This is a genomic window from Nocardia sp. NPDC058518 (genome assembly GCF_042719655.1).
Lineage (GTDB): Bacteria > Actinomycetota > Actinomycetes > Mycobacteriales > Mycobacteriaceae > Nocardia.
This window is the reverse complement of sequence record NZ_JBHXNJ010000025.1, coordinates 1-104,590: the sequence shown is the minus strand read 5'-3', so window position 1 is coordinate 104,590 and position 104,590 is coordinate 1. Positions and strand designations below refer to the sequence as shown.

Here is a 104,590-nt window from a genome sequence, read left to right as displayed (position 1 = left end):
CAGCGGCGTTTACAACCAGCCCCCCCCCCCCCCGTTTTACATTCCGACGGGCCCCGCGAACACAACCTCCACCTTTACTCCCCGCAAGAAAGGGCCCGCGGCGGCGCAAACCGCCGAAACGCGCCGCCGCACCGATACATTCATCACCGCCGGTCTCTGGATTCACCCGTCCAGCGGTTGGATTCCTCGCCGAAAAACCGCGGTGGAACAAGGTTTCAGGCCCCATTCCGTACTTTCAGGTGCTCGAACGAGCGTTTCGATGCAATTTCGGGTTCGATCCAACGGTTGAAATATGTGGTCAGCGAGGTCGACACTGGAAGCGAGGACGTCGAGACACCGACACGTGAACGTAGCATATTTTCGGGTCGATCCCGGGCGAACAGGGTCACGGAGGACTGCACTGTGAGCGTCGTCGCGAATGGAATCGAACTCTCTACCCGCGCCGTTGAAAAACCGGTTGTGAGGTCTCGCTCACGCCTCCAGTGCGGGATCCGGTGATCCGATGTCCCGCATCTTCTTGAGCCATTCGAGCAAAGACAGTCGCCAAGCCATTGCGTTGAAGTCGTGGTTGGTGCAGCAGGATCCACCCTTGGCGAATGAGATCTTCCTGGATCTGGACCGGCACGCGGGCATTCTTCCGGGCTTGAAATGGAAGGACGCGTTGCGGCAGGCGAATGCGCGGTGCGAGGCGGTGATCTGCCTATTGTCCACGAACTGGGAATCCTCCGCTGAGTGCAAGACCGAGTACCGGACCGCCGAGACATTGAACAAGCATATTTTCTGCGCACGCTTGGAACCCTCGACGAGTGCGGAAATAACCCGAGAGTGGGAATGGGTCGATCTATTCGGTGACGGTCCCAAAACTGAGATCGATATCGCGGACGGAACCGGAAACCCGGTCTTTTTCCTGTCCGAAGGCCTGTATCGGTTGCGAGATGGGATAGTCGGGGCCGGAATCGGCGCCGAATCCTTCGTGTGGCCGCCCCCGAAAGACCCGAATCGGGCGCCGTACCGGGGGTGGGAGCCGTTGGAGGAAGTCGATGCCGCGGTGTTCTTCGGCCGCGACGCCCAGATCATCCGTGGGCTCGACGGCTTACGCAGGATGCGTAAATCAGCCGTTGAGACGTTGTTCGTCGTTCTCGGACCATCAGGTTCTGGAAAGTCGTCGTTCCTGCGCGCGGGGCTGCTGCCACGGCTGCGCCGTGACGACCGCAATTTCCTGGTCCTCGACATTGTTCGTCCGGAACGAAACGTCCTCACGGGTGAGAGCGGACTCGCTCACTCGATCCACGCCCTCCGGGTAAAAATGGGTCTGAAAGAGCCGGATCTCGGTGAAATCAAAGAAGTATGCCTCGGCGGTGCCAGGCATGTTCGTGACCTGTTGCAAGAAGCGCAGCAGACCGCAACCTCGGCGCTACTCGACCGGCCGGGAGAGCAAAAGGTACCCACCTTGATTCTGCCAGTCGATCAGGCCGAGGAGTTGTTCGGCCCGGACGCCGGATCGCAGGCCACGCGTTTCCTCGACATGGTCGGCCGACACGCACGCACCGACAGCGCACACCGATTGCCGTTGATCGTGACGGTCACCATTCGCACCGACCGCTACCAGGCTTTGCAGACCGCTCCCGAGCTGAACGGGGTCGAAAGTGTGGTGTTCGACGATCTCCGGCCGATGCCGCGCACCCAGTTCAAGGAGGTCATCACCGGACCGGCCACACGCGCCACCGAAGGAGGGCGACCCCTCTGGATCGAACCACCGTTGGTCGAACAATTGTTGGCCGACTGCACCGAGGGGGCCGATACGCTGCCGCTGTTGTCACTGACCCTTGCCCGGCTCTACGAAGAGTACGGCGGTGACGGCCGGGTCGACCTTGCCGAGTACCGGTCGATGGGCGAGATGCGCAACGTCGTCGAGACCGAGATCGACAACCTGTTGTCCAGCGACGGTACGCAACGACATGCGCAGCTCGACCAGCTACGTGCCGCGTTCGTTCCCTGGCTGGTGAGCATCGACCCGGACGATGATCAGCCCATGCGCCGCATCGCCCGGTGGGACGACCTGCCGGCCGACAGCAAGCCTCTGCTCCACAAGCTCGTGGACAAACGGTTCCTGGTTCGAGACACACGTGACGGCACTGATGTCGTCGAGGTTGCGATGGAAAGCCTGTTGCGCCAGTGGGACGAGCTCAAAGGGTGGTTGGACGAGGAGCGCGAGAACCTGAAGGATGCCGAGGCTCTCGAACGCAGCGCTGCCGAATGGGAGAAGAGTCACCGCAACGAGGCCTGGCTGCTGGATGGCGAGCGAATCGGCAAAGCGGAGACTCTCGTCGGGCAACCCGGTTTCCGGCACCGGCTGGCGGGGGCACACGAATTCGTCGATGTTTCCAGGCAGCGGGAGAACCGACGAATGGAGGAGGAGGAGCAGCGTCAAGAGTCTGTGCTGCACCGGACGAAAGTCATTCGCACAGCTTCGGCTGCCGCACTGGTGATGGCGCTGGTCGCGGTATCCACCATCTTCCTGCTCCACCAGCGCTACCAGGAAGCGACCGCCTGGCGACTTGTATCGGAAGCCGAGCAGATACTAGCGGGGGGACGACCTGGTGGCGACGTTCGCGCACTTCAGCAGGTGCTCGCCGCGCACGAACTCAGAGCGACAGCAGACGACGCATTTGCGCAGGTGCAACGCGACGTACTCAAGATTATGGAGAATCCGTTCGATGCGGACGGCCAGGTCGTGCGCGTGCTGAGCGTGGCAACTGACGGTAAACGCATCGCATCGGGCAACGACGACGGCTCTGTGCGGATATATGACGTCGACACCGGCGAATTAAGAAATACGTGGCAAGTTAACAAAGAACCGGTGTGGAGCGTCGCATTCAGTCCCGACGGTAAGTGGCTTGCTGCAACTGGCGAGGAAGCGACGATGAAATTATTGGACGCGAACACGGGGGTCGTCAAGCATGCATTGGAACACAACAATAATCATCCGGTACACACTATAGCGTTCAGCCCCAACAGCCAGAGGATCGTGACCGGTAGCGAGGACGGCACTGTGCGACTGTGGGGAGTGGACGGGCTCGAGGAATCCGTCAAACTAGAAGGTCACCTCGAAGGAAAAGTCGTTCGAGGTGCGGTATTCAATAGCAGTGGCGATCTGATCGTATCCGGCGGCGACGACGGCTCCGTGAAGTTATGGGATGCGCGCGATGGGCACGAGATCGCCACGAAAAAGATATCCGAGGCACCTAAGGCGACCAGTGTCGCGTTCAGTCCAGACGGTGATCGCATAGCTGCTGGAGATGTGGGTGGCACTATTCAAATCTTGGGCGGACGTGATCTCCGACCGCTGAGTGACGCAGTGCCTGCGCACCCGACCGCCTCCGTGAACAGTGTCGCGTTCAGCCCGGACGGCACTCGTCTCGTCTCCGGCAGCACGGACAACACGATCCGCAGCTGGGACGCCTCCACCCTGGAACCGATCGGTGATCCGTTGACAGGTCACCACGGCGAGATTTTCAGCGTCGCATTCAGTGACAATGCCGAAATAGTCTCCGGCAGTGCCGACGGTTCTGTGCGCGAGTGGGACGCCATCGCCGGACTGCCTATACCGACTGGTCAGGAAGAAGTTCACGCCGTTGCTTTCAGTCGCGACGGCCGACAGATAGCCTCGGGTGGAGATGACGGCACAGTACGGCTGTGGGACGCAGACACCGTAAAACCGTTCGACCAGCAGCTCGGCACCGCCTCGGAGAGGGGCCAGAACACGGTGCGCAGTGTCGCTTTCGATCCGAAGAACGACCGGCTCGTCGCAGGCTGGAAGGATGGTTCGATCCGATTGTGGAACTGGAGCTCCGGCGAAGAAAGCGAGTTACCCAAAACTAATCCCGGGGATTCGCCCAGCGTCAATAGTGTTGCATTCAGCCCTGACGGTTCCCGAATAGCCGCGGGTTTGAACAACGGCTTCGTGGCATTGTGGGACGCGCACTCGCTGAAAGCAATCGGCGCAAAAAATGCCAAAAACTCGGTATACGCCGTGGCGTTCAGCCAGAACAGCGATCAGATCGCGTCCGGCAATCACGACGGTTGGGTTCAATTGTGGAATACCGAGACTTTCGACCGTTTCACCACGGCCAATGACCGACTCGGCCGTGACGGCTGGCCGGTGTCCAGTGTGAGCTTCAGCCCCGATGGGCGAACCATTGCAGCGGGTAGTAACGACGGACGCGTGCGGGTATGGGAGGTGAAGACTGGCAAAAAGGTCGGAGATATGAGAGCTGATCAGAATCATGTATTGAGCGTTGCATTTGCACACGATAAACCGTGGATTGCTTCGAGCACGAACGTCGGAAGAGTGCACTTGTGGGACGCCAGTAAATACAACCCTCTCGGTATGCCCATGGCGGGGCAACAGGTATGGGTGCGGGGAGTGGCGTTCAGCCCCGATGATAAGAAGATCCTGACCGGAAGCTCAGACGGCAACCTGCGCTTTTGGCCCGCGCCACAAGATTTGAGAGAAGCCCTCTGCAGCAAGCTCACCAGCAACATGAGTCACAAGCAATGGGACGACTGGGTCTCGCCTTATATCGGATATCGCAAGATCTGCCCCCGACTGCCGGTTCCGCCCGATGATTAGGACCTAAAAATGGACGCACCGATAGGCAACATTGGGCTGCACTATCGCACGTATATTGCACGCCGAACGACGCCGAGCAGCCCCACGTAGAGATCCCCACGACTGGGCAGGTGGGCGAACGCGGCGTTGGCTGATGGATCACCGCTCGAGCAGGAAGCGCTCGGGACCTTTGGTCCACACTGTCGAAGCCGATGATTGCAGCCACCGGCCCGAAGACCTCTTCGCGCAGGATGCGCGCGTCGGCGCTGACATCGGTGAGCACGGTCGGGGTGTAGAAGTAACCGACGCCGTCGGCGTAGGTGCCGCCGGTGGTGAGCACCGCGCCGCTGGCGACCGCGTCGGTCACCAGTTCGTCGACGGCCGCACGGGCGAGCAGGTGTTTGCCCACTGCGGTGGAGCCGGTGAAGGTCAGCTTGCGCAGCCGCGGGTCGGTCAGCATCCTCGACCATTGCTCGAATCGGAGCGATACCCTTGAGCAAGGGAGTCTTGATGGAAGGAGCTGACGTGGGGCAACTAGGCCGCATCGCGTGTAGCCGCTCTGTGATCGCCCGAGGCTGATCTCGAGCTACCGATGTCCGAGCCGATCGACCTGGTCGATTCAGCCGAACGAACCCGCACCACGCTCGCCAGTGCCGTGGCGCTGCTCTCGCAGGCTTGGGCGTCCGGTTCTCCACCCGACCTCTCGGCGCTGCTACCCGCGGAACCGGCGGCGCGGCGCACCGTCCTGATCGAACTGATCAAGATCGACCTCGAATACCGCTGGCTTCGGTATCACTTTCCCAAACGACTGATCGAATACCGCGCGGAATTCGCCGAGCTGCGCGACGGTCCGCTGCCCGCCGAGCTCGTCTACGAGGAATTCCATGCCGTGCGCCGCGGATCGGGGGCAACCGATGCGGCTCCCACCGCCGATGCGATGACCGCGGCGGCGACCGGCCCCGAGCCCACGAGCGACTACCACAGCACGATCATCGCTCGTCCCGGCGCGCAGGTTCTACTCGACACCATCGATGTGGGCGACCACGTCGACGACTTCGACCTCCTGATGAGGATCGGCGCCGGCGCCTTCGCCCAGGTCTATCTCGCTCGGCAACAATCGATGCAGCGACTCGTCGCGGTCAAGATCTCCCACAACCACGGCATCGAGCCGCAGACTCTCGCCCAGCTGGACCACGAGTACATCGTGCGCATCTTCGACCAGCGGCTCATCGCCGATGGCCAGCTGAAGCTGCTCTACATGCAGTACCTGCCGGGCGGGACGCTGCTCGACGTGCTGCGGTTGCGGCGCTCGACGCCGTCGGAACGCCACAGTGGGCAACTGCTGCTCGACGCCGTCGACGAGGTACTCGCCGAGAAGGGTGAGGTCCGGCCTACCGAATCGGCGATCCGGACCAGGACCGCGGCACTGACCTGGCCGGAGACCGTCGCCTGGCTGGGTCGCCGACTCGCGGACGCGCTGCAGCACGCGTCCGAGCGAGAGGTGCTGCATCGAGATATCAAACCCGCGAATGTACTGCTGAGCGCCGAGGGAGTGCCGAAGTTGGCCGACTTCAACGTCAGCTTCAGCCAACGCGTCAAGGGCACCAGCCCCCTGGCCTACTTCGGCGGATCCCTGGCGTACATGTCGCCAGAACAGCTCGAAGCCTGCCATCCGGACCTGCCCGCGACCGCTCTCGATCTCGATACTCGCAGCGACATCTTCGCGCTGGCCGTCATGCTGTGGGAATTGCTCACAGGGCGGCGGCCCTTCCCCGACGAGACGTCCGCGGGCGAGTCGGAGACGTCGCTGGCCCGCATGCTCGAATTACGACGCAGGCCGGTAGAGGCGGCATTCCTGTCGGAGCTTCCGTCGGATTGCCCCATGGCGCTGCGCCGCGTGCTCCTGAAATGCCTGTCGCCCGACCGCGAGGACCGCTATTCGTCCGGTTCGGAATTGGCCCAGCAGTTCGACCTGTGCCTCGAGAAGAGGGCCCGCGACCTCGTCGATCCGCCGCCGGACAGTTGGCGAACGCGACTGTCGCGATGGCCCACCCTCGTCCTCTGGCTGTCATCGATGGTCGGTGTCGGCCTGGCTACGGTGTACCTGGCTGTGCACGCCCAGGAACTGATCAGGGAGCGCCTCCCCGCTGCCACGAACGCGCAGATCAACAGGGGCGTGATGGTGTGCATCCTCTGTGGCTTTCTGCTGGCCATCGTCATATACGTCTACATTTCACGTGATCAGCTGGCGGTTCTTCGCGGCTTGCGCAAGGGCAGACGCTACGAAGAGGCAAGGCTCGCGCGGGTGCGGTCTCGGACACTGCTGTGGGGCGACCTCTGTGCGCTCAACACCCTGCTGTCCGCGATTCTCGCCACCGTGACGGCAGTGCTGCTGCTGCGCTGGTTCACCGACCTTCCGGTGCGGCTGCAGGTCCATGCGGCGATGACTGTTCTGGTGGCGGGCACCATCTCGGTCGCCTACACCTTCTTCCTTTCCACGTTCTATCTCGTCCGCTGCGTCTATCCCCGCTACCTGCGCCACGGACGCACGACGGAGCGCGACTCCGCCGACTTGCGCTGGCTGCGCCGGAGAACCACGGTCTACCTCGCGGTGACGGCGTCAGTGCCGGTGGTCGGGGTGCTGGCCGGATTCAGCTTTCTCGAACCCGAGGAGCTGTGGCTCGTGCGCGATTCGGTACTAGGGCTGTGCGCGGCCGGCGGGCTCGCCTTCGTCGCCGTGTACTGGTTGTTCCGGAAGCTCGACGCGGACCTGCGCGCGCTCAGCCGGGTGGTCTAGCGATCAATCCATGGCGACCTGGATCCGTCTGTCCGGCCGGTCCGTCGGTCGACTTCGAGCTTCGAGCTTCGAGCTTCGAAGCACTCCCTCGAGGCAATGGCGTCCACAAACGCGACCACTGCTACGGCGCGGTCCTCGACCGCGGCAACCTCGCCAACGTCGGCCTCAACCGCCTGCTCTCCGGCTTCACCCGCATCCTCACCGAAGCCGCCACCTACCTCCGCCCCGGCGGCCACATTGTGATCACCGCCCGCCCTTGGCGCCAACACGCCGAACTGATCAACCTCCCCGCCTACATCATCACCTGCGGCACCCTCGCCGGCCTGATCCCCGTCGAACGCTGCGTCGCCCTCCTCGGCCGCCTCGCCGACGGCGACCTCATCGCCCGCAGCTCCTTCTTCCAACGCGACTTCATCAGCAAACAACGCAACGCGGGCCTCCCGTTCCACCTGATCCCCACGAAGACGTGATTGTCCTGCATAGGCCTGAGAACTGCGCGAGTTCGCGGGAGACTGAAGCAGCTTCAACGACAACCGGAGTGGCCATCGGCCGGGCAGGTGCCTGGACCTGGGGAATGCCCTGCATGAAGTTCAGCACCACTGCAATCGAGTCCGCATTTAGCTAGAGGTAGCCCTCCCATGCAGCGCTTCGGTCGGGGCGACCGGACTCCACCCACCAGTTGTACCGGGTGACCGCTCGATCGTAGATCTTAGTAAGTTCCGTGCCGGTTCGTCTCTGCTTAACAAATCCCATCATGGCTCGCGGATTGTAAAAATTTGAGCTGAACTCTACGGCGACCATGGATGTAGGCGGTTTGGGATGCTGTGACGGGACCGCGACCCATTGCCCCTCCAGGTTGCGTCGAAAAACCTCGCCGATAAAATAAAAAAATCTCGATGCGAGTGAAATATTCTCTTCAGAGAAATAGCTAGAATCGCCGAACCTTCGCAAAAGCTCCTGCTCTGCAACTTGCAGTCCTTCACGGGTACCCGTAAGTCCGTCAAGCTCAGGCACTTGGGATACTGTGAACTCGATTTCCTGCGCTGCTTCGTGCATGAGAAGCCAACTGCGAAATTGCTCATCGTGTTGAAGTGCTTTGAACTCGGGGTGTCGCGAATGTCTTGATCTAGTTTGGGTGTCATTACTGTCCCTTCCGTGTGTCCCTCATCCTACTTCGGCTTCTCGTAGTATCTATTGACGGTGAACCGACCCGGATACATCGATTCGAGCCGTTCCAGCTAGCCGAGTCGTCCTGAGATAACGGTGATTCCAAATTGCATGTCACATTGAAACACTTTTCAAGCGCTCCCTCATCTTTAACCAGCTGGTCGTTCTTCAGTGAACTGCTCTTATTCTCGAAAAATTCGATCGGGTCTCCATCCCCGTCGTAGAGGACAAAATCGTACCTGCGTCCGGGAATGGTCTCGATATACTGCTCGTGTTTCCAACCATCCCCCTCTGTGTACCCGTTCAGTTCCCAAAGCTTCTTGTCCCAAGCAGAGCCATTCCCGCCGTTAATCATGAGTTGGTTGCAAAGGCGGCTCCACTCTTCTTTGGTTACACAACCATTCCGTCGAGTCGGGCAGTCCTTAAGGTAATTCTGGCAGGCTTCTTCGTTCCGTCTCGACCACGTGATAGTTATTTCGGCCTGCCATCAGGGCCCAGCTCAACTTTGTTAGTGGGCCTTTCGACAGTTTTCGCCATCAGTTGGATGGCGGTGTTTGTGAGCCCGACTCCGAGACTTGCCGCTGCTTCCACACCTAGGTCGGATACCGCGTCCTTCACTGCATGGCGGTGGTTTACGACCTGCTCACCGAGCAGGTAGTCGAAGCGCTAGCGAGACCGCAGGCCTTCGCGGGGTGCGATGCCCTCGCGCTGGCGTTCCAGGATCAGGGCGCGTCCGAACTGGGCGAAAGCGCCCATAACTGAGCGCAGCAGGTTCGCAATGGGGCGAGTCCTCGCCGGTGATTTGATGAGGTCAGCCTGTCCGTCGGCGGATACCTCCACGGTCGTCCGCCACAAGCCATCGCGTATCTCAGCATCCACACCGGTCCCCTTGCACTGTGGTCCTACGCTGTAGGCTACAACACACTGATACACATGCGACCAGGCGTTTTCCGGACCTGCTTTCGCGCATAAAAAGAGCCCTCGATCAGGCTATGCACCTGGTCGGGGGCTCTCTTTCGGTGGTCCCAGCTGGTTTCGAACCAGCGACCTTCCGCGTGTGAGGCGGACGCTCTCCCGCTGAGCTATGGGACCGAACACTGTGTCGGGCGGGTTTTTGAGCCGCTCGAACGAGATGGAACATTAGCACGGGGGGCCGGGATGACACCAAATCGCCTTGTGAAGCGGGGTTTCGGTGAGGTGGGGCGCTGGGGTCGGGGCCGCGCTCGCGCGCGTGTACGCGCGTGCGGGCGATCGATCGTCAGCACCGGACGCTATGGTCGGTATCATCGATAGATGCGCATATCTACGTGTCACGATGGATGGGCCGCGGAGTCGATGGCCGCGGATCGGTTCGGGTGGGCGTGGACGACATGCGTGTAATTCACATTTAGGCCCGTTTACCAGGCGATTTGTAGTCTGCGTCGAACGTCGGCTAATGTTCTCATCGCACCGCAGAGAGCAGCAAAGCCGCCAGGCCGAGCCGCTCCCCTAAGTGTGAAGTAAATGCGGATGTGGCGCAGTGGTAGCGCATCACCTTGCCAAGGTGAGGGTCGCGAGTTCGAATCTCGTCATCCGCTCGAGAGGTAGGTAAGGCACTAGCCCCATCCTCCTTTGTACGGTGGAGTGGCCGAGTGGTGAGGCAACGGCCTGCAAAGCCGTGCACACGGGTTCGATTCCCGTCTCCACCTCGCGCGATTAGCTCAGCGGGAGAGCGCTTCCCTGACACGGAAGAGGTCACTGGTTCAATCCCAGTATCGCGCACCACCGTATCGAGTCAGGCCCCCTTTCGAGGGGGCCTGACTTGTTTGCGTTGCGGTCACATCGACGGGTGCTGATCCGCGTGCATGATCGCCGTGAAGGTCATCCGGTCGCCGCGATACAGCGAGCGACGTTGTTCGATGGGGATGCCGTTCTGGTCATAGGAGACCCGGTTCAGCAGGAACATCGGGGTTCGGGTGTCCACTGTCAGCAGGGCCGACTCGCGGGCATCCGGTAGCGCGGTCTCGATCGAGTCGACGGTGCGTTCGAAGGTGATTCCGCGGCTGCGGATTTCGGCGTACAGCGAGTCACGGTAGTCGAAGGTCCGCGCCAGACCGGGGTAACGGTCAGCGGGAAGCCTGGTGGTCTCGAGGCCGACCCGCACGCCATCGGTGGTCAGCACACGTTCGAGCTGGATGATCGGCGCACCGACCTTCACGGACAGTGTGGCGGCCAACGGTTCCTCGGCGATCAGGTCGGTCCAGCCGACCAGGATGCGCCCCGCGCTCAGGCCCTGAGACTTGACGGCTTCGGTATACGAACCCATCGCAAGGGGCTGTTCGATCTTGGGTCGCGCGACGATCGTGGTGCGGCCGCGGCGCTCGACCCGCCCTGCCAGCAGGAGTTCGCGCAGCGCCTGGCGCACCGTTTCACGAGCGACATCGTAGGTCTCCGCGATCTCACGCTCGGCGGGAAAAGGGTCTCCCACCTGCATATCATCGAGCATCCGGTCCAGCTGCGCGCGGACAACTTGGTGTTTGAGCACTCGGGGTTCAGTGGGCGCGGTCATTGCCCGAGCCTATCAAATCTTGGTCTAGACCAAGAAAGTCGATTGCTGTTCACCTGCCGCTTCCTCGGCATGCACTTCTTGGTATAGACCAAGGATCACCGTCATCGGCATGAAGATTCGCATGCGCCGCCCCGCCTTGATCGCCGCGGCGTTCACCGCAACACTCTCGCTCGCGCTGTCGGGTTGTTCGGGCTCCGATTCCGATGCGGTGAACGCGCAGGGATTCCCCGAAACACTGACATTGGCGGCCATCCCGGCGGAGAACTCCACCGACCTGAAGGCCAGCTACGAGCCGCTGATCAAGGTGCTGGAGAAGGAGACCGGCTCGAAGGTCGAGTTCGTCCAGGCCTCCGATTACGCGGGCGTGGTGGAGGGCATGATCGCCGGCAATGTCGACCTCGCGTTCTTCGGCCCGTTCGCCTATGTCGTGGCCGGAATCAACGGCGCCGACATCACGCCGGTGGGCGCGGTCATCAAGAACAAGGGCGCCAAGCCCGGCTACCAGTCCTACGGGCTCGCGCGATCGGATGCGAGCGCGATCACCGGTTTGAAGGACTTCGCGGGTAAGAAGGTGTGTTTCGTCGACCCCAGTTCGACCTCGGGATTCCTCTACCCGACGGCAGGGCTGATCGAGGCCGGGGTCATCAAATCCGGTACGGAGGCCGATATCTCGGCCGGGATGTCACCGATCTACGCGGGCGGCCACGATTCCTCGGCGCTGGCCGTCGCCCACGGTGACTGCGACGCCGGCTTCGCCTTCGACACCATGGTCGACAAAACCATGATCGACAAGGGCGATCTGAAGGCTGGTGAGCTCAAGACGGTGTGGAAGTCGGAGATGATCGCCGGGTCGGTGTTCGCCGCCAACAACGCACTCGGCACCACGGCCGTCGACAAGCTGAAGGCGCTGTTCGTCGACAAGGTGAACGTCGAGAGCCTGCAGAGCGCGGGATATTGCACCGGCGACGCCTGCCGGATCACCGACGAGCGGGCCTGGGGCTTCGTCCCCGTCGCCGACGCCGACTACAGCGGAGTCCGCAAGGTATGTACGGTCACCGGCTCCGAGAAGTGCAAGGGCTGAGACCGGTGACCACGGCCGAACCCGGGCGGATCGTCGCAGGCGACGATCTCGTCATCACCGCGAGCAATGTCACCAAGCGATTCGGGAGCACGCTGGCGCTCGACGACGTCTCGCTCGACGTGCGCCGCAGCGAATTGCTCGTCCTGCTCGGCCTGTCCGGGTCCGGCAAATCCACCCTGCTGCGATGCCTCAACGGGCTGCAACCGGTGAGTTCGGGGACCGTGGAAGTCGGCGGTACGCGCGTCGACCGGGCGGGCAAGTCACAACTGCGGGCCCTGCGCCGCAACGTCGGCTTCGTGTTCCAGGACTTCAATCTCGTCGGCAGGCTGAGCTGCCTGGAGAACGTGCTGATCGGTGGCCTGGCCCAGCTGCGCCTGCCGCGCTACGGCGCACTGACCTATCCGGCGAGGATGCGTACCGAAGCACTCGGTCACCTGGATCGGGTCGGGCTCGCCGATTTCGCCGATCGGCGCGCCGACACGCTGTCGGGCGGGCAGCAGCAGCGCGTCGCCATCGCGCGCACCCTGATGCAGAAACCCGGGCTGGTGCTCGCCGACGAACCCGTCGCGTCGCTCGACCCCGAAAACGCCGCCATCGTCATGGATCTGCTGTTCAGGGTGTGCATCGAGGAGAAGCTGACGGTGGTGTGCACCCTGCACCAGGTCGACCTCGCGCTCGGCTGGGCGCACCGTATCGTCGGCCTGCGCAACGGACAGAAAGTCCTCGACCGGCCTGCCGTCGGGATGACACGCGACGACGCGATGGGCATCTACCACCGCGTCGACCCGGCGGCCCTGTCCCGGCCGGAACCGTCATGACCACCACGATCGACAAGCCCGCGATACGGGCACAGCCCCGTCTCCTGCACCTGGTCGCAGTGGGTTTCCTCGCCGCGACACTCCTGTCGGCCTGGTCGATCGACTTCGCGCCGGCCGCACTGATCGACGGGGCAGACGACGTGGTGGCGCTGCTGGACAGAATGCTGCCGCCGCGACTCGACAATCCGGGGCGGATCGCCGACCTGGCCGTGCAGACCCTGCTGATGGCCGTGCTCGGCACGGTGCTCGCGGCCATCGCCTCGGTGCCGCTGGCGTTCCTGGCCGCGCGCAACACGAGCCCGCACCCGGCGGTCTACGCGGTGGCCCGCGCGATCATCACATTCTGCCGCGCCATGCCCGACCTACTGTTCGCCGTGCTGTTCGTGCGGGCACTCGGCATCGGTGTCCTGCCAGGCATCCTCGCGCTCGCGCTGCACTCGATCGGCATGCTCGGCAAGCTGTTCGCCGACGCGATCGAAGCGACCGACCTCGGGCCGCGCGAAGCCGTCCGGAGCACCGGTGCCGGCTACTTCAGGGAAATGCTCAATGCCGTGGTTCCCCAAGTCGTTCCGTCATGGATCGGCACCTTCGTCTACCGGATCGACATCAATCTGCGCATGTCGGTGGTACTCGGATTCGTCGGCGCGGGCGGCATCGGTTTCGCGTTGCAGGACGCGCTGCGTGGGTTGATCTATCCGCGGGCGCTCGGCATCGTCGGCGTGATCCTGGTCGCCATCACCGCGATGGAACTGCTGTCCATCGCGATCCGGCGCATGCTGCTCGACCCGGCGCACGGCGGCCCGCGCCGCGACCGAGCGGTCCGCTTCGGCTTCAGCGGCCTGCTGATCGGCACAGTCTTCGCCACGTTCGTGGTGCTCGACCTGGACCCGGTGTCACTGTTCACCTGGATCGGGCCCTCGATCGAGGTCTTCGGGCGGATGATTCCGCCCGACTTCGACTCTCTGGGTGCCGATCTGTTCGAAGCCGCCGCCCAAACCGTCGCGATCGGGGTCGTCGCCACGGCGATCGGCATCGTCTTCTCGCTGCCCGTAGGCATTCTCGCCGCGCGCAATGTGACGCCGAACGCCGCGACGTACTGGGTCGCACGAGCGTGGATCCTGCTGGTGCGCGCCGTGCCCGAACTCATTCTGGCCGTGGTCTTCGTCGCCGCGCTGGGACTGGGGCCGGTGGCGGGTACCTGCGCGCTGGCCATCGGCTCCATCGGATTCCTCGCCAAGCTGGTCGCCGACGCGATCGAGGAAATCGAGCCGGGACCGATGGAAGCGGTCCGGTCGATCGGCGGGGGCTGGTGGAAGACACTGTTCGCCGCGGTACTCCCGCAGTCGATTCCCGCGATCGTCGGCGCCGGTCTGTATCTGCTCGATGTCAATGTGCGCACCTCCACGATCCTCGGCATCGTCGGCGCGGGCGGCATCGGATTCCTGCTGTTCGAATCCATTCGCACGATCAACTTCGATGTCGCGGGCGCCATCGTGATCGTCATCTTCGTGATCGTCTACGCCATCGAAAGGTTGTCCGGATGGATCCGGTCTCGTCTCGTCTGACCACCGCCGCGATCTGGATCGGCGGCGCGGACGTCGTTCTGCGCCGAGTCGAGATCCCCGAACTCACCGACGGCGAAATCCTGGTGCGCGTACGGCTGGCGACGGTATGCGGCAGCGATCTGCACACGGTCACCGGCCGCCGGTCGGGCGCGTGTCCGTCGATCCTCGGCCACGAAGCCGTCGGAGATGTGGTCGCTGTCGGCGCCGGCGCACGCGTGTCCGTCGGGCAGCGCGTCGTCTGGTCGGTCACGGTTGCCTGCGGGGACTGCGCCCGCTGCCGGTCCGGGCGCACGGCCAAGTGCAGTGCGGTCCGCAAGGTCGGCCATGAGCCCTTCCACGGCGACTGGCCGCTGTCGGGGGCCTATGCCGAACATATCGTTCTGCCGCACGGCACAGCGACAGCCGTTGTGCCGCCGGGTCTTCCGGATTCGGTGGCCGCACCCGCCGCCTGCGCCACCGCGACCGTGATGGCGACCATCGAGGCCGCGGGTTCCGTGCGCGGGCGCCGCGTCCTCGTCGCCGGAGCGGGCATGCTCGGCCTCACCGCTGTCGCGGCCTGTCGCGAAGCCGGCGCCGAGGTTCAGGCGGTCGACATCGACCCCGAACGACTGACCATGGCCCCCCAGTTCGGCGCCGTGACCGCCGACACCGATCCGGTGGATATCGCCATCGACTTCACCGGATCGGCGAACGCCATCGACGCCGCATTGCGACGACTCGATATCGGCGGCGTCCTCGTGCTGGCAGGCTCGGTGGCTCCGGGTCCGTCGCTGGCGGTGGATCCGGAGACGCTGGTCCGCCGCTGGCTGACCATCACCGGCGTGCACAACTACGAACCGCGACATCTGGGTCGAGCCGTCGACTTCCTCCACCGCACCGTGGACCGGTACCCGTGGTACGACGTCGTCGCCGACCCTGTCCCCCTCGCGCAGCTCGGCGCCGCGCTGCACCGGCCGCCGTCCGGCATCCTGCGCACCGCCGTGGCTCCTCAGCTGTAACCCAGATCACTCTCGGCGCGGTTCGGGAGTGAGCTCCCCTAGTATCGGCACACGGCATCGCCGGGCTGGTCCGGTGCGGGACCGGCGGCATGGAGGGGCATCGAGTGAGGCAGATCCTGTTATCGGCGGGGATCGCTCTCGTCGTCACCATCACGCTCACGCCAGGGTTGATCCGGGTCTTCGCGCGGCGGGGGTTCGGGCAGGAAATCCGGATCGACGGGCCTGCCAGCCATCACGCCAAGCGCGGAACGCCGACGATGGGCGGGTTGGCGATCGGGGCCGGGGTGTGGTCCGGGTATCTGGGATCACACCTGATCGGGTTGCTGTGGGGCGCGCCGGGACCGAGCGCGTCGGGGGTGCTGGTGCTGCTGCTGGCGTCGGCGCTGGGCGTGGTGGGGTTCCTCGATGACTCGATCAAGCTGCGCAAGCACCGCAATCTCGGGTTGACCGCGGCGGGCAAGTACATCGGGCAGATCGGGGCCGCGGTGGTGTTCGCCGTGCTGGTGTTGCGCTTTCCCGGCGCCACCGGGCTGACGCCCGCCGGTCGCAACCTGTCCTATGTCCGCGATATCAGCACCATCACCTTCGCCTCGCTGTTCTTCGTCGCGTTCATCGTGTTGCTGGTGGTCGCCTGGTCGAACGCGGTGAACATCACCGACGGGCTCGACGGGCTGGCGGCTGGTTCGATGAGCCTCACGCTCGGCGCGTACGTGGTGATCACGCTGTGGCAGTACGACAACTCGTGCGAGATCAGCCCTGGACGCGCTTGCTACACGGTGCGCGACCCGCTGGACCTGGCGATGGTCAGTGCCGCGGGCGCTGCCGCGTGCATCGGATTCCTGTGGTGGAACGCGGCGCCGGCCAAGATCTTCATGGGCGATACCGGTTCGCTCGGCCTGGGTGGACTACTGGCAGGGCTGTCGATCACCAGCCGCACCGAACTGCTCGCCGTGGTGATCGGGGCGCTGTTCGTCGCCGAGATCATGTCGGTGGTGCTGCAGATCGTGGTGTTCCGCACCACCCACACCCGGCTGTTCCGGATGGCGCCGTTCCATCACCATTTCGAACTCAACAACTGGCCCGAGACCGCGGTGATCATCCGGTTCTGGGTACTGGCCGGGATCGCGTCGGCGACCGGGCTGTGCCTGTTCTACAGCGAGTACCTGACCTCGCTCTAGTTGTCGGGGCCTGCGGCTACGCTGACTCGATCGAGCGAGGGAGGTCGCCGCAGTGAGTGCCGAGATCGTCATGCCACCGGGTCACGATATCGCCGCAGACGTCTCGTTCGAGCTCGAGGAACTCGACGAGCTGGTCGCCGAACTCCTCACCGACCATGCCGAACGCGCGGCCCGTGACGCGCGGATCGTCGCGTTGCGCCTCGGGATCGGTGGGCAGCGCCCGGAAACCCTCACCCGCATCGGCGCACGTTACGACCTGGCCCGCGACCGCGTCCGCCAGCTCTACACCAAAGCGATCGGGCGGATCGTGCGTGAAGCCGCCCGCTCGGGACACCGGTCGGCGCGGGTGTTCGCGCACCGCTATCCCGTCGAGGCGGGTGATCTGCGCCTGGTGCGCATGCTGCTGGCCGAGACGTACGCGACCGATACCGATCTGGTGGCCATGGAGTGGTCCTATCTCAAGCTCCGGCTGGCCGGACACGAACCGGGCGACGCCAAGCGGGTCGCGGGTTACGTGATGCAGCGAATCCTGGGCTGGCAGAAGAAGACCGCCAGCATTCTGGCCAAGCTGCACGTGCCAGAGGAGGGCGCCGACGATCTGCGGGCGCTGCTGGGTGAGGTCGAGTGGTCGACCGGGTCCGTCGCCCCGCTGCCCACCGAGTCGGCGCGCGTGGCCGACGGTGACGATGCCGACCGCGGACGGTTCTACTTGGCGAAGGCAGGCCGCGACGTGGCCTACGACTCCGCGATGGCGGCCCGATTACTCCGAACCCTCGACGCCGACCCGGCGGTGGCGGCGTTCCAGGAAGAGCCGACGGCGCTGACCTACACCTTCGGCGGCGAGGATCAGGTCCACTACCCGGCGGTCGCCGCCCAGCTCACCGACGGCCGCACGGTGCTCATCGATGTGGTCCCGCTGGGCCGCATCGCCTTCCACCACAACCGGCTCCAGAGCGAACTCGGCCGCGACTACGCACGCGAGCACGGCTGGGGCTGGCTCGCCTGGACCGGCAGCGCGCTCGGCACAGCACAGCTGCGGGCTCGCACGGTCGACACCGCGATCGAACAACGCCTGGCCACCGACCTCGAGCAGGGCCCCTACGACCGGCAGGCGCTGGCCACGGCCGGCGCGGAGACCGGCCTCGATCTCCTCGACCTGGCCGGTCTCGTCCTGCGCAACGACTGGCAGTGGGACCGGTTGCCGATGCGGCTCAGCGCATCACCATCGCGCCGACCATCACGGTGAGCACCAGCAGCATCGCGCAGCAGGTGAGCCACTGCCACTGATCCAAGGTGCGATCCATCCGCCCGATGCTCGCGCGCAGGCTCGCCGCGACGCGCTGCTGGGCGACGAGTTCGCTGCGCAACCCGGCCATCGTGATGGCCTCGGCGTCGGCGTTCACCCCGGCCCGATCGATCCGGTTGTGCAGACGGCCGACCAGCCGCTGCTTGTCGCGCACTGCCTGGCGCGATACCGCCAGCTCCACCCGCTGATCGCGCAACTCCGTGCGCTGGTGCTCGATCATCGCCGCCTGTGCCGCGGTGTGCCGTTCCCAGGTGCCCACGTCGGACCACCCTCCTGTCGTGAGATCGGCGTGCCCCCAGTGGATTTCGCCGGACACCCACCCTTCGAGAAAATCACGCAACTCCGTGCTGCCGCGAGCCGGGGCGGCGAAACCGGTCGAGCCCGCGGCGAGCATGCCCTGTTCGATGCGGTAGTCGGCGGCCGCGGGCGCGAAATCGGCGATGCCGACCGCGGGAACCAGCGGCACCCAGAAACCTTGCGGGCATATCCACAGCACATCGTCGATTCCGGCCGCCTGCAAGCGTTTCCGGTGTGCGCGGGCCGCGGTGATGTCGAGTGGGCCGCTGCGCACCTCGACCACGCAGCGCCGGTCGCCTCGGCGCCAGTAGATATCGACGGGGATATCGTCGATCCGTGCGTCGACCTCGGCCTCGTCGGCGCCCGCCGCCGTGAGCCTGCCGCAGATCCAGTGTTCCAGTCGCTGCGTATTCCATTGGGTCGCAGCACATTCGGGGCAGCCACAGCCATACCCGGTACGTTCGGTGACGGCGCGGCGGCTGCCCTCGGAAATACCCAGTTCGTCGAGCAGCGCCTGTCGTCCACACGCCACCTGGGTCTCGCTCAGCCGCTTCGTCCTCACACCATCACTCCCTCACCAACAGACCTGTCGTAGGCTCACGCGCACGTCCTGGACATCAGGTTCCCGCAGCCATCGAAAAGGCGCCAGCCCCCTTGACCCGCGCTCGGGTGCGTCACCGACCGGTGATCGAAATCACAAACGCGACTCTGCTTGTATATCAAGCCATTTCATTGTGTCAACGTCGCACGGAGACGCCTAGATCTTGATCATTTCGATACACAGACCCGGCCTGTTGCATGTCCGTTTCATACTGATTGCGAATCGGTTCGGCGCGTCGCGTAAGCGATCACGACAACACGTGCTGTTGCCCCGGTGGATATGATCGCTGCGGCCGAGGCGGGCACGCTCGGGCGACCACGGGAAGTAGGGTGTGCATGAACCACGCTGAGCACGACGAATCCATCGGGTCGATGCTGGCGAGTATCGCCACGGCGCTGCGCGAAGTCAGCGACAAGCTCGATATCGTCGCCGCGCGGGTCCAGCTCGACGTGCCAACCTTCCCGGTCGACGAGGATCTGCCCGACCACATCCGGATCAGGCGCCTGGAATCCTGGGCGTTCCGTGCGTCACAGGACATTTCACGCCTGAGCTCCCGCCTCGACGCCCTCGACAACGACGGTGAGCCCGATTCCGGCCGTCCGGCGCGGGGCTCACGCAGCCGTCGCGAGGTCCGCGAAGCCGCGGAGGCCGCCGAACGTGCCGCCGACGGACTCGACGACCATCTATCGGCCGCCGACCCTTCAGCGCCCCACCAGGACAGCGACGGCTCCCGGCCCCCACTCGAACGCCGCAACTCCCCCGCCCGGCCGACCACCGACCACCTCGGCGATCCCACCGCATTGGCCGCGACGCCGATCCCTCGTACCGCCTCGGGCGAGGCGGTGGCGCCCTTCGGCCGATCGGTCTCGTTCGACAGTGATTCGGTCGTCGCGGCCGGGGGCGATGGCGCCGGGGGCGAACTGCCGACACCGAGCCGGCGGCCCGCGCCTACGCGACTCGGTGCGGCAGCTGCGTCCGGCGAGAGGGTCGCGGCGGCCGGCAACGTGACGTCGACGAACGGGATCAACGGCACCGCGCATGGCGTGGCCGGAGACATCGCGTCCCCACGCAACGGCACTCCGGTGCCCGCGGTGATCGGAACGGTACTGACGGCACCCGCTGTCGAACACACATCGGGAACGAGTGCGCCGAAGTCCACCACGGCGACGCTCGCCGAGGATCGCCGACCGACGTCGGGTCTCGACGGCACGGACGCCGGCACAAACTCGGCAGCTGCGAGCACAACCCTGCCGGGGAGTGCGGAGGTGGGCGCTGTCGTGCGTGAGGGTGGCGTGAACGGGTTCGGGCCGAGTTCCGGTGCGATGAAGCAGGTTCCGCAGACACCGGTCGAAGCACAGTCGACGCGGACCCCGGTGGGTGCCGGAGATCCGCTGACAGCGGAAATCAGCCCGGACGCAGTGATCGAGCGGGCCCGCCCGGCCAAGAAGCCGACGGAAAACGCGACCACCGGCGGCGGCAGGCTCAGCGCTCCGTCGCCGGACGAGCTCTCCAGCAACGGGAACGGTGTCGCACGGTCCGCGGCGGTGAACTCCACGCACACGGCGAACGACCACCTCTCCTCGGGATTCACGGCGGCCGACCGAACCGCTACGCCCCCGAACGGTAAGCCGGTCAACGGATTCGACGCGCCCGCCCCTGATTTCCCCCCTCGGTCCGACACGTCTGCGGATACTCGGTCCACAGGGAACACCGCCAACGGCATCCACTGGTCGTTCACGGAAGATCCCGCGCCGTCACCTACGGCCCCTGACCGAAACGGGCACGCCCGCAACGGCTTCACCACCGACTCCGCGCGCCGCGCCGATTCCCTGTTCGATGATTTCACCCCCCGTGACCGCCTGACCACCGGCGAAACCCCCGAGCCGCCGACCGTCTCGAGTCCGTCGAGCACCGATCGACCGGCGAACACCAGCGGACTGCCCGACCACAACGGCCTGCCGAACCACACGGCGCTCACCAACCACGCAGCTCTCACCGACCACGACCGCCCGGCCGACGACGGCTCCGATCCGCCGACCCTGGGCCTGCCGACCGGGCGCGGCATGTCGACGAGCACGCCCGATCCCCTCGAACGCCCTGTCGCCGACCCGATTCCGCCGACCGCCACCGACTCGGCCGGAATCACCGTCACCGGCACCTACCGTGCGTTCGACATCGAACGCGCCCACGTCGACAAGCTGCAGGCCATGCTCGACGAGCTGAAACGCTCGGCCGGCCTCCCGCCGGGCCGCCGCGACGTGTTCGGGCCACCGACCCCGGAAGTCGGCTAGACCGACGGCACTCCCGCGTCAGGCGGGCGTCGCCAGCGGGACCAGACCCGGGTCGACGTCCGGTTTCGGGGGTTCGTGCAGGACGGTGCCGATCAGGTCGCGCAGGGCGCGATGGCCCGCGTCGGCGGTATTGCGTGGATGCCACGCCATGGCGACGACGGGGGCGGGTAGCGGCAGCGGGATCTCGAACATCGCCAAGCCGAGCGCGGTCCGTGCGGCGCGGGACAGTAGTTCCGGTGCGGGGCAGACCAATTCGGTCGACGCGAGGGTGAGCAGCGCGGTGGGCAGGTCCGCGACGGTGGCTACCACGCGGCGGGTACGCCCGTGCAGGGCTAGCCGGTCGTCGATCGGGCCATGGGTGCGACCGGTGGGGGAAACTTCCAGATGGCGGGCCGAGGCGTAGGCGGCGACGGTGGGGCGGTCGGTGGCGAACGGGTGGTCGGGAGCGGCCACCCCGATCCAGCGATCGGTGAACAGGCGCTTGACCACCGTTTCCGGATCGGTCTGCCCGATCATGCCGACTTCGACGTCGACCCGGCCGTCGCGCAGCGCCACCGCACCGTCGGCGGCATCGGCCGCGAGCAGCCGCACCGTCACCCCGGGAAGCTGTGTGTGGACCGCGGCCAGCAGCGGACCGGACAGGCGCGCACCCACCGAATCACCCACGCGGACAACGAAATCCCGATGCCTGCCGGGCCCGTGCCCGTCGCGGGCGGTGAGCAGCGCTCGTCCCTGATCGACCAGGCTCGCCACATCGTGGCGCAGTTCCAGCGCCCGCGGAGTCGGCACCATCTGTCTGCCGGAGCGAACGAGCAGCGGATCGCCGAGCACCTCGCGCAGCCGGGTGAGGGTGCGACTCATCGCCGACGTCGAGGTGTGCAGTCGCCGGGCCGCCTCGGTCACGCTGTTGGTGTCGAGCAGCGCGTCGAGAGCGAGCAGTAGGTTCAGATCCAGCGCGTCCACGCGAGGATTATGACCAACGCACCGATCGCCGCCAGCGTTGCCGACGGCGATCCGGCGTGTCGGCTACCGCTCCGCTACGGGCGCCGGTGTGGGCGCCACGGGAGCGGCCACCGCGCGATTGCGCAGCACCCCGCGGTAGGACGTCGGCCGCACGGGGCGGACCCACTGGGCCAGCCGCGACAGCAATGGCAGCGGCGTGCCGAGATCGTCGAGCATCTCGTCGATATTGGCCAGCGAGAACGGAACCACCGAGGCACCGTGCGCGTGGTTGCCGTCGCTGCGTTCCCGCGACCACTCCAGGCGGGCGTCGATCTCGTTGTTCATCATCTCGGCCATCGGCGGCACGAACCGGCCCGTGAGCAGCCCGGCGATCCAGTGGGCGCCCACCTCGGCGCTGAGGGCGCTCACATGGGAGCTGTTGTAGCCGGCGAAGCTCAGGTTGGGGACTTCCACCGGCAGGATGTGGCGGTAGAGCCGGAAGTCGCTCACCTCGTCGGTGAGGGCGCGCCGGACGAACGGGGTGAGGAACGGCACCTCCTGCCGGTATCCGGTGGCGCAGACGACGATCTCGGCCAGTTTCAGGCTGCCGTCGGCCAAGCGCACGGCGGGCCCGTGCCGCCCACCGATCAGTTCGGTGATCTCGGTGTCGCGGTGCACGCTGATCCGGCCCGCCTCGACCTGCTCGGCGAAGCCTTCGGTGGCCAAGCTCGCGCTGCTGGTGCCGATCTCGGAGATCGGGCCCCTCGGCACCAGGTCGAGCTCACGCAGCCGCAGCTTGCGCGTCACCCGCTCTTGCAGCAGGTCCATGTTCGCCTGGCGCAGTGCGAGGCGGTCGAGCAGCCGTTCGGCGCGGCGCGGGAAGCGGGAGGCGAAATGCGCCTCACCCGCGCGGGTCAGCAGCAGGCGCTCGTAGTCGGCGCCGAAGCCGAGTTTGCGCGGCATCTTCCACGTGAGTCTGCGCGCCACCACGGTGGTCTCGTCGGCGATATGGCTGACGGCCTCGGCCACATCACACGCGGACTTGCCGTAGCCGAGCACGACCACCGAGCGGTCGCGCGCCTGCTCGACATCGTGGAATTCCGAGACATGGCACAGCCGCCCGCCCGCGGCACGGAAAGCCGCGGCGCCCGGCAGGTCGGGCAGCACCGGGTCGCTGTAGACACCGTTGGCGACGATCAGGTGATCGCAGGTGGTGCGGTGCCCGCCCATCTGGTCACGGATCTCGAGCAACCAGCCGCTGTCGACCGGGTCGGCCGCCACCACCTCGGTGCCGAGGCGCAGGTGCGGGCCGAGGCCGAACTCCTGCACGTATCCGGCCAGGTAGGCCTGCATCTGCTGACCGTCCGGCCAGCGGGGGAAATCTTCGGGCATCGGGTGATCGCTGAACGCGTACGTGGACTTGCTGTTCTGCGCGCGAAGTCCCGGATACCGGCGGGTGGCACTCCACACCCCGCCGACGTCGGGGGCCCGGTCGAAGACTTCGACCGGGAACCCCGCCTGACTCAATACCTTCGCGCAGGCCAAACCCGCCACTCCCGCACCGACGATCCCGATGCGGCTACCGCTCGTCATGCGCAGGAGACTACTCGGACAGATAGGTGTGGTGCCACCGCGCAAGTACAGGCAAGGTGCCACCGCGCTGGACAGCCCACAGTCTGTGGGAGAGTGCCCGACCCAGCCGTTATGCGCCACGCTGTCGTGGTCCACAGTCCCGCCGCCCCCCGCGCGACCCGTGCTGTACTGGAAGGATGACCAACAGTTCCGTTGTCGTCGACCGCGCCGGACTCTGGGACGCCGAGGCGCTCAGCGATGTCGCCGCCGCGACTTTCCCGCTCGCCTGCCCGCCCGAGGCCACCGCGGGCGACATCGAGATCTTCCTCGAGCAGATGCTCTCGGGCGAACGATTCGGCGAATATCTGTCCGACCCGGCCAAGACCGTGCTCAAGGCCGTCGAGGGTGACGAGATCGTCGGCTACGCCATGCTGATCACGGGCAGGCCGAGCGACCCTGAGGTCGCCGCGCAGGTGAGCGCGGGCGAGGTGGTCGAACTGAGCAAGATGTATGTGCTGCCGGGACACCACGGCAGCGGTGTCGCCGGGGCGCTGATGGAAGCCGCGGTCGACACCGCGCGCGACGCCGGGGCGGGCACGGTGTGGCTCGGCGTCAACCAGGCCAACGAACGCGCGCAGAAGTTCTACGCCAAGCACGGTTTTCGCCAGGTGGGAACCAAGACCTTCACGGTCGGCACCCAGCTGCACTCCGATTTCGTCTTCGAACGCGCGCTCTAGGCCCTCCACGACGTTCTCGGCCCGCCCGACTCTGGACTGAGTGGAGGGTGCGACGAAGGAGTACCCGGAGGGAGGGAAGAGGCGGGGAACAGGGCCGAGAACTGCGGCACCAGCCGCTAGACGACACCGGCCTCGAAGCGCGACAGCGCGAGCAGACGCGAGATCGCGCGCAGGTACTTCTTGCGGTAACCGCCGTCGAGCATCTCCTTCGAGAAGATCTCGTCGAGTTTGACGCCCGAGACCGTCACCGGGATGCTCGCGTCGTAGAGGCGGTCGGCCAGCACGACCACGCGCAGCGCGACGGCCTGATCGGTCACGGTGTGCACATCGGAGATGAACACCGACGCCACGCCCTGGATCAACGCACCGTACTTCGACGGATGCAGCGTGCTCAGATGCTTCAGCAGCACGTCGAATTCGTCGAGCGTGGAACCCGGGGTGAGCACGGCACGCTCGACGAGCAGCTCGGTCGAGGTGGGTTCCGGGGCGGGCGGCAGGTCGCGGTGGCGGTAGTCGGGACCGTCGACGCGCACCGGATCGAAGATCGAACCGAGCTTCTTGATCTCGCGCAGGAAATCCGATGCCGCGAAACGGCCTTCGCCCAGCTGGCCGGGCAGGGTGTTCGACGTCGCCACGATGGAGACGCCACGGGCCGACAGCTCGGTGAGCAGTCGCGAGACCAGCATCGTGTCGCCCGGATCGTCGAGTTCGAATTCGTCGATGCACAGCACGCTGTTGGCCGAGAGCCGCTCGACGGCGTTGTTGAAGCCCAGCGCGCCGACCAGGTTGGTGACCTCACCGAAGGTGCCGAACGACTTGGGCGCCGGGGAGCTGTGGAAGATCGAGGCGAGCAGGTGGGTCTTGCCCACACCGAAGCCGCCGTCGAGATACAGGCCCGCGCCGGAGATGGCCTTCTTCTTGCCGAAGAGGCTCTTCTTCGAGGCGGCCTTGTGGATTTTCGCCACCTGACCTGCGAATGCCTCGGCCTTGGCGACCGCGGCCGCTTGGCTCGGTTCGTTGGGGTCGGGGATGTAGGAGGCGAAGCTGACCTCGTCGAACATGGGCGGGGGCACCATCTGCGCGACGAGTTGGTCGGCCGGGACCTCCGGATGGCGATCGACAAGGCGTTCTTGCATGGACAAATGGTACGGACGTGGTTGCATCGATCCCTATGCAGCGTATCCACAATGTGACCCAGCTCGCAGACCTCGATCCCGACGCACTGGCCAGGTGCTATGCCTATCCGCGGCATCTGGACGGTCCGTGGGTGCGGGCGAACTTCGTGAGCAGCATCGACGGCGCGTTCACCATCGACGGTGTCTCCGAGGGATTGGGCACCGAGGCGGACAAACAAGTGTTCACGGTCCTGCGCGAACTGGCCGACGTGGTCGTGATCGGCGCGGGCACCCTGCGCGCGGAGAACTACGGCGGTGCGCACCCCGACCCGCAACGGCGCATCGCGCACCACCGGCACGGAATCGGCGGTCACCCCGAGGGCACCCCGCCACCGATCGCGGTGGTCACCGCCACCGCCAAGCTCGATCCCGGCTCGAAATTCTTCACCGACGCCGAGGTGCCACCGCTGGTCATCACCACGAGGCATGCGGACTCGACCCAGGTCAGTGCCCTCGAGGACGCGGGCGCGCAGGTGGTGGTCGCCGGTGAGGCCGCGATCATGCCCGCCGCGCTGATCCGGGTGTTCGCCGAACGCGGTCTGCACCGGGTGCTGTGTGAAGGCGGACCACATCTGTTCGGGCAGCTGGCCGAGGCAGGTCTGGTCGACGAACTGTGCCTGACCACCGCCCCGATGCTGGTCGGGGGCACAGGCGGGCGAATCTCGCTGTCGGCGAGCTCATTCGACCTGCCGATGGCCCGCAAGCAGCTGGTGCTCGCCGAGGACGGCACCGTCCTGGCCCGCTGGGCCCGTCGATGAAACTCGGCGCCGAACCTGGCAGTGTGTAGCGCATGCGTTGGACTCGGGCCGCGGCAACGGCCGCGACACTGTCGATCATGCTCGCGGGCTGTGGGGCCGGACCGTCGGATCGGCCCGTCGTCGCCATCGAGCGCCCGGGGGCCGGTGGCGTCCAGACCGACGCGCCCGCGCCACAGGACCTCGCCAAGGCGGAGGTTCCCAAAACCGACCTCGCCTGGCGTGATTGCACCGCGGCCACCCTGAGCTCGCTCGATTTCGGCGCCGCCCCCGCGGGTCTGGTCCTCGACTGCGCCGAGTTCTCGACGCCGATCGACACCGCGGGCACCGTGCTCGGCACCTTCCGCGCGGGCGCCCTGCGTGCCCGTCTGCCGCAGACGCCCGCCGACGCGGCTCCGCTGGTACTCACCTCCGGTTCGGACCGTTCCTCGGCCTCGACGCTGGCCGGGCTGGCGATCGGGCCCAACAGCGCGTTGCTGGCCGCGCAGCCGATCGTCGCGGTGGACCGGCGTGGGATCGGCGCCTCCCAGCCCATCGACTGCATTCCGGCGCAGCTGCGCGCGGTGATGACCGACCTCGGCCAGACCGGAGTGGGCAACGGCGATCAGGTCGGTGCCGTCGCGGGCTTCAGCCAGGACGCCACCATCGCCTGCCGCGATTTCCTGCAACCCTACGAAGGCACGTTCGACGCACCGCACGCCGCCGACGACATCGAACAGCTGCGCAAGCAGTGGCAGGTCGACAAGATCAACCTGCTCGGCGCGGGCAACGGCGCCAAGGTGGCCCTGAGCTACGCCCGCCGCTACGGCGACCACCTGGCCCGGCTCGTGCTCGACGCCCCCGAACCGGTCGGCGCCGACGCCACCACCATGGCCGAGGCACGCGTCACCGGCGCCGAAGCCGCCCTCACCGCGTTCGCGCAGCGCTGCAAGGCCGCCAACTGCGCGCTCGGGGCCGATCCGCGTGCTGCCGTCGTCGCGCTGATGAACAAGGCGAGCAGCGGTGGGCTCGGCGAGATCTCGGCCGCGGACCTGTCGACCGCGCTCACCGGTTTCCTGTCCAGTCCCCGCGGTGATCAGGCGAATCGGGTCACCGCACTGGCCGACATCCTGGCCGCCGCCGACCGTGGCGATCGCGGACCGCTCTCGGCCATGGTCGTGCGCGAGGCCGCCGCGATCACCTCCGACGGCGAGTTCGTCAACCGGTGCACCGACAGCCAGCAGCCCCCGACCGCGGACAAGGCCCGTGAACTCGCCGAGACCTGGGCGAGCAAATATCCGGTATTCGGGCGCAATGCCGCCATCGGGCTGATGGTCTGCTCGGCCTGGCCGGTCTCCACCGCGGCGCCGCTGCCGACGAAACTCGACTTGCCGGTGCTGGTGTTCGCCGGTGCGGCCGATCCGATCGTCGGCGGGGCCGCCGCCTCGGTGACCGGTGCGCTCGGCTCGGCGGGTGCCCGGCACGCCACGATGACCTGGCAGGGCTGGGGGCATCCGGTCGTCCCCCACTCCGGATGCGCGCAGAAGGCGGTCAACGACTACCTCGCGGAGGCGAAACTGCCCGCCGACGGCGGCGCCTGCCCGGCCTGATCCGGTCGGGGCAACCACCCGGTTCCGGCGCGTCATACGGGTCCGGCGACACCATCGCAACCCGATTCGGTGTACCGTGCCCCAGTGTTGTTCCGACAGCTCGAGCCTCGTACCGCTCGCACCTCCGCCGAGGTGATCAAGTTCGCGCTCTGGCCCTTCGCGGTCATGATGGTGCTGAACCGCGTCTTCATCAAGGCGATCAACGGTTTCGTCACCGACGACTACCGGCCCGTGTACAACGCCTCGTTCGAGTTCCTGAACGGCAGGCCGCTGTACACCGCCGATTTCTCGTCGGTCGACCCGCACTATCTCTACTATCCGAGCGGAACGCTGCTGATCGCGCCGGTGGCGGTGATCGACTACGAGCTGTCGCGATGGCTGTTCATCGGGCTCAACGCGGTCGCGATCCTGCTCGCCTGGTACCTGTTGCTCCGCCTGTTCAAGTTCGGTCTCGGCTCGATCGCCGCGCCCGCGCTGCTGCTGGCGATGTTCACCTCCGAGACGGTGACCAACACGCTGGTCTTCACCAACGTCAACGGCTGTCTGCTGCTGGCCGAGTTGCTGTTCATCACGCTGCTGCTGGCGCGGCGGGACCTCTGGGCCGGCGTGGCGCTCGGTTTGAGCATCGCGGTGAAACCGACGCTGGCGCCGTTACTGCTCGTCGCGGCCGTTCGCGGCCAGTGGAAGGTGTTCATCACCGCGCTCGGTGTGCCGCTGGCGCTCACTGCTATTGCCTGGCCGCTGTCGGCGGACCCCGAGAAGTTCTTCACCCACGTCATGCCGTATCTGGCTGAGACGCGCGACTACTTCAACAGTTCGATCGGTGGCAACGGGCTCTACTACGGATTGCCGGACTGGCTGATCCTGCTGGTAAAGGTCGTGATGGCCGGTGTGGTGGCAGTGTCGCTGTGGCTGCTGTGGCGCTACTACCGCCACGACGAACTGTTCTTCGTCACCACGTTCTCCGGCGTGCTGCTCACTGCGTGGTTCCTGCTGCCCTCGCTGGGCCAGATGTACTACTCGATGATGGTGTTCCCGTTCCTGATGACCGTGGTGCTACGTAATTCGGTGCTGCGCAACTGGCCCGCGTGGCTGGCGATCTTCGGGTTCATGACCTACGACAAGTGGCTCTCGGATCGCTGGCAAGGCGTCGGCCGCAACCTCGAATACCTGCGGGTGACCTTCGGCTGGGGGCTGCTGCTCATCGTCGTGTTCTGCGTGCTCGGTGACCGCTACCTGGCCGCGCGTCGCGAGGGCAGGCTGCAGTTCGGAATCGACCCGACGTGGATGACGAGTGCGCCCGATTCGCGGGACGGCACCGATGAACCGGCGCCCGTCGCGCCGGTCGAGGACACGCCTTCGCACCGCGAGGATCCGGTGGCGCCGGTCGAGGAACGCGAGCCCGCGCTCAAGTAGTTATCGGCCGGTGACGCACCGCTCACGGCGCGCACCGGTCGAACCCATTAGCGTGGAGCCATGAGTTCCGATACTTCGTTGCCCACGCCGCGTATCCAGCTGACGCCGCAGCAATGGCGGGCGAAACTGGATCCCGAGGAATACGCCGTCCTGCGCGAGGCCGCCACCGAGCGCCCGTTCATCGGCGAGTACACCGACACCAAGACCGAAGGTGTCTACACCTGCCGCGCCTGCGATGCCGAATTGTTCCGCAGCACAGAGAAATTCGACTCGCACTGCGGTTGGCCGTCCTTCTTCGATCCAGCCGATTCCGACGCGGTGATCCTGAAAGCCGACGAGACCTTGGGTATGCGCCGCGTCGAGGTGATCTGCGCGAACTGCCACAGCCATCTCGGCCATGTCTTCGAGGGCGAGGGCTACCCCACTCCCACCGACCAGCGCTACTGCATCAACTCGATCTCCCTGCGCCTGCAGCCCGCGGAAGGGTCCGCCGGCTGAAAGGCTGGAGCTCAGCCGCTCGGGAAGCCCGCCAGGTGGTCAGCTGCTTCGGTCGGTTGCGGTGCGCTTGGGGTAGACGCCGTGACCGACCTGTAGGTACGACAGCCGATCTGCCAGCCGGGTGCTGAGCCGCCGGACCGCGTTGTAGACGTGGGCGTCCTTGCCGATCACGACACGGCCCCTACCCTTCGCGGTCGTATCGACGATGCGGCGCGCCACCTGCTCGGGCTGGGCCGAGAACCCCTTGGCGAGCCACTCCGGCGCACCCATTTGCTGGGCTACCTTGCGCACCAGGTCGGTCCAGACCGAACCCGGGAGCACCGTAGTCACCGTGACATTCGAGCGGCCACGCAAATCCTGCGCCAGGCCGTAGCTGAACAGGGCGAGCGCGGCCTTGGACGCGCCGTACACCGCGGAGCCGGGCACCGGAACGATCGCCGACAGGCTCGAGGTGTTCATGATGACGCCGCGAGGGCGTTGCAGCAGGTGCGGGAGGAAAGCCCTCGACATCCACACCGCGCCGAAGAAGTTCACCTGCATCAGCGTCTCGATCCGAGCGTCGCTGAGATCCGCGACGGGTTGCAGTTCCTGGGCGATTCCCGCGATGTTGAACAGACCGTCGACGTGTCCGTGGGAGGCGATCACGCTGTCGGGGAACGCGGCCACCGCGACGCGGTCGCAAATATCGATCGGGTGGGCGGTGAAGCGCTCGCGGTCGGTGGCCAGTGCGGCGGTGGCGGCCAGCGCCTGCTCATCACGATCAGCACCGACCACGATCGCGCCGCGGGCGATCAGCTCCAAGGCGACGCATCGTCCGATGCCGTTCCCAGCTCCGGTGACGACGAAAACGCTTCCCTCGACCTGCATGCACGATCTCCCGGTCATTCGCTGTACAGCGGACAGCAATCCACTCATGGTGTCTCCTCCCTCGGATGTGTCAGCCGAGGGTCAGCTGGATCGGCTCGTGCGAAAGGGTGGGGCGATACATGCAGCGTGTGCCCGAGTAGATGGTCGGCATGCATTCGTTGCAGTGCACACACGCCGAACGCGTCGATTCATCTGCCTGGATGCGGTGCAGCAGGTCCGGTTCGCGCAGCAGGGCCCGCCCCATGGCGACGAATTCGAAGCCCTCGGTCCGGGCGAGCTGCATGGTGTCGAGATTGGTGATGCCGCCTAGGAGGATCAGCGGCATGGATAGTGCGCGCCGGAAGTGGCGGGCCCGCTCGAGCAGGTAGGCCTCCTTGTACGGGTACTCCTTCAGGAATTTCTTCCCGACCAGACGGAAGCCCTGGCGGGCCGGAGTGGGCAGCGTTTTCCCGAAGGAGCGGTGCGGGGGCGTGCCGTGGAACAGCATCATCGGGTTCAGTAGCGAACTGCCCGCGGTCAATTCGAGGGCGTCGAGCGCGCCGTCGGCCTCGAGCCAGGCGGCGAACTGGAGCGATTGGGGAATGGTGAGGCCACCGGCCTGGCCGTCCTCCATATTGATCTTGGCCGTGACCGCGATCCGATCGCCCACGGCATCCTTTACCGCACAAGCGATTTCACGCGCCATCCGAGCCCGATTGAGCAGGGATCCGCCGTAGGCGTCCTTACGCCGGTTCAGCACCGGACTCAGGAACGAGCTGGCCAGATAGTTGTGGCCGAAGTGAATCTCCACCGCGTCGAATCCGGCCTGCTCGGCCAGGCGGGCGGCTTCGGCGTGCGCGGCCACGGTTTCGGCGATCTCGGCGATAGTGGGAGTCTTGGTGAATCTCATGCCGAGCGGGTTGAACATCCGGCTCGGCGCGAGCGCCGGCACCTGATTGGAGGCGGCGTTGGCCACCGGTCCGGCATGACCGATCTGCGCGCAGGCCGCGGCGCCCTCCGCGTGCACGGCATCGGTCAGCTTCCGCAGTCCCGCAACGGCTTCCGGGCGCATCCAGATCTGATGCCGATCGGTGCGACCGCCGGGCGCGACTGCGCAATAGGCGACGGTGGTCATGCCGACACCGCCGGCGGCAACCTCCCGATGGAAGTCGATCAGTTCCTCGGTGACCAGGGCGTCGGGCGTGCGGCCTTCGAAGGTCGCGGCCTTGATCACCCTGTTGCGCAAGGTGATCGGGCCCAGCGTGGCCGGTGCGAATATGTCGTTCATAGCTGTTCTCCCGTCGGCGCGGTCAAACCGGCCACCACGAAATCTCGCAGTGTCTCCAGGTCCGGCTGCGCCATGCCGTGTTCCTCGATTTCGGGGCTGCCGAAACGCATGATGATCAGATCGAAGGCGAGCATCCACCGGCGGCGGCTCTCCCGGCTGTCCAGCTCCGGGAGCAGCGTGGCCCAGGTGCCCATGCGAAACCACGGGCCTTGCCACGTCGTGAGATGCCGTCCGAGGACGAACCTGGACAGCAGTCGAAGATGCAAGCGGCCCAAGGGATCTCCCGCGAGCTGGACGAAAGGGGCCAGGATCGTGTCGACGACGGCGGGTAGCGGATCGCGCCCGGCTCTCGCGCGGGCGAGACCATCGGCCCACAGTGGCCCCAACCGGTCCTCGATCAGCGCACCGACCAGGGCTTCCTTCGATCCGAAGTGGTAGTGCACCGCGGCGGCGTTGGCACCGGCGGCGGCACAGATGCCGCGCACGGAGACCTCGTCATAGGGCTCGGTCAGCAGCAATGATTCGGCGGCGATCAGCAGTCGCTGCCGCGTCCCCGTCTTGACCTCATCGACCATACCCAGAAGTGAAACACGTTTCAATCGACATTTCAATCACTGATTCAATCAGGGCTCGAAATACCGCCCGACCTGGTTGTCCCTTGCAGGTCACCATCGGTTCCGGGCTTCCTCCGCCCATCCCACGACATCGTCCAGGTCGAGCCAGCGACCGTCCTCACCGCACACACGCCCGGTGAAATGCCCGAAACACTGATGCGTTTCACCGGCGACGACCAGCAGATTCGACACCGCGACGCGCTCATGGAACGGCCGGAACTCGACCTCGACCCGGTCGCCGGTGATCGACCACGGTCGCAGCCAATCGGTGGTGTCGTAGTCCCAGCGCAGCTCATCGCTGATCTTCTGGAGGCGACCGTCGACGATGAGGGCGTTCTCGGTGCTGCCGGTCCCGTCGGTCCACTTGCCGCCGAACTGGACTCCCAACCCGGGCCGCGCACCGGCCGCCCAATTCCAGGTCATCGAGTACGGCCATTTTCCCCGGCCGTGGTCGAGGACCGCGAAACCCTCTTCGATCCGATGGACCTCCGAACCCGAGGTCAGTGTCCCGGATACGGGGCGCCCCACGTCCTTGACCGTGTACTGGAATCGCCGCGCACTCCACGGCACCACCACCCCGAGCGATTCATGACCGGGCGGCATCGGCACCTGTACCGAAAGCCGTACGCCCGAGGCCCTGGCTTCGATCGAACTACCGCCCTCGTCCTCGGTGATTTCGATCTCGACACCACCACCCCGGGCCGACGTGACACCCACACCGCTGTGCCCGGCCATGACCGTGCCGCGTGCCAGCGGCACCACCGCATCACGCGCGATTTCCGCGCCACTCTCCCGGTCGAGCACGTAAATCCCGTGCACCCCCGCGTAATCCAGCGACGATACGACAATGCCGACGATATGACGCGGGGTGACGATCCCCCAGTACTCCCAGCGCTTGCACCGTCCCCAGCCACGCAGATCGGTCCGATGCAAAGGCCGCCGCGTCCAGCCGACCGCATCCGGATCGAGCCGGCCATCAGGTCGGCACAAATCGACCGGCGTGGTGATCTCGCGTTCCATGCTCGCCCTCCGGCTTCTCACCCCCGCGTCAGTCGGTTGCGGTCAAACGAGACCGCGCACGTCCCACACCCACACACCGTCCACCTGCTCGGCCGGTATGCCGAGCAGGTCATCCACGGTACGACGCAGGGCATCACCGCTGTGTGTCGGCGGCAGCACCACCACATCGGCGCCCCAGTAACGCAGGTCCGAGATGGCCTGCTCGCGCCGAGCCTGGTCGATGACCGGGACCGTATCGAACGTCCGGACCAGCATGAGCAGAACCGCGGTGGATCGGGGGTCGGAGCCATAACCGGCCCCGTGGTCCGTGCCGCTCGGGCCGACGAAGTAGCCGCCGACGAGGGGGAAGGCGAAGTCGGCGTCGATCTGCCACCGCAGCGCGATGGCGTCCCCCGAGGTGGGCGGCGGCACGATCACCACCGAGCCGTCCGAGACGTACTGCCGCACAGTGCCGTCGGCGAAGAACGCGGGCGTCGGGGTGCGTTCCGCGACGGGCAGCATGGTCGGTGCGATGGGCAGCAGCGCGAAGGTCAGCGCGGCGAACCAGGCAATGGGCCGCCGCATGGTGGCGGAGGTGCGCCGCAATTCGATCGCCCGCTGGGTGCCGAGGGCCAGGATTATCGCGATGGCCGGAATGGCCACCATGGCGAACCGTGATTCGATGATCCCGTTCAGTGGCGGGATCCACCCGAAGGCCAGCCACGGCATCGGCACCATGGCGAAGTCGCCGTCGCCGAAGCGCACAACGCCGTCGAAGGACAGCACGATGCCGAGCGACAGCGATGTGAACACCACGATGACGATCGCGGCGGCCCGCACGATGCGCTCGCGCCGCAGCAAGTACGCGGCAACGGCGACGAGTACGAGTAGCGGCCACCCGAAGTAGGTGTTGTCCTCGGTCGGATTGATGCTCACGTCGGGGCCGAACGAGAACATGCTGCCCGCCGATTCCGGCGAGAACTGAAACAGCGACAGAATGTCATTGCCGACCCGGCCGATCCCGATGAATCGATACGACTGCGGTCCGGCGAACTGCCACCACAGACCGAAACCGGTGAGCGTCAACGTGATCAGCGCCGCGAGCAGTACCGACGGGGCCACCGCACGCAGCGTGCTCAGGATGTCGCGCCGGGTGCGCAGATAGGCGAGGGCGAAGACCGCGAAGCCGAGCGCGAAGATCAGCAGCGGCTCCTCACCCAGCGTGAGCTGAACAGCGACCAGCAGTCCGAGCACGACGGCAGCGCGCGGTTGCCATACCGGGCGCGCTGCGACGGTGTTCTCCGCGCGCCGCGCCATTTTGATGACCTGCAAAGCGATGAACGGAAGCAACACGAGGACAACGAAATTCGCGTGCCCATTGGTGTGCGCGATCATCGCGGGTGCGAAGCCGCAGAACAAACCGCCAACGGCCGCCGCGAATTTGGCGGTCACCAGCTCGCGCGAGAAAACCCAATACCAGGCGAACGCCGTGCCGAACAGGCCGAACGTGAGTGCCGACACGAATGTGACGGTCGGCCCGAAAAGCAGGGTGACAGGCGTGAACGGTACCCCCCAGCCGTACATGAGGGTATTGGCCATCATGTTCACGCCGTCGGGATAATTCTGCAGCTGGGTGCTGAGCGGACTCGCCAGGTCGGTGATGTTTCGCGCCGTGACGGCGTAGAACCACTCGTACAGCGTCTGGTCCTGATCGCTTTTGCTCAGGTAGCCACTACGGAGGTTCGACCACAGCCCGGCGAGTACGAAAACCGCGAGCGACAGGTAACAACCGGCGACGATCAGGTCGGTGCGCGCCGAGCGCAGCCACTGCGCCGGCGTGCGGCGCGACTCGACCGTTTCCGGTGCGGTTCGATCGATGACTGCTATTGCGGATCGGCCCTCTTCGGTCCGGTCCGTTCCCCACCCTGGTACCACGCGCGAATCTCTCTCACCCTCATAGCCACAACCAGCCCGCTCACGATACTCGAGTGCGAGACCGCGGGGGTAACAGGCCGATGAGAAAGGCCCGCTCCATGAGCGGGCCTTCGATGTTTGCGCCGCTACGGCAGTGCGGTGACCAACTGTTCGACCTCGACGCGCGGTCCGGTGAAGAACGGCACCTCTTCGCGTACATGCAGCCGGGCCTCGGTCGCCCGCAGATCACGCATCAGATCCACGATGCGATGCAGTTCGGGGGCCTCGAACGCGAGGATCCACTCGTAATCGCCCAGTGCCATCGAGGTCACGGTGTTGGCTCGCACATCCGGGTACCCGCGAGCTTCCTTGCCGTGGTCGGCGAGCATCTTGCGACGCTCCTCGTCGGGGAGCAGGTACCACTCGTAGGACCGCACAAAGGGGTAGACGCAGATGTAGTCCCCCGCGTCCTCCCCTGCCAGGAACGCCGGAATGTGGCTCTTGTTGAACTCCGCGGGGCGGTGCACCGCCACATTGCTCCAGACCGGAGCGCTCGCCCGGCCCAGCTCGGTGGTCCGCCGGAAATCGGAGTACGCGGCCTGCAGATCCTCGACCCGCTCGGCATGGGTCCACAGCATGAAATCGGCGTCGGCCCGCAGCCCCGCCACGTCGTAGATCCCCCGCAGCACCACGCCCTTGTCGGCGAGTCCGTCGAAGAACGCCTTCGCCTCCTTGATCGCCCCGGCCCGGTCCTCACCGAGCACGCCCGGCTGAACCTGGAACACCGAGAACATCAGGTAGCGAATGGAGGAGTTGAGAGCCTGGTAGTCGAGTCGCGCCATGGATCTATGGTGCCACTGCGGCGTTTTCGCCCGCCGCTGGGGCTCAGTCCTCCACCGGCCTGCTCGCCCGCCACGGCGACGACTCATCACTGCCGAACACCGAGGTCACCGTCGTCACCTCACCGTCGTGAAGTTCGACAGGCCCCAGATCGGGATCGAGAATCAGGCTCCGCGCGCTGCGCTGCTCACCGGCACTGGTCACAGCGGGCGATCATGCAGTACCGCTATCGCCGATGCCCGCTGACACGCCGCTGGTCAGCCGGAGAAGCTGTCAAGCCCGGTGAGCTCACTGGACAGAGTCCAGAGACGGGCGGCGGAAGCGGCGTCGACGGCCCACGGCTTCACACCGCCGACGAGCATGTCGTCGTCGGTGGCGAGTTCGGCGACGTCGCAATCCTGGCAATAGGCACCGCCGTACGCCGCGAGCGGTGCGGCGGTCGCCGCTCAGACTGCTGTCGCCGCCCCCTGTGCCGGGGTTTTGAAACCCTTGGCCGGACTACCGTCACTGCCGATCCAGCCCTGCGCGATCTGGTCCGCACGGGCGATATTGCGTTGCAGTGGTGTGAGGATGCTGCCCGGGTGCACGGAGTACGCATGCACTCCGGTCGCCGCACCGATCGCGTCGAGGTGGGTGGCGAACAGCGCGTTGGCGGTTTTGGACTGACCGTAGGCTCTCCAGGTGTCGTAGTCGCGGCTGAAATGTAGGTCGGTCCAGCGGATATCGGACAGGAAGTGGCCCGACGATGCCACCGCGACCACCCGGGCCCCGCTCCGGGCCAGCGCCGGACGCAACCGGTTGACCAGTGCGAAGTGCCCGAGATGATTGATCGCGAAGTGCGCTTCCCAGCCCGGCCCGACATGCAGGCGCGGGTAGGCCATGACCCCGGCGTTCGCGATGAGGACATCGATGGTCCGGCCGGTATCGAGAAAACGTTCGCTGAATGCCCTGACACTGTCGAGATCGGCCAAGTCCAGTTCAGCTACCTCCGTATTCTCGATGTCGCACAGTGCTTTTCGTGCCGTTTCGACCCGCCGGGCAGGCACGACCACATGCGCCCCGGCATGCGCCAACGCCACGGTGGCCTCCTTGCCGAGACCCGAATAACCGCCGGTGACGAGGACCGTCTTCCCCGTCAGGTCGACGCCGTCGACGACCTCGTCGACCGTGCTGCGCGGGCCGAACCCGCTACCGATTCTGTGCTGCTGCGTGATCGCCATGCGCTGACGGTAAAATCTAGAGTGCGATCTAGGTCAAGCTGTGAGGACCCACGAGATGAACGGTCTGTCTATCGGTGACGTCGGCCGGGCCACCGGCCTCGGGGTGCACGCCTTGCGATATTTCGAACGGGAAGAACTTCTGTTGCGCCCGATCCCCCGATCTTCCGGTGGACAACGCGTCTACGCGCAAGCCGACGTCGAATGGCTCCTGCTCTGCAACCGCCTACGCGAGTCCGGCATGCCCATCGCGACCTTGCGGACCTTCGCCCGGCTCGTGCGGTCGGGACCGGGAAACGAGCGGGAAAGACTGGCCCTGCTCGAGGCCCACGAACGGTCTGTTCGCGACCGACTGGCCGAACTGACGGCCGGCCTCGAAGTGATCCACAACAAGGTCGTCGCCTATCGCAAGCATGTCGAGGAGGGAACCGCGACCGGAGTCTGGTCCCCCGAGCCACCGACCTGACATGTTCCCGCATTGCCCCGCATCGGAATCAGTGCTGCGCGCTCTCGATACACGCGGTGGCCACACGTTCCGCGGCGGCGGTGCCCGAGGCCACGCAGGCGGGGACGCCGACGCCGTGGAGGTAGGCGCCCGCTACCGCGAGGCCGTCGAGGGGGGCGAGGGCGGATTCGAGGGTGGCGATGCGGTCGGTGTGGCCGGGGGCGTATTGCGGGAGGCCGCCGGGCCAGCGTTGGACGACGGCTTCGAGTGGGGTGATCGGGATGCCGGTGACGGTGGTCAGGTCGGCGACCGCGGCGGCGATGAGGTCGTCGTCGGTCCAGGAGAGCGGTTTGTCGTCGCCGAGGCGGCCGAAGGAGGCTCGGACGAGGGCGACGTCGCGCTCGGCCAGGTGCGGCCATTTGCGGCTGGACAGGGTGAAGGCCTTGGCGCGCAAGGGTTCTCCGGTGGCGACGAGGATGCCGGAGTTGTCCGGAAGGGGGGTGTCACGTGGGAGAGCCAGGGCGACGAGCGCCGAGGAGGACAGCTCGATACCGGCGGCCGCCCGCGCCGCTTCGGGCGCCACGTAGTGCAGGAGCCGGGCGGTGACCGGGGCGGGCGTCGCGATGATGACGGCGTCGACGGCTCCGAGCGGGTCGACCACCCAGCCACGCGGTGCGCGGGCTACGCGCGTCGCGGCCGTGGTCGTGACCAATCGGGCTCCCGAAGCTTCGGTCAGTGCGGCGAGCAAGGCTCCGTAGCCGTCGCGCAGCCCACCGAATACCGGGGCTGAGCTGGGGGCGGGCATCGCCGTTCTGACCGCCTCGGTGAGGCTCGAAGCGCCGTCGTCGAGTGCCGCGGCGAGGGTGGGTAGCGCGGCGCGGACACCGATGGAAGTGCTGATCCCCGCGTACACCCCGCCCAGCAACGGATCGACGCTCCGCTCGACTACCTGCCTGCCGAAACGGTCGCCCACCAGGGTCTGCACGTCGATATCGGAGCCCGGCTCCCAGTGCAGCGGGCGCTTCGGCTCGGTCGCTACCCGGTCAAGCGTCGCGTCATCGACCAGCCCCCGCAGCGACTCGGCGTCGGACGGAATCCCCATCAGTGTGCGTCCGGGCAGCGGATGTGCCGATCCCTGCGCCCAGATCAGCGGTCGCTTCCCGGCAGGCCGCACCAACTGGTCGTCGAGGCCGAGCCCGCTCATCAACTCGATCACCTCGGGCCTGCGCCCCACGAACGCTTCGGCGCCGAGATCGACTGGCTCCCCGGCCAATTCGCGGGTGTGCAGCACACCGCCGACCCGTCCGCTCTGCTCGAGCACGACGATGTCGACACCATCCCCCAGCCGCTGTCGCAACCGGTAAGCCGCGACGAGCCCGCTGATTCCGCCACCGACGACCGCGATCCTCATGCCTCGACCGTAGCCGCGCGTACACCCCGCCGACGATGCGCACCTGACGGATGTCGGCCGGGTCACTGTCCGTGGACGCTTCGCTGACGACCGCCGCCGGTAGCGAGGCGATCGAGCCCTACAGCGAGTGCACCAAATCGACCAGCGCGGTCAGTACGCCGGGATCGGTGTCGGGCAGCACGCCGTGGCCCAGGTTGAAGATGTGCCCGGTCGCACCGAGGGTGATCGCTTCGTCGGCCTCGCGCGCGATCCGCCGGGTCTCGGCCTCGACCGCGTCGAAACCGGCGAACAGGATCGCGGGATCCAAATTGCCCTGCAAGCCCTTGCCCGCACCGACCCGACGTACCGCGTCGGTGAGCGGCACTCGCCAGTCGACACCGACCACATCGGCACCGGCCTCACCCATGGCACCCAGCAGTTCGCCCGTGCCGACGCCGAAGTGAATGCGCGGCACGCCCGCCGAGGCGACCTCGGCGAACACCCGCTCCGAATGCGGCAGCACGTACTCGCGGTAGTCGGCCAGCGAGAGCGCACCCGCCCACGAGTCGAACAGCTGCACCGCGTCGACACCGGCCGACAACTGGGCCTGCAGGAAGGCGATGGTGATGTCGGTGAGGGCACCGAGCAGGGCATGCCAGGTCTTCGGGTCGGCGTGCATCATCGCCTTGGTGCGCTCGTGCTGCTTGCTCGGCCCACCTTCCACCAGATAGGAGGCGAGGGTGAACGGGGCGCCCGCGAACCCGATGAGCGGGGTGTCGCCGAGCGCGTCGGTGAGCAGCCGCACGCCTTCGGTGACCGCGCCGACCTCTTCGGGACGCAGTCGCGGCAGCGCGCGCACATCGGCTTCGGTACGCACCGGCGAGGCGATGACCGGGCCGACGCCGGGCACGATGTCGAGGTCGATGCCCGCGGCCTTGAGCGGAACGACGATGTCGGAGAACAGGATTGCCGCATCGACACCGTGCCGGCGGATCGGCTGCATGGTGATCTCACACACCAGCTCCGGGTCGAAGCACGACTCGAGCATGCCGATGCCCTTGCGCAGTTCGCGGTACTCCGGCAGTGACCGGCCGGCCTGACGCATGAACCACACCGGGCGCCTGCTGGGCGTCGCGCCGGTGGCGGCGGCCAGGAAAGGGGCATCGGTCAACCGGCGGCGGGTGTAAGTGCTCATCGGTGTTCATCCTAAGCGTCGAGCCCCGCCGATCCGCACGCCCAGGCAGGTGTGGGACGAACCACACGTTCGGCCCGCCACGTACCCGGCACCCGCCGCACCCGGTCGCGTCGCACATCGCGCATCGCGCCGACATCGAGAATGCGCCCTCCGCAACGTCAGCGGCACGAAACGCGCACGGCGGCGCGCCTCCGACGGCGTCGGGCGCCCACGGTCTACCGTTCCTCCTCGTGACACCGCTCGACATCCGCGACGGCGCCGCACCGACCGGGGGAACGCCCCGCGAGCCTGCTTCTTTTCGGGCGGCGGTCGATGCGATGGGCACCGCAACAGTGCATCCCCGAATCGAGCTGGCGCCTATCCGTCCTCCACAACGGTTGGCGCCGTTCTCCTATGCGCTCGGAGCGGAGGTCACCCACCCAGAAGGTCCCGTGGTGCCCATCGACTCCGAGGGCGGCGACGCGTTCGGCAGGCTGATCCTGCTACACGACCCCGACGGCGACGAGGCCTGGAACGGTGTGTTCCGGCTCGTCGCCTACATCCAGGCCGACATCGACGCCGCACTTGCCGCCGACCCGCTGTTACCCGAGGTGGCGTGGAGCTGGCTGGTCGACTCCCTGGAATCGCGCGGCGAACCGTTCACCGCCCTCGGCGGCACGGTGACCGCGACCAGCTCGGTCCGCTACGGCGATATCGCGGGCCCACCCCGCGCCCACCAGCTGGAACTGCGCGCGTCGTGGACAGCGACGACCACCGAGATGCGCCGACATGTCGAAGCGTTCTGCGAGGTGCTGGCCTTTGCCGCCGGGTTGCCACCCGCCGGGGTCACCCATTTACGACCGGAGTCCTATACCCGCACCGATCGCCCTTGATCGCCACGTAGAGTTCACGTCTATGTCGGTCGCCGAGGAACCCACCGCAGCAGAGCCCCTGCTCGTCCCTGCCGAGGGGGTTCCACCTGTGCTGGCGACTGCCGACGAGGTCGCCGCGGCCGCCAAAACTCTCGCCGCCGGCACCGGCCCACTGGCCGTCGACGCCGAACGCGCGTCCGGTTTCCGTTATTCGGCACGGGCGTACCTGATCCAGCTCCGCCGCGAAGGCGCGGGCTCGTTCCTCATCGACCCGATTCCCGTCACCGACGCCCTGACCCCCTTGGCCGAGGCGATCAACGACCTCGAATGGGTCCTGCACTCCGCTGATCAAGACCTGCCCGGCCTCGCCGAACTGGGTTTGCGCCCCGCCCGCCTGTTCGACACCGAACTCGGCGGCCGCATCGCCGGCTACGACCGCGTCGGCCTGGCCGCGATGGTCGAGAACCTGCTCGGCCGCTCCCTGCGCAAGGGCCACGGCGCCGCCGACTGGTCGAGCCGCCCACTGCCCGACGAATGGCTCAACTACGCCGCCCTCGACGTCGAACTGCTCCTCGAACTCCGCGACACCGTTGCCGCCGACCTCACCGCCCAGGGCAAATTCGACTGGGCCGCAGAGGAATTCGAACACGTCCGCACCATGGACCCGCCCTCCCCCAAGGCCGACCGCTGGCGCCGCACCTCCGGCATCCACACCCTGCGCCGCACCCGTCAACTGGCGATCGTCCGCGAACTGTGGACCACCCGCGACGAACTCGCCCGCGCCCGCGACGTCGCCCCCGCCCGCATCCTCCCCGACTCGGCCATCGTCGCCGCCGCCACCGGCGAACCACGCTCGATCGCCCAACTGCGCACCCTCCCCGTCTTCGGCGGCCCCCGCCAACGCCGCTACTCCCGCGACTGGCTGGCCGCGGTCGAACGAGGCCGCACCCTCCCCGACAAACAACTCCCCCCACTGACCCTCCCCTTCGACGGCCCACCCCCTGTCAACCGCTGGGAACGCCGCGACCCCATCGCCGCCGCCCGCCTCACCACGGCCCGCGGTGCCATGGGCGAGCTCTCCACCGAACACTCCATTCCGGTCGAGAACCTGCTGTCCCCCGATCTGGTTCGCCGGCTCTGCTGGGACGGACTGCCGGACTACAAAAACGTCGGCACCTCCGAGGAATTGTCCGCGGAGGTCGAGGCGTTCCTCCTCGCCGGTGGTGCCCGTCTTTGGCAGCGCACCCTCGCTGTGCCTGCCCTGGCCAAGGCCCTCACGCCCGCGGCCGACTAGGCCTGCCTGCGCCGCGCGGTCTGGCAAACTCAGAGGTCTGCGGGCAAAATTCGGAAAGCGGGAATTCCGGGCGTCAGCGGTTCGATTGCGCGAAAATCTCGCTGGTCCAGCGTGAATACTGTGTCGGTACGGAATTTGTCGGCGAGGACTACGCCGACGGCGTCGGCTAAGTCCAGTCGGAGCGCCTCATACTTGGCGCGGATCGTCTGCGCGGCGGCAAGGTCAACGTGCTTGAGTTCCGCCAGTCGGTACCGCCCGTCGATCATCCGGGCCATGAGCGCTTCCGTGACTTGCATTGCGGCGGGAAAACCGAGGTCCCGGTGCACGAGGTGATCCAATTCCGTCAGGACCAGCGGCGATATCACCAGCATCTCGGACTCCATGACCTCGACTGCCCTGGCATGCTCGACCTGGTCGGCATCGAATGCCGCGAACAGGGCCGAGGTGTCGGCAACGATGATCACCGCCGCGCTGCCTGCTGCTTGATATGGGCGTACACGTCATCGTCCATCTCGTCCACGGAGCGTGTGCGACCGCTACGGAACACCGGCAGCGGTGCGTCGCTCTTAGGCCGATCGGAGGCATCCAAGAGCATGGCGATGCCGCGGCGAATGAGCTCGGCCTTACTGACGCCGGTGGCCTGCGCCTCCGCGTCGAGCCGAACTTCCAGCGCGTCCGGTAGGTACACGGTGGTCTTGATCATGCCACATATGGTACCACCCACGCCTACGTCGCTGACCTCGCAGGCTGCGCCGGAGAGGCTTCCCCGCTCGACCCACCGTGAGACCTGAGGCTCCGGACGGCGTAGCCGGTAGGCACGGCACTTGGCCGGTCTTCTTGTCGACACCTTCCCCAGCCTCAACCCCTTTGGCACGAACCTCCTGCGGAAGAATGCCGCGTACCCACTTGTCATTTAGTTTCCAGAGGTAGGCTCGCGAAGATTTGCTTTCGATCATGGCCTCTAGGTCGTCGACTGTGCTGGGACCGTCTCCCCCGACTACAAGAACGTCGGCACCCCGAAGAGTTGTCCGCGAGGATCGAAGCCTTCCTGTCCGCCGGCGGCGCCCGCACATGGCAGCGCACCCTCGCCGTCCCTGCTCTGACCAAGGCATTGACGCCCGCGGACGCCTGACGTCGGCCTACATCGAGTTCATCTCGGTACCGCAGCTGCCGGACGATGCCGGACCAGGACTGCACCTCACAGTCCACGCGGGGCGCCGCAGTTCTCACAGGCGGTTATCCACCGTATCGTGTTGGAACTCCCCATGATTCCCCTACTTCCCTGATCGACCTCAGCGCAACAGGGTCACTCTGGCCGCCGAGTCCACACGATATCGAGGTGCTCAAAGAGCGAATGGAGATCTGAAATTGCAGATTCGCAGAACTCTGGGTCGACTTCCGATATCTTCAGAGGAAGTTCCATATAGCCGACACCAAGTCGAGGTAAGAAATCCATTGGGACTCCAGAAGGTTGAATCAGCCAGTTTCTCCGTCGGCTATTCCCCACGCACCAATCTAGCGATCCTTCATAGGACCCCACTCCGCCTATGATCAAGTCACGTATCGTGACAGCCTCTGCTTTATACCTCCATACGAAGAATGGTGGCGTACGCCTTTTGTTGTAGGCGTCGTAACCCACATCGATTCGTGCCCATTCCACCTCGCCGAGCTTCGAGAGGATTCTCAATACTCGCAGGCTCGGCGTTGAATCCGATGACAAATATTATCTCCAAATCATCGTTACAATTCCGTCCAGTTCTGCGAGATATCGCGGGTTCACCATCCAGACGCGGAATCCTCGATTGGATCTGCGAAGGTGAATGACAACCTTCGGAAGCATCCATATCGTCCCACTATTATCATTGATACCAACGGGCGGGCTGAGCGATGCCCCAATCACCGATTCGATTACACCAGCGAGGGAGTTGAATTCCTCCGCCATTCGTTCAGCATCAATTTCATCATCGACATCACGGGCGGGCACAGAGTCAATAGCTTTGAAGGAGCAGTATCTGATATCACCGTTCCCGACACTCAAACTCGCCCCGGGCTGTCGCACGTCTATATCGGTAATCAGGTCACATCCACGTTCGATCGGATGGCCCGTCTCAAAATCTTCGCGCCAGCCCACAATTTCACAAAACCGTCGAATATTACCGAAGGTCCACGTCCAATCAAATTTAGATGCGACGCAGACCTTCGCAGCGATCCTTTGCTCGGTTTTGCGCCTGTTAGTCAATCTTCTCGCGGTACCAGTCAGCTCGAGTCTCCGCCTGCACGCAATATCAACCATCTGCGAAATGACGTGAATATCGGGCACCGATCCAGGGGGTGCCGTGAACACATGAATGTACTCCCGTAAATTGCCTACGTCTTCGCCAATGAACCACATTCCACTGGAAAACCCTTCGGGTATCGAATTCATAGACGTACGTAGATAGCTTATATGATCGACTATCCACGGCTTGGTTATCCGTTCCAGGGTTCCATCGATACGTTCACCATATATTGCGATATCTCCAAGGCTGACCTCGCCAGCTATACATCGATTTGCACAAAGAATGGAATCTAGAGATACCATTGCATGCAATTCATGTACTCTGATAATGCTACTCTCACCCATGGACGTTGCCTCCCATTAGTCGCGGAAGATCCGCCTCAATCCCGCGCCACGGCACGGCCCAATTGCGGGCGGAATCACCCTTACCGACTTCAACATCGAAGTGCGACCTCTTTCTGGACCCGGAACCCTCCACCCACCGACAGTTCAAAGCCATCTGACCACTGAAGAGCTGGACTGGGATTTCGATCGAACATCAGGTGGCGTTGCCGGATTCCGCTGCAGCCAAGGGGAACCCATCCGGATAAACTCGAATTGAATAGCTTGCGCAGGCGACCAGGCTGTCCACTCCGGTAGATTTCAACGCTAGACACTTAACTCTATTCCACTTGCCTTCATCTATATCGGAAATATGAAGCAAACTCAGGGATTGAGATTCTTCAGCCAAATCAATCGTTATCGATTTGAATACCGTTTTCATCTGCATTGCGAAGACGCTGAAGAATCTAATTGATACAAGAGTCCGATCCGGAGATCTATCGAAGCTGCGCAACTCCAGTTCTGAGAGGGAGAGATTGTAGCGCCACGGTCTGAATTCCAATTCGAAACGAATCGGAAGATCGCCGTCGACTCGCGTATACCCACGATCAGGTAAAGGGTTTGCCATATCGACTCCCATTGCGATAGAAGAAGACGTTCGACATTGTGCTGTGGTCGCCCACCGGTGGTCCACATGGGCAACACCTCGACAGTGGAGGCGGTGGTATCCGCGACAGTGCGCTCGAGATCGATCAACCACCCCAATCAATAACTCAACGATTCCGTCTATTGTTTGATTTCACGGGTTTGACATCAAGGGATGCTCGCCAGACTTCGAATGAATCTATCTCCTTCTCCAACATATTCAATACCTTGCGATTCTCTTTGATGGTGCTGACACCATGGTCATGCAAAGATTTTGCGCTATCGTAGACAGCGCAAAGAAGCTCTGACAATGGAGTGGAATCAATCACCATCTTCCCGTGGCGGGTAGCTACGCGATCCTTCTGTAGTGAAAACTCGACCACAAACATAGAACCAAAGCCCTCGAACCTCCCATTGCCCTTTCCGCGACTGGCCAGTAAGCGAGCCTCGGAGAGGAGAGCAGCAGCGGAGGGATACACCATCATACGTTGATCAGAGTGCTCGAGACCGCGAGTGGTAACTGATCCCAAGTTACCCAGCACTTCCAGGTCGCCTAGCGAATATCCATCCTCTGGAGGGTCATCGCGGACCGTGAAAATGAACTCGACCATTGTTTCACTTCCCAAGTATTGGAAACATCTCCGCCGTGCCCATGTCGCTCACCTACAGTTTATCGAGGTGAACCAGAGCATCGCAGACTGCCGCGCGAAGTTGATCCTCGGTGATATCCCCGTCTTCCCGGTCTGATGGATCGATCGGGTAATCTTCGAGCGCAAAGAAGACTCGATCCAGCAGGAATTCGAAAGGCGGTCGCACCCGCTCCTTTGCTTCCAGAGATCTACTCCGTGCGGCGTACCAGCTGCGTGCAAAATCTGCACCATCAATTTCGCAGCAGGCAAGCCTTCTCATCAGTGTCAATTGCTCGCCAATGCCCGAATTCGGTGACACATCCCGGGGGCGCTGCCAAGTGCGTTTGGAGAAATTGAATTCGCCGTTTCCAGCTACCATAGAAAACCCCTCTGCACGATACCCTCAAATTGCTGGTCTCCCAGCTTCCAAGCCGACCAGAACTTGCCGTCAGATCGTAACATTACCATCTTGTTTGTATTGGGGTCGATGAATCCGATGGCTGTTCCTTGGTTTCTATAATTGAATCGGTAAATCTTCGTATCCGGGGCCGTCATGTGCTGCTTCATCGCTTCGACAAACGCCGCCTTATTGGCGTTGTTCTTGTTGCCGGTGAGGCCAAAATCTGAAGCATGGGCGTCATACTTCTTATCCAGAACTTTCTGACTACTAAAGTCCGCACGGTCCGCCCAGGCGCGCTTTGCGCAACCAACCGGCGCCAGCCCGAGCGGGTCGCACCAAGAAATTGGATTCCTGGGGTAAGAATTTGGGTTTTCAGCGGGTGGCAACCCAAGTGGATCCTGAGTCAGGAATCTGCCGACTTCCGGATCATAGAACCGGTGCAGATTGTAGTGGAGGCCGGATTCGGGATCGTATTGTTGGCCTTGGAATCGGTGGGGTGTGTCGGGACCTGCCCAGGCGGTTTGTCCCCAGAGAGCAGCGTTGGCTGTTGAGATAATTTTGCCGGTGGTGGGGTCGGCGAGGTGGGTCGGGCTGCCTTCGAGGTTGGTGACTATTGCCCAGAATTGGTCATCGACGGATTGAGTGAGGGGGATGTGGGTTGTTGGGTGGTTGGTCCATGTGTGGGTTCGGGTACCGGCATGGTTGGTGGTCGACTGTTCGGTGAGATGGACTCCATCCCAAGTGAATTCAGTGAGAGTGTTGCTGGTGTCGTTTCGTTTGCTGGTTCGGCGACCGAACGGGTCGTAGGTGTAGGACCAGGTGTTCTTGTCCGGGGTGGTGACTTCGATCAGTTGGTCGAAGGCGTTGTACCGGTAATGCCAGATGGCGGGTTTACGGGAGATCCGGGTCTTCTCTTTGCGGGTGAGGCGACCGGCGGTGTCGTAGTGGTAGCGGGTGCGTCCGGCGCGGACGAGGAGGTTGTTGCGGTACTCGAAGCGCTGGTCGGCAGGGGGTTCAGGTGTGTTCTGGTTGGCTGCGATGGGATCGGATGGTGCCGGTGATGCGGGGATCTCAGCGGTCGTGAGGTTCGACAGGGCGTCGTAGGTGTACTGCTCGGTGGCACCGAGGCTCGGGGTTGCGATGTGGGTGATGCGACCGATCGCATCGAGGGTGTAGTCGCGGCGCCGGTTTGCGGTGGGCGTCGTGGTGGTGTGGCTCGTGACGTACCCATCCGGACGCCAGGTGTAGTCGTCGCGCTCGAGCAGTTGGATGGGCGCACTGGTGCGCGGATCGAGCTGTACGAGTTCGCGGCTGAGGGTATATCCACCAGCGCTATAGGTGTTGTCCTGTCCGATACCAGCACTGTGCCAACTGTTTTCGCGTCCGATGCGGTCGTGGGTGAAGTCGAATCGGTGGCCGTTGGTGGTGAGGGTGGCGACCTGTCCAGTCGAGGTGTGTTCATAGGTGGTCGACGCCTCACTCGGCGTTGTGTACCCGGTGCGGCGACCGTGACGGTCGTAGTCGTAGGTGGTGGCGCGCCCGTCGACGCGCTGGGTCAGTATCCGCCCGGCTGGCGAGTGGACAAAGGTGACCGAATGAATCGGGTCGTCGTGCACGCCATTTCTAGCATTGATGAGCAGCCCGGTTGGGGTGTAGGTGTTGACAACCCATTCGCCCGTGTCTGTGCTGACGCCGATGAATCGGCCGAGAATGTCGTAGGTGAGGCGACGTTGGACGCCGGTCGGCGTCGTGAGGGTGGTGGGCCGGTTGAGCAGGTCGTGCTCGGTGTGGGTGACTGATCCGTTGTAGTCGGTTTCGGTATATACGTTGCCGGTCGGGTCGTATTCGTAGGTCCAGGTGTCCCCGAGGGGGTTGGTGACCGAGGTGAGACGGCGTTCGGTGTCGTGGGTGTAGGCGGTGATGGTGCCGTCGGCGGTTTCGCGGGTGTTTACCAAGTCGAAGGCGCCGTAGGTGTAGCGGGTAATGGCACCGATCTGGTTGGTATGCGTGAGCAGGTTCGCTTCGCCGTCATATGTCCACGACTGGGTGCTACCGTCGGTATCGTTGTGCGAGAGCAGCTTTCCCTCGGCCGAGTAGTGGTTGGTGCTGGTGTTGCCGAGAGGGTCGGTGATGGTCACGGGTCGGCCGAACGTGTCACGTTCGACGATGGTGACCGCGTTGTTGGGCTCGATGATCCGGATCGGTAGGCCGGCGGCATCGACGTCGATGCTGGTGGTGGCGCCTGTTGAGAGACTGATCGAGGCCGGCGCACCACCTCGATGATGGGTGTAGGCCGTGGTGACACCGTCCGCATCCGTGACGCTGGTCAGGTTGCCATGGTCGTCGTAGGTGCGAGTGGTGGTCGTGCCATCGACATCGGTGATCGTGGCCGGGCAGTGGGGCGCGGCGTAGCTGATGGTGATGGTTGCCTGGTCGGGGCGTCGGAGCAGGACCAGGTCACCGTCTGGGTTGTAGAGGTAGACCGTGGTGTTGGCGTAGGCGTCGACGTGACGGATCGGTTGGCGGTACTCGTTGTAGTCGGTCATCGATGTCGCGCCGCGTGGGTCGATCAGGTTGCGCAGGCAGAGGTCTTCGTCGAACTCGAAGGTGGTGGTGGCGCCGAGGGAGTTCGTGTGATGGGTGCGCGACCTGCGGAAGTCAGGAATAGCCTCGTACGCGAAAGTCGCCGACAGGATGCCGTCGGTGCCGACCTGTTTGATGACCCGTCCGGATCGGTCGTAGGTGTTGTGCATTTCTGTGCCGCGGGAGTCGCGCCATGACAGCATGCGGTGTTGTTCGTCGTAGCGGAAGGTTGTGGTCGCGGCGATACCGTTGGTGACCGAGGCGAGATCACCTGCCGTGTAGCCGAATTCGCGGACAGTGGTTTCGAGCGCTTCGCCGGTGGGGGTGGTGCCGAGCACTGTCAGGGCGGTGACACGGTTGTCGGTGGTGTCGATCCGGACGCGGTACCCGCCGGAGTGGGTGACTTCGGTTGGGTGGCCGGTGTCGCTGTAGTGGAAGGTGATTCGGTTGTGGTGGCGGTCGGTGATCTCGGTGATCGGATAGTTGCCGAGGGGGGTTTCCGACCCGGCCGACATTGCGGTGGGCCGGAAGCTCCAGGTGAGCTCGCGGTCTGGGTCGTGGACTGAGTATCCGCCCGTTTCGGTGCGGGTCATGGTTGCGCGGATGCCCTGGTGGACCGGACGAACGGGGAGGTCCGGGGCGGTGTGGGGGAATTGCCACAGCTCACCGTCGGGTCCGACGAACCGGACGCCGACCTGGTCGACTTCGACCCGCATATCCAGGGTCGCTGCCCAGGAAGGCCCGAACCATCGACCGAACCGGTACGAAGAACGATGGCGGCGGGTCAGCACCAACGCCAACACCCCAGGCAGCTCGATATCGGTTGCGGGGAGCAGGAACTCGCCGGTCGCGACGTCGACCGGGTCACCGCAGTCGGTGGTTTGCTTCGCGGTCTTGTTGAGGTCGGGTTTCTCGGAACCGGATTGGTCTGGAAGCTTGCCGGTATCGCTCGGAGTGCTCGCCGGTTTCGTGCTACCCGGGGTGTCCGGATTATCGGTTGTCTTGGCCGGTGTGTCAGGCGTGCTGGCCGGATTCGTTGGTGTGTCGGGCTGTTTCGTGGTCGAGGGTGTGGTCGAGGTGTCGGTGTTCTTCGCGGCAGCGGGGCTGGTTGTCGTGTTGTCGGCGTTCTTCGACTTCGACGGGGTCTTCTTGAACGCCTTCGCGATATCACCGAATGCCGACTTCAACTGCTTCAACAGCGGCTTCAAATTCGCCATCGTCTTGGCCAGCTTCGAGAACAACTTCGAAATCGTCGCCACAGTCTTGGCGATGTAGGCGGTGGCTTGGATCGCGACGAGCGGCGTCGCCAAACCCACCGAGAACACGAGTTCCGCGGCCCAGACCGCGAGACGGCCGACCGTTTGGGCTACCAGGTCGCGGACGGTTTCGCGGACCGCGGCGACGATGCCGCCTGCCATGCGGATCGCTGAGGCTGCCGCGGTCGAAGCGGTGTTGGCCGCGGTGAGCAGGTTCGTGGTGTTGGAAGCGGCGGATTTGTAGGCGGTGGCGGTTTGGCCGGTCCAATCCGTCACATCGGTGGTCACGGCCTTGTTTTGGGCGGTGGCTACCTCGCTGATGCGGGCAGCGACGTTGTCCCAGGTTTTGGCATAGGCCTCGATCTGGGCGGGGTCGCCTGCGATCCAGTCCAACGCGTCTTGGAGGGGTTGGCAGTGTTCGATCAGCCAACCGACGCCGTAACCGGCCAAGGTGCCGAGGGGGTCGACGACCAGGGAGACCGCTTCGGCGGCGAGGCCGACGACACCGAGGCCTACCTCGATCCAGGAACCGCCCGAGATCGCGTCGGACAGGTCGGTGACCGAGCTGACCAGGCTGATGCCGGTGGACCAGTCGGTGGTGTCTTCCTTCGCGGCGATGAGGGGATTGGTCATCAGACGTCGAGGTTCTTCAGCGCGGCGGCGTTGGTGTTGTCGCGAGTGGTGAACGCGTCGGCGACGGCGGTCAGGTTCGAGCTGGTGTTGCCGAATGCGTCGATCGCGGCCTGGATGGCGTCGATGCCGTCGGTTTCGACCGAGTCGACGAACAAGGGGCCGAGGAAGGCACAGAGCTTCCCGAACGCATCCGAAGGCGCCGAGACGGCTTGGGCTGCTTCGAGTGCTTCGGTCAAGCCGGAACCGGCCGAGGTGACGTTGGTGGCGTGGGATTTGATCTTGTCCGGGGAGATACTCAGTTCCCCGCCAGCGCTGGTCATGTGGTGCCCCGCCCCTCGTACGTGATGCCACCCCTGGTCGACGGGCACTCCCTGCCGTGACCTGCGGTGTTCGATCCTGATCGAGCAGGTCGGACCCGACGGCTACGACCTGCGGCACGCAGTGCCAATGGCCGAGCGTAGCGGATCGGGATGGGTAGATGCCGGTGGTGAAATCGATGGAACCAGAACGGGCTTCGGTGCGTCTAAGGGCGTGAAGGGGTGCCACCTCGGTGCCCGATTGTGCGGGATACGTAGGGAGGTGAGGATAGGTGCTCGACCGCATGACTCGCGTGCGGCCGTGGGTTGTTGTGGAGGGTTGGCAGAACTCTGGCGCGGCGGAAGTCTGTTTGGTTGTGGAGGTTCCATGGGTCGGGGGCGGAGGGATGAATTGGGAGGGGCGGTGTCGTAGGCTGTTCGGAACGACGGGGTGGCCGGGTGCGGGGAGTACTCGGGGCGGCCGTGGGGTTGGTGCGGGCTCGTCAGGCTGGTGTGGCTCGGTGATCGGGGAAGACGGAGGATGCTCGTGCTGCGACGGTCTGTGGTGGTGACCACGGTGGTGTGTGGGGTGCTTGCTGTGGCGGGGTGTTCCACGACTGAGAGTGGCAATGCGCAGCCGAGTGGGACTACCGATCAGGTAGCCGCTACTGCCGCGTTGTGGGATCCGTGCACTCAGATCCCGGATTCGACACTGACCGACTTGGGATTGGATGTGGCGTCGAAGCGGTCGGGCATCCTGGGTGCCGAGGAGCCTGGTTGGAAAATCTGTGCATGGAGCGCTTCTGCCTACCCGCCCGGCTACGGCCTAACTGCCTATACGACGATTCATACCGTCGATGAAGTGCGTCAGAAGTCGACGAACGTCGAGTTCAAGGATGTAGTGGTCGCCGGACGTCAGGGCATCCAATTCCGGCAGAGCCATCACGACGCCGATGAAGATTGCTCCCTAGTATTCCAGACCGCTACTGGGTTTGCCCAGCTCGACATGCTCAACACCGGCGTCAAAGAGCGGAAAACCCCACCGTGCGAACGGCTACAGCCGATGGCTGAGGCAATTGTTCCGCTTTTCCCGAAGTAGATCCACAAATATACATAGAAGGGTGGGGTGAATGGCAGACGAGAAGTCTCGTTGGGAGACTCTAAAATCCAACGCAGAGTCCGGGAGTCTCTACTTGGATCCGTCTGTTTCGACAATTTGTCGTGACGCGTGCAACAGGCAGATTACACTCTTCAGCGAATTGAAGCAGAGCCTGAGTTCGCTTTCGTCGGTGTCGGGCCTAGGTCGCTTCAACGCCGCAGACGAGCTGTCTAAGATGCTCGGCATGAAAGCCATTGGCGGGGAACGTGATTTCAATACGGCCTTTGAAGAACATATTCAGGTTCTCACGCTCATCCGCGACACCATCGAGATCTCGGTGAAGAAGTACGAAGACCAGCAAGTAGCTCAAGCTCAAGCGCTGAATTCACAGGGCGCCAACATCCCCGGTGGTCAATAGTGTCATTCTTGGACAACCTCGGCAGGGCTGTCGTCAACACCATCCCGGGAGGTAGCACCTACCTCACGTTGAAGGATTACGCCGAAGGCAGCAAGCCGACCCGCTCGACCGACGAGAGCCCAGACGCGCACATCGCACGGAATCGGCTGGCGGAGTTGAAGACCGAATTCGACGGCACCTATCAGAAGCCGCAGGTTGTCTCGTACGACGAACCGAGCCAAATGTCGGATCTGTACGAGCGTGTCTCCGCGATGTCGATGAGCGAGGTGAACACGCTGCACACCCGCTGGGAAACCCTGCGCAACAAGCTCGAAGAGGGTTTCAAGACCTACGACGCCCAGATCGGGACAGCGATCGCCGAGAAATGGACCGGTAACGCGGGCGCCAGCGCCAGTGCTGGAATCAAAGACTACGTTGAGAAATCGGGCAACCTCCTCGGGTCGGCGCAGATGATGGCCGAGAAGGTGAAGGTCGTCGAGTCCGCCATGCAGATCGCCAAGGACCGGGTCAAGCCGCACGAAGGGTCCACGATCAGCGGGATCGCGAGCTACATCCCCGGACCCACCTGGAAGATGGACAGCCACAACGCCGACACCGCGAAATCCGAAGGCGCGGAAGTGGTCAAGGGCATCTACTACGAGGCGATCAAGATCGCGGACACCGACGTCCCCTTGGTGCCACAGCCCTACAACCCCCTCGACACCGGATCGAAGCCGGGTGTCGACCCGGGCAGCAAGGACGACACCACCGGCACGAAGCCGACCACGCAGCAGCCAACCACCGAACAACCCACCACCGAACAGCCGACCACCGAACAGCCGACGACAGAGGATCCGTCCGACGACGACACCGGTGACGACACCACACCCTCGAGCACGGAGCCGGCCGCGACGACACCGCAGTCCACCGTGCCGACCACCCCGACCTCACCGGCAGGCACCACGCCCGCCTCGACGACACCCATGGGGACCGGCGGTTCTCCGGGCGGGGGTTCGCCCGGTGCGGGCACACCCGGTTCCGGCGTTCCCGGAGCGGCCGTTCCGGGTACGCCGGGAGGCGCGACCGCCGGGAAAGCAGGCGCAGGCGCAGGCGGCGCGGGTTCCGGCGGTGCGGGCCGCGGGATGTCGGGCATGGGCGGCATGGGTGCCGGTGGTGGTCGCGGCAAGGGCGACGACGAGAAGGAAGCCGGGACGAAGGACTATCTGATCACGCAGGAGAACGGTGAAGAACTCACCGGGCTCAGCGACGATCAGCGAGCCAGAACCGTGCCCCCTGTGATCGGAGAGTGAACGTGACTCAGTGGCAGTTCAGCGCGCTCGGGTTCACCGTGCTGTGGCGGGCGGCGGATCGGGATGTGCTGCCGTATCCGCTGCAGACGCATTCGGATGCGGTGACCGTGGACGACTACGACCGGCTGTGGCAAGACGAGGCGCAGCGGGTGCTGCCGATGTTCGACCAGACCCTGGAAGCGGCAGTGCGGATTCTGCTCGAGCCGGAAGCGCGGTTCGAACTGGCCGGATACGGCGACGGGGAGAAGTTGCGGTCGTTCGCGGCGGTGCGGGGACACCAAGCGGTACTGCTGGAACAGCAGCGCGTGCCCTTGGATCGCGAGGGTGGTGACATCCGGATGAGCCTGCTCGAGATCGAGCAGCTGCCCGACAAGCTCCTTGCCCGGCTGCCGGCGACGGGGGCGGCAGCCGGGGAAGGGTTCACGATGAACAGCAACGACATCGACGAGGAAACGCCCTACGATCCGTGGGCGGCCGATCGGCGTACTCCGCAGCAGAAGGCGGACGATTTCTTCGGACGGACCCGGTCGACGCTGGTGTATGTGGCGGGCTATCCGGGTGCCGCGATCGACAACCGGCCGCAACCCGGTCAGGGCTTCCACGTGATGGATTTCCCGGACGGTCGCTACCTGATCACCGAACGTGGCTCGGTGATCGAGGCGCGCCCGGGTGATACCGGTGACGCGCGAGGGTCGTTGGTGCGGTTGATGAAATCGGCGCTCGCGATCTATCGCGAGGACAACGAGCCCGCGTACCGATAGGCACGCATCGACCCTGCCGCGTGTTGCGGCAGGGTCGATGGTGGTTACTGCTCCGGGGTTCGGTGGGCTTGTTCGACGAACTGGTTGGTGTAGGTGGCTTCGAGGTCGATGCGATCTCGGACGGGGGCCACGTTGCGGGAGTACTGGCCGAGAATGCGCAGGACGTTCTGAGCGCCTTCGGGTTTCATCAGCCCGTCGCCGTTGAACATGCCGATCGAGTCGCGAATGGATTTCGCGTAGAGGGCGGGGTCGCTGCCCGCGTATTGGGACGGCATCTTCGCGGCGATCTCGTCGGGGTTGTGGGTGTCGATCCACCGCAGGGTCTGGACGAAGGCGTTGGCCAGTTTCTGCACGATCTCCGGGTGGGCGGAGACGGTGTCGCACTTCATGTACAGCGACGACGCGGGGTAGAGGCCACCCAGTGCGGCGCGGGTGCCTTCCTCGTTGCGCATGTCGGTCAGGATCTTCGCGTCACCGGACTGCACCATTTTCGCGACAGTGGGATCGGTGGTCATACCCGCGTCGATGCCGTCGTGGTTCATGCCTGCGATAAAGGTCTGTCCCGCACCGACTTTCACCCTGGTGTAGTCCGAGGTGCTCAGGCCCTCTTGACCGGCGAGCGCCTGGGTGAGGAAGTCGGTCGACGAGCCGAGGGAGGTGACACCGAGATTGCGGCCACGGAAGTCGGCGGGTGAGCGGATGGTGTCGGCGTCGGCCGTGGAGACCAGCTCCACTTCGCCTGGTACGTCGGCGAATTGGACGACGGTCCGCAGGCACTGATCCTTGGCCTGCAGGTCGATGGTGTGGTCGTAGAAACCGACCACGGCCTGGACGTCGCCGGTGAGCAGCGCGGTTTCGGCGCTGGCACCGGATTGTTCGCCGAGTAGTTTCACATCGATTTCGTTGGCCTCGAAGGCGCCGAGCTGCTGGGCCAGCATCGCGGGCAGGTAGATCACCTTCTCCAGGCCGCCGACCATGATGGTGATCTGGGGCCTGCCGTCGGACATCGGGATCGACCGCGAATCGCGGCATCCGGTGGCCAACAGCAGCGAACTGATCGCGAGCAGGGCGATGGCGAAGGGTTTGCGGTATCGCATCGTCTACACCCCATGACCCGACTGCGCCTGCGAGGGACGCCATTTCAGCAGGCGGCCTTCCGCGAAGCCGATCAGCGATTCCGCGATCAGGGCGACCACCGTGATGATGATCATGCCCGCGTAGATGCCCGCCGCGTCGAAGGTGCCCTGGGCATTGGAGATCAACAGGCCCAAACCCTTACTGGCACCGGCATATTCACCGACGACCGCGCCGATGAGGGCGAAGCCGAAGGCGGTGTGCAGGCTGGACAGAATCCAGGTGGTGGCGCTTGGCAGCACGATCGAGCCGAGGATCTGGCGCTTACTCGCGCCGAGGATGCGGGCATTGTTGATGACATTGCCGTCGACTTCCCTGGCGCCGGTGAAGGCGTTGAAGAACACGGCGAAGAACACCAGCACCACTACGGTGGCGACCTTGGAACTAAGGCCAAGGCCGAACCAGATGATGAACAGCGAGGCCAGCACGATGCGAGGAACGGCGTTGAGCGCCTTGATGAACGGGGCGAGCACATCGGCCCAGTAGCGGCTGCGGCCGAGCAGGGTACCGAGCACGACACCGGCGACGGTGCCGATGACGAAACCGAGCACTGCCTCCTGCACGGTGGTGAAGATCTGCAGCCAGATCGAACCGAATTGTGTGCCCTCGGTGAACCATTCGACCAGGCGGTCGAAGATCAGGGACGGCTTGGAGTAGAAGAAGGGGTCGATCCACAGGCTCGCGACGAGTTCCCAGGAACCGAGCCACAGCACGATCAGCGCGGCGCGCAGGCCCCACACACGCAGTTTGGACTTGCGGTTCCTGGCCTTGACCCGAGCCAGGATCTGCTCCTCGGATTCGGCCTCGACTTCCGGCGCGGTGGCCGCGATCTCGGTCATCGTCTCAAGCGACACGGGTCGCTCCCTTCGCGCGTGCTGCCTCGACCTGATCGCGCAGCGTTTCCCAGATTTCCCGGTAGAGGTCGCGGAATTCCTCGGTGAGGCGCACCTCTTCGACATTGCGCGGACGTTCGAGGGTGACGCGGAAGTCACCACAGACGGTCGCGGGGCCGGCGGTCATCACCACCACCCGGTCGGCCAGGGCGATGGCCTCCTCGAGGTCGTGGGTCACGAAGATCACCGCCGCGTCGGTGCCTGCCCACACACGCAGCAGTTCGTCCTGCATGAGCTGACGGGTCTGCACGTCGAGCGCGCTGAACGGCTCGTCCATGAGCATGATCTCGGGCTCGTTCACCAGGGTCTGCGCCAGTGCGACGCGCTTGCGCATGCCGCCGGAGAGCTGATGCGGGTAATAGTCCTCGAACCCGGCCAGCCCGACGATGCGTACCCACTCGGCGGCCTTCGCCTTCGCCTCGGCCTTCGGCACACCACGAAAGCGCGGGCCGAGCGCGACATTGTCGAGCACGCTGCGCCACGGCAGCACGGCATCCTGCTGGAACATGAAACCGATGCCGTCGGGGATGCCGTCGACATCCTCGCCGTGCACCAGGGTGCGCCCCGCCGAGGTGGGCTCGAGGCCCGATACCAGCGAGAGGGTAGTGGACTTACCACAGCCGGTCGGGCCGACCACCGCGACGAATTCGCCTGGCGCAACGGTGAAGTCGATGTTCTTCACCGCGGTGTGGATGCCACCGTCGGTTCCGGGAAAACGCTTCGTCGCGCCCCGGAGTTCGATGAGTGGATTGCTCATTGCTGCTCCTGTGTCCGGCGCCGCTGGGTGTGATGTGCGGCCGCTATCGAAAGATAAGTGGTGTGGGTCACAGGGCGCGCGCTTGTGCGCACAACCAGCGCAAGCGGCGATATCGGCGTTGTGCGCATTGTGCTCACCGCCACCGTAGGTGCCTACACTGAGCCGGTGAGGCTGTTCCCCCGTGTCGTCCGGCTACGGACACAGATCGTGTTGCTGCAGGTAGCGCTGGTTGCGTTGATCCTGGGGCTGGCATTCGGGGTGTTCGCGTATCTGAGTGATCAGCGGCTGTCAGCTGAGTACGGGCAGCGGGCGTTGGCTATCGCACGCACTGTCGCCAGTGATCCGCTGGTGCGCGACGAGGTCGCCCGGTACGCGGCGTTGGAGCCGGGTCCGTTGCCGCACGCGGAGCTCGCGAGCGGGGAACTGGAGCAGACCGCCGAGGCGGCGCGGTTGCGGACCGAGGCACTGTTCGTGGTGATCACCGATGACGCGGGGTTGCGACTGGCCCACCCCGATCCGGCGCGGCTGGGTCAGAAGGTGAGTACGGATCCGTCGGAGGCGCTGGCAGGGCGCGAGGTGGTGATCCGCGAGCACGGCACGCTCGGCGACTCGGTGCGGGCGAAAGTGCCGGTGCGCGAACCGGGTTCGGATCGGGTGGCGGGTGAGGTGAGTGTCGGGATCTCCACCGAGGCGGTGAGCGACCAGCTGGTGAGCGATCTGCGCCGGGCCGCGGTGCTGGTGTTGGGCGCGTTGTTCGCCGGGATCGCGGGGTCGATGTTGCTGGCGCGGCGGTGGCACGGGCTGACCCTGGGACTGCAGCCCGCTGAGCTGGCCGAATTGGTGCGGGAACAGGATGTGGTGCTGCACGGGATCGGGGTGGGGGTGGTCGCGGTCGATGCCAGGTGGCACACGACGGTGATCAATGACGAGGCGCGGACCTTGCTCGGAATCGACGGGGAGAGTGGACGTTCGGTGGATTCGATCGACCTCACGCCTCGCGTGCTCGAGGCTTTTCGCGCCGCCGATGGGCAGCCGGTGCAGGCGGCGGTCGGTGATCGGATCGTCGTGGTCACCGCCAGGATGGTCAACCGTGACGGGCGCGCACTGGGGGCGGTGCTGGATGTGCGCGATCGGACCGATGTGGAGTCGCTGACTCGGCAGTTGGACGCGGTGCGGTCGATGAGCACGGTGCTGCGGGCGCAGCGGCACGAGTTCGCGAATCGGTTGCATCTGCTCAGCGGATTGCTGCACGGTGATCGGCCCAGCGAGGCCGCGCGCTATATCGACGAGTTGCTCGGATCAGGGCCCCTCGGTGCCGCGATGCCGGGGATCGATGCGGTGCGCGACCCTTATCTGCAGGCGTTTCTCGCGGCCAAGGCGGCTCACGCCCGCGAGAACGGGGTGCTGTTGCGGCTGGGGCCGAGTACCTGGGTCGACGCGAATCTTGTTGCGCCGGTGGATGTGACGACAGTGCTGGGAAATCTGCTCGACAATGCTATCGATGCGGTGCGCGTTGTCGGCCCAGGGTCGGGAGCTGGCGTGGACGGCGCGTTCGATACGCGAACCGGCGACGATTCCGTGGCGAGCAAGCCCGGCGCGCAGGCACTCGTGGAGGTCGAGTTGGTGCGGGAGGGATCGACACTGCATATCACCGTGGCCGACAGTGGCCCGGGAATCGGACCGGAGTTGGTGGATTCACTGTTCGCCGACGGGGTTTCGACGAAGCACGGTGGTGGGGTGCCCGGCGGTCGCGGGGTGGGGTTGGCGTTGTCGCGGCAGGTCGCTCGGGCGCTCGGTGGGGATGTGTGGTTGGCCTCGGCCGGTTCTGCCGGAGGGGAACTGATCGGGGCGGAGTTCATCGCGCGCCTACCCGGCGTGCTCAGCGAGGGAGAAGTGTCGTGAACCGGCCCGATTTCACCGTGCTCGTGGTCGATGACGACTTCCGGGTGGCGAACATGCATGCCGGAATCGTCGGCGCGCTACCCGGATTCGCCGTCGGCGCGGTCGTCAACACCGTCGCCGCCGCGCGTCAGGCACTCGGCACGACCGCCATCGATCTCGCCTTGGTCGACGTCTACTTGCCGGATGGTTCCGGTATCGATCTGGTGCGCGAATTGCACTGCGACGCGATGATGCTCACCGCTGCCACCGAATCGAGCACCGTCCGTGCGGCCTCGACGGCGGGAGCGCTGGCATATCTGGTGAAACCGTTCGACCACACCGTGCTCGCCGCCCGCCTGGCAGGCTACGCCCGCTACCGCAGAATCCTCTCCGTCCCCGAGGTCAGCGCACGCGAAGTCGATGCGGCACTCGAAGCACTGCGCCCCGCCCCGGCCACCCCGGACCGGGCATCCGCCACCGCCTCCCCCACCCGTGAATTGGTACTCCGAGCGGTGCACCAGGCCCCCACTCCGATGTCGGCGGGCGAGGTAGCCACCGCCACCGGCATTTCCCGAGCCACCGCTCAGCGCTACCTCGCCGCACTCGTCACCACCGGCGACCTGCGCATGCAACTGCGCTACGGCGCCACCGGACGCCCCGAACAGGAATACTCCCCCACCCGACGCATTCCGTGAGGTCCGGCGGCACAAAATCAGTCGACCCGACGCACACTCGACGCTAGCGTTGATCCTCGCCGTCACCCCGCCGTCGAAAGGTCACACCGTGCTCGAAGCCGAAGCGATCGCCGCCAACCGGGCGAATTGGGACGACCGGGCCGACGTGCACGCGCGTTCGCAGATGTATGACGTCGATGCCTTTCTGGCCGATCCGGACGACATTTCCTCGGTGGTGCGCAACGATCTCGCGGTGCTGGCGCCACACCTCCCGGAATCCGGGATCCAGGGGCGGTCGCTGCTGCATCTGCAGTGCCACATCGGCACCGACACCGTGTCCTGGGCGCGGTTGGGCGCGGTGGAGGTACACGGACTGGATCTGTCGCCGAACTCGCTGCGGCACGCGGCGCGGATCGCCGAGGCCGACGGTCGCGATATCACCTGGGTCGAAGGGGACGCGCGGTTCGCCTCGGCGGTGCTCCACCGGCGTTTCGATACCATCGTGACCAGCGCGGGAACGATCGTCTGGCTACCGGAGCTCACCGCGTGGGCGCGGTCGATCCATGATCTGCTCGAACCGGGTGGGGTGTTCGTGATCCGCGACGACCATCCGATTCTGGGCGCGATGCAGTTCGAACCGTGGGAGATCGATGACGACTACCTCGGCGGCGGCGGCGGCGCTCGGAGCTATTCGGACTCGGGTACCTACACCGAGGACTCCGACGGGCAGATCACCCACACCGCCAATCACGAGTGGCGCCACGACCTGGGGGAGATCGTCGGAGCGCTGCTCGCGGCCGGGCTCGTCATCGAGGCGTTGACGGAGCTGCCCTTCATGGATTGGCCCGCGTTTTCCGATCTCGTGCCCTGCGAACAAGGGTGGACGCTGCGGGACGGCGCGCCGCGCATCCCGCTGAATTTCGCCGTCGTCGCCCGGCGGCCAGGCCGCTGAGCGCTACCCGGTCCTGATCAGCGCGATTGCAGCCAGCCGCCGATCCGCTGGGCGATGGCATCGGGAGTGAGGCCGAGTTCTTCGAGTATCTCGTTGCGGGAGGCGTGGTCCAGGAACTGCTGGGGCACACCGAGATCGCGGGTGGGGACATCGAGCCCCGCGTCGCGCAGGCGGGCGGAGACGGTGGAGCCGATGCCGCCGTGCAGGCCGCCGTCTTCGACGGTGACGACGAGGCGGTAGTTCTCGGCGAGCTTGACCAGGGTGTCGGAGACCGGGATGACCCAGCGTGGGTCGACGACGGTGACCGAGATTCCTTGGGGATCGAGCAGTTCGGCGACCTTCATGGCGGTCTCGGCGAAGGGGCCGACGGCGACGATCAGGACGTCACCGTGCTGGGACTGCGCGGAACCCGCACTGGGCACGGCCAGCCGCAGCACATCCAGCCCGTCGAGACGTTCCACGGCCGTGATGTCCTCGGCGACACTGCCTTTCGGAAAACGCAGCACGGTGGGACCGTCGGAGACGGCGAGCGCCTCCGCCAGTTCCTCACGCAGGGTGGCGCCGTCGCGGGGGGCGGCGACGCGGATGCCGGGGATGATGCCGAGCAGCGAGAAGTCCCACATGCCGTTGTGGCTGGCACCGTCGGGGCCGGTGACGCCCGCGCGGTCCAGCACGACCGTGACGGGCTGCTTCAGCAGCGCCACGTCCATCAGCAGCTGGTCGAACGCGCGGTTGAGGAAGGTGGCGTAGATGGCGATCACCGGGTGCATGCCGCCCAGCGCCAGACCGGCGGCCGAGGCCATGCCGTGCTGTTCGGCGATACCGACGTCGAACATGCGCTCGGGGAAGCGTTCGCCGAAGGCGGCCAGGCCGGTGGGGCCCGGCATGGCGGCGGTGATGGCGACGATGTCCTCACGGCGCGAGCCGTGTTCGATGAGCTCCTCGGAGAACACCGCGGTCCAGCCCTTGGCCTTCTTGCCGGCCAGGGGGCGGCCGGTGAGTGGGTCGATCGGGTCGCAGGCGTGCATCTGGTCGGCGACGTGGTTCTCGGCGTGCTCGTAACCGTTGCCCTTGCGGGTGACCACGTGCACGACGACCGGACCACCGAAGTCCTTGGCGCGCCGCATCGCCGCCTCGAGCGCGACGAGATCGTGGCCGTCGACCGGGCCCACGTACTTCATGCCGAGGTCGGAGAACAGTTCCTGCGGGCTCACCGCGTCCTTGATCCCGGCTTTGAGCGCGTGGACCATCGAATACGCCGAATCCCCTACGGCGGGAATACTTTTCAGAATGCGTTTCCCGGCGTCGAGCGCGTGCTCGTAGGCGGGCTGGGTGCGCAGCGCGGTCAGGCGGTCGGCGAGTCCACCGATCGTGGGGGCATAGGAGCGGCCGTTGTCGTTGACCACCACCACCACCGGGCGATCGGGCGCGCCCGCGATGTTGTTGAGCGCCTCCCAGCACATGCCGCCGGTGAGCGCGCCGTCTCCGACGATCGCGACCGGGGTGCGGTCCTGGTCGGTGAGCGCGAACGCCTTGGCCAGACCGTCGGCGTAGGACAGCGCGGCCGACGCATGTGAGGACTCGACCCAGTCGTGTTCGCTCTCGGCGCGACTCGGGTAGCCCGACAGGCCGTCGCGGCTGCGCAGCGAGTCGAAGCGGTCCTTGCGGCCGGTGAGGATCTTGTGCACGTACGCCTGGTGCCCGGTGTCGAAGATCAACGGGTCGGCAGGCGAATCGAAAATCCGGTGCAGGGCGATGGTCAGTTCGACCACCCCGAGATTGGGGCCGAGATGGCCTCCGGTGGCGGCGACCTTCTGCACCAGGAACTCGCGGATCTCGCCCGCCAGTTCCCGCAGTTGCGGCACGCTCAGCCGGCGCAGATCTTCGGGTGAATCCACCCGCGACAGCACTCCCACCTGAACTCGCTCCCTCCGGACTACATTGTGATCCGCCCAGTGTATTTGCCCGCGTGACGGGCACCGGCTCGCGGGCCCTTCCCAGCGTGGGCACGGCGAGGTCTACGGTCGCGACGACGATACCGCCGCATGCCGCTGAACAGGACACGCGAGCGGAAATCGGGTTCGACAAAGGCTTACCTCACCGCGTTCTCGGCTGTGAGGACTATCTCCCGCGCGTCCCCGCCCGGGCCACCGCCGACGCGACCTACAGTGACGCTGTGACCCGACCGCACGGCGCGACGCGCACGATCGACCCGGGTGTGGTGGCGGGCATCCTCGACGAGGTGTACGCGGTCTGCCGCGACGACACCTCCGGCGCACCCGCCGACTACATCCCCGAGCTCGCCGCGGTCGCCCCGGATTCGTTCGGGTTGTGCCTGGCCACCGCCGACGGGCTCGTCTACGAGGTCGGCGACACCGACATCGACTTCACCATCCAGTCCATCTCCAAGCCGTTCACCTATGCGCTCGCCCTGGCCGATCGCGGGCTCGACGGGGTGGCCGAGCACATCGATGTGGAGCCGTCGGGCGAGCCGTTCAACGAGATCAGCCTCGAACCGGACAGCCAGCGCCCGAGCAATCCGATGATCAACTCCGGGGCCATCACCGCGGCCTCGCTGATCAACGGCCGCGACGCCGCCGACAAGTTCGAGCGGGTCCGGCGCTGCTACTCCCGGTTCGCCGGGCGCGAGTTGACGATGAACGAGGCGGTCTACGAATCCGAGGCCCGCACCGGGTACCGCAATCGGGCGATCGGGTACATGTTGCGCTCGGTCGGCATCATCGACGTCGATCCCGACGACGCGGTCGACCGGTACTTCCGGCAGTGCTCGATCGAGATCACCTGCGCTGATCTGGCCGTGATGGCGGCGACACTCGCCGACAACGGGGTCAATCCGAGGACTCGCGAACGGGCGCTGTCGACCGCGCTCACCGAACGGGTGCTCAGTGTGATGACCACGTGCGGCATGTACAACGCCGCCGGTGACTGGGTGACCACGGTCGGGCTGCCCGCCAAGAGCGGGGTCGGCGGCGGGATCATCGCGGTGCTGCCCGGCCAGCTGGGGATCTCGGTGTATTCGCCGAGGCTGGACGGGCAGGGCAACAGTGTGCGCGGGGTCGCCGCGTGCCGGGAGCTGTCGCGGCGGCTCGAGTTGCACTTCTGTCACGTGACCCGGTCGGCGCGCACGGCGATCCGCGCCGACTACTCGGTGGCGCAGCTGCCATCGCGGTTGCGCCGGACACCCGAGGACGCCGCGGTGCTGGCCGAGCAGGGTGATCGGGCGCGGGTCTACGAACTGCACGGCGACCTGTTGTTCGCCGGGGCCGAGCGTGCGGTGCGGGCGATCGAGGGCAGGGCCGACGAGCTGGACGCGTTGGTGATCGACCTGCGTCGCGTCGGCGAGGTGAGCCAGGTGGCCCGCCACATGCTCGATGAATTGCAAGCCGGGCTCGTGCGGCGCGGCAGCCGGGTGGCGTTGGTCGATCCCGATGCCAAGCTCGGGCACGAGGTGTCGAGTCTGGATCCCGACGACCCGCTCGGGCGGGTGTTCATCGACCGGGACACGGCGACCGAATGGTGCGAGGACGTCGTGCTCGACCGGCATCGGCCGCCGGGCACAGGCGTCGGCAGGTCGATACGCCTCGACGAACATCCGCTGCTGATCGGGCTGGACACGGCCGATCGGGACCGGTTGTGCGCCGATTTCGAGATGCGCACGTTCGCCCGGGGTGAGGTGATCGCCGAGCGCGCGGCGCAACGGTCGGGGCTGTATCTGATCCTCGACGGGCGGGTGCGGGTCACGTTTCCCGGCACGGACGGGCGGGTGCATCGGCTGGTGACGTTGTCGGCCGGGATGTCGTTCGGCGAGATTCCGATGCTGACCAAGGAACCGTTCGTCAACGAGATCGTCGCCGAAACGCACGTGCGGGTGGCGGTGATGAGCCCGGCCGTGTTCGACGAGCTCGCCGAGCAGCACCCGCAACTGAAACTCGCCCTGCTGCAACGACTTGCGGCCGGGGCGTACGCGCAAATAGACGCAGCTGTACGAACCGTGTCGGCGAACGCCGAGAACTACTGATCCGGCGACGGAACTCGGTCCGGACGCGAGACGTTGAGCAGCACAGCAGCCTTCGACCGACAGGAGTACCGCGGTGAGCAAGAAGTCCTGGCAGGCGAGCACGACCACATTCGGGCGCGGGGTGGTGCGCGCGGTGCCCGATCTGATCCGGTTGACATTGTCGGTGGAATCGCGCGCCGACACCGTCGCCGCGGCTTATGGGCGGGCCGGTGACCGGGTGAGCGCGGTCGTCGCGGCACTGCGGACAGCCGGGGTGAGTGACGCGGACATGGCGACCAGTGGCTTGAGCGTGCGCACCGAGACCGTCTACACCGACAACGGCCGCAACGAGATCGTCGGATACCTGGCGTCCACCGGGCTCAGTGTGTCGCTGCGCGAAGACACCGGCACCGGCCCCGCCGAAACGGTCGCCGCCGCGGTGAACGCAGGCGGTGACGATGTCCGTCTCGGCGGCCTCACCCGGGGCATCGCCGATCCGGCACCGCTGCTCGAGCAGGCCAGGGACGCCGCCTTCGACGACGCGAAAGCCAAGGCCGAGCAGTACGCGGCCCGGGCCGGGGTGAGCCTGGGCGCAGTTCTGCAGATCACCGAGGACACCGCACCCCCCACACCCCGCGCCTACGACATCAGCGCCGAAATGGACTCGTCACCGATGCTGATGGCACGCGCCAGCTCCCCCGTTCCCGTAGTGCCCGGCGAAACCGAGGTCGGCGCGAGCGTCCGCGTCACCTGGGCACTCGACTGACCCGGGCCGTCAGCGGTCGAGGAGTGCCACACACTCGACATGGTGCGTGGCCGGGAAGGCGTCGAAGGCCCGCAACTCCGCAAGGTGGTAGCCCGCATCCAGGTACAATCCGAGATCGCGAGCGAAAGCCGCCGGGTCACAACCGATATGGACGATACGGCGGGGGTCGGCGTCGGTGACAGCGGCGACGACCTCCTTGCCCGCACCCGCGCGCGGCGGATCGAGAACCACGACATCGGGCCTACCGGAAGCACTTCGGGCCCACCGCTCGACCCGGTCGCTACGCAATTCGAGCCAGGGCAGATCCCCCAACACCGCCGCACCGTCGACCACCGCCGACCGGGCGGATTCGACGCCGGTCACCGCGCCGGTCTGCCCTGTCTGCTCGGCCAGACGCGCGGCGAAGACGCCGACACCGCTGTAGAGATCCCAGCCGGAACCACCGGGAGCGAGCCCCGACCAATCGGCGATCAGATCCGAATAGCATTGCGCCGCACCGTGATGCGCCTGCCAGAACCCGGTCGCCGACAGTTCCCAGCGACGCCCCGCCACATACTCCACGACCCGGCCGGAACCTTCGACCACGCACTCCTCACGAGGCGCGTTCATCGCCGACTTACGCGAAGCCGCCCGGTCCCGGATCGCACCACGCTCATCACCCGCGGGCGGCGCCGACTCACGACGGCGCCCCGGACGCTGACCACGACCGCGACTCGCACCGCGCGGAGTCTCGGGGCGACCGGACGGGCCGCCGGCAGGAGTCTCGGCCAGTTCCACGATGTGACGCTCACCGTCACCGTCGATCGCGACGACCAGATCGGCCCCCGGCGTCCACAGCCGATCCGCGACACCGTCGAGCGCACCGGCGACTGGCTGTGGACAGCGCAGATCCGCGATCACCTCGGTGCTGCGGTGGCGGTGCACACCCGCACGCCCCGCACCGTCGACGACCAACCGCACCCGCGTGCGCCAGCCACCGGTGACCTCACCGGAATCACCCGCGATCGGTTCGACCGTCACCTCGCGCTCGATCTTGGCCAAGCGGCGCAACTGCTCTTCCACCACGGTGGCCTTGAGCGCACGCTGCGCCGCGGGCGTCGCGAAGGAGAAGTCACAGCACCCCGCACCGCCCGGCCCCGACACGGGACAGGTCGCGGGTACCCGGTCCGGGGACGCCTCGATGATCTCGACGGCATCGGCGCGGCAGAACGAACCGCCGCGGTCCTCGGTCACCCGGGCCCGCACCAGCTCACCGGGTAGCCCGTGTCGCACGAACACGACCCGGCCCTCGTGGCGCGCGACGATGAAACCACCGTGCCCCGGCGCCCCGAGACGCACCTCGAATTCTTGTCCGCTCCAATCACTCACGGCAACACCCACTCTCACCCTCGACCGGCGCGCCGCTCATTCGCGACCTCCTGGTCGTTCGAAACCTCGGCGCACCGATCCCGGTGCGTTCACATCTGCTGTCTGCTTGGCGCGGGCGGAGGAACTGAGCTGCCACGGCACGCTCGTCACCATCACACCGGGCTCGAACAGCAACCGGCCCTTCAACCGCAACGCGGACTGATTGTGCAGTACCTGCTCCCACCAGTGGCCGACCACATATTCGGGGATGAACACGGTGACCACGTCGCGCGGTGCGTTCTTGCGCACACGCTTGACGTAGTCGAGCACCGGCTTGGTGACCTCGCGGTACGGCGATTCGATCACCTTCAGCGGGACGTTGATCTCGCTGTTCTCCCATTCGCGCACCAGTTTGCGGGTGTCGGCGTCATCGACGTTCACCGTCACCGCCTCCAGGGTGTCCGGCCGCGTGGCACGCGCGTAGGCCAGCGCCCGGCGGGTCGGCAGGTGCAGTTTGGAGACCAGCACGAGGGAGTGGGTGCGGCTGGGCAGCACACCGTCCCAGTCGGATTCGTCGAGTTCGCGCGAGACCGAGTCGTAGTGCTTACGGATCAGCTTCATCACGACGAAGATCGCCACCATCACCAGGATCGCGATATAGGCGCCCGCGAAGAACTTGGTGAGCAGCACGATCACCAGCACGGTGCCGGTCGCGGTGAGACCGATCCCGTTGATCACCCGTGACCGCTTCATCCGCGAGCGCACCGCCGGATCGGTCTCGGTGCGCAGCAGGCGCGTCCAGTGCCGCAGCATGCCCGTCTGGCTCAGCACGAACGAGACGAAGACGCCGACGATGTAGAGCTGGATGAGCCTGGTCACGTCGGCGCTGAAGAACACCACGAAGGCGATGGCCGCACCCGACAGGAAGAGGATGCCGTTGGAGAACGCCAGCCGGTCGCCGCGCGTATGCAGCTGGCGGGGCAGGTAGCGGTCCTGCGCGAGGATCGAACCGAGCACCGGGAAACCGTTGAACGCCGTATTGGCCGCCAGCACGAGGATCAGCGCGGTGACGATGGTGATGAAGAAGAAGCCGATCGGGAAGCCCTGGAACACGGTCTCGGCGATCTGGGCGATCAAGGTCTTCTGGTGGTAGTCATCAGGCGCGCCGACCAGATGCCCGGGGTCGTGAGCGTAGACGACACCGATCTTCTGGGCCAGGATGATGATGCCCATCAGCAACATCACCGAGATCGAGCCGAGCAACAGCAGCGTGGTCGCGGCATTGCGGGACTTGGGTTTACGGAAGGCGGGCACACCGTTGCTGATGGCCTCCACACCGGTCAGCGCGGCGCAGCCGGAGGAGAAGGCACGGGCGATCAGGAAGGCGAAAGCGATGCCGTAGAGGTGTTCGTTCTCGGCCTCGAGACCGAACCCGGCAGACGCGGCCTGGACGTCGTCGCCGAGGACGTAGACCCGGAACAGGCCCCACGCGAGCATCCCGAGCATGCCGAAGATGAAGGCGTACACCGGAACCGCGAACGCCGACCCCGACTCGCGCACCCCGCGCAGGTTCATCGCGGTGAGGATCACGATCGCCACCACGGCGAACAACACCTTGTGGGTGGCGACGAAGGGAATGGCGGACCCGATGTTGGACGCGGCCGACGAGACCGACACCGCCACCGTGAGCACATAGTCCACGAGCAGCGCGCTGCCGACCGTCAAGCCCGCGTTGGGGCCGATGTTCTTGGTCGCGACCTCGTAATCACCGCCGCCGGAAGGGTAGGCGTGCACGTTCTGCCGATAACTGGCGACCACCACCGCCATCACGAAGACCACCGCGAGACCGACCCACGGCGCGTACACATAGGCCGAGATGCCCGCCGCCGACAGCACCAGGAAGATTTCCTCCGGGGCATAGGCGACCGACGACATCGCATCGGAGGCGAACACCGGAAGAGCGATACGCTTGGGCAACAGCGTGTGGCCGAGCGTATCGCTACGGAACGGCCTGCCGAGCAGCACACGCTTGGCTGCCGTCGTCAACTTGGACACCGGGCTGAGCATAGAGGAGTTCACCAGCACCTTCGCGCGCACGTTCATCGGCGTCACGGCGATGTCTGGATTGTTTGTACCGCGTCGGCGCGGGGAAAATGGGCGATGGGAGCATCCGGCGGGTACGGTCCTTGCCGGACGCCACGGGTAGGCCAGGAACGAGGGTGCACGGTGTACGTAGTGATCATGGGGTGCGGGCGCGTCGGCTCGTCACTGGCGCGTGCGCTGACCCGGGTGGGTCACGAGGTCACGGTCATCGACCGGGATCCCACCGCGTTCCGCCGCCTCGGTGAGGGCTTCACCGGCGAGCAGGTGATCGGCGTCGGTTTCGACCGCGAGGTGTTGACCCGCGCGGGAATCGAGCGCGCCGACGCGTTCGCCGCGGTGAGCTCCGGTGACAACTCCAACATCATCTCGGCCAGGGTGGCCAGGGAGATGTTCGGTGTCGAACGTGTCGTAGCTCGCATCTACGACGCCAAACGCGCCGAGGTGTACGAGCGACTCGGCATCCCGACCATCGCGACCGTGCCGTGGACCACCGACCGGTTCCTGCGCACCCTCATCGGCGACAACTCGACCACCACCTGGCGCGACCCCACCGGCGCGGTCGCGGTGACCCAGCTGACCCTGCACGAGGACTGGTCCGGCCGCACGGTGCGCGATCTGGAACGCGAACTGCAGGTGCGGGTGGCGTTCATCCTGCGCTTCGGCCAGGGCCTGCTTCCCGAATCCAAGACGATCGTCCAGGCCGACGACGTCGTCTACGTCGCGGCCACGTCCGGCACTGTCGGCGAGGCGATCGCACTGGCCGCCAAGCCCCCCGTGAGCGAGGACTGAACACATGAAGGTCGCCATCGCCGGAGCGGGCGCGGTCGGGCGCTCGATCGCCAGGGAACTGCTACGCGGGGGGCATCGGGTGATGCTGCTCGAACGCCAGCTCGACCACATCGACCAGGACGCCATCCCCGACGCCGTCTGGGTCCACGCCGACGCCTGCGAGCTGTCGCTGCTGGAGAACGCCGATCTCGAGACCTACGAGGTGGTGATCGCGGCCACCGGTGACGACAAGGCGAATCTGGTGCACGCCCTGCTCGCCAAGACCGAGTTCGGGGTGCGCCGGGTGGTGGCGCGGGTCAACGATCCACGCAACGAATGGCTGTTCAACGAGTCGTGGGGCGTCGATGTGGCGGTCTCGACGCCACGGCTGCTCGCCTCGCTCGTCGAGGAGGCCGTGTCGGTGGGTGATCTGGTGCGGCTGATGACGCTGCGTCAGGGACAGGCCAACCTGGTCGAGATCACCCTGCCCACCGATACCCAGCTGGCGGGCAAGCCGGTGCGCACGCTGTCGATGCCGCGCGACACCGCGCTGGTGACGATCCTGCGCGGTGGCCGGGTGATCGTGCCGCAACCCGACGATCCGTTCGAGGGCGACGACGAACTGCTGTTCGTCACCTCGGTGGAAGCCGAAGAGGATCTGCGGCTGACCCTGGCGACACACGGCGTGCGGCCGTAAGTCCTTACGCCACTTTCAGTTCCGCGCGCAGCTTGTTGAGCGCGCGGTGCTGCATCACCCGGACCACGCCCGGGCTGGTGCCGATGGCCTCGGCGGTCTGGGCCGCGCTCCAGCCGAGCACGATCCGCATCACCAGCACCTCGCGGTGATTCGGGGCGAGCACCTTCATCAGTTCGTGGGTGGCGGCGCGGCGTTCGAAGGCGAGCACCCAGTCCTCCGGTCCCGCCGACGCGCTCGCGGTGTCGGGCAGGTCGGCCGTCGGGTAGGCGGTGTGCTTGCCGCGGCGGAAGGCGTCGGAGACCTTGTTGGCGGCGATACCGTAGACGAAGGCCAGGAACGACTTGCCCTGATCGCGGTAGCGCGGGATAGCGGTGACGGTGGCGATCAGGACTTCCTGGGTGACATCGTCGGCGGTGACGGTGAGATGGCCGGTGGTGCCCATCCGCGCCGAGCAGTACCGGCGAACCAGCGGGTGCACCAGGCGCAGGATCTCCGCGACGGCGTCGCGGTCACCGCGGGCGGCCGGGCCGATCAGCGCGTCGAGTTCGGCGCCGATGCGCTTGCTCTCCGACAGCACCGGTGCCGGCGTCTTGGCGGCGGCGTCGCGGCGGGCCGCGGTGGCCGGTCGCTCATTTCGGTGCTCGGTTGCCATCATGGTCGCCGGTCCTCTCACGATCATCGCGTATTTTTCGGTACGCATTGATCGTGCGACGAACAGGCGGTCGCAACCAGGCACCCCAGGGTGGGTACTTTCCCCCCTCCGGCGGCGCGCCGCCCACCCTTACGCGGACACGGATTCCGTTCCGGCGCCGGGCTTGTCGGCTTTCTCGGCAGGAAGATGCCCGGCGCGGCGCACCGCCCAGACGGTGACCACCAGCGCGATCGCGGTGAGCGGCCAGCCCATGCCGATGCGCGCCACGGCCAGCCAGGTGGTGTGGTCGGTGTCGTAGAGCTGCGACTGCACCAGGTAGCGGGCACCGAACACGACCACCCAGACGCCCGTTGCCAGGTCGTAGAGCTTGCGGATGCGCTTGTCGGTGCGCCAGCGGTGACCGTGCCCGTTGAGCGCGCCCCAGATCACCCCGACGAGCGGTCTGCGCAGCAGGATCGACAACGCGAACACGCCCGCGTACACCAGGCTGGTGTAGATGCCGAACAGGAAGAAGCCCTTGGCCTCTCCCACTCGCTGGGCGATGAGCGCGCACACACCGACACCGAGGAAGCCGGAGATCGCCGGCTGGATCGGGCTGCGCTGTACCAGCCGCCAGATGAGGATGGCGGCGGCGACGCCGAGGGCGGCCCAGATAGCCACGGTGAGGCCCGCGAAGGTGTTCACCGGGACGAAGACCAGAACGGGGAGGGTGGAATAGATCAGGCCGCTGAAACCGCCGAGCTGTTCGAGCAAGGTCTGTTCGGCCTTGCCGACCTCGGTGTCGATATCCGGGTCCACCGATTCATCGGTGACCACGGGCAACGCCACGGTGGCTTCGGGGTCCGCGGCAGTGCGGTACTCGTCGCTGGAGGGCATACGTCAGCTGTTCCCGCGCAATTCGTAGTAGGGGTTGAAGATCACCTTACGGCCGTCGCGGTCGCCGACGCGGCCACGGACCAGAATGCGCCTGCCCGGTTCGATACCGGGAATGCGCCTGCGCCCGATCCACACCAGGGTGATGGCGTCGGTGCCGTCGAAGAACTCGGCCTGCACGGTGGCACCGGCCGCCTTCGGACACGCCTCGACACTGCGGAGCCTGCCCAGAATCGTCGCCTCTTCACCGCGACAGCAATCCTTGGCCCGCCGGGCACCGGAGGCATCGACAGTCTCGGCCAATTCCTCGGCGTCGAGCTGATCGATATCGGCGGTGAGACGACGACCGAGTCGACGAAAATATCCCGAGTCCGGACCCGATCCCGACTTGTGTCCGCCCGTGGATGACGACATGTCACGCTTCTCCCGCTAGTTGGCCGTACACCGCCACTGTAGATGGGCAAACGCCCGGCCGCTACGCTCGGTCGGTGTTGTGCACCCCACCCCAGGTCACCGTGGTCGCCCTGCCGGGGACCGGCTCCGACGCCGATTTCGCGGCCCGCGCGTTCGGGCCTGCCGCCCATGCGCGCGGACTCGCTTTCCACGCCGTAGAACCGGACCCGCAGGCCGTGATCGGGAGCTGTACCGCGGCTTTGGACGCTGCCGCGGAGCGCGGTCCGGTCCTGGCCGCGGGCATCTCCCTCGGCGCCGCGATCGCGCTCGACTGGGCAGCCGAGCACCGTACCGCGGTAGTCGGTGTCATCACAGCATTACCCGCCTGGACGGGTGCCGAAACCGCCGCGTGCCCAGCCGCATTGAGCGCTTCGGTTACCGCCGAGCAACTGCGAGCCGACGGCTTGGAGGCAGTGATCGAGCGAATGCGGGCGTCGAGCCCGCCGTGGCTGGCCGACGCGCTGACCCAGTCGTGGCGCGGGCAGTGGCCGCATCTGCCCGCGGCACTGGACGAGGCCGCGGGGTACGCGTGGCCGTCGCTGGCAGCGTTGGCCGCCAACGATGTGCCGGTCGCGGTGGTCGGTGCGACCGACGACCCGGTGCACCCGATCGCCGTCGCCGAGGAATGGGCGGCAACATTGCCGTCGGCACGCCTGCATCGAGTGACACTCACCGAGCTGGGCGCCGACCCGGCAATACTCGGGCATGCCGGGTTCGCGGAGTTGAACGCGTTGCTACCAGCGACCACACAGGCAACGAACAGCCTTGCAGGACAACTGATTTCGCGAGGACATGGGTAACTCGCCGGGCACCCCCAACACAAGACCCACCCCGAACCCGAGGCCCGGCCACTAGCTGAACCGCCTCCCCACGACCGGCAAAAGTCGCGGAGAGGCGGCGCAGCCCCTAGTTCAGGCCCAGTTGTTGCATGGCCGAACCGTCCGCGCCTCGACGCGGCTCGTCCGGCAGCTTCGGCGGGAGGGCCGAGGGCGGCGGGGCGGCCGCGGCGGCGGCCTGTGCCTCCAGGGCGTCCTGCTGGGCCTGGACCTGCTGCTGATGGGCCGCGGCCAGCTGCTCGGCAAGTTCCTGCGGCAGGACCACCGGAAGCGGGTCGCGCACGGGCAGGGGGTCGGTGCCGCGGCGGACCACGGCGTCGGCCAGGACGGCGCGGGCGGCGGTGATCAGCGGGCTGCGGTCGTCGACGGCACCCTTGGGACCGGCGGCGACCAGACGGATCATCCAGCGCGGGCCGTCGACGCCGATGAAGCGCAGGTCGGCGCCCTCGGTGATCGCCTTGACCTCACGACCCCACGGGCCCTTCTCGACGGCCACGCTCGCGCCGTCACCGCGCAGCGACTCGGCCAGATCCGCGGCGACCGTGCGCCACTGGCCCGCCGACTTCGGCGCGGCGTAGGCGGCGACGGTGAGCCTGCCGTGCTCGGTGGCCAGGTGCACCGCCTGCGGGGTGCCGTCGGGGCTCATCTCCACCTGCAACTGCCCGCCCTGGGGCACCGGAATGAGCACCGAACCCAGGTCGAGGCGCCGCGCGATCGCTTCGTCGGAGACCTCGCTGATGTCGTAGGGGCCCGCGGCGGCATCGGGGGCGTGGTCGAAGTTGCCGTAGATGCGCTCATCGGTCGGCGCGTCGTCGAAGTCGAGGCGCGCGAAGTCGGGGCGCTGGAACTCGTCGGTGTCGTACTCGTCGGAGTCCGCGTCCAGGTCGTAGTCCGCCTCGTCGTACTCGACCTCGTCGTACTCGACGTAGTCGGCATCGTCGTCGCGCGCGCGCTTCTTCTTTCCGAACAGACCCATCACGCCTCCTTGCCGGCCAGGCTGGCATGCCCGCCGCTCGACCCGTATCCGCCGGTGCCACGGGCGGTGTCGTCGAGATCGTCGACCTCGGCGAAATCGACCAGCTCGACCCGCTGCACCAGCAACTGCGCGATGCGGTCACCGCGTCGCAGCTCGATGGCGGTGCGTGGGTCGTGGTTGATCAGGCACACCTTGATCTCACCGCGGTAGCCCGCGTCGACCGTGCCGGGCGTATTGACCACCGACAGACCGGCCTTCGCGGCCAAGCCCGAACGGGGATGGATCAAGCCGACCGTGCCCATCGGCAACGCGATCGCGATCCCGGTGCCGACCAGCACCCGCTCGCCCGGTTCGATGATCACATCCTCGGTGGTACAGAGGTCGACGCCCGCGTCACCCGGATGGGCACGCGTCGGCACAGGGATGCCGGGATCGAGCCGCCGCAGCGGAATCGGTGCAAGTGCGTTCACATCGGTCGAGACTACGCGGTCGAGGCCGGACCTTCTCGTCGCAGCCCTGGTGCGGTGACCTAGTGTTGAGGGGTGCCCGACCAGCCCGATTCCCCGACGACCGCGACCGCAGACACCGACCACCGCGCGCCGAGCGCGCAGGGTCCGTCGCCCTACTCCGAGCGCCTGTGGGTGCCGCTGTGGTGGTGGCCCGTCGGCTTCGCGATCGCGGGCCTGCTCGCGGCCGAGATCCACATGGGCGCGCCGGGACTGCGGGCCTGGCTGCCGTATGTGCTGCTGGCGCCGGTCCCGGTCTGGATTCTGTTGTGGATGAGCAGGCATCGCCTCGAGGTCACCGTGGCCGACGACGGTACGGCGGAACTGCGCGTCGACCGTGCCCACCTGCCGGTGAGCTTCGTCGCGCGTGCCGCGGCCGTCGCGCCGACGGCCAAGAGCGCGGCGCTGGGCCGGCAACTCGACCCCGCCGCCTATGTGCAGCATCGGGCCTGGATCGGCACGATGGCATTGCTGGTACTGGACGACCCGGACGATCCGACGCCGTACTGGTTGGTCAGTACGCGTAGGCCGGACCGGGTCTTGGCCGCGCTCGGACTCCCGAGCGCGGGCTGACCCTTCCTCGCTGATCCGTACCGGATCAGATTGCGCAGCCCGTGCGGATCAGTTCGACCGCAAGGTGCCGCGCATCGCCTGCCTCTAGAGCGCGCAGTCCATGCAGATCAGCTGACCACCCTTCTCGGTGGCCAGTCGGCTGCGGTGATGCACGAGGAAACAGCTCGAGCAGGTGAACTCGTCAGCCTGCTTCGGGACCACCCGAACGCTGAGTACCTCGTCGGACAAATCCGCGCCGGGAAGCTCGAACGATTCCGCTGTATCGGATTCGTCGATGTCCACGACGGCGGACTGCGCCTCGTTGCGGCGCGCCTTCAGCTCCTCGAGCGAATCCTCCGACACCTCGTCGGATTCGGTGCGCCGCGGTGCGTCATAGTCGGTTGCCATGTCGTCTTCCCCTCAGTCCTTACTCCGTATATCCCGGATCAGTCGATTGCCGTAACCCCGCAGGGGTCCGGCGTTCGTACCGCCCCGCCGGTGGTGCACCTCACACGTGCACCGGTCGTCTATCAGGTTCGATCGGCTAGCGATCTACTCCGACAGCGTTCGGTAAACGCAGGACATGCCCTTGTTGTTCCCGCGACCGACCACCGTTTCACCGGTAAATATTCGATCTGGGCGGCCAGACAATAGCGGACCAATGGGCGAAAGTCGCAATCAAACCCCCGCCGAGCCGAAACCGACGACGAATCGTCACCTGCTGGGAAACTCGCCGAGACCTCCCGGACTCGCGCACGGCCGTGGGACTCGTAGAGTGAGCGCGTGGTTTCACTGATCACCGAAGGCAGCGCGACTGATCGCGACGGCAAACCCTTTCCGCGGCGGCGGCCCGAGCTCTGGCTCGCGCTGGTCCTCGTGCTGGCTCTGGTGAGCCTGTTCGTCTGGATCACGGCGTTCCGAACCCGTGACGAGAGCAACGAACCGATGGCGTGCAACGCGCCGAGCACGCCGACGGCCACCAACGCACCGAAGCCCGCGGCACTGGGTACCCGGGTGGGTCCGACGCGACTCGCGGAGGTCGACCCGGCGGCCCTGTCGGAGTCGCGGGTCCGGGTGTTCAACGCCAACGGCAAGAGCGGCCAGGCGGGCAACATCGGCGCGGCGCTGGCCGACCTCGGCTTCGCGGGCGCGCCGGGGACACAGGTCGGTAACGATCCGGTCTATGTCAGCGGCGACCTCACCTGCACCGGTCAGATCCGGTTCGGTGTGAACGGTCGACCGGCGGCCGCTTCGGTGCAGCTGATCGCGCCCTGCGCCGAGCTGATCGAGGATCCGCGCACCGACGACACCGTCGATCTGGTCCTCGGGCAAGCGTTCGGCGAGTCGCTGCGCCCCGGTGCCGACGCCGAGGCGGTGCTCCGGTCGCTGAAGAACCTGGCCCCCGGAGCCAGCTCGTCCTCGATCGACCCGGACCTCCTCGACGCCGCGCGCGAAGTCAAGTGCTGAGCTAGTCCGGTAGGGCCGTCGGCGCGCCGACACGGTCGAGTAGCTCGTCGAGGTCCTTCGCGATGCCGGGGGCGGCGACGACCGTCAGTTCGCCCGCGGCACCACCGACGGTGACCGGGGGGACGTGGACGACCGCGCCCGCTTCGGCGGCGATGAGGGCGCCCGCGGCCCAGTCCCAGGCGTTGAGGCCGTGCTCGTAGTAGGCCTCCAGCCTGCCCGAGGCGACATGGCACAGGTCCATGGCGGCGGCGCCGAGGCGGCGGATGTCGCGAATCCGCGGGAGGATCTCGGTGAGCAGCTGCGCCTGGCGGGCACGGCGCGCGCTGCCGTAGGCGAAGCCGGTGGCTACCAGGGCCACCGAGAGCGAATCCTCGCTACTGCACCGAAGTGTCACGCGGGTGCCGTCCGGGCGCACAGCGTGCGATCCAGCGCCCAGTGCGGCGCTGTAGGTGGTCGCGGCGGCCACGTCGACCACGGCGCCCGCCACGGGCTTGCCATCGACCACCGCACCGACCGAGACGGCGTAGCCGGGCAGCCCGTAGAGGAAGTTCACGGTGCCGTCGATCGGGTCGACGACCCAGGTGACGGTGCCCGGCGCGGTGGCGCCGACATCGCCGCCGCCCTCCTCCCCCAGAATCGCGTCGCCGGGCCTGCGCTCGGCGAGCAGCCCACGGATCAGCTGTTCGGATTCGGTGTCGACGATGGTGACCGGATCGGTGACGTGCCCCTTGGTGGTCACGGCGCCCGCCACGGGTCCGCCGTCGGCGAACACCTCGGGCCTGCGGGCGCGCACATGCGCGGCGGCCGCTTCGGCGAGCTCGACGGCGAGGCGCCGCAACTGCTCGTAATCGGCGGATGTGAGGGGGGCGGTCGAAGTCTCGGGCTCGGTGTATTCGGGCACCTCTCCATCGCATCACATGTCGTGGCGCCTCGCGCGAGAGGTGACTACCGCTACTCTGCTTGCTGGTGTCTGTCAGGCACATCGACCGCGTCAGCAAGGGGTTGAACCATGTCCACTCGGGGGCACGCATTCGGGATCGATATCGGCGGCAGCGGCGTGAAGGGCGCCGAGGTCGATCTGGCCACCGGCCTGCTCACCCATGACCGCATCAAGATCGCGACCCCGCAGCCGTCGACGCCCGCGGCCGTCGCCGCGGCGGTCGCCCAGCTGGTCGCGCAGGCGGGCTGGGAAGGCCCGGTCGGCATCACCATGCCGTGCGTGGTGCTCGACGGCCACGCCAGAACCGCGGCCAACATCGACCAGGCCTGGATCGGCACCGATGCCCGCGCGTTGTTCGCCGAGGCACTGGGCGGGCGAGCCGTCACCGTGCTCAACGACGCCGACGCCGCGGGCCTGGCCGAGGACGCCTACGGCACCGCGCGCGACCTCGACGGGCTGACCCTGCTGCTCACCTTCGGCACCGGCATCGGCTCCGCGCTGCTCTACAACGGCGTGCTGGTGCCCAACTCCGAACTCGGTCATCTCGAGATCGAGGGCGTCGACGCCGAGGATCTGGCCGCGGCCTCGGTCAAGGACAACGAGGAGCTCACCTACCCCGAGTGGGCGCACCGGGTGAGTCGCGTGTTGCGTCACATCGAGGACCTGTTCTGGCCGAAGGTGATCGTGGCGGGTGGCGGCATCAGCCGCGATCACGAACAGTGGATTCCCTTGCTCACCAACCGAACTCCCGTGATTCCGGCCGTATTGAAGAACACCGCGGGTATCGTCGGCGCGGCGATGGCCATCGATGCGGGCATCGCGCCGTAGCCCGGTGCGGCCTGCGACGCAACGCCTGGGTGGCATCGTGCCATGAGTACCCTGGTTGGATCGTTACAATGGAACACGTCCGGCGGTGAGCCGGTGAAACCTTCCGGCCGCGGCCGGTCGCGAGAAGGTCGGTGAACGAGCGCCGACTTCCCCCGGCCGACGCATCGCCGGTGCAACCCGACCGACCGCTCCGCCGGAAAACCACTCTGGCGTGACGCCGCACGAGACCGTCACGAAAGGGCGTACGTGGTAGCCACGAATACCCGTCAGACCGCCGACTCGGCCTCCGACGCCGATGCCGACGACGCCGTAACCCCGGCCAAGAAAGCGCCGGCCAAAAAGGCCGCCGCCAAAAAGGCCCCGGCGAAGAAGGCCGTAGCCAAGAAGGCGCCGGCGAAGAAGGCTGCCGCCAAGAAGGCTCCGGCCAAGAAGACCGCCGCGAAGAAGGCGACCTCGGGCGAGGGCGGTGAGGAGCAGCTCGACGACGAGTCGGTCGAAGTCGACGATCTCGGTGATCTCGAAGTCGCCGAGGACGAACTCGTCGGCGAGGAAGTCGTCGTCGAAGACGTCGCCGAGGAAACCGCCGATGTCGCCGAGACCGCGGAGCCGTCCGAGAAGGACAAGGCTTCCGGTGATTTCGTCTGGGACGAGGAGGAGTCCGAAGCGCTGCGTCAAGCACGCAAGGACGCCGAGCTCACCGCCTCCGCCGACTCGGTGCGCGCCTACCTCAAGCAGATCGGCAAGGTCGCGCTGCTCAACGCGGAAGAGGAGGTCGAACTCGCCAAGCGGATCGAGGCCGGTCTGTTCGCCGCGGAGAAGATGCGCGAGTTCGCCGAGGCGGGCGAGAAGCTCTCGGTGACGACACGCCGCGACTTCAACTGGATCGTGCGCGACGGCAACCGGGCCAAGAACCACCTGCTCGAGGCCAACCTGCGCCTGGTGGTCTCGCTGGCCAAGCGCTACACCGGTCGTGGCATGGCGTTCCTGGATCTCATCCAGGAGGGCAACCTCGGTCTGATCCGCGCGGTCGAGAAGTTCGACTACACCAAGGGTTACAAGTTCTCGACCTACGCGACGTGGTGGATCCGTCAGGCCATCACCCGCGCCATGGCCGATCAGGCCCGCACCATCCGTATCCCGGTGCACATGGTCGAAGTGATCAACAAGCTCGGCCGCATCCAGCGCGAGCTGCTCCAGGACCTGGGCCGTGAGCCCACGCCGGAGGAGCTCGCCAAGGAAATGGACATCACGCCGGAGAAGGTGCTGGAGATCCAGCAGTACGCGCGTGAGCCCATCTCGCTTGACCAGACCATCGGCGACGAGGGCGACAGCCAGCTCGGTGACTTCATCGAGGATTCCGAGGCGGTCGTCGCGGTCGACGCGGTGAGCTTCACTCTGCTGCAGGATCAGCTGCAGTCGGTGCTGGAGACGCTGTCCGAGCGTGAGGCGGGCGTGGTGCGGTTGCGCTTCGGCCTCACCGACGGTCAGCCGCGCACCCTCGACGAGATCGGCCAGGTCTACGGCGTCACGCGTGAGCGCATCCGCCAGATCGAGTCGAAGACGATGAGCAAGCTGCGCCACCCGAGCCGTTCGCAGGTTCTGCGCGACTACCTCGACTAACGGTTCTACGAAAAACGAGGCCCGTACCACCGATTCGGTGGTACGGGCCTCGTTTTCGTTTCGATCGCTACATTCCCAGCGGTCTGTTTATCCAATTCACGGACGGGTAATCGTTTCGTGATCAACCCCACACTGCCGGATTGCACTGTGGAGGACACGGATTGGCGATCTTCACCGTATTGTCACGTTCAGTTTTTCGTTCTACCGCCTCAGGTCTGCGGTATCGGCATTGAGGGTTTTTCGCGCGTGCTCGACATTTATCACTTCAGCTACGGCTGGATCACCCCTGTTCTCGCCTACTTCATGTCTGTCACGGGCTGTCTGCTCGGGCTCCAGTGCGCGGCTCGGGGTCGCAATGCCGCCGAGGGACGGGTCGGCTGGCTCGTCGGCGCCGCGATCGCGATCGGCGGAACCGGCATCTGGGTCATGCATTTCATCGCCATGCTGGGCTTCACCATCCGCGGCGCCGACATTCGCTACGACATCCCGTTGACGCTGTGCAGCGCGATCACCGCGATGGTGGTGGTCGGGATCGGGCTGTTCATGGTCAACAAGCCGCAGCCGACTCTGCGCTCGTTGCTCGCCGGTGGCACCATCACCGGCCTCGGTGTCGGGACCATGCACTACACCGGCATGTACGCGATGAAGTCCAGCGCGACCGTGAAATACGACCCGGCGATCGTGGCACTGTCGATGGTGATCGCGGTGGTGGCTTCGATCGTGGCGCTGTGGTTCACGTTGCGCGTCAAGGGTTTTCTCGCCACCGTGGGTGCTGCGCTGATCATGGGCGTGGCCGTGTGCGGCATGCACTACACCGGGATGGCGTCGATGCACGCCCACACCGGGCATCAGACCGCGCCCGCGACGGGCGCCGAGGCGATGGAACTGCTGGCTCCGCTGATCGGGGTGAGCAGCATCGTCACCATGCTCGTGTTGATCAGCGTGAGCCTCACCGAGATCGAGAACGAGGAAGCGCTACCGCGCATGTGGCTCACCTCCCGGCACCGTCCGCGGCCGCGACCGGTCAGGCCCACACCGCCGGTCGCGCGGTTCGCGCCGCCCGCACAGCAGGAGTACCGCACCGAGGAACTGAGTTACGACGGTGCAGGCGCCTGGCCGCGTCGCGTCGTCGACTGATCAGCTCGTCGCGACATCCGAACGGCGCCTGGCGAATTCGACCACCGGCTCGACCACGCGCGCCGCGATCGGCCCGAGGATCGCCATCAGCAGCACATAGGCCGAGGCAAGCGCGGCCAGTTTCACATCGGCCTTGCCGTAGGCGACCGCCAATCCGGCGATGACGATGGAGAATTCGCCGCGCGCCACCAGCGCCGCGCCCGCCCGCGCGCGACCCATCCGCCGGATTCCCTGCCTGCTCGCCGCCCACCAGCCGACCGCGATCTTGGTGCCGGTGGTCACCACCGCCAGCGCGACCGCCCAGCCGAATACCGGCGGGATCGCGGCCGGGTCGATCGACAGGCCGAACGCGACGAAGAAGATCGCGGCGAACAGATCACGCAGCGGCTCCAGCAGTTTCGCCGCCTCGTGCGCGGTGGACCCCGAGATGGCGATGCCGAGCAGGAACGCGCCGACCGCGGCCGAGACATTGAGCGCCGAGGCCAGGCCGGCCACGAGCAGTGCGGCGCCGAGCAGCTGGAGCAGGAACACTTCGCGATCGGCGCTGTCGAGCACCGCCGAGACCACCCGACCGAAACGCAGCGCGACCACGAGCACCACCGTGATGGTCGCGAGCGCGATCGCCAGCGAGATCAGTCCGCTCAGCAGGCTCAGCCCCGCCAGCATCATGGTCAGGATCGGCAGGTACACCGCCATCGCGAGGTCTTCGAGCACCAGGATCGACAGCACCACCGGGGTCTCACGGTTACCGAGGCGACCCAGATCGTCGAGCACCTTGGCCACGATCCCCGACGACGAGATGTAGGTGACCCCGCCGAGCACGACGGCACCGACCACACCCCAGCCCAGGATCAGCGCCACCGCGACGCCAGGGAGCGCGTTGGCCACCAGGTCGAGCACTCCGGCCGCCCAGGAGCGCCGCAGGCCGGTCATCAGCTCGGGGGCGGTGTACTCGAGCCCGAGCAGCAACAGCAGCAGCACGACGCCGATCTCGCTCGCTATGTGCCCGAACTCGGTGGCGGCGTCGAGTTCGAAGAACCCGCCGCGACCGAACGCCAGCCCGCCGAGCAGATACAGCGGAATCGGTGACATCCCGAACCGGCCCGCCACTCGCCCGCAGATCCCCAGCGCGAACAAGATCACGCCGAGCTCGAGCAGCGCCAAGGCCTGCGAGGTCACGGCGCTCAGCCGTGCATGAGAATCTTCGCGGCCGCTTCCAGGCCGTCCGGGGTGCCGACGACCACGAGCAGATCACCCTCGGTGAAGGTGAAATCCGGGCCGGGTGAGGGGTGGAGCTGACCGGCGCGCATCACCGCGACGATCGAGGTCTTGGTGCGGGTACGCATGCCCGTCTCGCCGAGGGTTCGTCCCGCATAGGGTGATTCGTCGACGATGGCCAGCTGGCGGGTGGTGATGCCCGGCAGATCGCGGTGGTCGTCGTTGAGTTTGGCGACCAGTTGCGGTGCGCCGAGCAGGTTCGCCAGCACCGACGCCTCGTCGGTGGACAGCGGCACCTGCGCCGCGATGGCGTCCGGGTCGTCGGGTTTGGACACGATCAGATCGATGTCACCGTCGCGGTGGGCGACCACCCCGACGCGGCGCCCCGACCTGACTTCGAAATCCTTGCGCACTCCGATGCCCGGTAGCGCTGTGACGTCGACGTTCACCTCATCAACAGTAGCCGCGCCCGGCGTCGATTGTGGTCTACGCCACTCCGTCCCGGCGCGGTGTGGTGAACACGCCGTCGGGGCCGGGCAGGTACGGCTGCGCGGCGAGCACCGCGGCGACCGGCAGCGGGGCGTAGAGGTGCGGGAAGAGCATCGACGACGGGTCGCTCGGCACACCCGGCTCCCACTTCACCTCGCCGGTGAACGCCGCCGGGTCCAGCCACAGCACGACCATGTCGGCGCGCCCGGCGAAGAGCCGGTTGGCGGGCAGGTGGACCTGCTCCGGGGTGGACAGATGGACGAAGCCCGCGTCGGCCAGCGACGGCGGCCTGCGCTCGCCCGCGCCGCGGGCTTGTTCCCATTCTTGGGAAGAACACAGGTGAACAAGCGTGTGAGTGTCGGATGTCACGGGTAACCTCCGGGTAGACAACAGGTTCGGACGGTCAAGACCCTGTCACAACTCGACATGATCGGCCCGGTTCGGTGGTGCGCCCCGTGCGTAGCGAGCAACACCGCAGCGAGCGACATATTGATGAGTATCAGGATCGAGTGGGAGGTGGCATCAGCGCTTCGCGGGTGATCGGTGGGTGCTCGAATCAGACGACCGGTGGGTGTTCGCTTTCAGCGAAACCGCAGGTCTGTTATCGAAAACACAAAGATTCACTTCCGGGAACAAAGCCTGAACCCCGAACGTCTGACAGAGTAGTCGTACCACTGCTGGGAAGTAGCGGACGCGAGCCGCGTGGAGTGACCACGAGGCCCACACCTAGGCGAACGGCCACGCAGCGCCGGGAGCCGGGACGGAGGAGTCATGCCAGGAACCCTGACCAGCACCCCACTGACCGCTGTCGATCGTTGCGATCGTTGCGGGGCGGCTGCCCGAGTGCGTGCCGTGCTTCCCGCGGGTGGCGAGTTGCTCTTCTGCCAGCACCACGCGAATGAACACATGGACCGCTTGCGCGAACTCGAAGCCGTGATCAACACGGACGAAGCTCCCGCGATCTGACCACTCCTCGCGTCCGAAACAACCACATCTGACAACCGAAAACTCCCAGCAGCGGGCGACCCGAACAGGGCGCCCGCTGTTGCTGTATCCGGATATCGCCGCTGTTCAGGCGTATCTCCGCCTTCGCCCCGGCCGTGCGCAGCTGACGCGGCAGCGCCCATCAGGCGTCGGCGAGAATGCCGTCGACGAGGGTGACCACGCCGTAGCCGAACGCACCGTCCGGGTCGGCGGGAGCCTGGTAGTGCTCGCCGACGGCGGTTCCGACCCGCCCGGCGAGCGGGAACTCCTCGGCGGGCATCACCCGGGCCAGCACGGGGCCGTTGACCTCCCACCACTGCGCGTCACTCAGTTGCGCCGCGGCTCCGGCGGCCGCGATGGCGAGGCGGGCATTGCCGGTGGCGAAGTCGGTGAGCACGGCGATCGCGCGGTCCATGGCCAGATCGTCGAGGCCGACGCCGTCGATCGCGGCCAGTTGACGTTCGTAGCGGCACATCCTGGCCGGGCCGAGTACCTGACGCCACGGCGACACTTCCAGGAGCCAGGGGTGCTCGATCAGCTCGGCCCTGATCTGGGTGGCAATGGCGATCATGCGTTCCCGGACCGGCAGGTCGACCGGGATCGGGGTGTCCGCGGCGGCGACGGCGTCGACCATGAGCACGATCAGGGCGTCCTTGCTGGGGACGTAGGTGTAGAGGCTCATCGCGCGCAGGCCGAGTTCCGCGGCGACCGCCCGGATCGTCAGCTTGCCGATACCGTCGCGGTCGGCCAGTGCGATGCCGGCCGCGACCACATCGTCCACGGTGAGACCGGGTTTCGGACCACGCGCGCCCGGCTTGGGCGGCAAGGCGTGGCGCCACAGCAATTCGAGGATCTGGGTGGCCTGTGCGGTGGATTTCGCGTCCTCGTCGGCGGGCACGAGCCGTCCTCTCCGGAACTTGTCCGAGCGTTCGGGAACAAACTCAGTACAGTGTACGTTGTTCGGTTGTTCGCGCTTCCCGATCAGAGGAGAACGTTCTGCCCGCCATCGAGGCCACCTACCTTCCCGACCGTCACCTGTTCGCCTTGTGGACGTGGACCGGGCACGACGCCGGTGCCGCGCCGGCGGGAATCGGCGATCCGGAACAGCTCACCCTCGCGCTGCCCGTGGGTGAACGCGGCGCGATCGAGCCCGTCGAGGTGTCGACCGCCGTGGTCACACCCGCCGAACTGGCCGACGCCACAGTCGGCGACCTCGCCCCGTCCGCGCTGGCCTGGCGCGCGTTGATGACCGACGAACGGCCCGCCCGATTGCCCACCGCCGCGCACGCGGTGCCCGATGCGGTCGGTACCGCGATCGTCTCCGCCGAACGAGCGGCGCGGGTGTTGTGCGAGACCCAGGCGCTGGACGGGGAGCTGGCGGGGGTTCTCGATGCCACGCTGCGGCCGTATCAGGTGCGTGGGGTGGGGTGGTTGCGCGAGACCGTTTCGGCGTACGGCGGGGCCGTACTGGCCGACGAGATGGGCCTCGGCAAGACGGTGCAGACGATCGGGTTCCTCCAGGGGCGCGCCGACGGGCCGCAGCTGGTGGTGTGTCCGACCTCGCTGGTCGGCAACTGGGTGCACGAGATCGAACGGTTCGCGCCGGGGCTGAAGCCGGTGCCGTGGCGTGGTGGTGCGGTGTCCGCCGGGGCGGGGACGGTCGTCGTGACCGGGTATCCGACCTTGCGGCTGCACGGTGCGGGGCTGACCGGTGAGCAGTGGGCGACCGTGGTGTTCGACGAGGCGCAGGCGCTGAAGAATCCGCGCACCCAGGTGTCGCGGGCGGCGCGCGCGTTGACCGCCGACGCGAAGGTCGCGCTGACCGGCACGCCGGTGGAGAACCACCTCGACGAACTGTTCGCGCTGCTCAACCTCACCGTGCCGCGACTGTTCGCGCATAGAACGCAGTTCCGGCGAAGGTTCGTCCGGCCGATCGAGGAGGGTTCGGCCACGGCGGCGGCCCGGCTGCGCGATGCGGTCGAGCCGGTTGTCCTTGGACGCAAGAAACTTCAGGTGGCCGCGTCGCTGCCCGCGAAGATCCACAGTGATCTGCTGTGCGATCTCACCGCCGAGCAGGAACGGGTGTACGACGCGGTGCTCGCCGAGGCCATCGACGAGGGATTCGGCTCGGGCCTGCAACGACAGGGACGGGTGCTCGCCGCGCTCACCCACCTCAAGCAAGTGTGCAACCACCCCGGACTGGTCGCCGGCGACCTGGGCGAACTTGCCGGCCGCTCCGGCAAACTCGACCTGTGTACCGACATCGTGGCCACCAACCTCGATACCGGTGATCCCACGCTGATCTTCACCCAGTACCGCAAGACCGGCGACCTGCTGGTTCGTCACCTGGCCGAGCAGTTCGGGATCCAGGCGCCGTTCTTCCACGGCGGGCTCGACGCCGGCCAGCGCGGCGACCTGGTCACCCGCTTCCAGGCACCGGACGGACCGCCGGTGCTGATCCTGAGCCTGCGCGCCGCGGGCACCGGCCTCACCCTCACCCGCGCGGCCGATGTGATCCATTTCGATCGCTGGTGGAATCCGGCGGTGGAGGCGCAGGCTTCGGACCGGGCGCACCGGATCGGGCAGACCCGCACCGTCACCGTCACCACGCTCACCAGCGCCACGACGGTGGAGGAACACATCGCGGCGATGCACACCCGCAAGTCCGCGCTGACGGACCTGTCCGATACCGCGGGCATCGCCGAGCTGGCCCGCCTCGACGACGATGCCCTCGTCGACATCCTGCGCCGGAAGCGAGAGAACTGATGGCCGACAACGAATTCGGTTACACCCCATGGGGAATGGACTGGGTCCGGCTGGCTGAACCATTGCGCCAGACCCGTCCCGAACCCCTGTTGCCCCGGGCCCGCAGCATCGCCCGCAACGACGGTGTCCGCATCGAGACGCAGGGGCACACCGTGCGCGCGCACCTGCATCGCGGCGGTCAGGCCTCGATCGCGCATGTGGAGGTGGCACCGCTGTCGCGGGCGGCGGTGACCGCGATCGGTCACACGATCACCGACCCGACCGTCCTCACCGACGAGATGCACCGAGCCCTGCTCGACGCGGGTCACTCCCCCGCACCGACCCTGGTGAGCACCGATTGCTCCTGCTCGGCACGGACCGCGCGCTGCGTGCACGTGTTCGCGACGCTGTACACGATCGCCCGCAAGGTCGACGAGAATCCGCGCCTGGCATTGGAATTGCAGGGCTACTTCGACGCCACCACCGACGCCGATCTGCCCGCGCAGGAACCGCGCTGGACCAGTATCAACACGCTCGACCCGACCCAGTTCTTCGTGCCCGCCTCCTGAGCCGGGACATCCCGGGCCTGCCGGTGGACGCGCACCACAGCCAGGTGCCCATCAGCCCCACTCAGGCGTTGGTGCCACCGTCCACGGTGAGGATCGCGCCGGTGATCGATCGGCCGGACGGTCCGGCGAGGAAGGTGACCAGGTCGGCGACATCGGCGGCGGCACCGAACCGGCCGAGGGCGTTGAACTCTCGTTGGGTCGAGGCGTGGTCGCTGGCCGCCGGGTTCATGTCGGTGTCGGTGGGGCCCGGCTGGACGAGGTTGACGGTGATGCCGCGCGGACCGAGTTCGCGCGCAAGGGCTTTGGTGAAGCCGTTGAGGGCCGACTTGCTCAGGTTGTACAGCGCCAGCCCGCCGAAGAGCGCGCGCTCGGACAGGTTGGAGCCGATGGAGATGATCCGGCCGCCCTCGCCGAGGTGCGGTAGCGCGGCCTGGCCCGCGACGAAGGCGGCGCGTGCGTGGATGTTCAGCGCGCGGTCGATCTCGTCGAGGGTGAACTCCTCGTAGGGCTTGGCCGGGAAGATGCCCGCGTTGTTCACCAGCACATCGAGGCCACCCAGTTCGCGCGCGGTCCGCTCGACGGCGGCGACGACCTGTGCGGCATCGGCGCTGTCGGCCCTGATCGGCAGCGCCCGCCTGCCCAGCGCCTCGATGTCGGCGGCGACCGCCTTCGCGGCGACCTCGTCGCGCTGGTAGGTGAACGCCACATCGGTGCCCGCGGCGGCCAGTGCGCGGGCGATGGCCGCGCCGATCCCACGGCTCGCGCCGGTTACCAGGGCCACAGTGTTACTGCTCGTCATCAGGCTCGCTCCAATTTTGTAGTGGTCGATACACAAATAGACAAGCGCATCCACACCCAGCCGTCAAGAGTTTCTTATCGATCGACACAGAAATAGCGGGCGGGCGGCGCGACCCCAGCTCGGCGCGGTATATTTACCGATCGGCACAGAAAGGTTTCGCATGGCAGAACGCGGGCGTCCCCGGGGCTTCGACCGTGAGGTCGCGCTGCGCCGGGCGATGGAGGTGTTCTGGGAACGCGGCTACGACGGCGCCTCGATGAGCGACCTCACCGCCGCCATGGGTATCAACTCCCCCAGCCTCTACGCCGCCTTCGGCGACAAGGAAGCCCTGTTCCGCGCGGCCGTCGAGCTCTACGGCCGCAGCGAGGGTTCCCACACGGCCAGGGCGCTGCGCGAGCAACCCACCGCCTACACCGCGATCGAGGCGATGCTGCGCGACAACATCCCCATCTACACCGACCCCGGCCTTCCGCACGGCTGCATGGTCGTCCTCGCCGGCGCGACCTACACCACCCGAAATGCCGCGGTCCGCGAATTCCTGGTCGAAGCCCGCCGCCGCACCACGGCCGACATCCACGCCAGGCTCGACCGTGGCATCACCGAGGGCGACCTCGCCCCCGGCACCGACACCGCTTCGCTCGCCATGCTTTTCAGCACTGTGCTCTACGGCCTGTCGATCCAGGCCAGAGACGGCGTCGGGCCCGACGAACTGAACATCGCCGTCGACAGTGCCATGCAGACACTGGCGGCCGCGACACGCTAGTGGAGCCGCGTGATCGGCGAACGGCCGGACAGGGGGCTACGGCCAGGGCGACCCGTCGGCGGGATCTCTCAGAGTCGGCGCAGGGCCGCGATGCGCTCGCCCAATTGATCGACACTGGCCAATGCGGTTGGCGGACCACCACATTCGCGGCGCAGCTCGCCGTGGATCACGCCGTGCGGTTTGCCGGTGCGATGGTGGTGCATGGCGACCAGGCTGTTGAGTTCGCGGCGCAGCTCGCCCAGTTTGTCGGAGGTCGCGACGCGTTCGGCGACGGCCGCGGGCTGGGGGGCGGACTCCTGGGCGGCGCTTCGGTCGGCGAGTTGGCGGGTCTGCCGGTCGCGCAGCAGCGCGCGCATCTGGTCGGCGTCGAGCAGACCGGGGATGCCGAGGTAGTCGGCTTCTTCGTCGCTGCCCGCGATCGTGGCGGTGCCGAAGGAGGATCCGTCGTAGATCACCTGGTCGAGTTCGGCGTCCGCGGCGAGCGCGACGAAGGACTTCTCGTCCTCACCGGGCTCGTCCTTGGCCTTGTTCGCGTCCATCAGCAGCTCATCGTCGAGGCCGTCCTTCTCACGATGCGGCTTGCCGATGACGTGATCGCGCTGCAGCTCGAGCTGCGCGGCCAGGTCCAGCAGCACCGGCACCGACGGCAGGAACACACTCGCGGTCTCCCCCGGCTTGCGGGCACGCACGAAACGGCCGATGGCCTGCGCGAAGTACAACGGCGTCGACGCGCTGGTGGCATACACGCCGACGGCCAACCGTGGCACGTCGACACCTTCCGACACCATGCGCACCGCCACCATCCACGGCTGGGTGCTCTTGCCGAACTCACCGATGCGCTGCGAGGACTGCGGATCGTCGGAGAGCACCACCGTCGGCCGCTCGCCGCAGATGTGTTCGAGCAGTTCGGCGTAGTCGCGGGCCCGTTCCTGATCGGTGGCGATCACCAGACCGCCCGCGTCGGGCATGCCGGAGGCGCGCAGCTGACGCAGGCGCATGTCGGCCGCGCGCAACACCGACGAGATCCAGTCGCCCGCCGGATCGAGTGCGGTGCGCCAGGCCCGGGCGGTGTGTTCGGCGCTCAGCGGTTCGCCGAGCCGGGCGGTGTGCTCCTCGCCCGCGCTGTCGCGCCAGTGCGCGTCGCCGGAGTAGGCCAGGAACACCACCGGACGCACGACGCCGTCGGCGAGCGCGTCGGCATAGCCGTAGGAGTGGTCGGCGCGCGAACGCGGGAAACCACCTTCGTCGGGCTCGTAGGTGACGAACGGGATCTTCGAATCGTCACTGCGGAACGGGGTTCCGGTCAGCGCGAGCCTGCGCGTCGCGTCGCCGAACGCCTCTTCGGTCGCCTCGCCCCAGGTCTTGGCGTCGCCCGCGTGGTGGATCTCGTCGAGAATCACCAGCGTGCGCCGGTTCTCGGTGCGTACACGGTGCCGGGTGGGGTGGGCGGCGACCTGGGCATAGGTCACGACCACGCCGTGATAGTCGCCCGAGGTCGCGCCGGTGGAGTTGGAGAACCGTGAGTCGAGCTGGATCCCGGTGCGCGCGGCGGCGGCCGACCACTGGTGCTTGAGGTGTTCGGTCGGGGCGACGACGGTGATCTGATCCACCGTGCGATCGGCCAGCAACTCCGCGGCAACCCGCAGCGCGAAGGTGGTCTTACCGGCGCCGGGTGTCGCGACCGCGAGGAAGTCACGCGGCTTGGTGGCCAGGTATTTCGTCAGCGCGCGCCGCTGCCAGGCGCGCAACGAACCCGATGGGGCACCTCCGGCGGCAGAATCGCCCGGTGTCCCCACTTGCTTCGCCGTAGCGGCACCACCCGACCCAGTCACGCAGACGACCCTAGCCGCCCGATGCGGCGTGTCGCCAAACCGACGCGGGGTGGGCGACAGGCATCACAACCGCACCCGTGGTCACCGGCCATTTACCTGTTACCCGCCGACACGATGCCCGGCCCGCACCACACGGACCACCGACGTGCGGGATGCTTGACACTGAGATGAGCAACGACCAGGTCCCGGCTGCCGATGCGGCGCACCCGCCGCACGCGCGCCCGCCCCGCGACTCGCCCGCGCGCCCAGCGGTCGCCGCGCAGGCCGCCCCGCAACGTCGCAGCGATCACGCGCCGTGGGTGCGCTGGCTGGCGACGGCGTGGCGGTTGGTGGTCCGGGTCGCGGTCAAGTGCTGGGACAACTCGATCTTCGCCAAGTCCGCGGCCGCGGCGTTCTGGCAGACATTGTCGCTGGCACCGCTGCTGCTCGGCCTGCTCGGCAGCCTCGGCTATGTGGGCGGATTGTTCGGGCCCGACACCGTGCAGATCGTGGAGAGCAAGATCATCGCGTTCAGCCGCGAGTTCTTCAGTCCGTCGGTGGTCTCGGATCTGATCGAACCGACCGTCGACGACGTGCTCGGCCGGGGACGCGGCGCGGTGGTGTCAGTGGGTTTCGTGCTGTCGCTGTGGGCCGGATCCTCGGCGATGGCCACCTTCGTCGACGCCATCGTGGAGGCGCACGGGCAGCAGGACGCCCGTCATCCGATCTGGCAGCGCATTTTCGCGCTGCTGCTGTACGTGCAGTTCCTGGTGGCAGCGGTGCTGATCCTGCCGGTGATCGCGCTGGGGCCGACCCGGATCGGGCGGGTGCTGCCCGAGACGTGGCGCGAGCCGGGATTGCGGCTGATCGACACGTTCTACTACCCGATCGTGGGCGTGCTGCTGATCTTCGGCCTGACCACGCTCTACAAGCTGGCTCTGCACAAATCTCTGCCGTGGCATCGGCTCCTCGGCGGTGCGCTGGTGGCCGGGGTCTTCTTCCTGGCGGCCAGCGACCTGCTGCGCCGGTACCTGTCGTGGATCACCGCCACCGGGGTGAGTTACGGCGCGCTGGCCACCCCGATCGCGTTCCTGCTGTTCACGTACTTCCTCGGCTTCGCGGTAATCCTCGGCGCCGAGTTCAACGCCGCCGTTCAGGAGTTCTGGCCTGCCCGGGCCACCCGGATCGAGCAGGTCAAGGAGTGGATCACCAGCCAGGTGCGCGGTGACGAGGAGGAGGACGACGAGCACGACGAAACCGCCGACGCCTCACCCGAGGCACCGGCGTCACCGGCGTCACCGACCGAGCACTGCGCTCAGTCGCCGTCCTTGCGCAAGCCCTCGTAGACCTTCTTGCAGTCCGGGCACACGGGCGAGCCGGGCTTGGCCGAACGCGTCACCGGGAAAACCTCGCCGCACAGGGCGACGACCATCGTGCCCATCACGGCACTCTCGGCGATCCGGTCCTTCTTCACATAGTGGAAGAATTTGGGGGTGTCGTCGCTGGTCGTCTCGTCGGTCGTGGTTTCCGGGCGTACCAGAGTGTCTGTACTCACGCCATCCATGATGCCGCATCCGGCGCCCGCACCGCTGACCAGCCGCGTGTGCGCTCGACGACGCAGAGTGGAAGACTCGGGGTATGCAGTCCTACGGCGATGTCCCAGGCGCCGACCAACCGAAGCCGGACCCGGAAGTGACCATGCCCACCGAGCCCAAGCCCTCGCGTGGGTTCTTCCGTCCCGCCCCCGCCGAACATGCCGTGCTGATCACCGAGGCCGCGCCCTCGCTCGACGAGCAGCATCGCGCCAGGGTGCGCCGCTACACGTTCATCATGGCCTTCCGAATCCCCTGCCTGATCCTGGCCGCGATCGCCTACAGCGCGTTCGAGAACCCGCTGCTGTCGATCCTGATCATCGCCGCCTCGGTGCCACTGCCGTGGATCGCGGTGCTGATCGCCAACGACCGGCCGCCGCGCACCAAGGACGAACCGAGCCGCTGGGACGGGCGCAACAATCAGATCGCCCTCGAATCCGGGCACCACAAGTCGATCGAATAGCCGGCCGACCCCGCTGGTTCTCCGCTACCCCGCCGTCTTCGGTCTGCGGACCAGCATCGACATGACGGCCGCGATGCCGCAGAGCGCGCCCGCGACATACCAGGCGAGGTCGTAGGAGCCCTGGAGGTCACGGATGAGGCCGGCGCCGGTGGCGGCGATCGCGGCGCCGACCTGGTGGGCGGCGAAGACCCAGCCGAACGCGATCGGGCCGTCGGCGCCGAAGAGCTCACGGCACAGCAGCACCGTCGGCGGGACCGTCGCGATCCAGTCCAGGCCGTAGAACACGATGAATACCCACATGCTCGGCTCGGTGTGCGGGCCGAGCAGCGACGGCAGGATCAGCAGCGACAGCCCGCGCAGCGAGTAGTAGCCGAGCAACAGGTAACGCGGGTCGACGCGGTCGGAGAGCCAGCCCGAGGCGATGGTGCCCGCCACATCGAAGATTCCGATCAGTGCCAGCAGGCCGGCCGCAGTGGTCGGTGGCATGCCGTGGTCGTGGGCGGCGGTGACGAAATGGGTACCGACCAAGCCGTTCGTCGAGGCGCCACAGATCGCGAATCCGCCTGCCAGCAGCCAGAATCCGCGCTTGCGCGCGGCCGAGGCCAACACCGTCAACGCCCGGTTCGCGCCACCGGCGATCGGCACCCGCGCCCCCGCGTCCGAACCGGCGGGCGCCCCATAGGCACGCACGCCGACGTCGCTGGGGTAGTCGCGCACGAACAACCACACCAGCGGCACCACCGACAGCGCCACCGCCGCCACGATCAGCGACGGCAACCGCCAGCCGTGCTCGGTGGCGAGCATCGAAACCAGTGGCAGGAACACCAGCTGCCCTGTCGCGCCCGCGGCGGTGAGCACCCCGGTGACCAGGCCGCGACTCTGGACGAACCAGCGTCCGGTGATGGTGGCGACGAACGGCATGGACATCGACCCGACACCGACGCCGACCAGCAGTCCCCACGTCGCCACCAGCTGCCACGCCTGGGTCATGAACACCGTCAGCCCGCTGCCCGCGGCGATCAGCACCAGCGCCGAACACACCACCCTGCGGATGCCGAATCGGTCCATCAGCGCGGCGGCGAACGGCGAAATCAGGCCGTAGAGCAGCATATTCAGCGAGATGGCGGTGGAGATCGTCGCGTGCGACCAGCCGAACTCGGTGTGCAGCGGGTCGATGAGGACGCTGGGAACCGAGCGGAAGGCGGCCGCGCCGAGCAGGGCCACGAATCCGACGCCCGCCACGATCCAGGCGGGATGGAGTCGACCGCGTTCGTCGGTGCCCGCTGCCGGCGTGTGGGTGAGGTTGTCGGCCGGTTCGTCGCCGGTGGGCGGCAGGGGCGCACGTAGATCGGTCACTTGCCCAGCGTGCCGGATCGGCGAAGGACGGACTAGTGGCCGGTATGACATGTTTCGTCGATATCCTGCCAACGCATACTGGCGAGCGGGCCTTGTCGACGGCCGCACACACTGTGCACCAAGAACTCTCGACTCCCGCACCCTGCACGCAAGGTTCCCTCGACCGCGGCGCTCGCGCAACTGGTCGACAGCGGCCCTCATGCCGCCTACCGTTCGGACAGGACTGCCGACAGTGCGACCGGAACGGGCCGACCGCTCGGCGAGTCCCGCATACCGGAAGGGAGACAGCATGATTCGCTGGACCTGGGCGTTTCTCGATCGACCCGTCGATACGTTCGCCGAGTGTGCGCGGTTCTGGGCGAAGGTCACCGATTCCACGGTGTCGGCGCCGCGTGGCGAGCACGACGAGTTCGTCACGCTGCTGCCCGCCACCGGACCCGCGTGGATCAAGATGCAAGCGGTCGGTGACGACGGGGGCATCCATCTCGACCTCGACGTCGACGACATCGCATCGGCGGTAGCGACCGCGACCGGCCTCGGCGCCCGCGTCACGGCCGAGCAGCCCGACTACACCGTGCTGGAATCGCCTGCCGGACAGACGTTCTGCCTCACCCCGGCCGCCGACCGATCGGGTCTCGGGCCCGCACCGGTCACGGTATCGACCGCACCCGACGGCACAGTGACCCGCCTCGACCAGATCTGTCTCGACCTGTCCCCCACCGACATCGACGCCGATACCGCCTTCTGGCAGGCACTCACCGACTGGACGCACAAGCCCGGCCGCCGCCCGGAGTTCTCCCGCCTCCGCGGCCCCGACCAGCCACTGCACTTTCTGCTCCAACGTCTCGACGACCCCGGCCCCACGGGCGCCCACGCCGACCTGGCCTCGTCGAACATCACCGCCACCGCCGCCTGGCACGAATCCCTCGGTGCCACCCGAATCACCGACGCCGAACACTGGATAGTCCTACGTGACCCAGGAAACGGCCTGTACTGCGTGACATCCAGGGACCCCTACACCGGCTGAGCCACCGCCGACATCGACCCACCGCGAACACAGTCGACGCGCCATCCGGCCCGACGGCTTTCGGTGCGCCGCGTGTTCACAAACCGCCGCAGCCACCCGCGCCGCTCAGGCGGCCAGAGGTCTGCGTACACGGCGACACGCAGCGGTAGCTGGTCGATCTCCGTGCTCACGGTCCTGGCAGAGTGGGCGCGTGCCTACGAACCCGACGATGACCGACTCCCTGCTCACCGCGCTGTGCCCGGACCTGCGCACCGCGCTGATCCGGGTCGGGTACGACGCCGACACCCTCGTCGAGGCGTTGGGGCCCGATGTACATGCGGCACTGAGTCGTTCGGAGCCGGTCCCGGTGCGGCGAGCCGCGCGGGCGGCAGGCGACCTCGGCACACTGGTGCGGTTGCTGCTGCTCGGAGACGTCTTGCCGGAGCGCGACGTCGCGACCGCACTGGCGCCGGTGCGCATCGACGCGGCGGTGGCCGCGGGTCTGCTGACGCGCGACGGTGACCAGGTGCGAGCCACGCTGGATCTGCGGCCCCTCGATGCAGGCGCGGGTACGCGGTGGATCCTGTCCGATCTCGACGATTCGATGCGGCGGCGCACGCTCACCTCCGATCACGTCCTCGGCGTCGGGCACGCGTCACTGTCGCTGCTGCGCGCGACACCGACCGAACCCGTCGGCACCGTCTTGGATCTGGGCACCGGCTGTGGCGTGCAGGCCGTGCACGCGGCCGGTTACGCGGGCCGGGTCACCGCGACCGACGTCAATGCGCGGGCCCTGTGGCTGGCGCAGGCCACGGCGGCGCTCAACGAACTCGAGATCGAGCTGCTCGAGGGGTCCTGGTTCGAACCGGTGGCCGGGCGGCGCTTCGATCAGGTCGTGGCCAATCCGCCGTTCGTGGTCGGTCCGGCACGCATCGAGCACACCTATCGCGACTCCGGGCTCGCTCTGGACGGCGCCAGCGAACTGGTCATCGGGCAGGCGCCCGCGCTGCTGGCACCCGGCGGCACGGCCGCGATGCTCGCCGCCTGGGTGCACGTGGACGGCGAGGACTGGCGGCAACGGGTGTCGAGCTGGTTGCCCGCCCACGGTGTCGACGCGTGGGTCGTGCAGCGCGACGTCGCCGATCCGGCCCTCTACGTCGGCACCTGGCTGCGCGACGCGGGCCTCGACCCCCGCGACCCGGCCGCCCAGGAACAGGCGGCGCGGTGGCTCGATGCCTTCGATGCCGCCGACGTCGAAGGAATCGGGTTCGGCTTCGTCTATCTGCGCGCGATCGACGGGCCGACCGAACTCCTCGCCGAGGACCTCACCCACGGTTTCGACGACCCGCTCGGCACCGAGGTGGCCGGGTATTTCGCGCGGTCCGCGTGGCTGCGCGCGGTGGCAGGCGACGAAAAACTCGCGTGGACATCCCGATTCGCGCCGAGCCCGGCGACCGCGCTCGAACGGGTGTACCTGCCCGGCGAGTTCGGCTGGACCGAGCAGGTGTCCCGGCTGCATCGCGGCGACGGACCACGCTGGCAGCACGAGGTGGACGAGTCGACGGTCGCCCTGGTCGCGGGAATGCGGCCCGACGGACTGCCGTTGTACGAACTGATCGAACTACTCGCCCTCGCCGACGGAGCCGAGCAGGTCACGCCGGAATTCGCCGCCCAGGCACTCGGCGTCGTCGCCGGACTCGTCCGCCACGGATTGGTCCGGCCCGTCTGAACCGGCCCGCGGTGGCAGCGAGTGGCGACCACGGCGCTCTTCTCAGGAACTTCTCAGCCGTTGGGGTGGGAACCAGCAGCTCAGAGCGGTTTATCGACCGCGGGAACGGGAACTTTCTCTAAGTCGGGTCCGTTGAACGGAATGAGACACCACCGACAGGAGGCAAGTCATGACAAGCCCCGCCACCACTCGTTTGCGCCCCAGCGAGGCCGATATCGACGCCCAGAGCCCCGCAGCCGATCTGGTACGCGTGTACCTCAACGGAATCGGACGCACGGCACTGCTCACGGCGGCCGACGAGGTCGAGCTGGCCAAGCGCATCGAGGCGGGCCTGTATGCCCAGAACCTGCTATCGACCGGTAAGCGGTTGACGGCGGCTCGCAAGCGTGATCTGGCGATCCTGGTCCGCGAGGGCTCCGCCGCCCGCTCGCACCTGCTCGAGGCCAACCTGCGTCTGGTCGTATCCCTGGCCAAGCGCTACACCGGCCGCGGCATGCCGCTGCTGGACCTCATCCAGGAGGGCAACCTCGGACTGATCCGCGCGATGGAGAAGTTCGACTACGCCAAGGGCTTCAAGTTCTCCACCTATGCCACCTGGTGGATCCGGCAGGCCATCACCCGCGGCATGGCCGATCAGAGCCGCACCATCCGGCTGCCAGTGCACCTGGTCGAACAGGTGAACAAGCTCGCCAGGATCAAGCGTGAACTGCATCAGCAGCTGGGCCGCGAGGCCACCGACGCCGAACTCGCCAACGAGTCGGGCATCCCGGTGGAGAAGATCGCCGACCTGCTCGACCACAGCCGCGACCCGGTGAGCCTGGACATGCCCGTCGGCAACGACGAGGAAGCCCCGCTCGGCGACTTCATCGAGGACTCCGAGGCCACCTCCGCCGAGAGCGCGGTCATCGCGGGCCTGCTGCACCACGACGTGCGCAGCGTCCTCGCCACCCTCGACGAGCGCGAACAGCAGGTCATCCGCCTGCGCTTCGGTCTCGACGACGGCCAGCCGCGCACCCTGGACCAGATCGGCAAGCTGTTCGGCCTGTCCCGTGAGCGGGTCCGCCAGATCGAGCGTGAGGTCATGTCCAAGCTGCGCAAGGGCGACCGCGCCGACCGCTTGCGCGCCTACGCCAGCTGATCCCAAATCTCGACGGCCCCCCGGGGTCGTCTGCCGAAACGCCGACCGGCGACCGCGAACCCCTCCCCTCCGGGTCGCGAGCCGGTCGGCGTTGTTCGTTCACCCGCACCTCAGGCCAATCGGCGGGGGCCGGTGTCGAAGCGGCTGGGTTCGGGGCCGATGCGGGCGCGGGCGTAGATGATCTCCGCCGATGCCGGGGCGGCCAGCACGGGGTCACAGGAGAGTTCGCGCATCTGGGGGATGTCGTCGAACAGGGCCGAAATGCGTTGGGCCAGTTCGGCGAGGGCTGCCTTGTCGACGCCCGCTCTGCCCGGTCCGTCCGACAGCAGCGGTGCCGCGCGTGGTGCGTCGATGAGTGCGGTCGCTTCGTCCTGGGTCAGCGGTAGAGCGCGGTAGGCACGGTCGCCGAGCAGGTCGATGATCATGCCGGAAAGGCCGAATTGGATGACCGACCCGAACGAGGGGTCATCGGTGACGCGCAGCACGCAGCCGACCCCCTTGGTCGCCATCCTCTGCACGTGCAGAAGTGGATCGCCGCAGATCTCCACCAGGTCGGTGTAGGCCTGACGGACCGCGTCCGGTCCCCACAGGTCCAAGCGCACCCCGATCAGATCCGGTCGGCGCCGCCACAGCTCCCCGGTCGCCTTGGCCGCGACCGGATAGCCCAGTTCCTCGGCCGCGGCGACCGCCTGTTCGGCATCACGCACCGCCCGGAACTCGACCACGTCGATCCCGTAGCACCCGAGCAGCAGCACCGCCTCCTCATCGGTGAGCCACCGGCCGCCCGATTCCGCCAACCAGCCCTCCACCAGGGCCGCCGCGGCCGCGGTGTCGATCCCGGGCGGGCGTACCACCGGCGAGATCGGTCGGTCCCGCCAGCGCGCGTACCGGTCGACCCTGGCCAGCGCACGCGCGGCCCGCTCCGGGTCCGGATAGGACGGGATGGATCCGCGCGCGGGTGCGCCCGCGGTGGTACGCACCGCCAGCTGTCGCGGAATGCCCGATTCGGCGACGAACGTGGTGAGCACCGGCTTGCCCGGCGCCGCCGCTGCGGCCGCCCGCAAGGCATCCCCGAAGCCCTCCATCGGCACCGGAACCGGCGGCGCGACCACGACGATCACCGCGTCGACCTCCTCGCTGCGTAGCGCAGCGAGGACCGCTTCCCTGAAGTCGGCCGGCGTGGCATCCGGTCCGAGGTCCACCGGCCCGTCCACGCCCACACCGACGACGCCCCGCTCGATGGGCCCGGCAATGTCGGCATCGTGCTCGCGAGGTTCGACGCTGTCCGCACCACGGCCCACGCGCCGAGAACTTCGCACGCCCCAGCCGGTCCAGCCGACACGATCCGCACCCTGCTCCGCACGATCGGAATCCCGTGCGGTCCGCCGCACACGATCTGCTCCCCGCCCGGCGCCTCCACGATCTGCGCCCCGGCCGACTCGCCCTGCTCGGTCCGCATCTCGCTCGGCCGCTGCTGCCGAATCCCGGTCGATCCGCAGAGTTCTGTCCGCACCTCGCTCGGCCGAGACCGCACGACCCGAATCCCGCTCGGTCGGCTGGGCGCTGTCCGCGACCCGCCCCTCGGACCGAGCGCTCTGCACGCCGGTCGGGCGGGCGCCGTGTACGCCGTGTTCGGTCGGGCGGGCGCCGGGACCCCGGTCGACAGCCGTCACGGGCCGGTACACGTGCAGACCTTCGCCGCGGGCGGCGTCGATAGCCAGCCAGTTCAGCGCGGCGCTGTTGCCGACCACGGCGACCCGGGGGCCCTTCGGAAGCGGCTGACAGGCCAGCAGGGCGGCGCAGTCGAACAGTTCGGAGATGGAGTCGACCTGGATGATTCCGGCCTGGCCGAAGAGGTCACGGACCACCGTGCGGTCCATGTCCGCACCTGCCGCGAGGCGCCCACTGCTCACCGCGACGATCGGTTTGCCGCGTGCCACCCGGCGCGCCAGCCGGGAGAACTTGCGCGGATTACCGAAGCTCTCCAGGTACAGCAGGATCACCTCGGTGTCGGCGGCGGTGTCCCAGTACTGGAGCAGATCGTTGCCAGAGACATCGGCTCGATTGCCTGCCGAGACGAACGTCGACAGACCGAGGTTGCGGGCCGCGGCCTCGCCGAGAATCGCCGCTCCGAGCGGGCCGGACTGGCAGAAGAAGCCGATCCGCCCGCGCTCGGGGAGGACGGGGGCCAGAGTGGCGTTCAGGCCCACCGCGGGGTCGGTATTGGCGATGCCGAGCGCGCTGGGCCCGACCACCCGCATGCCGTGTCCACGTGCCGCGGCGACCAGGTCGTGCTCGGCGGCCAACCCGGCCGCCCCGGTCTCGCCGAAGCCCGCGGTCAGCACGACCAGGCCCTTGACTCCCTTGGCCATGCAATCGTCGAGAACCGCCCCGATCGCGGCAGGCGGCACCGCCACCACCGCCAGGTCCACCTCGTCGGGGATCTCGCGCACCGTGGCGTAAGCGCGCACGCCGCGCACCGAACGCCGGTGCAGATTCACCGGGAACACCGGCCCGCTGAAACCGCCGGCGAGCAGATTCGCGAGCACGGCACCGCCGACCCGGGTCTGCTCCGGTGACGCGCCGATCACCGCCACCGAACCGGGTGCGAGCAGATTTCCGACGCTGCGCGCCTCCGAGGCCGCCTCCCGCGAATCCCGCACGGTGCGCAGCGCTTCGGTGGGGTCGATGGCGAATTCGAGGTGCACTTCGGAACCGTCGCGACTGCGCTGCAGTTGGTAGCCCGCCTCACGGAAGACCGTGATCATGGCCTCGTTCTCGGCCAGTACCTCGGCGACGAACGCGACCACTTCGTTCTCGGCGGCGGCACCGGCCAGATGCTCGAGCAGCACCGAACCGAGCCCGCGGCCCTGGTGCTCGTCGGCGATCACGAAGGCCACCTCGGCCGCGCGTGGGCCCGGCCGGGCGAGCAGCTCGTAGCGGGCAACGCCGATGATGGACGTGCCGAGTACCGCGACGAGACCGACCCGATCGCGGTAGTCGACGTGGGTGGTGCGGTACATGTCCTTCGGCGAGATCTGTGGGTACGGACCGAAATAGCGCAGATACCGGGTTCGATCGGACAGACCCGTGTGAAAGGCGGCGAGCGCGTCGGCATCGGCGGGCAGGATCGGGCGTAGCTGGACCACACCGCCGTCGGCGGCGAGTACATCGCCGTACCAGTGTTGCGGTGGCGCAGGCGGATTCGCGGGCGTGTCGGCGGTATCGGGCAGCAGTGGCTCAGTCACGGGGGTCCTCCGGGTCGAGCCCGAGCAGACCGAAACTCGCCCGCCGGGTGGCCGTGATAGCGGTATCGACCGCTCGCTGGGCGCGGATCTGGCCCGCGTCGCCGATCTCGGGTGTGCCGCCGGGGCCGTCCCAGGCCCGGTAGGCGGTGTCGCCGCCGTCGCTCATGGTCGTCGGTGGTTGCACGCGCGGCGCGGATGCTCGCACTTGTTCGATCCAGTCGGCGGGCACCGGCGTTTCGGGGGCCAGCGGCCGGTCGAGTGCCGCGGCGAGCAGGTGGGTCCAGGCACGCGGCACCACCCGCACCACACCGTATCCGCCGCCCCCGATGGCCAGCCAGCGCCCTTCGGCGTATTCGTCGGCCAGGTCCCGCATCGCGAGAAACGCCGCGCGCTGACCGTCGACGGTGAGTTCCAGATCAGCGAGTGGATCCTCGCGGTGGGTGTCGACACCGCACTGGCTGATGATGATCTGCGGCCGGAAGGCGGCCACCGCGCCGGGTACCACCGCGTGAAATCCCCTCAGCCACTGCGCGTCCCGCGTGCCGGGCAGCAGCGGCAGGTTGATCGAGGTGCCTTCGGCCGCCCCGACACCGGTCTCCTCGGGCCAGCCGGTATTGGGCCACAGCGTGGCCGGATGCTGGTGCAGCGAGACCGTGAGCACGCGCGGATCGGCATAGAACGCCCGCTGCACACCGTCGCCGTGGTGGACATCGACATCGAGGTAGGCGATGCGGTCGAAGCCGTGGTCGAGCAGCCACGAGATGGCGATCGCGGCATCGTTGTAGACGCAGAACCCCGCCGCCGAATCCGGCATGGCGTGGTGCATTCCGCCGCCGATGCTCACCGCGCGCCGAGTCCGGCCCGCCGCGATCTCGCGGGCGGCGGCGAGCGTGCCGCCGACGATCACCGACGCCGCCTCGTGCATGTGGGGGAACACCGGATTGTCGGCGGTTCCGAGCCCGTAGGCGGCGTCCTCGGGCGTCGGCGGTCCCTGCCCGGCCCGGCGCACCGCCTCGATGTAGGAGCTGCTGTGGACCCGCATCAGGTCGGATCGGGTGGCCGCGTCGGGTGCCAGCGGCTCGACACCATCGAGAAGACCTAGGCTTTGGGCCAGCGACATAGTGTATTGCAGGCGCGCCGGCTTCATCGGGTGCTCCGGACTCCAGGTGTAACCGAGGAATCGCTCGGTCCATACGACGGTCCCTGCGTGTTCGCTGCGCGGCGACGTGACCATGCTCGCCACGCTAGCCGGAAGCAGCGGCCCCCGTGCAGCGTTGACATGCAGTAGAAATAGGGCCGCTGGTCCGACGGGCGGGCCGGGGTTCGCGCGTGGGTAGAATTCGTGCTGACGAAGGGGTATCAGGTGAAGGATCTGGTCGACACCACGGAGATGTATCTCCGTACCATCTACGACCTCGAGGAAGAGGGCGTGGTGCCCTTGCGGGCGCGTATCGCCGAACGCCTCGAGCAGAGTGGTCCGACGGTGAGCCAGACGGTCGCGCGGATGGAGCGCGACGGCCTGCTGCTCGTCGCCGGCGACCGCCATCTCGAACTCACCGACAAGGGCCGGTCCATGGCCGTGTCGGTGATGCGCAAGCACCGGCTGGCCGAGCGGTTGCTGGTCGACATCATCGGATTGGACTGGGAGAACGTGCACGCCGAGGCGTGTCGCTGGGAGCACGTGATGAGCGAGGAGGTGGAGCGGCGCCTGATCGAGGTGCTCAACCACCCGACCACCTCGCCCTACGGCAACCCGATTCCCGGCCTGGACGAACTCGGCCTCAGCGACGCTCCCGCCCCCGAGGAGAAGCTGGTCCGGCTTTCCGATCTGCCCAACGGCGCGCTGCACGCGGTGGTCGTGCGCAGGCTGGCCGAGCACATCCAGACCGACCCCGAGGTCATCGGGCGGTTGCGTGAGGCGGGCGTGGTGCCCGACGCACGCGTTACCGTGGAGACCAAACCGGGTGCGGTATTGATCACGGTGCCGGGTCACAACGGTTTCGAACTGTCCGAAGAGATGGCGCATGCCGTCCAGGTGAGGCTGGTCTGATTCGTGAAACTCCTTGTCACCGGCGGCGCCGGCTATGTGGGTGGCGGCTGCGCCGCAGTGCTGCTCGAAGAGGGCCACGAGGTCGTCGTCGTCGACGACCTCTCGACCGGTAACGCCGACGGCGTCCCGGCCGGTGCCCGATTCGTCGACGGCGATATCGCCGTGGGCCCCCCCCCACAGGTGCGGGGCCCAAACAAAGTCAGCGGGCGAGAAATAAGCGCCCCCGCGCCGGGGGGGGGGTGGGGGGGGGACCCCCCGCGCTCCGCGGGCCCCGTGGGGGGGGGGGGGGGGCGCGGGGGGTCGGGGGTGTGGGTGGGGGGGCGCCCCACGGTGCGGGCAAGACCACCACCCTGCGC

General features: G+C 66.7%; 93 protein-coding genes, 4 tRNA genes and 3 pseudogenes. 50 read left to right on the top strand and 50 right to left on the bottom strand.

The annotated features are described in order from the left end of the window. The first annotated feature begins 502 nt into the window (after positions 1–502). Positions 503–4,633, top strand: coding sequence for a TIR domain-containing protein (locus tag ACFWPX_RS31735; protein WP_378931660.1), 4,131 nt, complete (start codon positions 503–505; stop codon positions 4,631–4,633). 181 nt (positions 4,634–4,814) lie between these two features. Here ACFWPX_RS31735 and ACFWPX_RS31730 read toward each other — a convergent pair. Further along, positions 4,815–5,000, bottom strand: a pseudogene (locus ACFWPX_RS31730) (aldehyde dehydrogenase family protein); the annotation flags it as partial. Positions 5,001–5,204: 204 nt separating this feature from the next. Between ACFWPX_RS31730 and ACFWPX_RS31725 the strand changes: the two are divergent. Further along, positions 5,205–7,409 (top strand): serine/threonine-protein kinase, encoded by a 2,205-nt coding sequence (locus tag ACFWPX_RS31725; RefSeq protein WP_378914714.1) that lies wholly within the window; start codon positions 5,205–5,207, stop codon positions 7,407–7,409. Further along, complete coding sequence (locus ACFWPX_RS31720) at positions 7,319–7,879, top strand: hypothetical protein (protein WP_378931658.1); 561 nt, start codon at positions 7,319–7,321, stop codon at positions 7,877–7,879. The genes ACFWPX_RS31725 and ACFWPX_RS31720 overlap by 91 nt, the downstream gene beginning before the upstream one ends. Positions 7,880–8,030: 151 nt before the next feature. Here ACFWPX_RS31720 and ACFWPX_RS31715 read toward each other — a convergent pair whose 3' ends face one another. From ACFWPX_RS31715 to ACFWPX_RS31705, 3 genes and pseudogenes are all read right to left on the bottom strand, one after another. Further along, entirely contained in the window at positions 8,031–8,423 is a 393-nt protein-coding gene (locus ACFWPX_RS31715) for a hypothetical protein (protein WP_378931655.1), read from the bottom strand. A gap of 846 nt (positions 8,424–9,269) precedes the next feature. Next, positions 9,270–9,375: pseudogene (locus ACFWPX_RS31710) on the bottom strand (recombinase family protein); the annotation flags it as partial. Between the two features lie 221 nt (positions 9,376–9,596). After that, positions 9,597–9,668 (bottom strand) — tRNA-Val (locus ACFWPX_RS31705). A gap of 413 nt (positions 9,669–10,081) precedes the next feature. Between ACFWPX_RS31705 and ACFWPX_RS31700 the strand changes: the two genes are divergently transcribed. From ACFWPX_RS31700 to ACFWPX_RS31690, 3 genes are all read left to right on the top strand, one after another. Continuing rightward, positions 10,082–10,153, top strand: a tRNA-Gly gene (locus tag ACFWPX_RS31700). A gap of 40 nt (positions 10,154–10,193) precedes the next feature. Then, positions 10,194–10,264 (top strand) — tRNA-Cys (locus ACFWPX_RS31695). 1 nt (position 10,265) lies between these two features. Continuing rightward, positions 10,266–10,340 (top strand) — tRNA-Val (locus tag ACFWPX_RS31690). A 52-nt stretch (positions 10,341–10,392) separates the two neighbouring features. Here ACFWPX_RS31690 and ACFWPX_RS31685 read toward each other — a convergent pair. Further along, a complete protein-coding gene (locus tag ACFWPX_RS31685; protein ID WP_378914730.1) occupies positions 10,393–11,124 on the bottom strand; it encodes a GntR family transcriptional regulator in 732 nt (243 codons plus the stop codon). Positions 11,125–11,233: 109 nt separating this feature from the next. Between ACFWPX_RS31685 and ACFWPX_RS31680 the strand changes: the two genes are divergently transcribed. The 6 genes from ACFWPX_RS31680 to ACFWPX_RS31655 all read left to right on the top strand — a co-directional run bounded on the left by ACFWPX_RS31680 (position 11,234) and on the right by ACFWPX_RS31655 (position 18,010). Next, positions 11,234–12,205 carry a phosphate/phosphite/phosphonate ABC transporter substrate-binding protein gene (locus tag ACFWPX_RS31680; RefSeq protein ID WP_378931653.1) on the top strand — a complete coding sequence of 324 codons (972 nt, stop codon included), beginning with the start codon at positions 11,234–11,236 and terminating at the stop codon, positions 12,203–12,205. A gap of 5 nt (positions 12,206–12,210) precedes the next feature. Next, positions 12,211–13,023, top strand: a complete 813-nt coding sequence (phnC, locus tag ACFWPX_RS31675) for a phosphonate ABC transporter ATP-binding protein (RefSeq protein WP_378931651.1) — start codon at positions 12,211–12,213, stop codon at positions 13,021–13,023. Then, positions 13,020–14,588, top strand: a complete 1,569-nt coding sequence (gene phnE, locus ACFWPX_RS31670; RefSeq protein ID WP_378931649.1) for a phosphonate ABC transporter, permease protein PhnE — start codon at positions 13,020–13,022, stop codon at positions 14,586–14,588. Before phnC ends, phnE begins: the two co-directional genes overlap by 4 nt. Further along, positions 14,564–15,586 carry a zinc-binding dehydrogenase gene (locus tag ACFWPX_RS31665; protein WP_378931647.1) on the top strand — a complete coding sequence of 341 codons (1,023 nt, stop codon included), beginning with the start codon at positions 14,564–14,566 and terminating at the stop codon, positions 15,584–15,586. Before phnE ends, ACFWPX_RS31665 begins: the two co-directional genes overlap by 25 nt. 104 nt (positions 15,587–15,690) lie before the next feature. Then, entirely contained in the window at positions 15,691–16,764 is a 1,074-nt protein-coding gene (gene mraY, locus ACFWPX_RS31660) for a phospho-N-acetylmuramoyl-pentapeptide-transferase (RefSeq protein WP_378914740.1), read from the top strand. A gap of 52 nt (positions 16,765–16,816) precedes the next feature. Then, positions 16,817–18,010, top strand: coding sequence for a hypothetical protein (locus tag ACFWPX_RS31655; RefSeq protein ID WP_378914742.1), 1,194 nt, complete (start codon positions 16,817–16,819; stop codon positions 18,008–18,010). Here ACFWPX_RS31655 and ACFWPX_RS31650 read toward each other — a convergent pair. Then, complete coding sequence (locus tag ACFWPX_RS31650; RefSeq protein WP_378931644.1) at positions 17,976–18,929, bottom strand: hypothetical protein; 954 nt, start codon at positions 18,927–18,929, stop codon at positions 17,976–17,978. The two genes, ACFWPX_RS31655 and ACFWPX_RS31650, sit on opposite strands and share 35 nt — an antisense overlap. Positions 18,930–19,303: 374 nt before the next feature. Between ACFWPX_RS31650 and ACFWPX_RS31645 the strand changes: the two genes are divergently transcribed. Then, positions 19,304–21,259, top strand: a complete 1,956-nt coding sequence (locus ACFWPX_RS31645; RefSeq protein ID WP_378931642.1) for a hypothetical protein — start codon at positions 19,304–19,306, stop codon at positions 21,257–21,259. A gap of 18 nt (positions 21,260–21,277) precedes the next feature. Here ACFWPX_RS31645 and ACFWPX_RS31640 read toward each other — a convergent pair whose 3' ends face one another. Beyond that, positions 21,278–22,222, bottom strand: a complete 945-nt coding sequence (locus ACFWPX_RS31640; RefSeq protein ID WP_378931640.1) for a LysR family transcriptional regulator — start codon at positions 22,220–22,222, stop codon at positions 21,278–21,280. Between the two features lie 63 nt (positions 22,223–22,285). Next, positions 22,286–23,794, bottom strand: coding sequence for a flavin-containing monooxygenase (locus ACFWPX_RS31635; protein ID WP_378931638.1), 1,509 nt, complete (start codon positions 23,792–23,794; stop codon positions 22,286–22,288). 176 nt (positions 23,795–23,970) lie between these two features. Between ACFWPX_RS31635 and ACFWPX_RS31630 the strand changes: the two genes are divergently transcribed. Beyond that, a complete protein-coding gene (locus ACFWPX_RS31630; RefSeq protein ID WP_378931636.1) occupies positions 23,971–24,510 on the top strand; it encodes a GNAT family N-acetyltransferase in 540 nt (179 codons plus the stop codon). A 116-nt stretch (positions 24,511–24,626) separates the two neighbouring features. Here the strand turns inward: ACFWPX_RS31630 and zapE are convergent, their stop codons facing one another. Next, positions 24,627–25,646, bottom strand: coding sequence for a cell division protein ZapE (gene zapE / locus ACFWPX_RS31625; protein ID WP_378914753.1), 1,020 nt, complete (start codon positions 25,644–25,646; stop codon positions 24,627–24,629). 35 nt (positions 25,647–25,681) lie between these two features. Here zapE and ACFWPX_RS31620 point away from each other — a divergent pair, with 35 nt between their 5' ends. The 4 genes from ACFWPX_RS31620 (at position 25,682) to msrB (ending at position 29,943) form a co-directional block, all read left to right on the top strand. Continuing rightward, entirely contained in the window at positions 25,682–26,443 is a 762-nt protein-coding gene (locus ACFWPX_RS31620; protein ID WP_378931632.1) for a pyrimidine reductase family protein, read from the top strand. 32 nt (positions 26,444–26,475) lie between these two features. Beyond that, positions 26,476–28,029: an alpha/beta hydrolase gene (locus ACFWPX_RS31615; RefSeq protein WP_378931630.1), complete on the top strand. Its 1,554-nt coding sequence runs from the start codon at positions 26,476–26,478 to the stop codon at positions 28,027–28,029. Between the two features lie 84 nt (positions 28,030–28,113). Further along, positions 28,114–29,445, top strand: coding sequence for a glycosyltransferase family 87 protein (locus ACFWPX_RS31610; protein WP_378931628.1), 1,332 nt, complete (start codon positions 28,114–28,116; stop codon positions 29,443–29,445). Positions 29,446–29,505: 60 nt separating this feature from the next. Then, positions 29,506–29,943 carry a peptide-methionine (R)-S-oxide reductase MsrB gene (msrB, locus tag ACFWPX_RS31605; protein ID WP_378914761.1) on the top strand — a complete coding sequence of 146 codons (438 nt, stop codon included), beginning with the start codon at positions 29,506–29,508 and terminating at the stop codon, positions 29,941–29,943. Between the two features lie 39 nt (positions 29,944–29,982). On the opposite strand, the gene ACFWPX_RS31600 is transcribed toward msrB, so the two are convergent. The 8 genes from ACFWPX_RS31600 to ACFWPX_RS31565 all read right to left on the bottom strand — a co-directional run bounded on the left by ACFWPX_RS31600 (position 29,983) and on the right by ACFWPX_RS31565 (position 37,664). Continuing rightward, positions 29,983–30,810 carry an SDR family NAD(P)-dependent oxidoreductase gene (locus tag ACFWPX_RS31600; protein WP_378931626.1) on the bottom strand — a complete coding sequence of 276 codons (828 nt, stop codon included), beginning with the start codon at positions 30,808–30,810 and terminating at the stop codon, positions 29,983–29,985. A gap of 70 nt (positions 30,811–30,880) precedes the next feature. Further along, entirely contained in the window at positions 30,881–32,077 is a 1,197-nt protein-coding gene (locus ACFWPX_RS31595; protein ID WP_378914765.1) for an NADH:flavin oxidoreductase, read from the bottom strand. After that, the gene (locus ACFWPX_RS31590) at positions 32,074–32,652 is read right to left on the bottom strand and encodes a TetR/AcrR family transcriptional regulator (RefSeq protein ID WP_378931624.1); all 579 of its coding nucleotides are present in this window, start codon (positions 32,650–32,652) and stop codon (positions 32,074–32,076) included. Before ACFWPX_RS31590 ends, ACFWPX_RS31595 begins: the two co-directional genes overlap by 4 nt. 90 nt (positions 32,653–32,742) lie before the next feature. Continuing rightward, positions 32,743–33,711, bottom strand: a complete 969-nt coding sequence (locus tag ACFWPX_RS31585) for a DUF2804 domain-containing protein (RefSeq protein WP_378931622.1) — start codon at positions 33,709–33,711, stop codon at positions 32,743–32,745. A 42-nt stretch (positions 33,712–33,753) separates the two neighbouring features. Beyond that, the gene (locus tag ACFWPX_RS31580; RefSeq protein ID WP_378931620.1) at positions 33,754–35,625 is read right to left on the bottom strand and encodes a glycosyl transferase; all 1,872 of its coding nucleotides are present in this window, start codon (positions 35,623–35,625) and stop codon (positions 33,754–33,756) included. 125 nt (positions 35,626–35,750) lie between these two features. Beyond that, a complete protein-coding gene (gene hemQ, locus ACFWPX_RS31575) occupies positions 35,751–36,446 on the bottom strand; it encodes a hydrogen peroxide-dependent heme synthase (protein WP_378931618.1) in 696 nt (231 codons plus the stop codon). 43 nt (positions 36,447–36,489) lie between these two features. After that, positions 36,490–36,648, bottom strand: a complete 159-nt coding sequence (locus ACFWPX_RS31570; protein ID WP_378914775.1) for a hypothetical protein — start codon at positions 36,646–36,648, stop codon at positions 36,490–36,492. A gap of 242 nt (positions 36,649–36,890) precedes the next feature. Then, positions 36,891–37,664 carry an SDR family NAD(P)-dependent oxidoreductase gene (locus ACFWPX_RS31565; RefSeq protein ID WP_378931616.1) on the bottom strand — a complete coding sequence of 258 codons (774 nt, stop codon included), beginning with the start codon at positions 37,662–37,664 and terminating at the stop codon, positions 36,891–36,893. Between the two features lie 55 nt (positions 37,665–37,719). On the opposite strand from ACFWPX_RS31565, the gene ACFWPX_RS31560 reads away from it, so the two are divergent. Further along, a complete protein-coding gene (locus ACFWPX_RS31560) occupies positions 37,720–38,127 on the top strand; it encodes a MerR family transcriptional regulator (protein WP_378931614.1) in 408 nt (135 codons plus the stop codon). Positions 38,128–38,155: 28 nt separating this feature from the next. Here the strand turns inward: ACFWPX_RS31560 and ACFWPX_RS31555 are convergent, their stop codons facing one another. Together ACFWPX_RS31555 and hemE are read right to left on the bottom strand one after the other, a co-directional pair. Then, positions 38,156–39,517: a protoporphyrinogen oxidase gene (locus tag ACFWPX_RS31555; protein ID WP_378931612.1), complete on the bottom strand. Its 1,362-nt coding sequence runs from the start codon at positions 39,515–39,517 to the stop codon at positions 38,156–38,158. Between the two features lie 118 nt (positions 39,518–39,635). Further along, positions 39,636–40,691, bottom strand: a complete 1,056-nt coding sequence (gene hemE / locus ACFWPX_RS31550; protein ID WP_378931610.1) for a uroporphyrinogen decarboxylase — start codon at positions 40,689–40,691, stop codon at positions 39,636–39,638. A gap of 317 nt (positions 40,692–41,008) precedes the next feature. Here hemE and ACFWPX_RS31545 point away from each other — a divergent pair, with 317 nt between their 5' ends. Next, the gene (locus tag ACFWPX_RS31545) at positions 41,009–41,563 is read left to right on the top strand and encodes a DUF3000 domain-containing protein (protein WP_378931668.1); all 555 of its coding nucleotides are present in this window, start codon (positions 41,009–41,011) and stop codon (positions 41,561–41,563) included. Between the two features lie 22 nt (positions 41,564–41,585). Further along, a complete protein-coding gene (locus ACFWPX_RS31540; protein ID WP_378931607.1) occupies positions 41,586–42,836 on the top strand; it encodes an HRDC domain-containing protein in 1,251 nt (416 codons plus the stop codon). Positions 42,837–42,865: 29 nt separating this feature from the next. On the opposite strand, the gene ACFWPX_RS31535 is transcribed toward ACFWPX_RS31540, so the two are convergent. Further along, positions 42,866–43,300, bottom strand: a complete 435-nt coding sequence (locus ACFWPX_RS31535; RefSeq protein ID WP_378931605.1) for a type II toxin-antitoxin system VapC family toxin — start codon at positions 43,298–43,300, stop codon at positions 42,866–42,868. Beyond that, positions 43,297–43,539 carry a CopG family transcriptional regulator gene (locus tag ACFWPX_RS31530; protein WP_378931603.1) on the bottom strand — a complete coding sequence of 81 codons (243 nt, stop codon included), beginning with the start codon at positions 43,537–43,539 and terminating at the stop codon, positions 43,297–43,299. Before ACFWPX_RS31530 ends, ACFWPX_RS31535 begins: the two co-directional genes overlap by 4 nt. A 237-nt stretch (positions 43,540–43,776) precedes the next feature. On the opposite strand from ACFWPX_RS31530, the gene ACFWPX_RS31525 reads away from it, so the two are divergent. Further along, a complete protein-coding gene (locus tag ACFWPX_RS31525; protein ID WP_378931666.1) occupies positions 43,777–43,968 on the top strand; it encodes a hypothetical protein in 192 nt (63 codons plus the stop codon). Positions 43,969–44,559: 591 nt separating this feature from the next. Here ACFWPX_RS31525 and ACFWPX_RS31520 read toward each other — a convergent pair. The 6 genes from ACFWPX_RS31520 to ACFWPX_RS31495 form a co-directional block, all read right to left on the bottom strand. Continuing rightward, positions 44,560–45,459: a DUF6301 family protein gene (locus ACFWPX_RS31520; RefSeq protein ID WP_378931601.1), complete on the bottom strand. Its 900-nt coding sequence runs from the start codon at positions 45,457–45,459 to the stop codon at positions 44,560–44,562. Between the two features lie 193 nt (positions 45,460–45,652). Next, positions 45,653–45,883, bottom strand: a complete 231-nt coding sequence (locus ACFWPX_RS31515; protein ID WP_378931599.1) for a hypothetical protein — start codon at positions 45,881–45,883, stop codon at positions 45,653–45,655. A 325-nt stretch (positions 45,884–46,208) separates the two neighbouring features. Beyond that, on the bottom strand, positions 46,209–46,691 hold the full coding sequence (locus ACFWPX_RS31510) for a hypothetical protein (RefSeq protein WP_378931597.1): 483 nt from the start codon (positions 46,689–46,691) through the stop codon (positions 46,209–46,211). A gap of 52 nt (positions 46,692–46,743) precedes the next feature. Continuing rightward, the gene (locus ACFWPX_RS31505; protein WP_378931595.1) at positions 46,744–47,088 is read right to left on the bottom strand and encodes a hypothetical protein; all 345 of its coding nucleotides are present in this window, start codon (positions 47,086–47,088) and stop codon (positions 46,744–46,746) included. Continuing rightward, positions 47,082–51,581 carry a DUF6531 domain-containing protein gene (locus tag ACFWPX_RS31500; protein WP_378931593.1) on the bottom strand — a complete coding sequence of 1,500 codons (4,500 nt, stop codon included), beginning with the start codon at positions 51,579–51,581 and terminating at the stop codon, positions 47,082–47,084. The genes ACFWPX_RS31505 and ACFWPX_RS31500 overlap by 7 nt, the downstream gene beginning before the upstream one ends. Next, on the bottom strand, positions 51,581–51,901 hold the full coding sequence (locus ACFWPX_RS31495) for a type VII secretion target (RefSeq protein ID WP_378931591.1): 321 nt from the start codon (positions 51,899–51,901) through the stop codon (positions 51,581–51,583). The genes ACFWPX_RS31500 and ACFWPX_RS31495 overlap by 1 nt, the downstream gene beginning before the upstream one ends. Before the next feature lie 517 nt (positions 51,902–52,418). Between ACFWPX_RS31495 and ACFWPX_RS31490 the strand changes: the two genes are divergently transcribed. Genes ACFWPX_RS31490 through ACFWPX_RS31475 form a run of 4 tightly spaced genes read left to right on the top strand, consistent with a single transcriptional unit; the run spans position 52,419 to position 55,444 of the window. Beyond that, complete coding sequence (locus tag ACFWPX_RS31490) at positions 52,419–52,976, top strand: DUF3558 domain-containing protein (protein WP_378931589.1); 558 nt, start codon at positions 52,419–52,421, stop codon at positions 52,974–52,976. Between the two features lie 31 nt (positions 52,977–53,007). Continuing rightward, positions 53,008–53,394, top strand: coding sequence for a hypothetical protein (locus ACFWPX_RS31485; protein WP_378931587.1), 387 nt, complete (start codon positions 53,008–53,010; stop codon positions 53,392–53,394). Then, positions 53,394–54,683, top strand: coding sequence for a hypothetical protein (locus ACFWPX_RS31480; RefSeq protein WP_378931585.1), 1,290 nt, complete (start codon positions 53,394–53,396; stop codon positions 54,681–54,683). The genes ACFWPX_RS31485 and ACFWPX_RS31480 overlap by 1 nt, the downstream gene beginning before the upstream one ends. Positions 54,684–54,685: 2 nt before the next feature. Further along, complete coding sequence (locus ACFWPX_RS31475; RefSeq protein WP_378914810.1) at positions 54,686–55,444, top strand: ESX secretion-associated protein EspG; 759 nt, start codon at positions 54,686–54,688, stop codon at positions 55,442–55,444. Positions 55,445–55,488: 44 nt separating this feature from the next. On the opposite strand, the gene ACFWPX_RS31470 is transcribed toward ACFWPX_RS31475, so the two are convergent. Genes ACFWPX_RS31470 through ACFWPX_RS31460 form a run of 3 tightly spaced genes read right to left on the bottom strand, consistent with a single transcriptional unit; the run spans position 55,489 to position 58,228 of the window. Further along, positions 55,489–56,541 (bottom strand): ABC transporter substrate-binding protein, encoded by a 1,053-nt coding sequence (locus ACFWPX_RS31470; protein ID WP_378931583.1) that lies wholly within the window; start codon positions 56,539–56,541, stop codon positions 55,489–55,491. Between the two features lie 3 nt (positions 56,542–56,544). Next, positions 56,545–57,432, bottom strand: a complete 888-nt coding sequence (locus tag ACFWPX_RS31465; RefSeq protein WP_378914813.1) for an ABC transporter permease — start codon at positions 57,430–57,432, stop codon at positions 56,545–56,547. Next, positions 57,422–58,228, bottom strand: a complete 807-nt coding sequence (locus ACFWPX_RS31460; RefSeq protein WP_378931580.1) for an ABC transporter ATP-binding protein — start codon at positions 58,226–58,228, stop codon at positions 57,422–57,424. The genes ACFWPX_RS31465 and ACFWPX_RS31460 overlap by 11 nt, the downstream gene beginning before the upstream one ends. 165 nt (positions 58,229–58,393) lie before the next feature. Between ACFWPX_RS31460 and ACFWPX_RS31455 the strand changes: the two genes are divergently transcribed. The 3 genes from ACFWPX_RS31455 to ACFWPX_RS31445 all read left to right on the top strand — a co-directional run bounded on the left by ACFWPX_RS31455 (position 58,394) and on the right by ACFWPX_RS31445 (position 61,735). After that, positions 58,394–60,130 (top strand): ATP-binding protein, encoded by a 1,737-nt coding sequence (locus tag ACFWPX_RS31455; protein ID WP_378931578.1) that lies wholly within the window; start codon positions 58,394–58,396, stop codon positions 60,128–60,130. Then, entirely contained in the window at positions 60,127–60,804 is a 678-nt protein-coding gene (locus tag ACFWPX_RS31450) for a response regulator (protein WP_378931576.1), read from the top strand. The genes ACFWPX_RS31455 and ACFWPX_RS31450 overlap by 4 nt, the downstream gene beginning before the upstream one ends. Positions 60,805–60,892: 88 nt before the next feature. Then, on the top strand, positions 60,893–61,735 hold the full coding sequence (locus ACFWPX_RS31445) for a class I SAM-dependent methyltransferase (protein ID WP_378931574.1): 843 nt from the start codon (positions 60,893–60,895) through the stop codon (positions 61,733–61,735). A gap of 17 nt (positions 61,736–61,752) precedes the next feature. On the opposite strand, the gene dxs is transcribed toward ACFWPX_RS31445, so the two are convergent. Continuing rightward, the gene (gene dxs / locus ACFWPX_RS31440; protein WP_378914824.1) at positions 61,753–63,651 is read right to left on the bottom strand and encodes a 1-deoxy-D-xylulose-5-phosphate synthase; all 1,899 of its coding nucleotides are present in this window, start codon (positions 63,649–63,651) and stop codon (positions 61,753–61,755) included. Between the two features lie 260 nt (positions 63,652–63,911). Here dxs and glsA point away from each other — a divergent pair, with 260 nt between their 5' ends. Both glsA and ACFWPX_RS31430 read left to right on the top strand, forming a co-directional pair. Further along, the gene (gene glsA, locus ACFWPX_RS31435) at positions 63,912–65,774 is read left to right on the top strand and encodes a glutaminase A (RefSeq protein WP_378931572.1); all 1,863 of its coding nucleotides are present in this window, start codon (positions 63,912–63,914) and stop codon (positions 65,772–65,774) included. A 73-nt stretch (positions 65,775–65,847) separates the two neighbouring features. Further along, the gene (locus ACFWPX_RS31430) at positions 65,848–66,519 is read left to right on the top strand and encodes an SIMPL domain-containing protein (RefSeq protein ID WP_378931569.1); all 672 of its coding nucleotides are present in this window, start codon (positions 65,848–65,850) and stop codon (positions 66,517–66,519) included. Positions 66,520–66,528: 9 nt separating this feature from the next. Here ACFWPX_RS31430 and ACFWPX_RS31425 read toward each other — a convergent pair whose 3' ends face one another. Together ACFWPX_RS31425 and ACFWPX_RS31420 are read right to left on the bottom strand one after the other, a co-directional pair. Then, positions 66,529–67,887 (bottom strand): class I SAM-dependent RNA methyltransferase, encoded by a 1,359-nt coding sequence (locus ACFWPX_RS31425; RefSeq protein WP_378931567.1) that lies wholly within the window; start codon positions 67,885–67,887, stop codon positions 66,529–66,531. Between the two features lie 36 nt (positions 67,888–67,923). After that, on the bottom strand, positions 67,924–69,921 hold the full coding sequence (locus ACFWPX_RS31420; protein WP_378914832.1) for an APC family permease: 1,998 nt from the start codon (positions 69,919–69,921) through the stop codon (positions 67,924–67,926). A 171-nt stretch (positions 69,922–70,092) separates the two neighbouring features. Here ACFWPX_RS31420 and ACFWPX_RS31415 point away from each other — a divergent pair, with 171 nt between their 5' ends. Further along, positions 70,093–70,758, top strand: coding sequence for a potassium channel family protein (locus ACFWPX_RS31415; protein WP_378914834.1), 666 nt, complete (start codon positions 70,093–70,095; stop codon positions 70,756–70,758). 4 nt (positions 70,759–70,762) lie between these two features. Then, positions 70,763–71,434, top strand: a complete 672-nt coding sequence (locus ACFWPX_RS31410; protein ID WP_378914836.1) for a potassium channel family protein — start codon at positions 70,763–70,765, stop codon at positions 71,432–71,434. 4 nt (positions 71,435–71,438) lie between these two features. Here ACFWPX_RS31410 and ACFWPX_RS31405 read toward each other — a convergent pair whose 3' ends face one another. The 3 genes from ACFWPX_RS31405 to ACFWPX_RS31395 all read right to left on the bottom strand — a co-directional run bounded on the left by ACFWPX_RS31405 (position 71,439) and on the right by ACFWPX_RS31395 (position 73,373). Further along, complete coding sequence (locus ACFWPX_RS31405) at positions 71,439–72,086, bottom strand: sigma-70 family RNA polymerase sigma factor (protein WP_378914900.1); 648 nt, start codon at positions 72,084–72,086, stop codon at positions 71,439–71,441. 129 nt (positions 72,087–72,215) lie between these two features. Beyond that, entirely contained in the window at positions 72,216–72,962 is a 747-nt protein-coding gene (locus ACFWPX_RS31400) for a DUF3159 domain-containing protein (protein WP_378931565.1), read from the bottom strand. 3 nt (positions 72,963–72,965) lie between these two features. Continuing rightward, complete coding sequence (locus ACFWPX_RS31395; protein ID WP_101466671.1) at positions 72,966–73,373, bottom strand: OB-fold nucleic acid binding domain-containing protein; 408 nt, start codon at positions 73,371–73,373, stop codon at positions 72,966–72,968. A 74-nt stretch (positions 73,374–73,447) separates the two neighbouring features. On the opposite strand from ACFWPX_RS31395, the gene ACFWPX_RS31390 reads away from it, so the two are divergent. Continuing rightward, the gene (locus tag ACFWPX_RS31390; protein ID WP_378931563.1) at positions 73,448–74,212 is read left to right on the top strand and encodes an alpha/beta fold hydrolase; all 765 of its coding nucleotides are present in this window, start codon (positions 73,448–73,450) and stop codon (positions 74,210–74,212) included. A 106-nt stretch (positions 74,213–74,318) separates the two neighbouring features. Here ACFWPX_RS31390 and ACFWPX_RS31385 read toward each other — a convergent pair whose 3' ends face one another. Continuing rightward, positions 74,319–75,218, bottom strand: coding sequence for a DUF3710 domain-containing protein (locus ACFWPX_RS31385; protein WP_378914902.1), 900 nt, complete (start codon positions 75,216–75,218; stop codon positions 74,319–74,321). 5 nt (positions 75,219–75,223) lie between these two features. Then, the gene (dut, locus tag ACFWPX_RS31380) at positions 75,224–75,694 is read right to left on the bottom strand and encodes a dUTP diphosphatase (protein WP_266290988.1); all 471 of its coding nucleotides are present in this window, start codon (positions 75,692–75,694) and stop codon (positions 75,224–75,226) included. Positions 75,695–75,766: 72 nt separating this feature from the next. On the opposite strand from dut, the gene ACFWPX_RS31375 reads away from it, so the two are divergent. Next, the gene (locus ACFWPX_RS31375) at positions 75,767–76,303 is read left to right on the top strand and encodes a DUF3093 domain-containing protein (protein WP_378914842.1); all 537 of its coding nucleotides are present in this window, start codon (positions 75,767–75,769) and stop codon (positions 76,301–76,303) included. Positions 76,304–76,387: 84 nt separating this feature from the next. Here the strand turns inward: ACFWPX_RS31375 and ACFWPX_RS31370 are convergent, their stop codons facing one another. Next, complete coding sequence (locus tag ACFWPX_RS31370) at positions 76,388–76,690, bottom strand: DUF4193 domain-containing protein (RefSeq protein ID WP_056811237.1); 303 nt, start codon at positions 76,688–76,690, stop codon at positions 76,388–76,390. Positions 76,691–77,065: 375 nt separating this feature from the next. On the opposite strand from ACFWPX_RS31370, the gene cei reads away from it, so the two are divergent. Continuing rightward, on the top strand, positions 77,066–77,749 hold the full coding sequence (gene cei, locus ACFWPX_RS31365; protein WP_378914844.1) for an envelope integrity protein Cei: 684 nt from the start codon (positions 77,066–77,068) through the stop codon (positions 77,747–77,749). Between the two features lies 1 nt (position 77,750). On the opposite strand, the gene ACFWPX_RS31360 is transcribed toward cei, so the two are convergent. Beyond that, positions 77,751–78,650 carry an inositol monophosphatase family protein gene (locus ACFWPX_RS31360; RefSeq protein ID WP_378931561.1) on the bottom strand — a complete coding sequence of 300 codons (900 nt, stop codon included), beginning with the start codon at positions 78,648–78,650 and terminating at the stop codon, positions 77,751–77,753. A gap of 108 nt (positions 78,651–78,758) precedes the next feature. Here ACFWPX_RS31360 and ppgK point away from each other — a divergent pair, with 108 nt between their 5' ends. The 3 genes from ppgK to ACFWPX_RS31345 all read left to right on the top strand — a co-directional run bounded on the left by ppgK (position 78,759) and on the right by ACFWPX_RS31345 (position 82,274). Beyond that, complete coding sequence (gene ppgK, locus ACFWPX_RS31355) at positions 78,759–79,517, top strand: polyphosphate--glucose phosphotransferase (protein WP_378914847.1); 759 nt, start codon at positions 78,759–78,761, stop codon at positions 79,515–79,517. A gap of 246 nt (positions 79,518–79,763) precedes the next feature. After that, positions 79,764–81,137, top strand: coding sequence for an RNA polymerase sigma factor (locus tag ACFWPX_RS31350; protein ID WP_358187302.1), 1,374 nt, complete (start codon positions 79,764–79,766; stop codon positions 81,135–81,137). 246 nt (positions 81,138–81,383) lie between these two features. After that, on the top strand, positions 81,384–82,274 hold the full coding sequence (locus tag ACFWPX_RS31345; RefSeq protein ID WP_378931558.1) for an MHYT domain-containing protein: 891 nt from the start codon (positions 81,384–81,386) through the stop codon (positions 82,272–82,274). Here ACFWPX_RS31345 and ACFWPX_RS31340 read toward each other — a convergent pair whose 3' ends face one another. From ACFWPX_RS31340 to ACFWPX_RS31330, 3 genes are read right to left on the bottom strand one after another with little or no spacing between them, the layout of a single operon-like run. Next, positions 82,275–83,453 carry a cation:proton antiporter gene (locus ACFWPX_RS31340; RefSeq protein ID WP_378914852.1) on the bottom strand — a complete coding sequence of 393 codons (1,179 nt, stop codon included), beginning with the start codon at positions 83,451–83,453 and terminating at the stop codon, positions 82,275–82,277. A gap of 5 nt (positions 83,454–83,458) precedes the next feature. Continuing rightward, positions 83,459–83,941 carry a cation:proton antiporter regulatory subunit gene (locus tag ACFWPX_RS31335; RefSeq protein ID WP_378914854.1) on the bottom strand — a complete coding sequence of 161 codons (483 nt, stop codon included), beginning with the start codon at positions 83,939–83,941 and terminating at the stop codon, positions 83,459–83,461. 37 nt (positions 83,942–83,978) lie between these two features. Continuing rightward, positions 83,979–84,350: a DUF952 domain-containing protein gene (locus tag ACFWPX_RS31330; RefSeq protein ID WP_378914856.1), complete on the bottom strand. Its 372-nt coding sequence runs from the start codon at positions 84,348–84,350 to the stop codon at positions 83,979–83,981. A gap of 402 nt (positions 84,351–84,752) precedes the next feature. Here ACFWPX_RS31330 and ACFWPX_RS31325 point away from each other — a divergent pair, with 402 nt between their 5' ends. Next, positions 84,753–84,947, top strand: a complete 195-nt coding sequence (locus ACFWPX_RS31325; protein ID WP_378914858.1) for a hypothetical protein — start codon at positions 84,753–84,755, stop codon at positions 84,945–84,947. A 160-nt stretch (positions 84,948–85,107) separates the two neighbouring features. On the opposite strand, the gene ACFWPX_RS31320 is transcribed toward ACFWPX_RS31325, so the two are convergent. Continuing rightward, positions 85,108–85,863 carry a TetR/AcrR family transcriptional regulator gene (locus tag ACFWPX_RS31320; protein ID WP_378931556.1) on the bottom strand — a complete coding sequence of 252 codons (756 nt, stop codon included), beginning with the start codon at positions 85,861–85,863 and terminating at the stop codon, positions 85,108–85,110. Between the two features lie 137 nt (positions 85,864–86,000). Between ACFWPX_RS31320 and ACFWPX_RS31315 the strand changes: the two genes are divergently transcribed. Both ACFWPX_RS31315 and ACFWPX_RS31310 read left to right on the top strand, forming a co-directional pair. Next, positions 86,001–87,731 (top strand): DEAD/DEAH box helicase, encoded by a 1,731-nt coding sequence (locus tag ACFWPX_RS31315; protein ID WP_378931664.1) that lies wholly within the window; start codon positions 86,001–86,003, stop codon positions 87,729–87,731. Further along, entirely contained in the window at positions 87,731–88,279 is a 549-nt protein-coding gene (locus ACFWPX_RS31310; RefSeq protein WP_378931554.1) for a hypothetical protein, read from the top strand. The genes ACFWPX_RS31315 and ACFWPX_RS31310 overlap by 1 nt, the downstream gene beginning before the upstream one ends. Before the next feature lie 61 nt (positions 88,280–88,340). On the opposite strand, the gene ACFWPX_RS31305 is transcribed toward ACFWPX_RS31310, so the two are convergent. Further along, positions 88,341–89,078, bottom strand: a complete 738-nt coding sequence (locus ACFWPX_RS31305; RefSeq protein ID WP_378914864.1) for an SDR family NAD(P)-dependent oxidoreductase — start codon at positions 89,076–89,078, stop codon at positions 88,341–88,343. A 160-nt stretch (positions 89,079–89,238) separates the two neighbouring features. On the opposite strand from ACFWPX_RS31305, the gene ACFWPX_RS31300 reads away from it, so the two are divergent. Beyond that, complete coding sequence (locus ACFWPX_RS31300; protein WP_378931551.1) at positions 89,239–89,841, top strand: TetR/AcrR family transcriptional regulator; 603 nt, start codon at positions 89,239–89,241, stop codon at positions 89,839–89,841. Positions 89,842–89,909: 68 nt separating this feature from the next. Here ACFWPX_RS31300 and ACFWPX_RS31295 read toward each other — a convergent pair whose 3' ends face one another. Next, positions 89,910–91,637, bottom strand: a complete 1,728-nt coding sequence (locus ACFWPX_RS31295) for a DEAD/DEAH box helicase (protein WP_378914906.1) — start codon at positions 91,635–91,637, stop codon at positions 89,910–89,912. A gap of 362 nt (positions 91,638–91,999) precedes the next feature. On the opposite strand from ACFWPX_RS31295, the gene ACFWPX_RS31290 reads away from it, so the two are divergent. Then, positions 92,000–92,998 (top strand): YihY/virulence factor BrkB family protein, encoded by a 999-nt coding sequence (locus ACFWPX_RS31290; protein ID WP_378931662.1) that lies wholly within the window; start codon positions 92,000–92,002, stop codon positions 92,996–92,998. Here ACFWPX_RS31290 and ACFWPX_RS31285 read toward each other — a convergent pair. After that, on the bottom strand, positions 92,968–93,207 hold the full coding sequence (locus ACFWPX_RS31285; protein ID WP_056815556.1) for a DUF3039 domain-containing protein: 240 nt from the start codon (positions 93,205–93,207) through the stop codon (positions 92,968–92,970). The two genes, ACFWPX_RS31290 and ACFWPX_RS31285, sit on opposite strands and share 31 nt — an antisense overlap. Positions 93,208–93,350: 143 nt before the next feature. Here ACFWPX_RS31285 and ACFWPX_RS31280 point away from each other — a divergent pair, with 143 nt between their 5' ends. Then, positions 93,351–93,707 (top strand): DUF3099 domain-containing protein, encoded by a 357-nt coding sequence (locus ACFWPX_RS31280; RefSeq protein ID WP_378914908.1) that lies wholly within the window; start codon positions 93,351–93,353, stop codon positions 93,705–93,707. A gap of 24 nt (positions 93,708–93,731) precedes the next feature. Here the strand turns inward: ACFWPX_RS31280 and ACFWPX_RS31275 are convergent, their stop codons facing one another. Then, positions 93,732–95,063, bottom strand: coding sequence for an MFS transporter (locus tag ACFWPX_RS31275; RefSeq protein ID WP_378931549.1), 1,332 nt, complete (start codon positions 95,061–95,063; stop codon positions 93,732–93,734). A gap of 289 nt (positions 95,064–95,352) precedes the next feature. Here ACFWPX_RS31275 and ACFWPX_RS31270 point away from each other — a divergent pair, with 289 nt between their 5' ends. From ACFWPX_RS31270 to ACFWPX_RS31260, 3 genes are all read left to right on the top strand, one after another. After that, positions 95,353–96,090, top strand: a complete 738-nt coding sequence (locus tag ACFWPX_RS31270; RefSeq protein WP_378914872.1) for a VOC family protein — start codon at positions 95,353–95,355, stop codon at positions 96,088–96,090. Positions 96,091–96,298: 208 nt separating this feature from the next. Continuing rightward, complete coding sequence (locus ACFWPX_RS31265; RefSeq protein ID WP_378931547.1) at positions 96,299–97,798, top strand: methyltransferase; 1,500 nt, start codon at positions 96,299–96,301, stop codon at positions 97,796–97,798. 169 nt (positions 97,799–97,967) lie between these two features. Further along, positions 97,968–98,936, top strand: a complete 969-nt coding sequence (locus tag ACFWPX_RS31260) for a sigma-70 family RNA polymerase sigma factor (protein ID WP_056811283.1) — start codon at positions 97,968–97,970, stop codon at positions 98,934–98,936. 110 nt (positions 98,937–99,046) lie between these two features. Here ACFWPX_RS31260 and ACFWPX_RS31255 read toward each other — a convergent pair whose 3' ends face one another. After that, positions 99,047–102,184 (bottom strand): GNAT family N-acetyltransferase, encoded by a 3,138-nt coding sequence (locus ACFWPX_RS31255; RefSeq protein ID WP_378931545.1) that lies wholly within the window; start codon positions 102,182–102,184, stop codon positions 99,047–99,049. Beyond that, entirely contained in the window at positions 102,177–103,418 is a 1,242-nt protein-coding gene (locus tag ACFWPX_RS31250) for an acetoin utilization protein AcuC (protein ID WP_378914878.1), read from the bottom strand. The genes ACFWPX_RS31255 and ACFWPX_RS31250 overlap by 8 nt, the downstream gene beginning before the upstream one ends. Positions 103,419–103,547: 129 nt before the next feature. Here ACFWPX_RS31250 and ACFWPX_RS31245 point away from each other — a divergent pair, with 129 nt between their 5' ends. Beyond that, positions 103,548–104,234 (top strand): metal-dependent transcriptional regulator, encoded by a 687-nt coding sequence (locus ACFWPX_RS31245; protein ID WP_378914910.1) that lies wholly within the window; start codon positions 103,548–103,550, stop codon positions 104,232–104,234. 3 nt (positions 104,235–104,237) lie between these two features. Continuing rightward, a pseudogene (locus ACFWPX_RS31240) lies at positions 104,238–104,396 on the top strand (NAD-dependent epimerase/dehydratase family protein); the annotation flags it as partial. Positions 104,397–104,590 lie beyond the last annotated feature (194 nt).

Coding starts and splice junctions, on each gene's coding strand:
- ACFWPX_RS31305 (WP_378914864.1), bottom strand. CDS start 89,078: ATGACGAGCAGTAACACTGTGGCCCTGGTAACCGGCGCGAGCCGTGGG.
- ACFWPX_RS31470 (WP_378931583.1), bottom strand. CDS start 56,541: ATGCGATACCGCAAACCCTTCGCCATCGCCCTGCTCGCGATCAGTTCG.
- ACFWPX_RS31540 (WP_378931607.1), top strand. CDS start 41,586: ATGTCGGTCGCCGAGGAACCCACCGCAGCAGAGCCCCTGCTCGTCCCT.
- ACFWPX_RS31505 (WP_378931595.1), bottom strand. CDS start 47,088: ATGGTAGCTGGAAACGGCGAATTCAATTTCTCCAAACGCACTTGGCAG.
- ACFWPX_RS31615 (WP_378931630.1), top strand. CDS start 26,476: ATGCGTTGGACTCGGGCCGCGGCAACGGCCGCGACACTGTCGATCATG.
- ppgK (WP_378914847.1), top strand. CDS start 78,759: ATGTCCACTCGGGGGCACGCATTCGGGATCGATATCGGCGGCAGCGGC.
- ACFWPX_RS31405 (WP_378914900.1), bottom strand. CDS start 72,086: ATGGCAACCGAGCACCGAAATGAGCGACCGGCCACCGCGGCCCGCCGC.
- ACFWPX_RS31560 (WP_378931614.1), top strand. CDS start 37,720: ATGAACGGTCTGTCTATCGGTGACGTCGGCCGGGCCACCGGCCTCGGG.
- ACFWPX_RS31680 (WP_378931653.1), top strand. CDS start 11,234: ATGAAGATTCGCATGCGCCGCCCCGCCTTGATCGCCGCGGCGTTCACC.
- ACFWPX_RS31555 (WP_378931612.1), bottom strand. CDS start 39,517: ATGAGGATCGCGGTCGTCGGTGGCGGAATCAGCGGGCTCGTCGCGGCT.
- ACFWPX_RS31595 (WP_378914765.1), bottom strand. CDS start 32,077: ATGAACGACATATTCGCACCGGCCACGCTGGGCCCGATCACCTTGCGC.
- ACFWPX_RS31500 (WP_378931593.1), bottom strand. CDS start 51,581: ATGACCAATCCCCTCATCGCCGCGAAGGAAGACACCACCGACTGGTCC.
- ACFWPX_RS31520 (WP_378931601.1), bottom strand. CDS start 45,459: ATGGGTGAGAGTAGCATTATCAGAGTACATGAATTGCATGCAATGGTA.
- ACFWPX_RS31490 (WP_378931589.1), top strand. CDS start 52,419: ATGCTCGTGCTGCGACGGTCTGTGGTGGTGACCACGGTGGTGTGTGGG.
- ACFWPX_RS31530 (WP_378931603.1), bottom strand. CDS start 43,539: ATGATCAAGACCACCGTGTACCTACCGGACGCGCTGGAAGTTCGGCTC.
- ACFWPX_RS31410 (WP_378914836.1), top strand. CDS start 70,763: ATGAAGGTCGCCATCGCCGGAGCGGGCGCGGTCGGGCGCTCGATCGCC.
- msrB (WP_378914761.1), top strand. CDS start 29,506: ATGAGTTCCGATACTTCGTTGCCCACGCCGCGTATCCAGCTGACGCCG.
- ACFWPX_RS31635 (WP_378931638.1), bottom strand. CDS start 23,794: ATGACGAGCGGTAGCCGCATCGGGATCGTCGGTGCGGGAGTGGCGGGT.
- phnE (WP_378931649.1), top strand. CDS start 13,020: ATGACCACCACGATCGACAAGCCCGCGATACGGGCACAGCCCCGTCTC.
- ACFWPX_RS31485 (WP_378931587.1), top strand. CDS start 53,008: ATGGCAGACGAGAAGTCTCGTTGGGAGACTCTAAAATCCAACGCAGAG.
- ACFWPX_RS31600 (WP_378931626.1), bottom strand. CDS start 30,810: ATGCAGGTCGAGGGAAGCGTTTTCGTCGTCACCGGAGCTGGGAACGGC.
- ACFWPX_RS31325 (WP_378914858.1), top strand. CDS start 84,753: ATGCCAGGAACCCTGACCAGCACCCCACTGACCGCTGTCGATCGTTGC.
- hemE (WP_378931610.1), bottom strand. CDS start 40,691: ATGAGCACTTACACCCGCCGCCGGTTGACCGATGCCCCTTTCCTGGCC.
- ACFWPX_RS31370 (WP_056811237.1), bottom strand. CDS start 76,690: ATGGCAACCGACTATGACGCACCGCGGCGCACCGAATCCGACGAGGTG.
- ACFWPX_RS31685 (WP_378914730.1), bottom strand. CDS start 11,124: ATGACCGCGCCCACTGAACCCCGAGTGCTCAAACACCAAGTTGTCCGC.
- ACFWPX_RS31310 (WP_378931554.1), top strand. CDS start 87,731: ATGGCCGACAACGAATTCGGTTACACCCCATGGGGAATGGACTGGGTC.
- ACFWPX_RS31515 (WP_378931599.1), bottom strand. CDS start 45,883: ATGCAGATGAAAACGGTATTCAAATCGATAACGATTGATTTGGCTGAA.
- ACFWPX_RS31250 (WP_378914878.1), bottom strand. CDS start 103,418: ATGGTCACGTCGCCGCGCAGCGAACACGCAGGGACCGTCGTATGGACC.
- ACFWPX_RS31395 (WP_101466671.1), bottom strand. CDS start 73,373: ATGTCGTCATCCACGGGCGGACACAAGTCGGGATCGGGTCCGGACTCG.
- ACFWPX_RS31585 (WP_378931622.1), bottom strand. CDS start 33,711: ATGGAACGCGAGATCACCACGCCGGTCGATTTGTGCCGACCTGATGGC.
- ACFWPX_RS31545 (WP_378931668.1), top strand. CDS start 41,009: ATGGGCACCGCAACAGTGCATCCCCGAATCGAGCTGGCGCCTATCCGT.
- ACFWPX_RS31460 (WP_378931580.1), bottom strand. CDS start 58,228: ATGAGCAATCCACTCATCGAACTCCGGGGCGCGACGAAGCGTTTTCCC.
- hemQ (WP_378931618.1), bottom strand. CDS start 36,446: ATGGCGCGACTCGACTACCAGGCTCTCAACTCCTCCATTCGCTACCTG.
- ACFWPX_RS31630 (WP_378931636.1), top strand. CDS start 23,971: ATGACCAACAGTTCCGTTGTCGTCGACCGCGCCGGACTCTGGGACGCC.
- ACFWPX_RS31590 (WP_378931624.1), bottom strand. CDS start 32,652: ATGGTCGATGAGGTCAAGACGGGGACGCGGCAGCGACTGCTGATCGCC.
- zapE (WP_378914753.1), bottom strand. CDS start 25,646: ATGCAAGAACGCCTTGTCGATCGCCATCCGGAGGTCCCGGCCGACCAA.
- ACFWPX_RS31270 (WP_378914872.1), top strand. CDS start 95,353: ATGATTCGCTGGACCTGGGCGTTTCTCGATCGACCCGTCGATACGTTC.
- ACFWPX_RS31620 (WP_378931632.1), top strand. CDS start 25,682: ATGCAGCGTATCCACAATGTGACCCAGCTCGCAGACCTCGATCCCGAC.
- ACFWPX_RS31300 (WP_378931551.1), top strand. CDS start 89,239: ATGGCAGAACGCGGGCGTCCCCGGGGCTTCGACCGTGAGGTCGCGCTG.
- ACFWPX_RS31665 (WP_378931647.1), top strand. CDS start 14,564: ATGGATCCGGTCTCGTCTCGTCTGACCACCGCCGCGATCTGGATCGGC.
- ACFWPX_RS31645 (WP_378931642.1), top strand. CDS start 19,304: ATGAACCACGCTGAGCACGACGAATCCATCGGGTCGATGCTGGCGAGT.
- ACFWPX_RS31510 (WP_378931597.1), bottom strand. CDS start 46,691: ATGGTCGAGTTCATTTTCACGGTCCGCGATGACCCTCCAGAGGATGGA.
- ACFWPX_RS31495 (WP_378931591.1), bottom strand. CDS start 51,901: ATGACCAGCGCTGGCGGGGAACTGAGTATCTCCCCGGACAAGATCAAA.
- ACFWPX_RS31280 (WP_378914908.1), top strand. CDS start 93,351: ATGCCCACCGAGCCCAAGCCCTCGCGTGGGTTCTTCCGTCCCGCCCCC.
- ACFWPX_RS31565 (WP_378931616.1), bottom strand. CDS start 37,664: ATGGCGATCACGCAGCAGCACAGAATCGGTAGCGGGTTCGGCCCGCGC.
- ACFWPX_RS31400 (WP_378931565.1), bottom strand. CDS start 72,962: ATGCCCTCCAGCGACGAGTACCGCACTGCCGCGGACCCCGAAGCCACC.
- ACFWPX_RS31725 (WP_378914714.1), top strand. CDS start 5,205: ATGTCCGAGCCGATCGACCTGGTCGATTCAGCCGAACGAACCCGCACC.
- ACFWPX_RS31735 (WP_378931660.1), top strand. CDS start 503: ATGTCCCGCATCTTCTTGAGCCATTCGAGCAAAGACAGTCGCCAAGCC.
- ACFWPX_RS31265 (WP_378931547.1), top strand. CDS start 96,299: ATGACCGACTCCCTGCTCACCGCGCTGTGCCCGGACCTGCGCACCGCG.
- ACFWPX_RS31260 (WP_056811283.1), top strand. CDS start 97,968: ATGACAAGCCCCGCCACCACTCGTTTGCGCCCCAGCGAGGCCGATATC.